The following is a 114249-nucleotide window of genomic DNA, read 5'->3' on the forward strand; positions in this document are numbered from 1 at the left end:
GTATGCACGCATGTCCGACCGCGCCCATGCTCGAATCCTCAGCATCGACACCGCGCCCTGCTACGCCTTCGACGGCGTGCGCATCGTCATCACCCATGAAGACGTGCCAGGCCTCAAGGATATCGGCCCGTTGATGCCTGGCGATCCCTTGCTGGCGATTGATACGGTGCAGTTCGTTGGGCAGGTCGTGCTGGCCGTCGCCGCCCGCGACCTGGAAACCGCGCGCAAGGCCGCCATGGCGGCGGTGATCGAATACGAAGACCTGGAACCGGTGCTGGATGTGGTCGAGGCCTTTCGCAACAAACATTTCGTGCTCGACAGCCACACCCATCAACGAGGTGATTCGGCCAGCGCACTGGCGACTGCGAAAAACCGTATCCAGGGCACCCTGCACATCGGTGGCCAGGAGCACTTCTACCTGGAAACCCAGATCTCTTCAGTGATGCCCACCGAAGACGGCGGCATGATCGTCTACTGCTCCACACAGAACCCCACCGAAGTGCAGAAACTGGTGGCCGAAGTACTGGACGTGTCGATGAACAAGATCGTGGTCGACATGCGCCGCATGGGCGGTGGTTTCGGTGGCAAGGAAACCCAGGCGGCCAGCCCCGCGTGCCTGTGCGCAGTCGTGGCGCGCCTGACCGGCCAGCCCACCAAGATGCGCCTGCCGCGGGTCGAAGACATGTTGATGACCGGTAAGCGCCACCCGTTCTATATCGAATACGACGTGGGCTTCGACGACAGCGGCCGCCTGCACGGGATCAACCTGGAACTGGCGGGTAACTGCGGCTGCTCGCCAGACCTGTCGAACTCGATTGTCGACCGTGCGATGTTCCACGCCGACAACTCGTATTACCTGGGCGATGCCACCGTCAACGGCCATCGCTGCAAGACCAACACCGCGTCTAATACCGCCTATCGCGGTTTCGGCGGGCCCCAAGGCATGGTCGCCATCGAGGAAGTGATGGACGCCATCGCCCGCCATCTGGCCCTCGACCCGCTGGCCGTTCGCAAGGCCAACTATTACGGCAAGACCGAGCGCAACGTCACCCACTACTTCCAGACAGTCGAGCACAACATGCTCGAAGAGATGACTGCCGAGCTGGAAGCCAGCAGCCAATACGCCGAGCGCCGCGAAGCGATCCGGCTGTACAACGCCCACAGCCCGATCCTGAAAAAAGGCCTGGCATTGACGCCGGTTAAATTCGGCATTTCGTTTACCGCCAGCTTCCTCAACCAGGCCGGTGCATTGATCCATATCTACACCGACGGCAGCATCCACCTGAACCACGGCGGCACCGAGATGGGCCAGGGCCTGAATACCAAGGTCGCGCAGGTGGTGGCCGAGGTATTCCAGGTTGAAATCGACCGTGTGCAAATCACCGCCACCAACACCGACAAGGTGCCCAACACCTCGCCAACGGCGGCTTCCAGCGGTGCCGACCTGAACGGCAAGGCCGCGCAGAACGCCGCCGAAACCATCAAGCAGCGCCTGGTGGAATTCGCCGCACGCAAATACGACGTGAGCGAAGCGGATGTGGAATTCCACAACGGTCACGTGCGCGTGCGTGACCAGATACTGACCTTCGAGGCGTTGATCCAGCAGGCGTATTTCGCCCAGGTCTCGCTGTCCAGCACCGGTTTCTACAAGACCCCGAAAATCTTCTACGACCGCAGCCAGGCGCGGGGCCGGCCGTTCTACTACTTTGCGTTCGGCGCGGCGTGCTGCGAGGTGATCGTCGACACGCTGACTGGCGAATACAAGATGCTGCGCACCGACATCCTCCACGACGTGGGCGCCTCGCTGAACCCGGCCATCGACATCGGCCAGGTGGAAGGCGGCTTTATCCAAGGCATGGGCTGGCTGACCATGGAGGAGCTGGTGTGGAACAACAAGGGCAAGCTGATGACCAACGGCCCGGCCAGCTACAAGATCCCGGCGGTGGCTGACATGCCGCTGGACCTGCGGGTGAAGCTGGTGGAAAACCGCAAGAACCCCGAAGACACGGTGTTCCATTCCAAAGCCGTGGGCGAGCCGCCGTTCATGCTCGGCATCGCTTCGTGGTGCGCGATCAAGGACGCGGTGGCGAGCCTGGGTGACTATCGTCATCAGCCGAAGATCGATGCGCCGGCGACACCGGAGCGTGTGTTGTGGGGCTGCGAACAGATGCGGCAGTTGCAGGCGGCGAAGGCTGTTGAGGCTGAAACCGAGATGGCTTCGCTCTAGACCGAGGCGCTGCCTTCGCGGGCAAGCCCGCTTCCACATCTGGAATGCATTTCCCTGTGGGAGCGGGCTTGCCCGCGATAGTGGCCTGACTGACAACAGAGATGTTGAGGTAGACATGAACAACTGGATCAGCGCCCTCGCCGACCTGCAGAACAAGGGTGAACCCTGCGTGCTGGTCACGATCATCGAAGAGCTCGGCTCCACGCCGCGCAATGCCGGTTCGAAGATGGTGATCAGCGCCGCGCAGACCTTCGACACCATCGGTGGCGGGCACCTGGAATACAAGGCGATGCAGATCGCCCGCGAAATGCTCGCCAGTGGCCACCAGAACACTCGCCTGGAGCGCTTCAGCCTGGGCGCGAGCCTGGGCCAGTGCTGCGGCGGCGTGACCGTGTTGCTGTTCGAGCCCATGGGCCAGGTGCAGGCACAGATCGCCGTGTTTGGCGCCGGCCACGTGGGGCGTGCGCTGGTGCCGCTGCTGGCGAGCCTGCCGTGCCGGGTGCGCTGGATCGATTCCCGTGACCAGGAGTTTCCGGACACGCTCCCTGAAGGCGTGCGTAAAATCGTCAGCGAAGAGCCGGTCGACGAAATTGCCGACTTGCCAGCGGGCAGTTACTGCATTGTCATGACCCACAATCACGCGCTGGACCTGGAACTGACTGCCGCCCTGCTCAAACGCAACGACTTCGCCTACTTCGGCCTGATCGGTTCGAAGACCAAACGGGTCAAGTTCGAGCATCGCCTGCGCGATCGCGGCTTCGACACCACACAGCTGCAACGCATGCGCTGCCCCATGGGCCTCTCCGAGGTGAAGGGCAAGTTGCCGGTGGAGATCGCCATCTCCATCGCCGGCGAAATCATCGCCACCTATAACGCCAATTTCGGCCAGCACACCGCCAGCGCCGAACCCATTGCCAAACTGCTTGTGGCTTCGCGCCGCAGCCAAGCTTTGACTTCTTTTGCCAAGAATTGAGAACACCATGCCTTTGACTCGCAAAGCCTACCGTGCCGCCATCCTGCACAGCCTCGCCGACCCCGCTGAAGTGGGTATCGACGCCTCCTATGAGTATTTCGAAGACGGCCTGCTGGTTATCGAAAACGGCCAGATCAGTGCCGTCGGTCATGCCGGCGACTTGCTGCCGACGCTGCCTGCCGATATCGACATCACCCACTTCCAGGACGCGCTGATCACCCCCGGCCTGATCGACACCCACATCCACTTGCCGCAAACCGGCATGGTCGGCGCGTATGGCGAGCAGTTGCTGGATTGGCTCAACACCTACACCTTCCCGTGCGAAAGCCAGTTCGCCGACAAGGCTCACGCCGAAGAAGTCGCGGACATTTTCATCAAGGAACTGCTGCGCAACGGCACCACCACCGCGCTGGTGTTTGGCAGCGTGCATCCGCAGTCGGTGAATGCATTCTTCGAAGCCGCCGAGAAGCTCGACCTGCGCATGATCGCCGGCAAGGTGATGATGGATCGCAACGCGCCCGACTACCTGACCGACACCGCCGAATCCGGCTACCAGGAGAGCAAGGCGCTGATCGAGCGCTGGCACGGCAAGGGCCGCTTGCACTACGCCGTCACGCCGCGTTTTGCGCCGACCAGCACGCCGGAACAACTGGCGCTGGCCGGGCAGTTGCTGGCCGAATACCCAGACCTGTACATGCAGACCCACATCAGTGAGAACAAGCAGGAAGTGGAGTGGGTGAAGGAGTTGTTTCCGGAGCGCAAGGGCTACCTGGATGTGTACGACCATTACAAACTGCTGGGCGAGCGCTCGGTGTTTGCCCATGGGGTGCACCTGTGTGATGACGAGTGCGCGCGGTTGGCGCAGACGGGTTCGGCGGTCGCGTTTTGCCCGACCTCGAACTTCTTCCTCGGCAGTGGCCTGTTCAATTTGCCGATGGCGGAGAAGCACAAGCTGAATGTGGGCCTGGGCACCGACGTGGGCGGCGGCACCAGTTTCTCGCTGCTGCAAACCCTGAACGAAGCCTACAAGGTCATGCAGTTGCAGGGCGCGCGGTTGAGCCCGTTCAAGTCGCTGTACCTGGCCACCCTGGGCGGTGCACGGGCGCTTCGGCTGGAAGACAAGATTGGCACGTTGCAACCGGGGACGGATGCGGACTTCCTGGTACTGGACTACAACGCAACGCCGCTACTCAGCTACCGCTTGAAGCAGGCGAAGAACATTGCCGAGACGTTGTTTGTATTGATGACGCTGGGGGATGACCGGACGGTGTTGCAGACCTATGCGGCCGGGCAGCGGGTGCACCAACGCTAACTTCAGATACACCACAAAACTACTGTGGGAGCGGGCTTGCTCGCGAATACGGAGTGTCAGTCGCCAGATGTATTGACTGATTCATCGTATTCGCGGGCAAGCCCGCTCCCACATTTTTTTGTCCCATGTGAAGCCGGGAGCTTACAGCTTGATGGACGAGCGCCCCGGCTTCTTGGTCTGCAACAGGTGTGAGAACACCGCATGCAAATCATCCGACGCGCTCTCTTCATCGAGGTTGAGCTTGCTGTCGATATGGTCCATGTGATGCATCATCAGGTTTACCGCCAGCGCCGCATCCCGTGCCTCGATCGCATCGATCAATTGGGTGTGCTCATCGTAGGAACAGTGCGAGCGATTGCCGCTTTCGTACTGGGCGATGATCAATGAGGTCTGGGACACCAGGCTGCGCTGGAAGCTGATCAGCGGTGCATTCTTGGCCGCTTCGGCCAGCTTGAGGTGGAATTCGCCGGAGAGGCGGATACCGGCTCCGCGATCGCCACGGGAAAAGCTGTCGCGTTCATCGTTGACCATCTGGCGCAGCTCGGCGAGTTGCTCGGCCGTGGCGTGTTGCACCGCCAATTCGGTGATCGCCCGCTCCACCAGACGCCGTGCGAGGAACACCTGGCGTGCTTCCTCGACACTCGGGCTGGCGACCACTGCACCGCGATTGGGCCGCAGCAGCACCACGCCTTCATGGGCCAGGCGCGACAAGGCGCGGCGAATAATGGTGCGGCTGACGCCAAAGATCTCGCCCAGTGCCTCTTCACTCAACTTGGTACCGGGTGCCAGGCGTTGTTCGAGGATCGCCTCGAAGATATGCGCGTAGACGATATCGTCCTGGGTTCCGATGCGACCAGCCTTGCCGGCACGCGGTTGTTTCTTGAGAGGTTGCAACTGTTCGTTCATGGGCACTCGGGTTTGGAGAACGGCGGCGAATTAACGGTAATACGGCAACAGCGTGTCGCTGGCAAGTATCACCTAAAAACAGGGCACATTGTACACAACCCAATGCGCCAACACACTGTACGGCTATTTGCGGCCGCGGCTGTATTGCAATGAGTCGTTACGTTTGAGTTTAGGCTTGAATCTGCGCCGTCACCGGCTACACCCCAGGTAAAAGGAACACCTCTGCATGAACGACGCCACCCAAGCGCCTTTGCGCCCGCTGGCCGACACGTCTGCGTCGGCCGTCGTCGCCGGCTTCATTGCCATGATGACCGGCTACACCAGCTCCCTGGTCCTGATGTTTCAGGCCGGACAGGCCGCCGGCTTGACCACGGCGCAGATTTCTTCATGGATCTGGGCGATTTCCATCGGCATGGCGGTGTGCAGCATCGGCTTGTCCCTGCGCTACCGCACGCCCATCACCATTGCCTGGTCGACGCCGGGCGCCGCGCTGCTGATCACTAGCCTGGGGGGGGTGAGTTATGGCGAGGCCATCGGCGCCTACATCACCTGCGCCGTGCTGGTGACGATTTGCGGGTTGACCGGCAGCTTTGAAAAACTGGTCAAGCGCATCCCGGCATCCCTGGCAGCCGCGTTGCTGGCGGGGATTCTGTTCAAGATCGGCAGCGAGATCTTCGTCGCCGCACAGCATCGCACCGGGCTGGTATTGGGGATGTTCTTCACCTACCTGGTGATCAAGCGCCTGTCGCCGCGTTATGCGGTACTCGCCGCACTCGTCATCGGCACCCTGCTGTCAGGGCTCATGGGGTTGCTGGACTTCAGCGGTTTCCACCTGGAAGTGGCGACGCCCGTGTGGACCACGCCGCACTTCTCGTTGGCGGCGACCATCAGCATCGGCATCCCACTGTTCGTGGTCGCGATGACCTCGCAGAACATGCCCGGCGTCGCGGTACTCAGGGCGGACGGCTACAACGTGCCCGCCTCGCCCCTGATCACCGCCACCGGCCTGGCTTCGCTGGTGCTGTCGCCATTCGGCTCCCACGGCATCAACCTGGCCGCCATCAGCGCGGCGATCTGCACCGGGCCCCATGCCCACGAGGACCGTAACAAGCGTTATACCGCCGCGGTATGGTGCGGGGTGTTCTACGGGATTGCCGGCGTGTTTGGCGCGACCTTGGCGGCCTTGTTTGCGGCCTTGCCCAAGGAGTTGGTGCTGTCGATTGCAGCGCTGGCGTTGTTTGGCTCGATCATCAATGGCCTGAGCATCGCCATGAATGAGCCGAAGGAACGCGAAGCGGCGCTGATCACCTTCATGGTCACCGCGTCTGGCTTGACGTTGTTTTCCATCGGGTCGGCGTTCTGGGGGATTGTGGCGGGGGTGTTGACGCTGCTGATTCTGAACTGGCGCAAGGCATAAAAAAACGGCGACCCTCAGGTCGCCGTTTTCTTCAGTATCACTTGGCCGCGTTGATCGGCTTATCCGGATACCACACGTCCAGCAACGGGCTGACTTCAGCGCTTTTCAGCTCGCTGCGGCCTTTGAGCCAGCCTTCAACGGCAGCACGCTGCTCTTCGCTGACCGAACCACGCTTCTGCAGGCAAACCAGACCGTAGTCATCGCCGCCAACATAGCCGAGACCGTTGGCCTCCATCGCTTCTTTCAGGAAGGCGTCGAGGAAAGCGTCAATAGCCTTGTCGTCCAAACCTTCTACGAAATCCAGGTTCAGTTCGAAACCCAGCTCTTGAAATTCATCAACGCACAGTTTTTTGCGCAGACGCTGGGAACGGTTAGTCGCCATTGGAACAATCCTCATAAGTAATAACGGGCGGCACTTTAGCAGTTTAAGGCGGCGATTGCCCGACTCTCTGGGACAGGCGGCACTTTGCAGGTAAAAAAAACGCTGATTACCAGCTATCGTTCAGCTACAACGGGATCCACCTTGGGGCATAATGCCGACACTTTCATGACTATTGAGGGATTTTCTTCTATACCCCTCGCCTTTTTCACCCTCCTCAGCAGTAGGGTTCTACTTCTTATGATCAAATCTTTGCGTTCCGTGTTGCTCGCCGGTTTTCTTCTTCCACTGGCCTTTTCCACCTCCGCTGCCCCCGTCAACAACACCCTGCCGCCCAATGTTCAGCAGGCACTCGCCAAAGCCAAGCTACAAAACACTGCGCTGTCCCTGGTGATGATCCCCCTGAACGGCCCCGGCACGCCTACCGTATTCAATGCCGACGTGTCGGTGAACCCGGCTTCTACCATGAAGCTGGTCACCACCTATGCGGCCCTTGAAATGCTCGGCCCTAACCACCAGTGGAAAACCGAGTTCTACACCGACGGCACCCTCAGCGGTGGCGTGTTGCACGGCAACCTGTACCTCAAGGGCGGCGGCGACCCCAAGCTGAACATGGAAAAACTCTGGCTGCTGATGCGCGACCTGCGGGCCAACGGTGTGCAGCAAGTCACCGGGGACCTGGTGCTGGACCGCAGCTTCTTCAACCAGCCGCTGTTGCCGGAATTCAATGACGATGGCAACGACGAGAACAAACCGTTCCTGGTCAAGCCGGACGCGCTGCTGGTCAACCTCAAGGCCCTGCGTTTTGTGACGCGCAATGATTCCGGCCGGGTGCTGGTGTCGGTCGAGCCGCCGATTGCGAGCATCCGCATCGACAACCAGGTCAAGGTTTCCAACGCCAAGCAGTGCACTGGCGATGTGCGCTACAACCCGGTCACCGCCGCCGATGGCAGCGTTACAGTCACTGTCAGCGGCCAGTTGGCCGATGGCTGCAGTTCGCAGACCTATCTGTCATTGCTGGACCACGCCACCTACACCGCCGGTGCCGTACGGGCGATCTGGAAGGAACTGGGCGGTACCATCCAGGGCCGCGACATCCAGGCGCCGGTGCCCAAGGACGCCAAGGTGCTGGCCCGGGCCTTCTCGCCGGACCTCGCAGAAATCATCCGCGACATCAACAAATACAGTAACAACACCATGGCCCAGCAGCTGTTCCTGAGCCTGGGCGCGCAGTTCCGCAACGATGCCGACGGCGACGATGCCAAGGCCGCGCAACGGGTGGTGCGCCAGTGGCTGGCGAAGAAAGGCATCACCGCGCCGCACCTGGTGATGGAGAACGGCTCCGGCCTGTCCCGTGCCGAACGGGTCAGCGCCCGCGAGATGGCCGCCATGCTGCAAGCCGCCTGGAAAAGCCCTTACGCCGCGGAGTACATCAGCTCGATGCCGATTGCCGGCACTGACGGCACCATGCGCAAACGCCTGAAGACCACCGCCATGCGCGGCGAAGCGCACGTCAAGACCGGCACCTTGAACACTGTGCGCGCCATCGCCGGTTTCAGCCGCGACAACAACGGCAATACCTGGGCCGTGGTGGCGATCCTCAACGATCCAAAACCATGGGGCGCTTCGTCGGTGCTGGACCAGGTGCTGCTGGATTTGTATCGCCAGCCGAAGGTGATGGCGGCCGCTCCCGTCCTTTAAGACATCACGCAGGCCCATGTGGGAGCGGGCCTGCGGCGGTCTCAAGCGCGCAAGCGCTCGGCCTCCACCCTGTCCCTGCCCGCTTGCTTGGCCACGTACACGGCTGAGTCGGCGCGCAGCAGCAGCCCGTCGATGCCCTCATCCACTCGCCAGCTGGCCACGCCAAAGCTGGCGGTGACGGTCCCTACCGGCTCCATGGGCGCACAGCGCAGCGACTCCCACAACTCTATCGCCAGGCTATAGGCCTGATCGCCATCGGTGTGGGGGCACAGCACCATGAATTCCTCGCCACCCAGGCGGCAGAACACATCGGTGCGACGCAGGCGCTGGCCGATGCGTTTGCACAGCTCCTGCAACACCCCATCGCCGACGGCATGCCCATGCTGGTCGTTGATACGCTTGAAGTGATCGATATCGAGCATGATCAACGACAACGCCCCCGAGGTGCGGTTGAGCCTGACCATCTCGGCCTTGAGGCGATCCTGGAAATAGCGACGGTTGTGGATGCCGGTCAGGGAGTCGGTAATCGACAGCGCACGCAGCTCTTCTTCCACCCGCTTGAGATCGGAAATATCCGACACGTAGCCATGCCATAGCGTACCGCCTGCGGGTAACTCTTCTGGCGTGGCCTCGCCACGAATCCAGCGCAGACCACGCTGTGGCAACAGCACCCGGTACTCCTCGCGCCAATGGCTCAACTGCAACGCCGACAAGCGGATCGAGGCGCGCACCCGTTCCGCATCCAGGGGATGGATGCGCTCGAAGACCTTCTTCGCATCCTGCTGCAACACGCCGGGCTCGATTTCATAGATGTCGCGCATGCCATCACTGGCGTAGATAAACTTCCAGTTGTCGTGGGGTTCGAGGGTGAACTGGAAGATTCCGCCGGGGACGTGGGCGCTGAGTTTCTTGAGCAGGCGGTCCCGAGCCGCCAAGGCTTCGTAGGCACGCTTTTGTTCGGTAATGTCCAGGTAAATCGCCAGGTGCCCGATCCACAAACCATGGTCATCCAGCAAGACCGTGGCCAGCATGTTCACGGTCAATGGGCTGCCGTCTTGGCGGACCAAGGTCCATTCACGGGCTTCGTGCAGGTTGTCCGGGCTTTCCACCAGCATCGCCTGGCTCGCGGGTATGCGCTTGCCCAGGGCCACCGTCAGGCTGGCGGAGCGCGCTTCCAGTTCAGTCGCCAGATGCAGGCTTTCCAGGGTGTGCGTGCCCACCACGTCTTCGGCCTTGAAGCCCAGCATCTGCTCGGCACCGGCGTTGAACGTGTTGATGACACCGCGCAGGTCGGTGGCAATGATCGCCACCTGGGTGGCGGCATTCAGCACGCTGCGCAATTGGCCATGGGCACCGCGCAATTCCTGCTCACGCAAACGCAATTGGGCAGTGCGCTGCTCCACCAGTTTCAACGCACGCTGGCGCTGGCTCACCAGTACATAGAGCAAGGCGCTGAGTAACAGGCTGAGCAAGCCACCCATGGTCAGCACCGTAGACAGCGAAGAGTGGTTGGCCTGGTCGAACACTTGGCTTGGGCGCAGTTTCAGGGCGTACACATGGTCGCCCAATGTGAGGCGGCGCGCGCCGACAAGGGGACTCTCGCCAACGGCATTGTTGGACTCGAAGAGCACGCGCTGCTGCAGGTCGGAGGTATCGACGATCTGCATCACCAGGTTGTCCCGATTCGGCTTGGGCAAGCCGTCGGCCACCAGCTGGCGCATGCTGATCACCGCCATCACATAGCCGTAGGGTTCGTTCTGGGATTGTTCGGAAGTGGACAGGTGGCTCACCGGCGCGACCAGTAAAACCCCGGTCGCATAAGCCGGTTCTACCCCCACCAATTGCATGGGTTGGGAGACCGCCAGCCTGCCGGTGTTTTGCGCACGTTCGAGGGCCGATCGTCGCAGCGGTTGGGCCAACAGGTCAAAGCCAAGCGGTGCGCCCAGCAGGCTTTGGGTCTGGCTGTACAACACCGGCACGTACTCGTCGCGCTCGGGCGCAGGCACCAACTCACCGGCCGAATTCAACTCTCGGATAACAAAGGGCATGCCGCGCTGGTGGGACACGGCTTGTTCAAACTGGCCGCGCTGCTCGCGATATACCCTGGGCGCCCAGGAATAAGCGCGGGCGCGCAACAACAAGGGCTGGGCAAAACCGTCGAACTCTTCACGGGATACGTCGTCGGAATTGACGAAGAAACGCCGCAGGCTGTTCAGACGTTGCTCCTGGTCGTCGAAGCGTTCCTGCAGGCGGGTATAGCGCTCATTGACCAGCAACTGAAAGCGCTGGCGCACCTGTTGCTGATAAAGGTCGGACGCCGCCCAGGCGACAATCGCCGTCAAGGCAAACCCTGCCAGTAACACCACCAATGCCACCAGCCAAGCCGACGCCTGCTCACTGATAAAGCCTAGGATTTTCGGGCGGACAGCTTGCAACGGCATAGGCAACACTCACAACGCCAGTGTGCGGGGGGTGTCACTTTGGCTAGGCCTTAGTTATAGCCATCGGTCCTGAATTTGACCAGCGTAAAAAAGCCGCAAGCCCGGAATAAATCAGGCTTGCGGCTCTTTTAGGGGCAGCGATCAGCGTGCGGTGATTTTCCACGCCCGGTGGATCTTCGCATTGCGTGCAAAGTCCGGGTCGATGGTCTTGTCGCTGATTTCCTCGACCGCATAGCGTTCGCTGAGGTTGTCCTCCAGCGCGAACTTGCGGAAGTTGTTCGAGAAGTACAACACGCCGCCCGGCGCCAGGCGCGCCATGGCCAGGTCGAGCAACTGCACATGGTCACGCTGCACGTCGAAGATGCCTTCCATGCGCTTGGAGTTGGAGAAGGTCGGCGGGTCGATGAAGATCAGGTCGAACTCATCACGGCTGGCCTCCAGCCATGCCATCACGTCACCCTGCTCCAGGCGGTTCTTGTCAGAGAAACCGTTGAGGGAGAAGTTGCGGCGCGCCCAGTCCAGGTAGGTCTTGGACAGGTCGACACTGGTGGTGCTGCGCGCGCCGCCCTTGGCCGCGTGCACACTGGCGGTAGCGGTGTAGCAATACAGGTTCAGGAAGCGCTTGCCGGCGGCTTCTTTCTGGATGCGCAGACGCATCGGGCGATGGTCGAGGAACAGGCCGGTGTCCAGGTAGTCGGTGAGATTGACCAGCAGCTTCACGCCGCCTTCGCTGACTTCGGTGAACTTGCCCTGCGCACTCTGGCGCTCGTATTGCTTGGTGCCGCTCTGGCGCTCGCGACGCTTGACCACCACGCGGCTCTTGTCGATGTTAAGCGCCTGGGGAATGGCCGCCAGCGCATCGAACATGCGTGCGGAGGCTTTTTCCGGGTCGATGGACTTGGGCGCCGCGTATTCCTGCACGTGGACCCAATCGTGATACAGGTCGATCGCCATGGAGTATTCCGGCATGTCGGCATCGTACACGCGGTAGCAATCCACGCCTTCGCGCTTGGCCCACTTGCCTAGCAGCTTCAGGTTTTTTTGCAGGCGGTTGGCAAACATCTGCCCGCCTTCGCTCAGGCGCGCCTGCTCGACCACGGGGGCCGGGGCGGGTTTGATCGGGTTGCCGTTCTTGTTGTACTGGCGCTCTTGCGGTTCAGCCGGGGCTTGATCGTACGCAGCTTGCTCACGCTCGGCCTGGCGCTGCTCCGGGGTGCGACGCTCGCCGGTGACGAACTGGTCAGGGTTGACCTTGATCAGCAGCAACTTGCACGGCAAGGCGCCGTTCCAGAACGAATACTGCTTGTGGCTGCGGATGCCCATGCGCTTGCCCAGGTCCGGTGCGCCGGTGAACACCGCCGCCTCCCAGCCCATGCACGCCTGGCGCAGGCGCTCGCCGAGGTTCTGGTAGAGGTACAACAGGCTGGCTTCGTCACCCAGGCGCTCGCCGTACGGCGGGTTGCAAATGACCAGGCCTTTCTGGTTCTGGTCCGGACGCGGCTCGAAGGTGCCAACTTCGCCCTGGTACACCTTGATCCAGTGACTCAGGCCGGCGCGCTCGATGTTGTTGCGCGCAGGCTGGATGAGGCGTGGATCAGCTTCGTAGCCACGGATCCACAGCGGCGGCTTGTTCATGCCAATAGCGGCACGTTCAGTGGCCTCGGCATGCAGTTTTTTCCACAGCGCCGGGACGTGACCAAGCCAGGTGGTGAACCCCCACAGTTCGCGGTTCAAGTTCGGCGCCATGTCGGCCGCGATCATCGCGCCTTCCACCAGGAAGGTCCCCACACCGCACATCGGGTCGCTCAGCGCGCCGCCTTCAGCGGCAATACGCGGCCAGCCGGAGCGGATCAGGATCGCGGCCGCCAGGTTTTCCTTCAACGGCGCTGCACCCTGCTGCAGGCGGTAACCGCGCTGGTGCAGGCTGTGGCCGGACAGGTCGAGGGACAGGATGGCTTCGCCGCGGTCCAGGCGCAGGTGAATGCGCAGGTCCGGGTTGATCTTGTCGATGGACGGGCGTTCGCCGGTCGGGGTGCGCAGCTTGTCGACGATCGCATCCTTGACCTTCAGCGCGCCAAAGTGGGTGTTGTCGATGCCCGAGCCGTGGCCACTGAATTCCACCGCCAGGGTGCCATCCGGGACCATGTGGTCGGCCCACTCGATATCCAGTACGCCGTGGTAGAGGTCTTCGGCGTCCTTCATAGGGAAGCGCTTGAGCACCAGCAGCACGCGGTTGGCCAGGCGCGACCAGAGGCACAGGCGGTAGGCGGTTTCCATGTCGGCCATGCCGCGCACGGCCGAGGTGTGCTCGCGGGCTTCCTCAAGGCCAAGCCCGACGGCTTCCTCGATCAGCAGGCCTTCGAGGCCCTTGGGGCAAGTGAGGAAGAGTTCAAAACGGTCCGACATGGGGCAATCCAAGCTTTTCAGCAATAAATGAACGGGCGACGCATCGCCGGCTCGGTTTTCAATCAAGCACTTTTCTTGAAGAGTGCTCGCGTGGCACGAATGTGCCGTCCCACCCCGCCTGCTGGGCCTTTGAGCCTTTTAATGACGGGGCAGATGAATAATTTGACGTAACAAAAAGAAATATTCCGACCCTTCGTCGAATAATAACCGACTGCAGCGGGCGGGCATTCTCACTAAAGGATTAAACCCATCCTCTTTGCAGGGTGCATCATAGCTGGCTTTGCCGAATAAATGGGGCGAAAAGCCATCCCAGCTTATGGCTATAGCATCGTTATCGTTACGTGCTTATGACAAAACGATCATTGAATCCATGTGACCTATTGGTTAGAACTCAACACAGGTTGGCGCCGTAACGACGCCGACACATAGGCTCGCCACGCCGGCAGCGAGCCCACCAACGGCAGAAAAACTCTGCCCGGCCTCTGACGAGGCCGAAGGATATCAAGACAGTCAACAAGTGAGGGAAACACCCTATGAGAAGACTTAAGCGTGATCCGTTGGAAAGAGCATTTTTACGCGGATATCAATATGGCGTTCATGGCAAATCCCGTGAGCTTTGCCCATTTACTCTACCGTCGGTACGCCAAGCCTGGATCAATGGCTGGCGAGAAGGACGCGGCGACAACTGGGACGGTATGACTGGCACTGCGGGCATCCACAGACTCAACGAACTTCACGCCGTCGGCTAATCAAGGGCAATTAATTCCGACACCACCTTTGAATTTGTAACGACTTACCATGCACGCCCCATCCGGGCGGCGGGCTTCGGCCCAGGGGGCTCCTTCAAGGAGCCCTTTTTTATGGTGGCGAGGGGACTTGCCGGCATCAGGGGGCGACGCAGCCCCGACACCAGGCGCCGCATTTTCACCTGAAAAATTGCCTGGGCCTTATTGGGCCTGCTTCGCAGCCCAACGCGGGGCAAGCCCGCTGGCCGCAATGGCATCCACCGACTGGCGAATCAACGCCGGCCCCTTGTAGATGAAGCCGGAGTACAACTGCACCAGGCTCGCGCCGGCAGCGATCTTCTCAGCCGCATGCTTGCCTTCGGTAATGCCACCGACCGCGATGATCGGCAAGCGCCCGCCCAGTTCGGCAGCCAGCACCTTGACGATATGCGTGCTCTTGTCACGCACCGGGGCACCCGACAGGCCGCCAGCCTCATCTCCATGGGACAAGCCTTCGACGCCGACGCGGCTGAGGGTGGTGTTGGTCGCGATCACCGCGTCCATTCCCGAATCCACCAGGGCCTGGGCAACCAGCACGGTTTCTTCGTCGCTCATGTCCGGGGCAATCTTGATCGCCAACGGCACACGCTTGCCATGGCGCAACGCCAGGTCTTCCTGGCGCTGGCGCAAGGCTTCGAGCAACTGCTTGAGGGAGTCGCCGAACTGCAGGCTGCGCAGGCCCGGGGTATTGGGCGAACTGACGTTGACCGTGACGTAGCTGGCGTGGGCGTAGACCTTGTCCAGGCAGATCAGGTAGTCATCCACCGCGCGCTCAACCGGCGTGTCGAAGTTCTTGCCGATATTGATGCCCAGGATGCCCTTGTACTTCGCCGCTTGAACACGCGACAACAGATGATCAACCCCCAGGTTGTTGAAGCCCATGCGGTTGATGATCGCCTCGGCTTCCGGCAGGCGGAAAATCCGTGGCTTGGGGTTACCCGGTTGTGGTCGCGGGGTCACGGTGCCGATTTCGACAAAACCGAAGCCCAGCTGTGCAAAACCATCGATGGCCGCACCGTTTTTATCCAGGCCAGCCGCCAGCCCGACCGGATTGGGGAAATCGAGCCCCATCACCGATACCGGCATTTTTGCCGGTGCCTTGCATACCAGGCCATTGAGCCCCAGGCGACCACCGGCACCGATCAGGTCCAGGGACAGATCGTGGGAGGTTTCCGGGGAGAGTTTGAACAACAGCTGGCGGGCCAGGGTATACATGGGCGGGCTAGACTCGGATGGCGGCGAAAGGTGGCGGCGATTATAGCCGGGGTGACAGGTGCCGCGCGAGGCGTGAACCTCAATCATCAGTAGCGATGCGCGACCAACTGCTCATAATACGCCCAGATTTTCTCCGCATACTGCATGCGCAACGCTTCACGCTCAGGCCCCGACCCCGTCCCCGCGTTGTAGGAACCTACTGCCTTCCAGTTGTAGCCAAAGCGCTGGATGAACTCGGCGAGAATCGAAGCCCCCACTTCTACCGACAGGCATGGCTCAGTGAGCAGGCGTTCCTCGGTAATCCCCTGCTTGAGCAGGCTCGGCAGGTGGATGCTGTTGATCTGCATCAGGCCGATGTCTCGGGTGCCATTGCGGTTGGCATGATTCATCGCTTGCGCACGAAAACCCGACTCCACGGCGGCGATCGCTTGCAGCAACTCCGGCTCGATATTGTGCTGGCTGGCAGCCTCCTCCCAGCAAAACGCCAGTGCCTGATTGCTGGCCATCATCACGCTCAGCGCCACGCCCTTGCTCAAGAACCTAGCCACGCTTGACCCACCCATGGCTGACTTGGCCGCAGGACGTGCACACATGCTCCACGCGGTCGGGTGCATGGCCCCCGGTCACCACCGGGCATGTAAAGCGGTAGCCCCGACCGTAGATCGTCTTGATAAAGCCCTTGTCGGCACCCAGGTACTTGCGCAGTGAGTAAATGCAGCGCGTCAGAGATTCCTCGGCAACCTCACCTTGAGGCCAGGCCAGCTCCAACAACCGGTCCTTGGTCATCAACACGCCACCAGATACCAGTAATAGCCGCAACACTTGCCACTCCTTGGGTGGTAACTGAACGTCCGCCCCCGCGCCTGCCAGGCGACCATCGCCATGCAGGACCCAGCACGCAAAGATCAGGGGAGTCGTCGCCCCTCCCTCACCCACGACAGCCATTGCTACCTCGATATCCGACTGCTGACATTGAAGTCCTCACATTCATTACTGGCTCATGTGCCCCTGCCACGACTATACGAACCTGACACACGACTCACGCTAGGAAAAAGCCGATATATCCAGCGGTTTTGGAGACCGCGCCGTAAGACGTTTCACCATTCACCGTTTCCAGGCCGCCGCCTGATACACCTCGCGCCATTCAACGCCCAGTCAGTCACGGTGAGACATCACGCCCCCGACGCACAAACGCACGCTGGACGCGCTCGTATTGCGTAGCCGTCAAGGGCGGTGGCCCTGCGGCGCCCCCTTTCGGCTCGTCCTCCAGGGCCCTGGCCTGGATCACGAACAGCCGTACTTGCGCTGGACGACCAGGCCCTCGCCGTTCTGGCTCCCGCTCGAATGCGCCGAGCCATAGACGCCTGCCCTGAGGTACACGCACCACACTGTTGATGCTCACTCGCCCCACTGCCGTGTTTTCTTCACGCCGCCCCGCCTCGCTCATCTGGCGCTCCTCTCCAACCTCCAGGCGCATCTCGATCTGGTTGGCCTCGGCAAAACGCGGCAGTACGCTGACCTGGGTGCCATAACGCACAGGCTTCCAATCAACCCGATCGTCTCCGGCAGAAGGCAGGTAGAACGTGCGGTTGTCCTGGAACACCGCAGGCACATTCTCTTGGGTGAGAATCACCGGCAATGTCGCCACCCTCGCTCGCCGACGACGCTCCAATGTGCCGATCTTGGCCATCAGGTCACGATCGTCCTGCGGCGCCAGGACTCGCGTCGGCGAAGCGTTCGCGCCCTCGTCCCAGTCCAGGCCGAGCTTCTTGAGTTCAGCGCGCTCCACATCCACCACCCACAGCGAGACCTCGATGGGCCGCTTGGGTATGTCGAGCTCCGCAACCAGGTTCTGGATGAAACTCACCTGCGCCGGCTTGCCCTTGATCAGCAGGCTGTTGCTGTCCGCGTAGGCGATCACGCCAAGACTCTTGTCGGCGAGCAACCCCTCGTGTTCGCTGGCCAGCAGGGTTTCGACCATCGACGCCATGCCCGGTACGGTGACCGGATTGTCGCGCGTGCCGTAGTGCCGGTCTGCGACATCGGTGTTGAGCACCTGGATGACGGCAAAGGCCTGCTTGCCCACCGTCAGGTCAGCTCTTTGCCGGTCCATCAGTTGGGCCAGGCGCAGCACCTGGTCGACATATTTCGGTGGGCCCGACACATAAAATGTTCGCCCTCCATTTTCACGCAAGGGATGACGTGACTCATCGAGGCCCGCGCGGCGCATGAGGCTACGCAGCCGGTCGACGGATATATGCCGCAAGGTTACGGCCGAGCGCGTGGCCTCGTCAGCGTCATAGACATACAGCGCTTGCGCATCGCCATACCAGATCAGCCCCTGTTGCAGCGCAAGCATCTCCAGGGCCTGCTGCGGCGCATCGAAATCCAGCGCTGCGCTGACGCGTTTGCGTGCCACTGCCTGGCTGACGACGATAGGCAACCCGAGCGACTCCGAGAGGGCAGTCAATACGGTATGCAGGCTGTCGTTGTGTGCCTGGTAGAGCGTGCCCCTGGCCAGCACGCTCTGCGACAGCAGCGCGCAAATGAGCGCAACAAACAATAACCATCGGCAAAACCGGAGGCGGGGCATCGTTGCAGGGAAGTCGGCATACACCGTGGCGTTTCCTGGGCGGTCTGGCTAGAGAGTGCCGCCATACTGAAAGGCCGCCTGGTTTGAATCTTGATGGAAAGTTGACGACCGACTCAACCTTCACCCCCGTGGCATGTGCCTTGCTATGAAGTCTGTATCAGAGCCCGCGCCAACGGCGGAGCGAGCTTACGGACAAAGGCGTCGTTACCCACACTGGCTTGCATCGCCATCTGCGGGAACGACGCTTTTTTTTGAATGAAAAGGTAGGTGTTGATGAACGATTCGGCAGGCGACAGCCCGATGAACGACCCGCTGGCCTGGGTCAATGGCAGTGATGCCCCGGAAAAAAGCAGCCTCGACCTGGGTTTCATGGCCTTGAGCGACTGCGCCTCGATGGTGGTGGCGGCCACCCAGGGCTTCGCCCAACCCTACGGCCTGACGCTCAATCTCAAGCGCCAATCATCCTGGGCCAACCTGCGCGACAAACTGGTCAGCGGCGAACTGGACGCCGCCCACAGCCTGTACGGGTTGATCTATGCGGTGCACCTGGGCATCGGCGGCGTCGCGCCCACCGACATGGCCGTACTGATGGGGCTTAACCAGAACGGCCAGAGCATCAACCTGTCCCACGGTTTGCAACAGCAAGGCGTGATCACTCCTGAGGCGCTGGATCGCCACGTGCACCAAAGCCGAACAAAACTGACCTTCGCCCAGACCTTTCCCACAGGCACCCACGCCATGTGGTTGTATTACTGGCTGGCGAGCCAAGGCATTCATCCCTTGCACGATGTGGACAGCGTGGTGGTCCCGCCGCCGCAAATGGTTGCGCACCTGCAAGCTGGGCGTATCGATGGCTTTTGCGTCGGCGAACCCTGGTGCGCCAGCGCGGTGAAGCAGAACCAAGGGTTTACCTTGGCGACGAGCCAGGCGATCTGGCCGGACCATCCGGAAAAGGTGCTCGGCTGCACCCAGGCGTTTGTCGAACAGTACCCCAACACCGCGCGCGTGCTGGTGATGGCTATCCTGGAGGCCAGCCGGTTTATCGAAGAGAGCAGCGAAAACCGCCGCTCCACCGCCCAACTGCTCAGTGGGCGCGAGTACCTTGACGCTCCACTCGACTGCATCGAACCACGACTGCTGGGCGCCTATGACGACGGCCTGGGCAACCAGTGGCAAGATCCCCACGCCCTGCGTTTTTTCGCCGGTGGCGAGGTGAACCTGCCCTACCTTTCCGACGGCATGTGGTTCATGACCCAGTTCCGGCGCTGGGGCCTGTTGCGTGAGGATCCCGACTACCTGGGCATTGCCCGCCAGGTGCAGCAACTGGCGCTCTACCGTGAAGCGGCCAAGGCGCTGGGCATTGCCGACAACGGCCATGACATGCGCAGCAGTCAGTTGATCGACGGCAAGGTCTGGGACGGCGCCGACCCCACCGGCTATGCGCGCAGCTTCCGCCTGCATGCCATGGCAGAACCTTCCAGCCGCCACGCCTTGCGCTGACAGGAGGCCCCCGATGCTGCGAATCCTGTTGATCAACGACACCCCGCGCAAGGTCGGCCGCCTCAGGGCGGCGCTGATCGAGGCCGGTTTTGAGGTGATCGATGAGTCCGGCCTGACCATTGACCTACCCGCGCGCGTCGAAACGGTGCGCCCGGACGTCATCCTGATCGATACCGAGTCACCGGGCCGCGATGTGATGGAGCAAGTGGTCTTGGTCAGCCGCGACCAACCCCGTCCCATTGTGATGTTTACCGACGAGCACGACCCGAACGTAATGCGCCAGGCGATCAAGTCCGGCGTCAGCGCCTACATCGTCGAAGGCATCCAGGCCCAGCGCCTGCAGCCGATCCTCGACGTGGCCATGGCCCGCTTTGAAAGCGACCAGGCCTTGCGCGCCCAACTCCACGCGCGCGACCAGCAACTGGCCGAGCGCAAGCGCATCGAGTTGGCCAAGGGCATGTTGATGAAAATGAAAGACTGCAACGAGGAAGAGGCCTATACCCTGATGCGCCGCCAGGCCATGAGCCGTCAGCAGAAGCTGATCCAGGTGGCGGAGCAGATTATCGCCATGAGTGAGTTGCTGGGCTGATCGGGCTCAGCGATTGCTCTTGGCGCAGCTCTTGCTAAGTAAACATCACAGGTAGCCAACGGCGGTTGCCCCTCCACGACAAAGACGTCGCACACCCGGTTTGCCCTCGCGAACCCGGTGGCGGCGTTTTTTCGTTTTGGCCCCGGAGACGGGGCCGGTGGGGCGGCCTTAGCCGGCTGTTCCATCACCAGGCCTTCTTACAAGACTCCCAACCGTTGAGGTGCGTGATGAAATCAAGCTTCTGGAAATCCGGGCACACCCCGACCCTGTTTGCCGCGTTCCTGTATTTCGACCTGAGCTTCATGGTCTGGTACCTGCTGGGCCCCTTGGCGGTGCAGATTGCCGCCGACCTGCACCTGACCACCCAACAACGCGGCCTGGTGGTGGCGACACCCATCCTCGCGGGTGCGGTGCTGCGCTTCCTGATGGGCATGCTGGCAGACAAACTGTCGCCCAAGACCGCCGGCCTGATCGGCCAGGTGATTGTGATCTGCGCCTTGTTCGGCGCCTGGAAACTGGGCATCCACAGTTACGAACAAGCCCTGCTGTTGGGCGTGTTCCTCGGCATGGCCGGCGCTTCCTTCGCGGTTGCACTGCCGCTGGCTTCCCAATGGTACCCGGCCGAGCACCAGGGCAAGGCCATGGGCATCGCTGGCGCGGGCAACTCGGGCACCGTGTTCGCCGCGTTGCTGGCGCCTGTGCTGGCGGCCGCATTCGGCTGGAGCAACGTCTTCGGCTTTGCATTGATCCCGCTGGTGCTGACCCTGATCGTGTTTGCCTGGCTGGCGCGCAATGCCCCTAAACGGCCCAAGGCCAAGTCCATGGCCGACTACTTCAAGGCGCTGGGCGACCGTGACAGCTGGTGGTTCATGTTTTTCTACAGCGTGACCTTCGGCGGCTTCATCGGCCTGGCAAGCGCGCTGCCCGGTTACTTCAACGACCAGTATGGCCTGAGCCCGGTAACTGCCGGCTACTACACCGCCGCCTGCGTGTTCGGCGGCAGCCTGATGCGCCCACTCGGTGGCGCCCTGGCAGACCGCTTCGGTGGGATTCGCACCCTGCTGGGCATGTACAGCGTGGCGGCAATCTGCATTGCGGCAGTGGGCTTCAACCTACCAAGTTCATACGCGGCGCTGGCCCTGTTCGTTTGCACGATGCTCGGCCTGGGTGCGGGTAATGGCGCAGTGTTCCAACTGGTGCCGCAGCGCTTCCGTCGAGAAATCGGCGTGATGACCGGCCTGATCGGCATGGCCGGCGGCATTGGCGGCTTTGCCCTGGCCGCGGGCATGGGCGCGATCAAACAAAGCACCGGCAGCTATCAGATGGCGTTGTGGCTGTTCGCCAGCCTGGGCGTGCTGGCCTGGTTCGGCCTGCATGGCGTGAAGCGTCGCTGGAGAACCACCTGGGGCTCGGCTGCCGTGACGGCTGCGCGGGTCTGATGAGCCTGCAACTGAGCATCGCCCACGCCAGTGCCATCGGGCCACGCGCGGAAAACCAGGACGCGCTGCGGGTGGTAACGCCCGTGGCCGAACTGGCGGCGAGCAAAGGCCACCTGTGCGCCATCGCCGATGGCGTGAGCCAGTGCGCCGACGGTGGCTTGGCCGCGCGCTCGACCTTGCAGGCGCTGGCCCTGGATTACTACGCCACGCCGCAAACCTGGGGCGTGGCCCAGGCCCTGGAGCGTCTGTTGCTGGCCCAGAATCGCTGGTTGCAAGCCAACGGCGGTGGCCAGCCCTTGCTGACAACCCTCAGCGCCCTGGTGTTTCGCGGCCAGCGCTTTACCCTGGCGCACGTCGGCGATTGCCGGGTTTACCGCTGGCTGGACGGCGAACTGCAACGCATCAGCGAGGACCACGTATGGGAACAGCCGGGCATGCAGCATGTGCTCAAGCGTGCGCTCGGCCTGGATCAACACTTGGTGCTGGACTTTCTCGACGGCCAGTTGCGCGAAGGCGAATGTTTCCTGCTGCTCAGTGATGGCGTTTGGGCAACCCTGGGCGATCACAGTATTCAGGCGATTCTGCGCGAACAAACGGACCTGGAGCTGGCCGTCAACACCCTGGTGAACGCCGCCCACCTGGCTGGCAGCCAGGACAATGCCAGCGCCCTGCTGGTACGCGTTGACACCCTTGGCGCGGCAACCCTGGGCGATGCCCTGGTGCAGTTGCAACAATGGCCACTGCCGCCCCTGCTGAAAGCCGGCCAACACTTTGAAGGCTGGCAGGTGGAAAGCGTATTGGCGCAAAGCCGGCAATCGTTACTGTACCGGGTGCGAGATGCCCAGCAGCAGCGCTGGCTGCTAAAAACCCTACCCTTGAGCCGCGACGATGACCGCGATGCTGGCCAGGCCTTGCTGTCGGAGGAGTGGTTCTTGCGGCGAGTCGCCGGGCGGGCATTTCCTGAAGTCCATTCCGGCAACGGGCGCCAGCATTTGTACTACGTGATGCGGGAATATTCCGGCCAAACCCTGGCCGAACTGTTTCAGCATCAAGGCCCCTTGCCCCTGGCGCAATGGCAGTTGATAGCCGAACGTTTGCTGCGTGCAGTGGGCATGCTGCATCGGCGGCAGATCCTGCACCGCGATATCAAGCCGGAAAACCTGCTGCTGGGTGACGACGGCGAACTGCGCGTTCTGGACTTCGGCCTGGCGTACTGCCCGGGCCTGTCGCAAGACCACGCCCACGCACTGCCGGGCACGCCAAGCTTTATCGCACCGGAGGCGTTCAACGGCGACCGCCCCACGCCCCAGCAGGATTTATACAGCGTTGGCGTCAGCCTGTATTACCTGCTGACCGGGCACTATCCCTACGGTGAGATCGAAGCCTTTCAACGGCCCCGGTTTACCCAGCCTGTCAGCGCCAGCCGCTACCGCCCCGACCTGCCGGATTGGCTGCCCCTCAGCCTGGAGCGGGCCGTGGCGGCTGAGCCAGCCGACCGTTACGAAACCGCCGAAGAATGGCTGCGCGTGCTCGAACACGCGGACCGCCAAGAACTGAGTATCCGCGCCAGGCCGTTGCTGGAGCGTGAACCCTTGAAGGTCTGGCGCACCCTGGGACTGCTATCGATGCTGATCAACCTGGTGCTGTTGTACTCACTCTTTCACCGCTGACGTCATCCCTGGACGAGGAACCCTTTATGAATGCAAAAGTCTGGCTGGTAGGCGCAGGTCCCGGCGACCCGGAGCTGTTGACCCTCAAGGCCGTGCGCGCCATGCGCGAAGCCGATGTGGTGCTGATCGATGACCTGGTCAACCCGGCAGTGCTGGAACACTGCGTTGGCGCGCGAGTGATTACCGTGGGTAAACGCGGCGGTTGCCGGTCGACGCCGCAGGACTTTATCCATCGCCTGATGTTGCGCTACTCACGCCAGGGCAAATGCGTGGTGCGGCTCAAGGGCGGCGACCCGTGCATTTTCGGGCGGGGTGGTGAAGAGGCAACGTGGCTGCGCGAACGCGGCGTCGAAGTGGAACTGGTCAATGGGATCACAGCGGGGCTGGCGGGGGCGACGAACTGTGCGATTCCGCTGACATTGCGCGGCGTCAGCCGTGGCGTGACGCTGGTGACGGCACACACCCAGGATGACAGCAGCCTGAACTGGCGTGCGCTGGCCGAAGGGGGGACGACACTGGTTATTTACATGGGTGTGGCAAAACTTGAGGAGATCCGCCAGCAATTGTTGGAAGGCGGGATGGCAGCGGATATGCCCGTGGCGATGATCGAAAATGCATCGCTGCCCCAGCAACGCGAGTGCCGCAGTCAACTGTCGCATATGCATGAAGCGGCGCAGGCATTTGCGCTGAAGAGCCCGGCCATTCTGGTAATCGGCAAGGTCGCCGCCGCTGAGCAAGCCGCTTATGTCACTGCGGCAGCCAGCGCCTGAGGTAAATCGCAGGCGAAAAAAAGCCCGGCCTAAGCCGGGCTTTTTTCTACCACTCAGTAATTACTGAGCTTGAGCTTCTACCGACGCTTCTACGCGACGGTTAACAGCACGACCAGCTTCAGTTGCGTTGTCAGCAACTGGGCGGGATTCGCCGTAACCTACTGCGGTGATGCGGCTAGGAGCAACGCCGTCTTTAACCAGGACTTGCTTAACAGCGTCAGCACGACGCTGGGACAGCTTCTGGTTGTAAGCGTCTGGACCTACGGAGTCAGTGTGACCAGCAACTTCTACGTTGGTAGCTGGGTACTGAGCCATGAAGTCGGCCAGGTTTTTCACGTCGCCGTAGCTGTTAGGCTTAACAACCGACTTGTCGAAGTCGAACTTAACGTCCAGCTCAACACGAACAACCTGAGCAACTGGAGCTTCTGGCTCTGGAGTTGGCTCTGGAGCTGGTGCTGGGGTAGGAGCTGGAGCAGCTGCGCCAGCGTTACCGCCGAAGTTCACGCCCAGGCCGACCAGTGCGGAGTAGTCCCACTTGCCGTTGTCCAGACCGTAGTCAGCTTCAACACCGGCACGAGCGTACAGGTTGTTGGTGAAGTAGTACTTCACGCCAGTACCAACGGTAGCGAAAGTGGTCTGGTCGCGACCGCTGTGGCCGTCAGCCTGAACGTTGGTACGGCTCTGGTGACCGAAACCGCCTTCTACGTATGGACGCAGGCTGTCTACGCCAGCTTGACCGAAGTGATACTGGGCAACCAGGCTGCCGGTATCGCCTTTGATCTTCTGGTTACCAGTACCGTCGTTCGAACGGGTGTGGTTGGTCTTGTCGTAGGACAGGTTCAAGGACAGATCGTCGGTCAGGAAGTAACCGATGCGAGCGCCAGGATTGAAGCCGTCTTCGATGTGCTTGACGCTATCGTTGTACTGCTTCTTGTAGAACAGCTCGCCTTCAACTGCGCCTTGGCCTTGTGCCAGAACGCCGAAAGAAGTAGCGGCAATAAGAGAACCAATGGCCAAGCCCAAGGTGTTTTTCAGTTTCATCCGTTAAATCCCCATCTGGTGATTGTAAAGCAGTCCCACAAACCGGGGGACAACTCGGCGACAAGTCTAACAGAACTTGCCTACACGTAAGAGATATTTGCCACGCACTAAGTTTCAGTCTCGCCCGCAAATTTCTCACGTAATTTATCAAGAGCACGTTTGTAACGCATTTTTGTAGCACTCAAACCCATGTGCATGATGTCAGCGATTTCCTGAAATTCCAGCTCTGCGACAAATCGTAGCACCAGAATTTCCCGGTCAATCGGGTTCACATACACCAACCAGCGATCAAGTCCGCCCTTCTCCTCGGGTGCCGGCGCCTTTTCTTCAGACGCCTCCTCAAGGGGGTCAAGACTCAACGCGTCCATCAAGCGACGCTTTCGCCGTTCCTTCCGATACTGCGTGATGCACTCGTTGTACGTGATGCTGTACAGCCATGTCTTGAACTTCGATTTGCCCTCGAAGTTCTTCAGGCCGTACAGGACCTTGAGCATCACTTCCTGACAGACATCATCCGCATCTCTATCGTTCCCTAAATACCTTGAACAAACGTTGAACAGAGTGCGTTGATACCTGCGCATCAATTCTTCGTACGCGCGAGTTACGTGAAACAGCTCCGTGTGCGAGCGCGCGACCAACTCCTCATCAGAGAGCTCACGGGGGTCATAGCGCGTGGACAGCGTTTGGGCTTTATTCAAAACAAGTCGTGCCGACAGTCAGGTCAATGTCCGCCACGGCCCGATCAGCTGGGCCAGCGGCGGCGTACATTAGCAGGGTTTGCCGGTTTAGCGGCTACTGACCTGCTGCTCCAGGAGAATCCGGTTGGACAGCGACACCAGGTCGCCGTCATCGGTCAGCACTGTCGTCTTGACTGTGCCGATCTCCTCGATTTGCCCTTCGACCTCGCCTACACGCACCTGTTGCCCTACTTGATAAAGCTCACGCACATAGATTCCCGCAAGAATCTGACCGGCAATTTCCCGGCTTCCCAACCCCATGGCCAGCGCAACGGCCAGACCAACGGTAATCAAAACGATCACAATAACGTGGTTGAGCAGGTCAGTCTTGACCTCCAACTGGCTGATCGCGACCGAAATACTGATGATGATGACCAGTCCCTGGGCAATTCGTCCCAGGCCGGCGGCATAGTCCAGCCCCACGCCTTCGGCGGCGCCGCGCACCAGCCCGTTGGCCAATTGCGCCAGCAACACACCGACCAGCAGTACCAGCGCGCCGCCAAAAACCTTCGGCAAATACAGCGCCAGCATGTCGAGCGTAGCTGAAACTCGCTCGAGTCCAAGGGATTGAGCCGCAGAAACCAGAAAAATCAGCAAAACAAACCAATAAACGATCTTGCCGATCAATGTCGAGATCGGTACCTGCAGCCCGGCACGCCCCAGCAGCTTGGTCAGGCCGGTGCCCGCCATCAGCCGGTCAAGGCCCAGTTTGGCGAGCAATTTGGACAGCAGAGTGTCGAGCAGTTTCGCCACGACAAAACCCAGCAACACCAGTACCAGGGCACCAAACAGGTTGGGAATGAAATTCGCCACCTTGGTCCACAATGCGGTCATCGCGGTGACCAGGCTCTGGGTCCAGAGATCAAGTTCCATATTCAATCAGCCTTATCAGCAGTGCGAGCAAGAGGTTTACGACGGGAAACCGGCGATACGTGGGCCGAACCGTTGTTCAGGGCCATCATCAACGCCGGCACCCAGCGACCGAGCAGCCCGAACAGGTCACCCGCCCCGACCTGGCGGTTGGCGGTTTTCAACACGCGGCCCAGGCAGGCATCGTCGTCGCGGTTGGACGGCGAGGCATTGAGCATGTCACGCAAAGACTGTTCGAACGGATCGTGCATAAAGACCTCTCGCAAGTGTTTTAAAAGACGAGGGTAAAATTCTTGGGGTCACATAGGACCCTTCCTACGTTCAGGTCATATTCAGCTCAAACCCAGCGCAATCGTCGAAAAAGCCACCACTGCCCAAGGGCAACAGAGGCCATCAACAAGCACGCCACCAGGAATCCGTAGGGGCTGGAAGAGAACGGAATCCCGCCCACATTTATGCCCAGCAGCCCGGTGAGAAAACTCATGGGCAGGAAGATCCCGGTGATGATCCCGAAGCGGTACATGGTGCGGTTCATGCGTACGCTCAGGCGTCGGTCTTCGGCCTCCAGCACAAGCCCCACGCGCTCTCGGGTCAATTCGAGCTCTTCCAGATAGCGGGTGAGGCTGTTGTTCAATTCGTTCCAGTAGTCAGCATCGTCGTCACAGAACCAGGGCAATTTGATCCGCGTGAGCTGGGCAAAAATATCCCGCTGCGGGGCTAGGAAACGCTTCAGCCCTGCCGCTCGTCGACGGATCTGCAAGACACTGCCATGTTCGGGAGTATACCGTTCGTCGGTATCCAGTTTTTCTTCCTCTATATCGACGATTTCAGACAGGTCGCTGACCAGATCCTGCACTTTATTGGTCAGGTACTGCGCCATATAAAGGATGAGTTCAGACGCGGTCTTTGGCCCCTTGCCATCCGCCAGTTGCACGAGCAACTCGTCGGTCGCGCGCAGCGGGCGCAAACGCAGGGAAATCACCCGGCTGGCCGCGGCGAAGATACGCACCGAAACCATGTCTTCGGGCTCAGCCCCAGGGTTGAGGTTGACGCCACGCAGGAACAGCAACAGTTCCGAGTCCGGCAGCGGCAACAGGCGCGGCCGGGTGTTCTCCTCCAGCAGCAGGTCACACGCGAATTCGCTCAAGCCGCTGGATTTGCGCAGCCAGGTCTGGGTTTGCGGGTGACTGCGATCCCAATGCAGCCACAGGCTTTCCTGGGGCTGCAGCTGCAAGTCGTCGAGCTCTGTCCGGGCAATCGAACGCGCACCGCCTTTACCGTCCAGCACCAGGGCATGCACCAGCCCCCATTGCGCGTTTTCTTCCTCGAACATCCTTACCCCATCGATTATTGCGGTTTATTCAGGCATTTTCAGCGGGCTGGGCGACACGATCACGCCATTGTTGTCGGCGTAGATGTACTCCCCCGGGCGGAACGTCACACCGGCAAAGGTGACCACCACGTTCAGGTCGCCGATGCCGCGCTTGTCGGTCTTCATCGGATGGCTGGCCAGCGCCTGCACGCCGAGGTCGGTCTGGGCAATGACGTCCACATCGCGGATGCAACCGTAGATCACCAGGCCTTCCCAGCCGTTTTTCGCGGCTTTCTCGGCGATCATGTCGCCCAGCAGCGCGCGGCGCAGGGAGCCGCCACCGTCGACCACCAGCACCTTGCCGGCGCCAGGCTGGTCGGCTTGCTCCTTGACCAGGGAGTTATCTTCGAAGCATTTGATGGTGACAATCTCGCCACCGAAGGAATCTCGGCCACCGAAGTTGCTGAACATCGGCTCAAGCACCTGCACCAGGTCCGGATAGGCGTCGCACAGGTCGGGGGTCACGTAATGGTTCATTGAAAAATTCCTTTCTGTCAAAGAAGTGTCTTTCGAAAGAAGCGCCAGCCCAAGCAGGTGCGAAACATCCCATCCGCTTCGCCGCAACGCAATAGCCACTGCGCGACTGAATATGACCAGAAGCGTTTAACGCGTCATATCTTAGCCGCAACCACACACGAGTGAAACGCCCTTGGCAGAGCGCTGCCTCAAACCGTGGCCAGCACCTCGGCCTGCGCGCCAACCACAGGGGTGAGCGGATCTTTCAACCATTGTTCCACCAGTGGCCACACTTCGGCCTGCGCGGATTTGCTGACAAGCATTTCCACGTGCCCGAAATCCTCGGTAAACCCTTGCTGGCGGCCCAGGCACACATACTGACGGTGCTCTGACCCGACTTGCTCGAACAGCTTGCGACACGCCCAGTCGGGGTCCTGGCGGTCGCCGGCAGCACTGACCGCCAACAACGGCACATCGACGCCTGCCAGGCCTTTCCACCAGTCGTTTTTACCTTCGCCAAAGCGCCCTAGCAGGCCATTCCAACGCATGGCCTCGATCAACACACCCGCGGGCTCGTCTTCCGGCCCCCGCTTGAGCCGCGGGCCGGACAATTCACCGAAACGCTTCAAGAGCAGGCGGCCGGTCCACTCCACCGGTGGCAGTTTCAACGGCCAGTGAGTGCGGCTGACCTGGCACCCAAACAAGGCCACCGAAGCCACTGCCGGTGCGCCCAGGTGCTGGCCACCCAGGGCTGCCGCCAGAGTCGTGCCGCCCAGGGAATGGCCGATCCAATGGGGGATCTGCCGGCTTTGCTCACGCACAAACGCGCCGATGGCCGGCAAGTCATAGCGCGCATAGTCAGCGACCCGATTGCGGGCGTAGTCATGATTGCGCTTGGACAAGCCATGCCCGCGCATTTCCGGGATCCACACATCAAACCCCTGGCGCGCCAGGTAGGCGCCCAGGCCAATCCCCTTGGGCGAATACCAGAAGCGCCGGTTGGAAAAACTGCCATGCAACAAAATAACCGGTATGCCCCGGTTTTCCGGGACATCGGCCAGGCCCAGACGGGTAACCGCCAGCTCGACGGTGCCGTCGGGGCTGTTACCGGGTTTGAGGCGGTAGACATCTTCACTCAGGTCGCCACGACGTTCAGCGCTGATCAGGGCGACGGGAAACAGGTTGCTGCTGCTTTGCATAATGCTCTTGCACAAAAAAGGGCGGCGTCCGGAAGGAGTCCCGCCCTGCACAGATAAGAATGCCGGTCACCCTCGACAGGTGACCGGCACTTTTGACGTCACGACCTTAGGCGGGCGCTTGGCCTTCCGCCAGGAAGAACCAGGTTTCCAGCACGGAGTCGGGGTTCAGCGAGACGCTTTCGATGCCCTGTTCCATCAGCCATTTGGCCAGGTCAGGGTGGTCGGAAGGGCCTTGGCCACAGATACCGATGTACTTGCCGGCCTTGTTACAGGCCTGGATGGCATTGGCCAGCAGCTTCTTGACCGCAGGATTTCGCTCATCGAACAGGTGGGCGATGATCCCGGAGTCGCGGTCCAGGCCCAGGGTCAGCTGGGTCAGGTCGTTGGAGCCGATGGAGAAGCCGTCGAAGAACTCCAGGAATTCCTCGGCCAGGATGGCGTTGGACGGCAACTCACACATCATGATCACGCGCAGGCCGTTTTCGCCACGGGACAGGCCGTTTTCAGCCAGCAGGTCGACCACTTGGCTTGCCTCGCCCAGGGTGCGCACGAACGGCACCATGATCTCGACGTTGGTCAGGCCCATCTCGTTGCGCACGCGCTTGAGGGCGCGGCATTCGAGTTCGAAGCAGTCACGAAATGCTTCGCTGATGTAACGCGAGGCACCACGGAAGCCCAGCATCGGGTTTTCTTCTTCAGGTTCGTAGAGCTTGCCGCCGATCAGGTTGGCGTATTCGTTGGACTTGAAGTCCGACAGGCGCACGATGACCTTTTTCGGGTAGAACGCCGCTGCCAGGGTGCTGATGCCTTCTACCAGCTTCTCGACGTAGAAGCCCACCGGGTCGTTGTAGCCGGCGATGCGCTTGTCGACGCTTTCCTTGATGTCCAGCGGCAGGCCGTCGTAGTTCAACAGGGCCTTGGGGTGCACGCCGATCATGCGGTTGATGATGAACTCCAGGCGGGCCAAGCCCACGCCGGCGTTCGGCAACTGGGCAAAGTCGAAGGCGCGGTCCGGGTTGCCGACGTTCATCATGATCTTGAACGGCAGGTCCGGCATGGCATCGATGGAGTTCTGCTTGATGTCGAAGCCCAGTTCACCTTCGAAGATAAAGCCGGTGTCGCCTTCGGCACAGGACACGGTAACGCCCTGGCCGTCCTTGAGCAGTTGGGTAGCGTTGCCGCAGCCCACCACCGCAGGAATCCCCAGTTCACGGGCGATGATCGCCGCGTGGCAGGTCCGCCCGCCACGGTTGGTGACGATGGCGCTGGCGCGCTTCATCACCGGTTCCCAATCCGGGTCGGTCATGTCGGAGACCAGTACGTCGCCGGGCTGGACTTTGTCCATTTCGGACACGTCCTTGATGATCCGCACCTTGCCCGCGCCGATGCGCTGGCCGATGGCACGGCCTTCAACCAGCACAGTGCCGGTTTCCTTGAGCAGGTAGCGCTCCATGACATTGGCCGAAGTCCGGCTCTTCACGGTTTCCGGACGGGCCTGCACGATGTACAGCTTGCCGTCGTCACCGTCCTTGGCCCATTCGATGTCCATCGGGCACTTGTAGTGCTTTTCGATGATCATCGCTTGCTTGGCCAGCTCGCTGACTTCGGCGTCGGTCAGGCAGAAACGCGCGCGCTCGGCCTTGTCGACGTCAACGGTTTTAACCGAGCGACCGGCCTTGGCCTCGTCGCCGTAGATCATCTTGATGGCCTTGCTGCCCAGGTTACGGCGCAGGATGGCCGGGCGACCCGCTTCGAGGGTGCCCTTGTGTACATAGAATTCGTCGGGGTTGACCGCGCCTTGTACGACGGTCTCGCCCAGGCCGTAGGCGCCGGTGATAAACACCACGTCACGAAAGCCCGATTCGGTATCGAGGGTGAACATCACGCCGGCGGTGCCGGTTTCCGAACGCACCATACGCTGCACACCGGCAGACAAGGCCACCAGCTTGTGGTCGAAGCCCTGGTGCACGCGGTAGGAAATCGCACGGTCGTTAAACAGCGAGGCGAAGACTTCCTTGGCCGCGCGGATCACGTTTTCCACGCCGCGGATGTTCAGGAAGGTTTCTTGCTGGCCGGCAAAGGAGGCATCCGGCAAGTCTTCGGCGGTGGCCGAGGAGCGCACGGCGACGGCCATGTCTGGATTGCCGGCCGACAGGGTGGCGAAGGCGGTACGGATTTCTTCGTTGAGCTTCTCGGGGAACTCGGCTTCCATGATCCATTGACGGATCTGGGCACCGGTCTTGGCCAAGGCGTTGACGTCATCGACGTCCAGGGCGTCCAGCGCGGCGTGGATCTGAGCGTTGAGGCCGCTCAGTTCGAGGAAATCGCGGTAAGCCTGGGCCGTGGTGGCGAAACCACCGGGCACCGACACACCAGCGCCTGCAAGATTACTGATCATCTCGCCGAGGGATGCGTTCTTGCCCCCCACGTGCTCTACATCATGGACGCCGAGCTTATCGAGGGAAACTACGTACTCTACCAAGGTGATCTCTCCACTTTCTGTGTTGGAAAAGCTCAGGACGCCGGCTGCTCAGTAGGAGCGTTCACCAGCGCTTGTGGCCTGGACCTGGAAAATAAGTGAGAATGCGGCCCACTGCGGGACGGCAAAATCGCGCCTATCATATCCAAGATTCGCCATCAGCTTAAGGCCCAGGGCTCAAATGAAACGATCTGCTTTCTTTATCTCCGACGGCACCGGCATCACAGCCGAAACACTGGGTCAAAGCCTGCTCGCGCAGTTCGAAAACATTACCTTCGCCAAATTCACGCGGCCTTATATCGACAGCGTGGATAAAGCGCGGGCCATGGTACAACAAATCAATCTGGCGGCTGAAAAAGACGGTTGTCGGCCGATCATTTTCGACACCATCGTCAATCAAGACATTCGTGAGATTCTCGCGACGTCGAATGGTTTCATGATCGACATTTTCTCGACGTTCCTGGCACCCCTGGAGCAGGAGTTGAGTGAACACTCCTCCTATTCGGTCGGAAAGTCCCATTCCATTGGCCATAACTCCAACTATATGGAGCGTATCGAGGCGGTGAACTTCGCCCTCGACAACGACGATGGCGCCCGCACCCACTACTATGACAAGGCCGACCTGATCCTGGTGGGCGTGTCACGCTGCGGCAAAACGCCCACCTGCCTGTACATGGCCATGCAATTCGGTATCCGCGCGGCCAACTACCCGCTGACCGAGGACGACATGGAGCACTTGACGCTCCCGGCCGCCCTGCGCGCGCACTCGCACAAGCTGTTCGGCCTGACCATCGACCCGGACCGGCTGACGGCGATCCGCAATGAGCGCAAGCCCAATAGCCGCTATTCGAGCTATGCCCAGTGCGAGTTCGAAGTGCGTGAAGTGGAAAATCTGTTCCGTCGCGAAAATATTGCGCACATCAATTCCACGCATTTTTCGGTGGAAGAGATTTCGGCGAAGATCCTGGTGGAGAAAGGCGTGGAGCGCAGGTTCAAGTAGTGCCTGTTGCTTGAACTGGCCCCTTCGCGGGCCTGCGCGCTCCCACAGGGGCTTGCCTATCAAGTGTGGGCGCGGGCTGGCTCGCGAAGAACGCCAACGCGGTAAACCTGCCTACAAGTGGAACCTGCCCCCGCCCTGCCCCAACGCCGTCGCCAACGCATCGAAGCCCGCCCGCAACAACTGATCATCCCCCGACGTATTGCAGATACTCGCCCGAATGAACTGCGGCACCGCCGTCTGCCCCACGGCAAAGGCTTCGGCGGTGGCAATCAGGTAGTTGTTTTGCTTGAGCTCCGCCTCGATTTCCGATGCGCGCCAGGGCTCCGGCACTTCAATCCAGAAATGCGGGCTGTTGAGATGGGTGCGGTATTCCAGGCCCGCCAGCAGGTCGCGCACCAGGGCCTTGCGCCGGCTGATCTCGTTGATCTGCTGGCGCAGCAGGTATTCCGCCGTACCGTTTTCGATCCACTGGGTGGCCAGTTCAAGGGTGACAGGCGTGGCCATCCAGCAGGTCGAACGCAGCGCTGCCGAAATGCGACTGACGAGCGCGGGCGGCGCATGCACATAGCCCACGCGCAACCCGGCAGACACCGCCTTGCTCAGGCTGCTGATCAAAATCGTACGTTCAGGTGCGAAATGGCTGAGGGGCGGCGGCCGGTCTTCCACCAGTACACCGTGGGCTTCGTCTTCAAGAATCAGCAGATTGTGTTCGCGACAGACTTTGACCAACGCTTCGCGACGCGCCACTGAAAGCACGGCGGTGGTCGGGTTCTGAATTGTCGGCGTGCAATACAAGGCTGAAATCCGGTGGTTACGACAGACTTCGTCCAGTGCGCTCGGCAGCACGCCTTCCTCGTCCATCTCCAGGCCGATCAAGCGAATCCCCAGCATGCGCGCGGCCGTAATGAGGCCAGGGTAAGTCAGTTGTTCGGTGACCACCGTATCGCCCGCCCGCAACAGCGCCATCATCGAGCACAGCAAGCCGTGCTGGCCGCCGTTGACGCAGATGACCTGCTCGGGAATCGGATGAAAGTCACGCTGCACCAGCCATTGTGCGCCCGCTTCACGGTAGCGTGGCAAGCCGGCGTCCGGGGTGTAGGCACTGATGTCCTGGAGGAACTTGGCATTGGTCGACAGGGTTTGGAAGCTCTGGGCCAGGAACACGGTCTCCTGCCCCGGGATGTGCATGTTTCGGCTCATGTCGAAGTACTGGCGCGGTTCCTCGCTGAAGTTGCGAAAACCCTCATCGCGCTGGCGCTCCATCCCACGCTTGCGCACGAAAGTGCCGTCACCGACCCGTGCCACAACCAACCCCAGGCGTTCCAGTTCGCCGTAGGCACGGCTGATGGTGCCGATCGTCACACCCAGGTTGTCGGAAAGCACCCGATGGGGCGGCAGTTTTCTTCCCGGTTCAATCAAGCCTTCGAGGATGCCCCGTTCCATGACATCGGACAGGCGCTTGTACTTCACGCCCTGCCCGTTGGACAACCCCTCACGCATAATTGACACCATGTCAATATTTGTTTTGACAGCCATCTTTCGCCCTAATAGTGTGCTTTTACGGGTTCAATCGCCGAATTTTACAACTCATTACAAGCTCAATATAGAGTTCAATTCCGGCTCAGGGAAGCAATAAACGATGCCAATGTCCGCCGTTCTCGAAAACACCGCCAAGACAAAAACCCAAAAACAGTGGCTGGCCGGGCTGATCACCAGCGTGATGTTCCTGATCGTATGCCTGAGTTGGGGCACCACGTGGCTTGGGATCAAGATTGCCGTGGAGAGCGTGCCGCCACTGACGTCCGCCGGCCTGCGCTTCCTCATCGCCTTCCCGCTGTTCCTGTGCTTTGCCATGGTGCGCCGCGAGCCCATCCTGTTTCCCCGCGAGAGCCGATGGTTCTTCGTGTTCGTGACCCTGTCCTACTTCAGCGTGCCCTACTACCTGCTCAACTATGGCGAGATGCACGTATCGTCCGGCCTGACCGCGCTGCTGTTCAGCTGCATGCCGGTGTTCATCCTGATTTTTTCCGCGCTGTTCCTGCGCGAGCGCATCTATTTTTCCCAGGTGGTCGGCATCGGCATCGGTTTCGGCAGCCTCTACATGATCATCAAGAGCCAGGGCCTGCACCTGGACCACGCCGAGTTCCTTGGCGTACTGGCGATCCTGACCGCCGCGATCATGCATGCCTTGTGCTACGTCATTACCAAGCAGAAAGGCAGCGCCATCAGTGTGATCACCTACAACACCCTGCCCATCGGCATCGCCGGGCTGATGCTGTTCGTCGCCGGGCTATGGTTTGAAACACCGACCTTCGACGCCATCACCCTGCGTTCGTGGGGTGCCTTGTTCTACCTCGGGCTGGTGGCCTCGGTGGGCGGGTTCATCGTGTACTTCATGCTGCTCAAGCGCCTGAGCCCGATCATCCTGTCATTCGTGTTCATCATCTTCCCAGTGTTCGCGGTCATCATTGGCGCCTGGTACGAAGGCGTGTCGATTTCCCGCGACCTGATGCTGTACTCGGCCGTCCTGCTGGCCGGCTTTGCGATCACCAAGTTGCCGGTTGAAAAACTCCTGGCCAAGAAAAATTGACCCTTTCACAGCAACGCGAGAGAAACATGGACGTCCTCCGCCCAAAAGCCCTGGAACAGATCTACGCCCACGCCAACCGCAGCTACCCCGAGGAGTGTTGTGGCTTTGTCTTCGCCGACGGCAGCGTGTACCTGGGCAGCAATATCCAGAACGAACTGCACCGCAAGAACCCCGAGATGTACCCGCGCAGCGCGGCCAACGGCTACACGTTCTCGGTGGCCGACACCCTGCTGCTGAACAAGGCGTTTCGCAGCGACAACCCGGTGGTGATGATCTACCACTCCCACCCGGATGTCGGTGCCTACTTCAGCGACGAAGACCAGGACAAGGCGCTGTTCATGGGCGAGCCGATCTACCCCGTCAGCTACCTGGTGGTAGACGTTCGCCAGGGCCAGGCCCTGGGTTCCAAGCTGTTTGCCTGGGATGGCAAGCATTTCGCCCTTCAACCTTTCAACGACCTGCACACGGAGTTGTCCATGAACGCTGTCTCTTTCCCCGACATTCTGGTTCGCGTGGCCAAGCTGCCGGAATCGACCCTCGAGGGTTCCGGATCGACATTGCGCGAAGTCATTGAAAACCTCTGCAGCAGCCACCCGCAGTTACGCCCGCACCTGTTCCACGAGAAGAACAACCAGCTCAAGGAACACTTTCTGTTTACCGCCGAGGAAGCGTTGATCGACGCCGACGAGCCACTGCCCGAAAAAGCCCGCATCGAGGTGCTGCTGGCTACCTCCGGCGGCATCGACGTCGACACACTGAGCAATGAAGAAGTGCAACGCTATGTGCGCCACATCACCCTGCCCGGCGTCGGTCGCGAAGGCCAGTTGAACCTCAAGAAAGCCAAGGTGCTGATCATCGGCACCGGCGGCCTGGGCTCGCCGATCAGCCTGTACCTGGCCGCCGCCGGTATCGGCACCCTGGGGCTGGTGGACTTCGACGTGGTGGAAAGCAGCAACCTGCAACGCCAGATCGTCCACGGCAACAGCACACTGGGCATGCCCAAGGTAGAGTCCGCCAAGCAGCGCCTGCAAGACCTCAATCGCCATATCCAGATCAACGCCCACGACACTGCGCTGAATGCCGACAACGCGCTGGAACTGGTAGGCGCCTACGACCTGGTGATCGACGGCACCGACAATTTCGACACCCGCTACCTGGTCAACGACGCCTGCGTGCAACTGGGCAAGCCGTTGGTATACGGCGCCATCTACCGCTTCGACGGGCAGATCAGCGTGCTCAACTATAAAGGCGGGCCGTGCTACCGCTGCCTGTTCCCCAGCGCGCCGCCCGCCGAACTGGCCCCCAACTGCAGCGCCGGTGGCGTGATTGGCGTGTTGCCCGGTGTGGTCGGGATGATCCAGGCCACCGAGGCCATCAAGTTGCTGATTGGCATTGGTGAACCCTTGTCCGGCCGCTTGATGCGTTTCGATGCACTGGCAATGAAGTTCAGCGAGATCCGCTTCAAGCGCCGTGCCGATTGCCCCTGCTGCTCCGAGGCTCGCCACAGCGACTCCCTGGCGCCCACCGCCTGCGCGGATGCCGTGCCCAGCCAACCGTCCCTGGCCGAAGAGCGCTACATCAAGCCCCGCGTGCTCAAGCAGGTACTCGAACACCACAGCAGCGCCGACGTGCTGCTGGACGTGCGCGATGCCAGCGAACTGGAGGTATGCAAGCTGCCGGGCGTGGTGCACATCCCCCTGGCCGAACTGGACGGCCACCTCGACAGCCTCAGCCGCGACAACACCCACTACCTGATCTGCTACGCCGGTAGCCGCGCCGAACAAGCCGCCAGTACCCTGCTGGCCGCCGGTTTCGCCAACACCAAAGTCCTGCAGGGCGGCATGAAGCATTGGGTGCGCGACGTCGAACCCGATATGCCTTTGTATTGAGCCGAGGACTGAATGATGTTGCACAACTCCATTCTCGACGTGATCGGCCAAACGCCTATCGTGCGCCTGGCGCAGTTCTCCGAAGACCTCGGCATCGAGGTCTATGCCAAGCTCGAATCCCTCAACCCCGGCGGCAGCCACAAGGCGCGCATCGCCCTGGGCATGATCCTCGATGCCGAGCGCCGGGGCGTGCTGATCCGTGACTCCGGGCAAACAATCATCGAGCCCAGCGGCGGCAATACCGGCATCGGCCTGGTCATGGCCGGCAACGTACTGGGCTACAAAGTGGTGCTGGTGATCCCCGACAACTACAGCCCCGAAAAACAGAAACTGCTGCGCCTGTACGGTGCCAAGGTAGTGCTGTCGGACAGCCGCCTGGGCAACAACTCCCATGGTGAAAAGTGCATGGAACTGCAGCTGGAAAACCCCAGCTACGTGATGCTCAACCAACAGCGCAATGGCGCCAACCCGCAAACCCATCGCGACACCACCGCACCGGAAATCCTGCGCGCCTTCGGCGAGCAACGGGTGGACTACTTTGTCAGCGGCATCGGCACCGGCGGGCATATCACCGGCATTGGCGAAACCCTGAAAGCCGCCTGGCCAGCCTTGCGCGTCATGGGTGTGGAACCGGAAGAATGCGACCTGCTGAAAAACCAGCACGCGCCCCATCATATCCAGGGCCTGTCGATTGGCCTGATCCCGAGCATCCTCAACCTGGACGTGATCGACGGCATGCTCAAGGTCTCGCGCCAGGCCTGCATCGACATGATGAAACGCATCATGCGCACCGACGCCATCAGCCTCGGCTTGTCGTCCGCTGCCAACATGGTGGCCATCGCACAGCTTGCCCCGGAACTGCCGCCCGAAACGGTGGTATTGACCATGGTCTACGACAATGCCGACAGCTACCTGCCCAGTTTCGAATAAGCGGTTTTCCAACCAACCACATTACGGGGGTGCCTTCATGGGGGGCTTTATCGACATGCAACAGTTGCACGATGAGTTGCTTACTCACCTCATCAAGACCCTCACACCCGTGCAGATGAAGCAGTTGGAACCGCACCTGGCTCCGCTGGTCCAGAACGCCGCCCAGGCGGTCGCCGAAGACCTGATCGCCTACGCCTACCGGGACCCGGCATCACGCGGGCGCGGCGAGTTGATCCTGGAGTCCTACGCGTCGTTCAAAGCGGTGCTGTACTACCGGCTGGCGCACTTGGTATGGAATTTCCCCGACCAGACCAACGGCATGTTTTCCCGCATCGCCCTCAAGCTGAGCAACCAGGGCAAGGTGCTTTCCGGCGCGGAGATCCACCCGGCGGCGCGTATCGGCCGGCGCTTCGTGCTGGACCACGGCTACGGCACGGTGATCGGCGAAACGTGCGAGATCGGTAACGACTGCTACATCCTTTGCGGCGTGACCTTGGGCGCCCGCGGTATCGCCAACAACCCCGACGGCAAGCGCCACCCGCGCCTGGGCAACAACGTCGAGGTCGGCTCCGGTGCCCGCGTGCTGGGCTATGTGCTGATCGGCGACAACGTGTTTATCAGCCCCTCCTGCGTGATCACCCAGGATGTACCCGCCGGCACCAAGGTGAAGGTGGTGAACCAGATCCAGCTGCAAAAAAATGACGAGTCGGACCACAGCAATTACCTCGGCGCCTTCGCCCTGGATGAGCGTCTGCACGTGGTCGGCGAGGTCAATACCAGCCACAAGGTCACGGTGCTGGATGCCGACTTCCACCCCTTGCCCGGGTTGATGCTGGAGCCAACGGTAAAAGAACGTCACCACCTGCAGTTTCGCCTGCACCGTGTCGAGTCGGGTAACCCGCTGCCGCGCCTGCCACTGAACCTGAAAGTCTGCGGCCCCGAATTTGAAATCACCCTGCTTTCCCCCCCTGGCTTGAGTGCGATGGTGCGTTCCTTGTTGCAAGCCAGCCCACTGATCGTCGGAGGTTGAACATGTCCGTGCATACCATGGAAACCCTGGCGCTGTTCGACAGCGCGCCTTATCAGAACGCCTTCAGCGCCCGGGTGATTGCCGTCAGCGAACACGGCGTCGCCCTGGAACACACGCTGTTCTACCCCACGGGTGGCGGACAGCCGGGAGACACCGGCCACCTCACCCTGGCCGACGGCACGCGACTCGACGTCACCGGCACGGTACGCGACCCGGTGGTGCGCTCCATCATCTGGCACCAGGTGGAACACTGCCCCGCCCAGTTGACCGCTGGCGTGCAGGTGGACGCCGGCCTCGACTGGGATCGGCGCTACCAGCACATGAAGATGCACACCTGCCTGCATTTGCTGTGCTCGATCATCGACGCCCCCGTGACGGGTTGCAGCATCAGTGCAGATAAAGGCCGCCTGGATTTCGACCTGCCGGAAATGACCCTCGACAAAGACAGCATCACCCGCGACCTCAATGCACTGATCGAACAGGCCCACCCGGTAAAAACCCTGTCGATGCCGGCCACCGAGTATTCCACCTTGCTGCAGATCACCCGTACGCAGGCAGTGGCGCCGCCGGTGGTCCAGGGCTCGGTACGTGTCATTGAAATCGCCGGCATTGATATCCAGCCGTGCGGGGGCACCCATGTGATCAACACTGAAGAAATCGGCCGGGTGTTCTGCGAGAAAATCGAGAAGAAGAGCAAGCACAATCGCCGGGTGATCCTGCGATTTGAATAACCCTCGAGTCCAACACGGCCTCTGTGGGAGCTGGCTTGCCTGCGATAGCATCACCGCGGTTTGCCTGGAACACTGAGGCGCCCGCATCGCAGGCAAGCCAGCTCCCACATTGAGCGCGTGGTTGCTCAGATCACGAACAGGTCCATGAACCGATTGACCGGCGTGGCTTCAAGCTTCGCCTGGTCCTTGCACAACGCAAGAATCTCGGCACTGCGCTGCGCAGTAAACCGTGTGGCCAGGTTGGCCTTGAACTTGTCTTCCAGCAACGGAATACCGTCCACCCGGCGCCGGCGATGACCAATCGGGTACTCCACCGCTACCTGTTCGGTACTGCTGCCGTCCTTGAAAAACACCTGCACCGCGTTGGCGATGGAGCGCTTGTCGGCCTCCAGGTATTCACGGCTGTAGCGTGGGTCTTCGACGATGACCATCTTGTCCCGCAGTTCGTCGATGATGGGATGGGCGGCGTGGAATTCATCTTCGTACTGCTCCGCCACCAGATTGCCGAACGCCAACGGCACGGCCGTCATGTATTGCAGGCAATGGTCGCGGTCGGCAGCGTTGGCCAACTGGCCAACCTTGGAGATGATGCGAATCGCCGACTCGTGGGTGGTGATCACGATGCGTTCGATTTCATGCAGGCGATTTTTCACCCGTGGGTGCAACGTCACCGCCGCTTCACAGGCGGTTTGCGCATGGAACTCGGCGGGAAAGCTGATCTTGAACAGCACGTTTTCCATCACATAAGTGCCGTAGGATTGGGACAGGCTGAATGCGCGCTTGTCCTCGGGCTTGAGCGCCAGGTCCTTGTTGGTGTGGCTGAACAGCACGTCATAGAACCCCCACTGTGGCGCGCTCAATACGCCAGGGATGCCCATCTCGCCACGCAGGGCGATATCCGCCAGGCGTACGCCACGGCTCGACGCATCCCCCGCTGCCCAGGACTTGCGTGAGCCGGCATTCGGCGCATGCCGGTAAGTGCGCAACGCCTGCCCATCGACAAATGCATGGGACAACGCCGCCAGCAGTTGCTCACGGTTGGCGCCCATCAGCTTGGCGGTCACCGCCGTGGAGGCCACTTTCACCAACAGCACATGGTCGAGGCCGACGCGATTGAAGGAATTTTCCAGGGCAATCACCCCCTGGATCTCGTGGGCCATGATCATCGCTTCCAGCACCGCGCGAACGGTCAGCGGCGTGTCGCCATTGGCTACGCGCTGTTGCGACAGGTGATCGGCCACGGCAAGGATGCCGCCGAGGTTATCCGAGGGGTGACCCCATTCGGCGGCGAGCCAGGTGTCGTTGTAGTCGAGCCAACGCACGATACAGCCGATATCCCACGCGGCCTTGACCGGGTCCAACCGGAACGACGTGCCCGGCACCCGTGCGCCAAACGGCACCACCGTGCCCTCGACGATCGGTCCCAGGTGCTTGGTGCACTCGGGGAACCGCAGGGCCAGGAGGCCGCAACCGAGCGTGTCCATCAGGCAGTGGCGGGCGGTGTCCAGTGCAGCCTGGGAATCGATCCGATAAGTGAGGACATAGTCGGCAATGTCCTGCAGGACCCGGTCGTAGTCGGGGCGGTTGTTCTGGTCGACGTTGGCGCTCATGGCAGTTCTCCAAAAGTTAGGGGTTGTTCCATCCTCAGGGTCAGGGTTGATGTGTCGTGGCAGGTCTGATTGCCGGCCTTGGTAGTACGGGTACCACCTCCCCCTGTGGGAGCTGGCTTGCCTGCGACAGCGGTTTGTCAGTTGAAACAAGGGTTGCCTGACACGCCGTCATCGCGGGCAAGCCCGCTCCCACAGGGAACGGTGTTGATCGTTAAAAAGCGTCGCCGGGCACGCGGACGAAACCTTCCATCAGTACGCGCGCGCTGCGGCTCATGATGGCTTTTTTCACCACCCATTCGCCGTTGACCTGAGTGGCTTCGGCGCCCACGCGCAAGGTGCCGGACGGATGCCCGAACCGCACCGCGTTGCGCTCGACACCACCGGCCGCCAGGTTGACCAACGTCCCGGAAATCGCCGCCGCCGTACCAATCGCCACCGCCGCCGTGCCCATCATCGCGTGGTGCAACTTGCCCATCGACAGTGCACGCACCAGCAGGTCCACATCGCCGGCCTTGATCGCCTTGCCACTGGAGGCCACGTAATCCGCAGGCTTGGCCACAAACGCCACTTTCGGCGTGTGCTGCCGCTGGGCGGCTTCGTCCAGGTGTTTGATCAGGCCCATGCGCAGTGCACCGTAGGCCCGCACGGTTTCGAACATCGCCAGGGCCTTGGGGTCGCTGTTGATCGCGCCTTGCAGCTCGGTGCCGGTGTAGCCGAGGTCTTGCGCGTTGATAAAGATGGTCGGGATACCGGCGTTGATCAGCGTGGCCTTGAAGGTGCCGACGCCGGGCACTTCCAGGTCGTCAACCAGGTTGCCGGTCGGGAACATCGAACCGCCACCGCCCTCTTCCTCCGCCGCCGGGTCCATGAACTCCAACTGCACTTCGGCGGCCGGGAAAGTCACGCCGTCCAGTTCGAAGTCACCGGTTTCCTGCACCGCCCCGTCGGTGATCGGCACGTGGGCGATGATGGTCTTGCCGATATTGGCTTGCCACACCCGCACCACGGCCACGCCGTTGTGCGGCACGCGAGCCGGGTCGACCAGGCCAGCGCTGATGGCGAAGGAGCCGACCGCCGCCGACAGGTTGCCGCAGTTGCCGCTCCAATCCACAAACGGCTTGTCGATGGAGACCTGGCCAAACAGGTAGTCCACGTCGTGATCGGCGCGGGTGCTTTTGGCCAGGATCACGGTTTTGCTGGTGCTCGATGTGGCGCCACCCATGCCGTCGATCTGTTTGTCATAGGGGTCGGGACTGCCGATCACCCGCAACAGCAAGGCGTCGCGCGCGGCGCCCGGCACCTGCGCCGACGCGGGCAGGTCCTTGAGGCTGAAAAATACGCCCTTGCTGGTGCCGCCACGCATGTAGGTGGCCGGGATCTTGATTTGCGCTGCGTGTGCCATGGTTACCTCTCAGGCGGTCGCCGCCGATTCCAGGAAGTCCTGGGCAAAGCGTTGCAACACGCCGCCCGCCTCGTAGATCGACACTTCTTCGGCGGTGTCCAGGCGGCAAGTCACCGGCACTTCGACACGTTCGCCGTTCTTGCGGTTGATCACCAGCGTCAACTGCGCACGCGGGGTGCGCGCACCGACCACGTCGTAGGTCTCGCTGCCATCGATCTGCAGCGTGTGACGGTCGGTACCCGGCAGGAACTCCAGCGGCAGCACGCCCATGCCCACCAGGTTGGTGCGGTGGATGCGCTCGAAGCCTTCGGCGGCAATCGCTTCCACACCGGCCAGGCGCACGCCCTTGGCCGCCCAGTCGCGGGACGAGCCCTGGCCGTAGTCGGCGCCGGCAATGATGATCAGCGGCTGCTTGCGCTCCATGTAGGTCTCGATGGCTTCCCACATCCGCGTGACCTGGCCTTCCGGCTCGATCCGCGCCAGGGAACCCTGCTTGACCTTGCCGTTTTCAACCACCATTTCGTTGAACAGTTTCGGGTTGGCGAACGTCGCGCGTTGCGCAGTCAAATGGTCGCCGCGATGCGTCGCGTAGGAGTTGAAGTCGACTTCCGGCAGGCCCATTTTCGCCAGGTATTCACCGGCGGCGCTGTCGAGCATGATGGCGTTGGACGGCGACAAGTGATCGGTGGTGATGTTGTCCGGCAGCACCGCCAGCGGGCGCATGCCCTTGAGCGGACGTGCACCGGCCAGCGCGCCTTCCCAGTACGGCGGGCGGCGGATGTAGGTGCTTTGCGGGCGCCAGTCGTACAGCGGCGCGACTTTCGGGCCGGTGTCTTCGTGGATGGCGAACATCGGGATATACACCGCGCGAAACTGCTCCGGCTTCACGCAAGCCTTGACCACGGCGTCGATCTCTTCATCACTCGGCCAGATGTCCTGCAGGCGGATCTCCTTGCCGTCGGTATCGAGGCCGAGCACGTCTTTCTCGATGTCGAAACGGATAGTGCCAGCAATCGCATACGCCACCACCAACGGCGGCGACGCCAGGAAGGCTTGCTTGGCATACGGGTGAATACGTCCGTCGAAGTTGCGGTTGCCCGAGAGCACGGCGGTGGCGTACAAGTCGCGGTCGATGATCTCCTGCTGGATCACCGGGTCCAGCGCACCGGACATGCCGTTGCAGGTGGTGCAGGCGAAGGCCACCACGCCGAAACCGAGCTTCTCCAGTTCATGGCCCAGGCCGGCCTCTTCGAGGTACATGGCCACGGTTTTCGAGCCGGGCGCCAGGGACGACTTGACCCATGGTTTGCGGGTCAGTCCCAGCTTGTTGGCATTGCGCGCCAGCAGGCCTGCGGCGATCACGTTGCGCGGGTTGCTGGTGTTGGTGCAACTGGTGATGGCCGCGATGATCACCGCGCCGTCGGGCATTTGCCCGGGCACTTCATCCCACTGGCCGCAGATGCCTTTGGAGGCCAGGTCGCTGGTCGCGACGCGGGCATGCGGGTTGCTGGGGCCGGCCATGTTGCGCACGACGCTGGACAGGTCGAAGGTGAGGCCGCGCTCGTATCGCGCGCCCTTGAGGTCATCGGCCCACAAGCCGGTGTGGCGAGCATATTGCTCCACCAGGGTGACCTGTTCGTCTTCGCGGCCGGTGAGTTTCAGGTAAGCGATGGTCTGCGAGTCGATATAGAACATCGCCGCCGTGGCACCGTATTCCGGGGCCATGTTGGAGATGGTCGCGCGGTCGCCCAGGGTCAACGCCGAAGCGCCCTCGCCAAAGAACTCCAACCATGCGCCCACCACTTTCTGTTGACGCAGGAACTCGGTCAGCGCCAGCACCATGTCAGTGGCGGTGATGCCGGGTTGCAGCTTGCCGGTCAGTTCCACGCCGACGCTTTCCGGCAGGCGCATCCACGAGGCGCGACCGAGCATCACGCTCTCGGCTTCCAGGCCACCGACACCGATGGCGATGACACCCAAGGCATCCACGTGAGGGGTATGGCTGTCGGTACCGACGCAGGTATCCGGGAAGGCCACGCCGTCACGCACCTGGATCACCGGGGACATTTTCTCCAGGTTGATCTGGTGCATGATGCCGTTGCCAGGCGGGATCACGTCGACATTCTTGAAGGCCTTTTTGGTCCACTCGATGAAGTGAAAGCGGTCTTCGTTGCGACGGTCTTCGATAGCGCGGTTTTTCTCGAACGCGTCCGGGTCAAACCCACCGGCTTCGACGGCCAGGGAATGGTCGACGATCAGTTGGGTCGGCACTACCGGGTTGACCTGGGCCGGGTCACCGCCTTGCAGGGCGATGGCGTCGCGCAGGCCGGCGAGGTCGACCAGCGCGGTCTGGCCGAGGATGTCGTGGCAGACCACGCGCGCAGGGAACCAGGGGAAGTCGAGGTCGCGCTTGCGGTCGATCAGTTGGCCCAGGGACGCATTGAGGGTGGCCGGGTCACAGCGACGCACCAGGTTTTCTGCGAGGACGCGAGAGGTATACGGCAAAGTGGCGTAGGCGCCGGGTGTGATTGCCTCGATAGCCGCGCGGGCGTCGAAGTAATCCAGGCGGCTGCCGGGGAGCGGTTTGCGAAATTCAGTGTTCATCGTCAGGACTCGGTCACGGTAGTTAGGCGGAACGAACCTGCGGCATGGGTCTGGATGAGCAGGGTCCCTGTGGGAGCCGGGCTTGCCGCGATAGCGATGTAACTGTCGACACCCGTGTTGAATGTCAGTCAGTCATCGCGGGCAAGCCCGGCTCCCACATTGACCCGGTTTCAACCATGAAAACCGGTGCCTCAGGTTGATCCCATTCAGCGACGTTCGATTGGCACGAACTTGCGCTGCTCGACGCCGGTGTATTCGGCGCTCGGACGGATGATGCGGTTGTTGGCACGCTGCTCGAACACGTGGGCGGCCCAGCCGGTGAGGCGCGAGCACACGAAGATCGGGGTGAACAGCTTGGTCGGGATGCCCATGAAGTGGTACGCCGAGGCATGGTAGAAGTCGGCGTTGGGGAACAGTTTCTTCTGTTCCCACATGGTCTTGTCGATGGCTTCGGAAACCGGGAACAACACCTTGTCGCCCACTTCGTCGGCGAGTTTTTTCGACCAGCCCTTGATCACTTCATTACGCGGGTCGTTGTCTTTGTAGATCGCGTGGCCGAAGCCCATGATCTTGTCCTTGCGTGCCAACATGCCGAGGGTGCCTTCGACGGCTTCTTCGGCCGAAACGAAACGCTCGATCATTTCCATCGCCGCTTCGTTGGCGCCACCGTGCAGCGGGCCACGCAGGGAGCCGATGGCGGCGGTGACGCAGGAATACAGGTCGGACAGGGTCGACGCACAGACCCGCGCAGTGAAGGTCGACGCGTTGAATTCGTGTTCCGCGTAGAGGATCAACGAAACGTTCATCACCTTGACGTGCAACTCGCTCGGTTGCTTGCCATGCAGCAAGTGCAGGAAGTGGCCGCCGATGGTCGGCTCGTCGGTCACGCAGTCGATGCGCTTGCCGTCGTGGCTGAAGCGGTACCAGTAGCACATGATCGCCGGGAAGGCGGCGAGCAGCCGGTCAGTGACATCGCGCTGCACGCTGAAGTCTTTCTCCGGTTCGATATTGCCCAGGAACGAGCAACCGGTGCGCATCACGTCCATCGGATGGGCGTCGGCAGGGATGCGTTCCAGCACTTCTTTCAATGCTTGCGGCAGGTCGCGCAGCTTGCTCAGCTTGGCACTGTAGGCAGCCAGTTCGGCCTGGGTCGGCAGTTCGCCGTACAGCAACAGGTAGGCGACTTCTTCAAATTGCGCATCGGCAGCCAGTTCGCGCACGTCGTAGCCGCGATAGGTCAGCCCGGCACCGGCCTGGCCCACGGTGGACAGTGCGGTCTGCCCGGCCACTTGGCCACGCAGGCCGGCGCCACTCAATACTTTTGCTTCAGCCATGTTCGTTCTCCGATCTTGAATTTATTAGGGAGGCGTACCGCGTTACTTTTTCGCGGCAAACAGCGCGTCGAGCTTCTGCTCGAAGGTGTGGTAGTCGATGCGATCGTAAAGCTCCATGCGGGTTTGCATGGTGTCGATCACGTTCTGCTGGGTGCCGTCGCGACGGATCGCGGTGTAGACGTTCTCGGCCGCCTTGTTCATGGCGCGGAAGGCCGAGAGCGGGTACAGCACGATGGAAACATCGGCAGATTTCAACTGTTCGGTGGTGTACAGCGGCGTGGCGCCGAATTCGGTGATGTTGGCCAGGATCGGGGCCTTCACCTTTGACGCGAAGAGCTTGTACATCTCCAGTTCGGTGATGGCTTCCGGGAACACCATGTCGGCGCCGGCTTCGATGCAGGCAGCGGCACGGTCCAGGGCCGACTCCAAGCCTTCGACGGCCAGGGCATCGGTACGGGCCATGATCACGAAGCTGTCATCGGTGCGCGCATCCACGGCGGCCTTGATGCGGTCGACCATTTCCTGCTGGGACACGATTTCCTTGTTCGGGCGATGACCGCAACGCTTGGCGCCCACCTGGTCTTCGATGTGAATCGCGGCCGCGCCGAACTTGATCATCGACTTGACGGTGCGCGCGACGTTGAACGCCGAGGAGCCAAAACCGGTGTCCACGTCCACCAGCAGCGGCAAGTCGCAGACGTCGGTGATGCGGCGCACGTCGGTCAGCACGTCATCCAGGCCGGTGATGCCCAGGTCTGGCACGCCGAGGGAGCCCGCCGCCACACCGCCACCCGACAGGTAGATGGCCTTGAAACCCGCGCGCTTGGCCAGCAACGCGTGGTTGGCGTTGATCGCACCGACCACCTGCAGTGGGTGCTCGCTGGCGACGGCGTCACGGAATCGCTGGCCGGGTGTGCTTTTATTGTTAGAACTCATGACTCACCTCGCTGAGTGGTTGTCTGGGGAGCGCCGTCCGGGAAATGGCGGGCAATGTTGCGTTTGGATGCGCCGATATGCCGGCGCATCAACAGTTCGGCCAGTTCGCCGTCGCGATCGGCAATCGCATCAAGTATGCGGTGGTGCTCGGCGAAGGCCTGGCGTGGGCGATTGGGGGTGGCGGAGAACTGGATGCGGTACATGCGCACCAATTGGTACAGCTCGCCGCAGAGCATTTGGGTCAGGGTGCGGTTACCGGCGCCTTGAATTATCCGGTAATGAAAATCGAAGTCGCCTTCCTGCTGGTAATAGCCGAGGCCGGCCTGAAAGGCTTCGTCCCGCTCGTGGGTGTGCAGCACCTGGCGCAGCTCTTCGATCTCCGCGTCGGTCATGCGCTCGGCCGCCAGGCGGCAGGCCATGCCTTCGAGCGATTCGCGGATTTCATAGAGTTCGATCAGCTCGGCGTGGCTCAGCGACACCACCCGGGCGCCGACGTGAGGCACACGCACCAGCAGGCGCTGGCCTTCAAGGCGGTGGATCGCCTCGCGCAGCGGGCCGCGGCTGATACCGTAGGTACGCGCCAGTTCCGGCTCGGAGATCTTGCTGCCGGGGGCTATCTCACCTTTGACGATGGCGGCCTGGATACGCCGGAAGACGTTCTCGGACATGGTCTGGGAGTCGTCCTGCGCCACGGCTGTGGATTCCAGCTGATCCAGCATATTGTCGACACCTTTAAAAGCAATGCCGCAAAAACTAGCCAATCAGCCCCAGATAGTCAAAGAATAAATCCACATTGTCGACAATCGTCTAATAACCCTTGTTGCCCCCTATCGGGGCATGGCCGCCTGCCAGCGCTGGCGCCAAAAAAGCATCATGTTAGAATGCGCACCACTTTTGCCTGACATCACTGGATGAAACGGCATACGAGGGAGTTTGCGCAGCAATGCCAGTCGCCTTGAATTGAACATCGCACTGCCGCCTCGGGATCTATGAGACTCAAACCCTTCCTTCTATTGATTTGCCTGTTGGCCGCACCAGGCCTTGGCGTAGCCGCCGAGAAGACCGTGTATGGCCTCAACGAATACGCGCAATTGGCCGGTATCGACCTGGAGGTCGCTGCCAAACTGGACACCGGTGCCAAGACCGCGTCCCTCAGCGCCCGTGATATCAAGCGCTTCAAGCGCGACGGCGAGTCCTGGGTGCGTTTCTACCTGGCCATCGACACCGCCCACTCCCACCCCATCGAACGTCCCCTGGCCCGCGTCAGCAAGATCAAGCGCCGCGCCGGTGACTACGACCCCGATGAGGACAAGAACTACACCGCCCGTCCGGTGATAGCCCTGGATATTTGCATGGGCACCGCTTTACGCAGCATCGAAGTGAACTTGACTGACCGCAGCGCATTCCAATATCCGCTGCTGATTGGCTCCGAAGCGCTGAAACGCTTTGATGCGCTGGTCGACCCCAGTCTTAAATACGCAGCAGGCAAACCTGCCTGCGCCGCCGACGCTCATACCGCCGAGTAAACCGAATGCGCTCTCTGACCCTGCACCTGAAAATCCTGATCGCCATCCTGGTGGTGCTGGGTATTTCGGTCACCGCCTATCAGATCTTCGTGCTGGGGATCCCCGTCACCGAGGACGCCACCGACGACTTGTGGAACATCGATGCCAAGGTCGAGTTCGTCGCCAACCCGAAAGACCCGGTGAAGATCCAGATGTTCGTGCCGCCCTTGAGCCGCGACTTCGTCAGCCTCAACGAGAGTTTCATTTCGAACAACTACGGGGTGAGCGTCAACCGCACCGACGGCAACCGCAAGGTCACCTGGTCGGCACGCCGCGCCAAGGGTAACCAGACCCTGTATTACCGCCTGGTGCTCACCAAGCGTTACAGCGGCGAAAAGGTCAAGGTCAAGGGCCCGACCTTCCGCGACAGCATTGCCGTGGAAGGCCCGGAAAAAATCGCCGCCGAAGCGCTGCTGGCGCCTATCCGCCAGCATTCGGCCGACGTCGAGACCTTTATCAGCGAAGCCATCAAGCGCACCAACAACCTCAACGACGACAACGTGAAACTGTTGCTGGCGGGCGACCCGTCGACGCCGCACAAAGCCAAGATCGTCGAACTGCTGCTGTCCATCGCCCATGTGCCGGTGGAAAAGGTCCACACCATTCGCTTGGTGGCCGACCAGCCGCAAACCCCGGAACTCTGGCTGCGCAGCTTCAACGGCAATGACTGGTTGTACTTCAACCCGGAAACCGGCGAACAAGGCCTGCCGGCCGACCGCCTGCTGTGGTGGACCGGCGATGAAAACCTGATCACCGTCGACGGTGGCAAGAAAGCCATGGTGACCTTCAGCCTGAACAACAGCGAGATGAACGCGATTCGCCTGGCCAAGCTGACCGACGAGAACACCGACGCCAACTTCCTCGAATATTCGCTGTACGGCCTGCCGCTGCAAACCCAGCAGACCTTCATGATCATGGTCATGATCCCGATTGGTGTGCTGGTGATCCTGATCCTGCGCAACCTCATTGGCCTGCAGACCCTGGGCACCTTCACGCCGGTGCTGATCGCCCTGGCGTTCCGCGAGACGCAGCTGGGCTTCGGGATTGTGCTGTTCACGATCATCACGGCGCTGGGGCTGTCGCTCAGGTCGTACCTGGAACACTTGAAGCTGCAGATGCTGCCGAGGCTGTCGGTGGTGCTCACCTTTGTGGTGGTGCTGATCGCGGCCATCAGCCTGTTCAGTCATAAACTGGGGCTGGAGCGCGGGTTGTCGGTGGCGCTGTTCCCGATGGTGATCCTGACCATGACCATCGAACGCCTGTCGATCACCTGGGAAGAACGCGGCGCCAACCATGCGCTGAAAGTGGCGATTGGTACGCTGTTTGCCGCATCCCTGGCGCACCTGATCATGAGCGTGCCGGAACTGATCTACTTCGTGTTCACCTTCCCGGCGATCCTGCTGATCCTGGTGGGTTTCATGCTGGCCATGGGTCGTTATCGCGGCTACCGCCTGACCGAGCTGGTGCGTTTCAAGGCCTTCCTCAAGGCTGACTCGTAATGTTCGGCTTCTGGAAGACCTGGAAAGCCCTCGAAGCGCGGGGGATCATGGGCATCAATCGGCGTAACGCCGACTACGTGCTCAAGTACAACAAGCGCAGCCTGTACCCGATCGTGGATGACAAGATCATCACCAAGGAACGCGCGCTTGCCGCCGGCATCCATGTGCCGGAAATGTACGGAGTGATCTCCACCGAGAAGGAAATCGACAAGCTCGACGACATCATCGGCGGGCGCAGCGACTTCGTGATCAAGCCCGCCCAGGGGGCCGGCGGTGACGGCATCCTGGTGGTGGCGGACCGTTTTGAAGGGCGCTATCGCACGGTGTCCGGCAAGATCATCAGCCACGAAGAGATCGAGCATCAGATCTCCAGCATCCTCACTGGCCTCTACTCGCTGGGCGGCCACCGTGATCGCGCGCTGATCGAGTACCGGGTGGTGCCGGACCAGATTTTCAAAAGCATCAGCTATGAAGGCGTGCCGGACATCCGCATCATCGTGCTGATGGGCTACCCGGTGATGGCCATGCTGCGCTTGCCGACCCGCCAGTCGGGCGGCAAAGCCAACCTGCACCAGGGAGCCATCGGTGTCGGTGTAGACCTCGCTACCGGCCTGACCCTGCGAGGCACCTGGCTGAACAACATCATCACCAAGCACCCCGACACCACCAATGCCGTGGATGGCGTGCAGCTCCCCAACTGGGACGGTTTCATGAAACTCGCGGCCGGCTGCTACGAGCTGTGCGGGCTGGGCTATATCGGCGTGGACATGGTGCTCGACCAGGAGAAAGGCCCGCTGATCCTGGAGCTCAACGCGCGCCCAGGGCTGAATATCCAGATCGCCAACGACTGCGGCTTGACCCTGCGTACACATGCGGTGGAAGCTCGGCTGGAAGCGCTGAAAGCCGCTGGCGTGACGGAAACGCCGGAAGAGCGCGTGAAGTTCGTGCAGGAAATGTTCGGGCATATTCCGCCTGTGGAAGGCTGAAGACCGCATTACCTGTAAGCCGGATCCTACAGTGGAATGCGGTACAATCCCCGCCCCTCTATGCCCATAGCTGATTCGCCGCGCATGCCGACCTGCTCCGTACACCCGCTGCCCTACCGGGCCAACCCCGCTGAGTACTTTGCGGTGATTCGCCACGCGCCTGGTGCCGTGCTGCTGGACAGTGGGCGACCGGCAGCCGAGCGCGGGCGTTATGACCTGCTGAGCGCCTGGCCGCAAACAACCCTGACGGTGTCGCCCGACGAAAGTGGTAGTGATTTCCTGCAACGCTTGCGGGAAAACCTTGCCCAGTTGGGTGATGCGGATTTACCCGACGGTTATGCATTGCCGTTTGCCGGTGGCCTGATCGGCTACCTGAGCTATGACTTCGGTCGTCATCTTGAGCAGATGCCGCACTTGGCCGCAGATGACCTGCACCTGCCGGATGCGCGCTTCGGGCTGTACGCCTGGGCGTTGATCAGTGATCACCAGGCGCAGGCCAGCCAGCTTGTTTTTCACCCCGCACTGGCGGACAGCGAGCGGCAACGCTTGATTGCCTTGTTCCGTCACCCGGACGCTGGCTCCACCGCCCTTTTCAAGCTCCAGGGCCCCATGGCACCGGACCTTACTGCCGAGCGTTATCGACAAGCGATCGTGCGCATCCAGGACTACATCCAGGCCGGCGATTGCTACCAGGTCAACTTCGCCCAGCGTTTTCGAGCGCCCTGCCTTGGCGATCCATGGGTGGCGTATTGCGCCCTGCGCGAAGCCTGCCCGACGCCGTTCTCGGGGTTCCAGAGCCTGCCGGACGACGGCGCGGTGCTGAGCCTGTCGCCAGAGCGCTTCGTGCGCATCAGCGAGCGCCACGTCGAAACCCGACCCATCAAAGGCACTCGCCCACGTGGCCTGACGCCCGAAGAAGACGCCGCTCACGCCGCCGAACTGCTGGCCAGCCCCAAGGATCGCGCCGAAAACCTGATGATTGTCGACCTGCTCCGCAATGACCTCGGCCGCACCTGCCGCACTGGCTCGGTGAGCGTGCCGGAGCTGTTCAGCCTCGAAAGCTACCCCAATGTGCACCACCTGGTCAGCAGCGTGACCGGCACACTGGCCGATGACAAAGACGCCCTCGACCTGATCGCCGGCAGCTTCCCCGGCGGCTCCATTACCGGCGCGCCGAAGATCCGCGCGATGCAGATCATCGACGAACTGGAGCCCACCCGACGCGGGCTTTACTGCGGTTCGCTGGTGTACCTGGACGTACGCGGCGAAATGGACAGCTCCATCGCCATCCGCAGCCTGCTGGTGAAGGATGGGCAGGTGTGTTGCTGGGGGGGCGGTGGGATCGTGGCAGATTCGCAGTGGGAAGCGGAGTATCAGGAGTCGCTGACCAAGGTGAAGGTGTTGTTACACACGTTGGAAAGCCTGTAGTCGCCACGCCCCTTCTGGTTCTCGGAGGCAAGGCAACGGCCTGAATCAGAACGCCTGTGGACGGCATTCGGGCTGGCACCTGAGATTGACGGCGTTTGCAAGGACCTCATCGCGGGCAAGCCCGGCTCCCACATTTTGATAGGTGAACCCATTCAAGTGTGGGAGCTGGCTTGCCTGCGAAGGGGCCATCAGCCTTGGCGAAAACCTACAGGCTCAAAGACCGATTCGACGCCTTGATGAACGCTTGCTTCAGATCCTCAAACGTATGCACCGCGGGGAATTGCGGGAATTCGCGGATCACGTTCTCCGGCGCATGGAACAGAATCCCACGGTCGGCTTCACCCAGCATAGTGGTGTCGTTGTAAGAGTCGCCGGCGGCGATCACGCGGTAGTACAGACTCTTGAAGGCCAGCACCGATTGGCGCTTGGGGTCTTTCTGGCGCAGCTGGTAACTGACCACGCGGTCGGTTTCGTCGGTGATCAGGCGGTGGCACAGCAGGGTCGGGAAACCCAGTTGGCGCATCAGCGGCTGGGAGAACTCGTAGAAGGTGTCCGACAGGATCACCACCTGGAAGCGCTCGCGCAGCCAGTTGACGAACTCGATGGCGCCGTCCAGCGGCTTGAGCGTGGCGATCACTTCCTGGATGTCGGCGAGCTTGAGCCCATGCTCGTCGAGAATGCGCAGGCGTTGCTTCATCAGTACGTCGTAGTCGGGAATGTCCCGGGTGGTGGCCCGCAGGGATTCAATACCGGTTTTTTCGGCGAAGGCGATCCAGATCTCCGGAACCAGCACCCCTTCCAGGTCGAGACAGGCAATTTCCACAAGACACTCCCATTTTGAAGTTATTGATTGAGCGAGCAAAAGGACTGCCGAACTCTAGCGATTCAAGCTCGCCGCCGCAACGCAGAGCGGATTTTGATACCATCGCTCCCCTATAGAGCGCTCAGCGCCACTGACCTGTAGGAACCGTCCTGATGAACCAAGCCTTCGACGTCGCTGAACTCGCCGCGACTTACGCCAATAAATCCGCCCAGGATATTCTCAAGCTGGCGTTCAGCCAGTTCGGTGACGACCTGTGGATTTCCTTCAGCGGTGCCGAGGACGTGGTGCTGGTGGACATGGCCTGGAAGCTGAACAAGAACGTCAAGGTATTCAGCCTCGACACCGGCCGCCTGCACCCGGAGACCTACCGGTTTATCGAGCAAGTGCGCGATTTCTACAAGATCGACATCGAGTTGATCTCGCCGGACCAGAGCAAACTGGAACCGTTCGTCAAAGAGAAGGGCCTGTTCAGCTTCTACAAGGACGGTCATGGCGAATGCTGCGGTGTGCGCAAGATCGAACCACTGCGCCGCAAACTCGCCGGCGTGACGGCCTGGGCCACTGGCCAGCGCCGCGACCAGAGCCCCGGCACCCGCAGCCAGGTAGCGGCGTTGGAGGTCGACACGGCCTTCTCCACCCCGGAACGCACCCTGCATAAATTCAACCCGCTGGCGCAGATGACCAGTGAAGAAATCTGGGGTTACATCCGCATGTTGGAGCTGCCGTACAACAGCCTGCATGAGCGCGGCTTCATCAGCATCGGTTGCGAGCCCTGCACCCGGCCGGTATTGCCGAACCAGCACGAGCGCGAAGGTCGCTGGTGGTGGGAGGAAGCCACGCAGAAGGAATGCGGGCTGCATGCCGGGAATATCATCAGCAAGGCCTAAAGGCTTGGCGATCAAATAATCAAGGTGGGAGCGGGCTTGCCCGCGAATGCGGTGTATCAGTCGATGTAGTCGGTGACTGACACCCCGTCTTCGCGGCCAAGCCCGCTCCCACATTTGTTTTGCATTGGCCGCCGAAGGTGTACACACAGATGTAACCATCGGTGCCATTTATGTGTGCAATTTTTTGTTATCCGCACCATAACGTAACACCTCTATCCGCCCGCCGTTTCCCCCACTGCATCGCACTCTTCCCATCGCAAAATAAATAGCTGTTCAAACGGTCAATTTATATCGCTTGTAATTCAGATAGTTATTTAAAGAACCTGCAAAAAGGAAATTACCTGCGGTTTTCATAGATCGAAAACTGGCACGCATGTGGCTTAAGGTGAAAAACGCTTTGTATACAATAAATACAAAACCTACATACACTTTGCCATCTGCGGCCTGGCTGCCGATGTGCTGGAGCCTGCCGGAATGCGTCCAAGCCTCTCGAACAACCTCGCACTGGATCTGCCCTCCTCGTCCCTGAACCCCGAAGCGACAAGTCCCGGCCCGCTGGTGCTCAGCCCGCGCCTGCATAACAAGGACCTGGCGCCCACCAAGGTCGAAGGCCGGCGATGGGGGCGCTACAGCATCTTTGCCCTGTGGACCAATGACGTGCACAACATTGCCAACTACTCGTTCGCCATTGGCCTGTATGCATTGGGCCTGGGCGGCTGGCAGATTCTGTTGTCCCTGGGCATCGGGGCGGCGCTGGTGTACTTCTTCATGAACCTGTCAGGCTACATGGGGCAGAAAACCGGCGTGCCCTTTCCGGTGATCAGCCGCATCAGCTTCGGCATCCATGGCGCGCAGATTCCGGCGTTGATCCGTGCGGTGATTGCGATCGCCTGGTTTGGTATCCAGACCTACCTGGCGTCGGTGGTGTTCCGCGTGCTTTTGACGGCGATTCACCCAGGCTTTGCCGAATACGACCACAATTCGATCCTTGGCCTGTCTTCCCTTGGCTGGGTGTGTTTTGTGGCGATCTGGCTGGTGCAACTGGTGATCCTGGCCTACGGCATGGAGATGGTGCGCCGCTATGAGGGTTTCGCCGGGCCGGTGATCCTACTGACGGTGGCCTCGTTGGCCGGCTGGATGTATTTCCAGGCGGGCGGCAACATTGCCTGGTCGATCCGCGAACCGCTGAGTGGCGGCGAGATGTGGCGCAATATCTTTGCCGGTGGCGCGCTGTGGCTGGCGATCTACGGCACGCTGATCCTCAATTTCTGCGACTTCGCCCGCTCCTCGCCCTGCCGCAAGACCATCCAGGTCGGCAACTTCTGGGGCCTGCCGGTGAACATCCTGGTGTTTGCCGCAATCACCGTGCTGCTGTGCGGTGGGCAATTCCAGCTCAATGGCCGCGTGATCGAGAGTCCCACCGAGATCATCGCCGCGATCCCGAACACCTTCTTCCTGGTACTGGGCTGCCTGGCCTTCCTGATTGTCACTGTGGCGGTGAATATCATGGCCAACTTTGTCGCGCCGGCCTTTGTGCTGAGCAACCTGGCGCCCAGGTACTTGAACTTCCGCCGCGCCGGGCTGATCAGTGCCACCGTGGCGGTGCTGATCCTGCCGTGGAACCTCTACAACAGCCCGCTGGTGATCGTGTATTTCCTCTCCGGCCTGGGTGCGCTGCTCGGGCCGCTGTATGGGGTGATCATGGTCGATTACTGGCTGATCCGTAAAAGCCAGGTCGACGTACCGCACCTGTACAGCGAAGACCCGAATGGCATTTATTACTACAGCCGCGGCGTCAATTTGCGTGCGGTGGCGGCGTTTATTCCTGCGGCGGTCATCGCCATTCTCCTGGCACTGCTGCCTGGGTTCGCCAGCGTCTCACCGTTTTCCTGGCTGTTTGGCGCTGGTATTGCAGGGCTGCTGTACTTGCTGATCGCCAAGCGCCAGCCGTTCTACGCCGATGTCAGCGGCGAAAGCATTGCAGTCGATAACGTCAGTCATTAATCAAGGACCTCCCATGCGTATCCTCGTGGTCAACGTCAACACCACCGAATCCATCACTGAAACCATCGCCCAGCAGGCACGGGCCGTGGCCGCGCCGGGCACCGAGATCGTCGGGCTGACGCCTTACTTCGGCGCGGAGTCGGTGGAGGGCAATTTTGAAAGCTACCTGGCCGCCATCGCGGTGATGGACCGGGTGATGGCTTACGACCAGCCGTTCGATGCGGTGATCCAGGCCGGCTACGGCGAGCACGGCCGCGAAGGCTTGCAGGAACTGCTCGACGTGCCTGTGGTGGACATCACGGAAGCCGCCGCCAGTACGGCAATGTTCCTGGGCCACGCCTATTCGGTGGTGACCACACTCGACCGCACGGTGCCGCTGATCGAAGACCGCCTGAAACTGGCCGGCCTGTACCAGCGCTGCGCCTCGGTGCGTGCCAGTGGGATGGCGGTGCTGGAGTTGGAAGAAAACCCGCTGGCGGCGATGGAAGCCATCGTGCGCCAGGCAGAACTGGCCATCAGCGAAGACAAGGCCGAGGTGATCTGCCTGGGCTGTGGCGGCATGGCCGGGCTGGACGAGCAGATTCGCCAGCGCACCGGCGTACCGGTGGTGGATGGTGTAACCGCAGCAGTGACCATTGCCGAGTCGTTGGTGCGGCTGGGGTTGTCGACGTCGAAGGTCAGGACTTATGCCACGCCAAGGCCCAAGAAGGTGATGGGCTGGCCGGGCAAGTTCGGTCGGTGACACCCAGGCGCCTACAGGGTGGCGTTGAACCTGGCAGCCAGGTGTTGTTCGGCAAACTGCTCGATGATGAAATCCACAAACGCCCGGGTCTTGCCGGGCAGCAGCTTGTGTTCGGCGTAGTAGAGGGAGATGTTGCCGTCGTCGACGTACCAGTCGGGCAGTACCCGCACCACCGCGCCACTGTCGAGGAACGGCACAGCCATGGGCATGCTCACCAATGCAATGCCCAGGCCTTGGGCGCTGGCACAGCAGGCGGCTTCGGAGTCACTCATGGTCATGCTCGGCTTGAGCACCAGCGGGCGCTGTTCACGCTCGAGGCTGGTCAATTGCCAGGAACGGATGCGACCGGTCTGCGGTGAACGGATAAGGATGCCGCGACAGCGCGACAAATCGTCGGGCCCCCGCACCGGTGGGCGCTGCGCCAGGTAGTCCGCAGACGCGACCAACACCCGATGCGCCGGCGTCAACTTGCGCGCCACCACGCCCTGGGGCAGTTCGAAGCCTCCACCGATGGCCGCATCGAAGCCCTGGCCGATCAGGTCGACCTGGCGGTTATCGAAATGCCAGTCCGGGCTGATATCCGGAAAACGGCGCATGAACGCCCCCAGCAATGGCACCACATACCGATTGCCAAAGACTGTGCCCATGCTGACCTTGAGCGTGCCCACTGGCCGCCCCTCGGCGCTGGCCAGGTTAGCCACGGCATTCTGGATGGTGGTCAGGCTGCCGCTCACCTCTTCGAGAAACAGTTTGCCGGCTTCGGTCAGGGTCAGCCGTCGGGTGCTGCGCTGGAACAGGCGCACACCCAGGCGTGCTTCAAGCTTGGCGACGCTTTTGCCCACGGCTGCCGGTGTCAGGCTCATGTGCCGCGCGGCCTCGGCAAAGCTGCCACCTTCGGCGCTGCGCACGAAGCATTCGATACTGCCAAAGCTTTCCATATCGACCCACTCTAAACTTTTGGTTTACACAGACTATAGCAATCGCGGTCTACCGGTAGCGGTTGGCGAGGTCGATACTCGGCCCCAACACCAAGGCATTCCGCCTTGAACAGCTAGGAGATCGACATGACCACCCACACCCTCAGCGGCAAAGTCGCCTTGATTCAAGGCGGTTCTCGCGGCATCGGCGCCGCCATCGTCAAGCGCCTCGCGGCACAGGGCGCAGCCGTCGCCTTTACCTACGTCAGCTCGGCCGCCAAGGCTGAAGCCTTGCAGAACAGCGTGATCAGCGAAGGCGGCAAAGCCCTGGCGATTCATGCCGACAGCGCCAATGCGGACGCGATCCGCAACGCGGTCAACGCCACCCTCGAAGCCTTTGGGCGCCTGGATATCCTGGTCAACAACGCTGGCGTGCTGGCCATTGCGCCGCTGGAAGACTTCAAGCTGGAAGACTTTGACCAGACCCTGGCAATCAATGTACGCAGCGTGTTCATCGCGACCCAGGAAGCCGCCAAGCACATGGGTGATGGCGGACGCGTGATCAATATCGGCAGCACCAATGCCGAGCGCATGCCGTTTGGTGGGGGTGGCCCGTATGCAATGAGCAAGGCGGCGCTGGTGGGGTTGACCAAGGGACTGGCACGAGACCTGGGGCCACGCGGCATCACCATCAACAACGTGCAGCCTGGGCCGGTGGATACCGATATGAACCCGGCGAACAGCGACTTTGCCGACACCCTGATCGGGTTGATGGCGGTGGGGCGTTACGGGCATGTGGAAGAGATTGCCAGCTTTGTGGCTTACCTGGCCGGGCCTGAAGCGGGGTACATCACCGGTGCAAGCCTGACCATCGATGGTGGCTTCAGCGCCTAGTACTTTTTAGACACTGCAAAACCCTGTGGGAACGGGCAAGCCCGCTCCCACAGGGTTGACCGTGTTTGGTTCAGGGACGGGGCGGCAAGCCATAGGCCGCCAGGTCAAAGTCCGCAAGCTTGCGGATGATCTGGTCGGCGTGGTGGTACTTGCTGTCTGCCATGGCTTCATCCGGCACCGCGATGGCGGTCATGTGGGCGGCTTTCGCGGCGGTGACGCCAAACGGTGAGTCTTCGAACACCAGGCAGTCCTCGGGTGCAACGCCCAGGCGGCGAGCGGCGGTGAGGAAGATATCCGGCGCGGGTTTGGCGGCGCCGACTTCCGGGTCGTCAGCGGTGACGATGGTATCGAACAGGCCAAACCATTCGCGGTGCAGCGTGGTCTTGTGGCCGAACGAATTACGCGACGAACTGGTGCCCACCGCAATCGGGATATTGTGCGCCTTCAAGTGCCGCACCAGTGCTTCAGCGCCGGGCATGCCCAATGCCTTGGGGAAGCGCTCGCTCATCAGCGGCTCGCGAATTTCCAGGAACTGCGCCGGCGTGATCGGCAAATCCAGCGCCTTTACGACGTAGTCAGCCAGGTCCTGGGCACCGCGGCCGATAATGTGCTGCTTGATGCCCCAATCGTAGGTGCGACCGTAGCGTTCGGCGATGATCTGCGTAACTTCGGTGTAGATGCCTTCGGTATCCAGCAACAACCCGTCCATATCAAAAATCACGGCCTTGATTGGACCGACTGCGGTACGCGGTGCATTCATCGCAACAGAACCTTGGGAGAGGACTAAAAGGATTCAGCACAATAACGGCCACGCTTGCCGGCAAGCAACCCTTTAGACTGTCTTCCCGTCCTTTCGAAGTACCCGCAATGCTCCTGCGTATCGCTGCCGACAGCCTGGTGCTGTTTCACCTCACCTTTATCCTGTTCGTGCTGTTTGGCGGCTTGCTTGCGCTCAAGTGGCGCCGGGTAATGTGGCTGCATTTGCCGGCGGCCGCCTGGGGCGTGGCGGTGGAAGTGCTGCACCTGCCCTGCCCGTTGACCCAGTGGGAAAACCTGCTTCGCCACCTCGCCGGGCAAGACGGTTACGGCGGCGGTTTTGTCGAGCATTACATCCTCACGCTGATCTACCCGGCGGGGCTGACCCCCGGGATTCAATTGGCGCTCGGGGCGCTGGTGCTGCTGGTCAATATCGCGGTGTATGTGTGCTTGATCAGGCGTGCGCAGGCAGGCAGCCAAGGTCGGCCAATGTAGCTTCCACCGCTGCTTCCAGCGGCGTGTGCGGCTCATGGCCCAAGGCCGCCAGCAGGCGCTGGTTGTCCATGCGCAAGGGGGTTTGCCACAGGTAGCGCATCTCTTGCATCTCACGCAGGGTGACGACAAAGGGTGCCGCCACTTTCAGCAGCCACCACGGGAAACGTTTGACGCGCGGTTGATGCCCTGTCCTACGCAGCATTACACGCTGGATCGCTTGGACCATCTGTGTGCCATCCGTGTCCACGTGCCCGGCCATGTGAAAGCAGGCGAAGGCGTCCAGGGTTGCTCGACGCTCGATCAACTCGACCATCGTGCGCGCGACGTCTGGCAGATACGCCCATTGATGCATCACCCCCGGGGCACCCGGGTAGCTGACGACCTTGACCGGCTTTCCGGGCTTGACCAGTCCCTGGGCAAACCAGTTGTTAGCCACCCGGGCGCCGAAAAAGTCCCCGGCGCGCACGATCAGGGCCCGAGCCCCCTGACGGGAAGCGTCCAGCAAGCGCTGCTCCAATTGCACGCGGATTGCGCCTTTGCGGGTCTGTGGGTGCTGGGGTGAGTCCTCGTGCAACACCGGGAATGCATCCGGCCCGTAGTTATAGACCGTGCCGGGCAAGACGACAGTGGCGCCTTCGACGATGGCTGCGGCGATGGTGTTGTCGATCATCGGGAGCACTTGCTCAGCCCAATTGCGATAACCCGGTGGGTTGACCCCATGCACGATGACCGCGCAGCCACGGGCAGCCGCCAGTACCTCGTCGCGATTGAGCGCATCACCTTTAATCCACGTAAACACTGCGTTCTGGCTGCGGGCTTTGTCCACATCACGGGTCAACGCACACACTTCCCAGCCTGCAGCACTCAACTGTCGCGCTACTTCACCGCCTATCCCGCCGGTGGCACCCAATACCAGAACCTTTTTCATGACCGTATCCCACAGTAGTTGATGAGGCCATTTTGTGTGCAGTCTCGCTATAGATAAATTGCCTAGCACCATGCAGCCGCTATACATTTATGCATGGCATCGACGATTGGCTGGGAGCTTTACCGGTCGTTCCTGGGCGTGCTCCGGGAAGGATCGCTGTCGGGGGCCGCACGGCAGCTCGGCATTACCCAACCCACGGTCGGTCGGCACATTGCCGCGCTGGAAACGGCGTTGGGCGTGGTGCTGTTTACCCGCTCGCCGAGCGGCTTGTTGCCCACGGCCGTGGCCCGCACCCTGCGTGCCCATGCCGAAACCATGGAGCGCACGGCGGCGGCGCTTGAACGTGCGGCGTCTTCCCAAGGTGATGAAGTGCGCGGCGTGGTGCGCGTATCCGCCAGTGAAGTGGTCGGCGTAGAAGTGCTGCCGCCGATCCTCACGCAATTGCGCCAGGCACACCCGCACCTCAAGGTTGAACTGGTCCTGACCAACCGCCTGAGCGACCTGCTGCAACTGGAAGCCGATATCGCCGTGCGCATGGTCCGTCCCAGCCAGGAACAACTGCTGGCGCGACGCATTGGCCTGATCGAAGTGGGCCTGCATGCCCGCGATGATTACCTGCAGCAACACGGCACGCCCCTGCACATGCAAGACCTGGCCAGCCACTCCTTGATCGGCTTCGATCAGGAAAATGCGTTTATCCGCAGCCTGGCCATCCAGGGCTTCGAACGCAGCGCCTTCGCCTGCAGCAGTGACAGCGACCTGGCGCAACTGGCACTGATCCGCGCCGGCGCCGGCATCGGCGGCTGCCAGGTCCAACTGGCCAAGCGCGACCCACGCCTGCGCCGAGTCCTGCCGGAAGGCTTTGCACTCATGCTGGACACCTGGGTGACGATGCACGAAGACCTGCGCAACAGCCCGCGCTGCCGCGTGATGTTCGACGCCCTGGTGGAAGGTTTGCAGCGTTACGTACAGGATTGAGACAGCTTCACTGGTGAAGAATCAGACTCCCTCAGTCCCTTCACAGACGCCACCATGTCCGAAGCCTTCGAAGTCCCCAGCCCCCACGAAAAACACCTCGAGCACACCACCGAACATGCCCACGGGCGAGGTGACAACTTCGCCAGCCGCATCGCCGTGATGACCGCCCTCATGGCAACGCTCGGCGCCATGCTCAGCTACCAGGCCGGCTCCACCGAAAGTGAAGCGGCAATGGACAAAAACAACGCCGCCATCATCAAGACCGAAGCCGCGAACCAGTGGAACTACTACCAGGCCAAATCCAGCCGGCAGAACCTTGCGGAACTGGCCACTCACATTCCTGGTGTGGACGCGGCGCATTACAAGGACGAGATCGAACGCTACAAACGCCAGAAGGAAGACGTACGCAAACAAGCTGAAACGCTCGAAGCCACCTCAAAGCAATGGGATGAAAAGTCGGAACAGGCGCTGCACCAGCATCACCGCTGGGCCCAGGCAATGACCGCGATTCAGATCGCGATTTCGTTGGCGGCAATTACCCTGTTGACGCGCAAGGAATGGCTCAAGCGCCTGTCGTATACCGCCAGCGGCGCAGCCGTGGTGCTGGGCAGCCTGGCGTGGCTGCATATCTGACACGATGCAGTCAAAAGGTGGGCGCTGGCTTGGCTGCGGTGGCGTTAGCTTCGGCGTTGAGGGCTTGGGTGTGCGTACAAGCCTGACGCGCGGGGTGGTAGTCTCGCCGTCTCGAAAACGACGATTACAGGGACGTAAGGATGCGAAGTCTGTTTTTATCGCTGTGCTGTCTGTTGATTACTGCCTGTTCAAGCAACCCGACAATGAATTGAGATAAGCAGCGACGCGGTGGTACTCAGCGACGTTGCCATGCTGTGCTCAATCCCGCTGCGCGACGGGTGTGACCTGCTGGATGTCATACGGCGGCGAATGGATATGCCGAGCGCTTGAATTTATAAGGGTAAGTTTTTCAAACACCAGAAATCACAAAACCCCTGGTTTCTCTCGAAACCAAGGGTTTTGTTTACTGAATGTGGCGGTGAAGGAGAGATTCGAAAGTACCCGCACCAGTAATCTCGCAGCCGAGGCCCCGGAATACAAGGGCTCCAGCGGTGACAGTCGTGCAAAAGTGTTCCCACGCCATTCCCACGAGCATCAGCATGCACCTCAGTACGCGTGCGCATTACACGTATAGGGGGCTGGAATTCGAAATCTAGAGGGGGGCAAAAAAAGAGTAACATAAGTAATCTTGACCATTTTTTACGCTCAACCCATTGAAATTAAAGGGTTTTGTATTTCGGCCAAAAGGTAATTTTTAAGTAATATTGAAGTAATCTGATTACTCTTTATAAATGTAATTCTCACGCTTGCAAAAATCCTTTAAAAACAACAGGTTGGCGAATAATTACCTTTTCAATTACTTCTCTGTTACTCCTTTTTGTAATACCGAACCCCACGGAATACGCGGCCTTCAGCCCATTACCCAGACGTGGTTACTGAAATTACTCTTTTTGAAATCCCCCCCCTACCTGCACAGCAACGCCTCCAGACCTTTCGGACAAGCCCCCTCTGACCCATTCCTGATAAACTGCCAACCCTTCGCATTATCCGTCCCAGATCCAAATGCCCTCCGACATAGCTCGACCGCGATCTCTCGCGCCGCTTCTCCGTCGCCCCCATTATGGATTGGAACTGCTAATCCTGTAGGCCACGTACTACTTGCCCTACAGAGCCGACCTGATAGCTGCGTACCAATTTTGTACCGACATGAGTCCATACAGCGACGCCCTGCCCCTCACGACAGGCGGCCATCGGCCGTTAGCTGGCCTATATATCGTCGTGATTTTTACGATTGTTTATCGCCCAGCTTGGTTGCAAAATCGGCGGCTCACGCGGTTGAGCCTTATAGACAGGGAGTTCAGATGGAAACTTTCGAATTGGATGACTTGACCCATGAGCAGATCAAGGCGTTTTGCCAATTGGGTGATGAACATCTGGAAGGCGGTGATTTCACGGCTGCCATCGGTCAGTACAACCTAGCGTGGGAGTTGATTCCAGAACCCAAAAATAACTGGGAAGCTGCGACATGGGTGCTTGCCGCTATCGGCGATGCCTGTTTTCAGGGAGGATTCTTTACCTCCGCAAAAGAGGCCCTTGAGTATGCGATGACTTGTCCCGACGCAGTCGGCAATCCATTTTTGCATTTGCGTTTGGGCCAAGCACTTTACGAGAAAGAGGAAACTGATCGAGCCGCCGATGAACTTATGCGAGCATACATGACGGCTGGAGATGAGATTTTTGACAACGACGACCCCAAGTATTTCGCGTTCCTAAAAACGCGGGCCGTGATTTAAAAATCGGAACAGCCGATCGATAACAAAAGCTCGACGGCGGCAATAATTGGCCGATAACTGCCGTTTTCGAGAGGCCGCGATTGGCCGATTTCTGCCGCTAGTGACGGGCAGCAATCGGCCATTAGCGGACGGTCGCTCTACATCCGCTTCCGCCCTACCAAAATGATCATCAGCGTTTTCCTACGAATATCAGGAAACAGTCTCTTTGTTGCTAAGCCATGAATCGTCTGCTTGCATACACGCCCTGCGGTCAGCATTTAGGTCAAGGAGACAATAATGAAAACCATGGTAGTCGGGGCAAGCAAGGGGTTGGGCAGAGCCCTGATTGACGGATTGGGCGAGCATGGGGACACCTTGATTGGTGTCTCTCGCACCCGTCCCAAAAACCTTACACATAACGCCGGTATCGTTGTGCGTTGGGTGGAAGCAGACCTTGGTGAACCCGCACAGGCTGCTCAGATAATCGAGCAGGCCGTAGTGGATGGCGGGCTTGATACGCTGATCTACAATTTAGGAATATGGGAAGAGTCTGCCTTTGATCCCGCATACAACTTCCTGGCTGACAACGACGACCAAGTGGAGGCTATCGTCAGCTGTAATATCACTTCGACGATAGTACTGATAAAGCGGCTGCTTCCAGTTCTGCTCAGAAGTGCTAACCCAAGGATCATATTGACCGGCTCGACTTCTGGCTTGCCGCAAAGTGGACGACCAGAAGTCACCTTTGGAGCCTCCAAGTTCGCGTTGCGTGGTATCGCCGATGCACTACGCGAAGGGTACAGGCAGCAACGCCTGGGAGTGACCTGTTTAAACTTGGGCTATCTGAATACCGAAGATCCAATGAGCACCTCGAGGGTGATTGCCGAGCAACGCGGTGAAGGCAACTCAATTCCCGTGCATGACGTCGTACAGGTAGTCCGCATGGCCTTGAGCCTGTCTTCAGCAAGCTTCGTCAAGGAGCTCACTTTGCCCGCGATATTCGATGAGCGCTTCTGATGACGGGCCAATCCCTAAGCCAGAAGATGACAAAAAACTACGCTCGGCTTACGTCTATATTGATGCTTACACTGTCACACCAATGTTGCAAAAACCTCTTGGCAGAACGGTGTTTGGCTAAGTTCGGGCCTCATCAACGACCTCGACAGGTCGAAAACAGTAGCTAGTGAGCAGCAGCCTTCGGCCAAAAGCAGTCCCTAACACCTGAGAATTAAGCCAAGCCGCGAAGCGGTGTCGGCTTGAATGAATTGTCAGGCCACGGCCGTTCCAGCTGGGATCCAAAGATCATCGCCCTCAACATCATAGGTGCGCTGCTCGCAGCCACCGTCTTTGCAGCGGACATAGGAAAGCATACGGGTCGCGCCATCGCTGTGCGCCACCAACCAGTAGTAAGCATAACCATCATTCGAAAAGTCGCTATCTGGCCAAACTTCGATACTGGGATGAAATGCGCTAAGGCGAGAGAACACTTCCGTCGATTTAATCATGGGTATGTCGGACATACTCTTTCCTGCGGTTAATTGCTTTGGGTTTCAAATTGGCCGAGTATTAAAAATATCACTAAAAGCCTGCCTCAGGTTGAACCCCTTCCGCGTGCTTCTTCTAGGTGCGCAAAATACTGGTCAGACATTAATTTTATGGCGCCGACGGCACTTAGTTCGATTATGCACCGATAAGCGTCCGCTTTTGGCCTACTGCTGCCGGTCACGAGCGAAAAACATCAGCCTTTTCGGTGATGGATTGGACCGCCTGAATCTACAGGCCTGAAAACACGAGCATTACAGCCCCATCGCCAATCATCCGTACCACTTTCGTACCAGTGCCATTCCCACTCACTGAAGCCATGAATCGTTCCAGGCTTGGATCACCTCAATTGTAGGATTTGAAAATCCGACTCAGGCTCCGGGGCCCCTCGAGCCCTCAATTCAGCGAATACTTCCGCAGAGCACTCACCGTAACCCCAATAGCCGAATTTGATAGCAGACATACCATCTTCCTCGCGAACATAAGTCGCATCCGCTCCCGCCCGCAGAAGCAACATCGCGATCTCACTACCCTTTTTCTTTCCTGCACTGCACGCGAGGAGCAAAGGAGTCATCCCGTTGCGATTGACCTGGTCAAGCGGTGCGCCCGCCTCGATCAGGAATTTCACAAAGGCGATACGAAGCCCGTCAACAGCCGCCTCCATAGCTCCGTCTAGACTCGCCCCTGCATCCAATAGCAACTTGACTGCAGGAATTGTCCCGTTGCGCACCGCCGAGCTCATTGCAGTAACGCCATACTTTCCTTTCAGGTCGACCTCTGCTCCGCGCTTGAGCAGCAATTTCGCAAGCTTTAAGTCGCCACGTCCGCAGACCGACGCCAGCGGAGAGAATTCACCATCACCATTGGGATTTCCTCCATGGTCTAGTGCATACAGGAGTATTTCTTCCCTTCTGTAATGGGCGGCTTTGTTGAGCACCCTGTGCGGATCCGCTTCAAAGTCATAGTCATGCCCAATGAAATCCAGAAGCTGCTGGAGGTCACAGTCACGCATGAGATTGCTGAGATCGTTTCTAAAACTAAATTCGCCCATTCAGAAAAGTCCATTTTTTAGAGGTGTGATTTCGGGTATGCAAAAGATGGCAAAACAGTAGCAGGCTTCCTGAGATAGCCCAAGATCGCACTCCCGCCGACTAAAAAATTTCGGTGCTTTGCATCAATAGCTTGACCGTTGACCCGCCCCCTCAATCTTCTAGGAAAATCGGGGTCATCCAACGCGACTCTGTCGCTCCAATCCCAGCACTCCTGACAGGCACATACCGGTGAACATTCGTGTGCGCGAGAATCCGCGCATGATCCTTATGAATGTGTGGAGAGGCGTGCACATGCGCGGCATGTATAACGATAGAATTTTTTAGGGTTCGGCGTCGGAAAAGAGTAAGAAAGGTTAGCTAGACCGCTGAATCGGCTGCAGCCCTTTTTTTCTGCGGGATTGAGCATGAAGCAAAAGGTAATATCCAAGTAATAATAAGGTTATCTAATTACCTCTTTAATAGGTAATACTCAAAGAGATTAAAATCTATACAAATCAATAACTTAAAAAATAATTACCTGATTAATTACTAAAAATAACTTATCTAAGCAATGCCTCTACACCAGTAGGAATGGGGCGTTGAGATGTGTGAAAGCTCACGAATTACTGAATTACCTTTTTCCGACGGTCATCTTGAAATTCAGTAAAATGCCCTACCTTATCCACGCCTTCGCAATGAGGAAAAATCCTGTGGGAAAAGTCCAGTGGCGGTCCTACATGCAGTACACCGCTCAATCGACTGCGGTTCGGGCGCTTTTTCTTACAATTGGCCGATTGAAAGACGGTCAGCTGTCAGAGGGCGAATATCCAACAGTGGTTGTCTTCATGGCATTTTCGATAGAGGCATACCTAAATACATTGGGCAGTCGTCATATTTCATTTTGGGACGAAATCGAAAGGCTACCTTGGCGCAAAAAAGTACATATTTTGCATCAAGTAGCTGGTGCGCAAGCCAAGTGGGATAAGGGATCACTTCAGTTCGCTGCAAAGGTTTTTCAGATTCGGGACCAATTGGCACACGGCAAGCCAGAAAGGGTTAGCAGTGAGTGGCAGCCAGGCACGCCAGATGGGTCGCACAGATCACATTATCCGGAACTCAAACCGAGCCTCCATTCCGTACTCACATCCGATTGGCTTTTAGACTCGGCTGATAAATTTCGTGTCTTGATGACCTATCTTGGCGACCTTTTTGGCCATCACGAATCCGATCATTTAAGCAACGCTGAGGGTGGATTTGAGTGGGATGACGGCATCGACTAATTTAACGGGGAGGCAGGGTTTCGCAGGGTTTCCACCTCTGCACAATGCCAAGCAATCTCCCAGCCTGTGCCGCCAGGAGTGGTCCGCAGGGGCGCAGAAAAAACGACCCATTTAGCCCGCAGGCGAGGTGGGGGGACGACGGCGCGCGCCAAGTCAACTCTCTGAGCCCCTCTTCTATGGGCGCACCAAATCAGCGCATCACCTAAGCACTGGAGCTGGATTGCGAAATACAAGCGATTGCACTTTGCGAATAGATAAAAATTGATCAGAGAAAGTAGCGACGGAAGTGGTATAAAACTTACAGCGGGAAAATCTGAAGCAAAATCTGAAGAATATGTCTTACTGAATCGTTTCAACTAAAATCGTCAAAAGCTCCCAACATCACACAATCACAAAAGAAAGGGATGTCCAATGATTACGTCAATAGCAAAACTTGAAAACTTTGGAATATTCGGAAGCTACGCGAAACCTGCCTCTCTGGAAGACTTCACCCAATACAACCTAATCTATGGATGGAACGGCAGTGGGAAGTCAACACTCTCAAAGATATTTGAATCCATAGCGAAAGGACAAATCATTGAGGACTTTCCTGGAGGAACTCTGACTGTAAATACAACCTCAGGCACTATAAACAACCGCAACTTATCATCCAGACCTATTGACCTGTGCGTATTCAATTCAAACTTCATAAAAGAAAATATCAATTGGGACAGCATCGTCAAAAGCATTCTTTTGATTTCACAAGATAAAATCGAAGAAAAGAAACAACTTAAAGAGAAACAGGACAAACTAAAAGAAAAAGAGAAAGAACTTAAAGATATATCAGACGCACAGAACGACCTATTAGAAACCAATCAAAATATACTAAGCGCAATAGCAAAAAGCATTAAAAGCAGATTCCAAATACTCGACAGCTCCGACAATTACTTCGTAAGCTATAACCGCGTCAAGGTGCAGTCAAAAATCAGCACTCACATTAAAGATTTAAATATTGGAACTTATCTTTTATCTCCCGACGCATTTGAAAAAAACCAAAAAGCCACATCACCAAAATTCAAACCCGCCGTAACTCACTCCCTCAACAGAATAAAACACGAAAACTATTTGCAACTAGCCCACCAGTTAAACTCTTTATTCAAAGAAACTGTCAAATCAACCAAGATAAGTCACCTACTTGAAAACCCACCCATTCAGAAATGGGTAGAACAGGGACTTCAAATACATGAAGGGTTAAATAAGTGTGAATTCTGTGAAAACGATCTGCCTTCGGAACGCTTGGAAACTCTCAACAAGCACTTTAGCGAAGCATTCAAAACCTTTAAGAGCAAGCTAGAAGGCGCGCATACGCTAATCGACACACTAGTCATTTTTAAACCTCCTCACCTACCCCAAGTAGATCTTTACGAGGAGTATTACGCAAATCTTCCAAAGCTGGAGAAAGAGCTTGATTACATAACCGACAGTATCAATGAACGACTCAAAAACTGGAAGGTCACGCTAGATGAAAAAATCGATAACCCCTTTATAGACACGGGTTGCGCGATTGAACTTCCGCCCTCTCTTTTTCATGAACACGAAAACGTATGCGAGCAGATTGAACAGGTAGTTTCGCTACATAACGACAAAGCAATCAACTTTCAAAATCAAATAAGTAGCGCCAAGTCATCTTTAGAACTTCATTTCCTAACCGAAGAACTGAACGATTGCGACTTTATAAAAAATCAACAGTCACATGAGTCAAATAAACAGCCCGTGATCGACCTGCAAAAGACAGTCAATGAGATATCCGCCGAGATCGATGAACTTGAGAAGAATCTTAACAATGAAAGCATCGGAGCTGAAGAGTTCAACAAGCTACTTCATAAGTTCTTAGGCAGAAACCAAATATCATTAAAATTCGATAAGATACGCAAGGGTTATCAGATACTCAGAGCACCAGAAAACACACCTGCTAAAAATTTGAGCGAAGGCGAAAAAAACGCTATCGGGCTTATATACTTCCTGACAAAGCTGTCGGAAAATGAAAGAGACCTATCCAAATCTGTCGTGGTTTTTGACGATCCGGTCTCTAGTTTCGACTCTAACAATTTATTCAACGCTCATTCCTTCCTAAGAAATCACTGCCAAGCTGCACAACAGCTGTTCATCCTCACTCACAGCTTTAACTATTTCAAACTAGTCCGAGACTGGCTGGCGGGAAAAAATGACAAAAAAGATGAAAACAAGAATCCAATTATACGTGCTCGTTTCTATAATATTGAGGCGTCGCCTACTGCCTTGAGAACATCCACAATCAATAACGCACCCAAAAGCTTGACCGGCTTCAATTCCGAATACCATTTTCTTTACTCAACACTCAAACAATATGTTGATCAAGAAACTCTTGCACTTGAAACAGCTTTCGCTGTTGCAAACATGTCAAGAAAACTGTTAGAGGCCTTCCTTACATTCAAGTATCCTCACGGGCGTGGAAACTTCAGGGGTTTAATGGATCAAGCCATTACGGACGAAGTCACATGCGAAAGAATTTATCGTTTCATCAACAAATACTCTCACAATCAAATAATCGAATTTGACGACAGCACCGCAGACAATATAGCTTCAGAATCGGAATATATTGTTAGAGATATTTTCAAAGAGATTGAACGACTAGATAAAAGTCACTATGAAGGGATGACAAAAGCCTTAGCTTAAGTCCAGTTACGGTTGCGGCCATACAGCCGCAGCCGTTTTACACCGTGAGCCTAATTAAATTTCTGCCCCTAGTTCATATCTTTCAAACTTGATTACTTCCTCTCCTATCCAATCATTCACCTGCTTCATACGCGCCTGAATTGGCTCCAGTTCATTGGCTGCATAGATCTGTGCTGCCTCCCTGATCGAACCGAACCCACCCGCGTTCTGCGGCACAATGCCCATCAACTGTGGCGGAATACGCAAACTGGCCAGCACGTCGTCGCGGGTCTGGTTTTTGATCGAGTTGAATTCGTCCTTGGCCGTCACTTCGCTGACGGGGATGATCTGCAACCCGTCTTTTTTGCCGTTGGGCGAATACACGAACAGGTTGCGGAAGTTGCCAGGCCCTTTGGAATCCTTAAGCGCTTTGCGCAGTGAATCGACGTCCGCTTCGTTCTGCGCAGCGTCAGTCATGTAGAGGATGAAGCCGGCGTGACTACCGTTCTCGTAGTACTTGCGGCGAAATAGCGTGGCCGATTCATTCAGCAACGCTGACTGTAAGGCGCTGATCCACTCAGGCAGGCCGTACACCTCCTGGTGCAGATCCGCTTCCCGAAGGTGAAAGACCGTGCCCGGTTCAAATTCATGCTCTTCCTTCCAGCCCTGGACCATGAACTGCCGACCGTCTTTGCCCGAGCGCATGTACTTCGCCAGCGGCGGCACCAGCTCGCGCACCGGACCAAGCATCGAGCGCCGCCCTTCCAAGTAGCCGTTACCCAGGCACAGGAAGTCCAGGGCGAACTGTTCGAAGGCTGCCCGCGACAACAGACGGTGTGGAATGAAGGTTTTGCTCAGCAAATTGCGCTTGAACATCAGCCCCGAGTGAAGGTGCACGCTAGAACCCACAGACCGTGCCAGTCCGTCCAGCGACAGCGGCGGCTCGTACCACCGCCCGTTAAACCAGCACTCCAGATAATCAAACACCTCCCGGCCACTCAAGACTGGTGAAGGATCGCCGAAGCTGAACGCCTCCATCTTGCTATTAATGCGCGGAATAAATTCCTGCGTTGTAACCGTGGAAGCCTGGGCCACTTGCTGGGTATTTCTGCGGCGGTTCGACATCAAAAAATCTCCATCCGCCCGGTATTGGCAGTGGTCTGCCCCTCCAGCGGTTCATTGTGCAATGCGTGAAAGAGCGCCCACGCCAGGTCGGCGTGGCCGGTGTTGTCGTTGCGGCCGGCGGTGTAGGTGAATTGGCGACCGCCTGCGGTGATGGTCTTGCGGATCGCCATCAACGACTGGGCCATGTCGGTCCAGCCGGCGTCGAACTCCAGCCGGCCCCGATGAATCACGTCGTATGCCTTCAGCACCAGGCGGGTCTTGACCTCGGGCGAGTAGCTGAAGGTGGTGACGTTGGGGAAGAATTGGCGCACCAGCTGCGCCACGCCGCTGCCCAGGCCGGTGACATCGATCCCGATGTACGTCACCCAGTAGCGGTCGAAGACTGCTTTGATCACGCTGGCCTGCGCCGCGAAATCCATGCCACGGAACTGGTGACGCTCCAGCACCCGGAACTTGCCCCCTGGCACCAGAGGCGGCGCAACCACCACCAGGCCCGAGCAATCGCCGGTTTCCGCCGGGTCATACCCCACCCACACCTGGCGGTCGCCGAACGGCCGCATGGCAACCCGCCTCGGATGCCCTGCGCAAGCTGGACGCAATCAACCAGCTCAAGACCGTGGACACAGTCGATGTCGTCGAGCGGGACAACAAGACAGTCCGCAAGCACAAGCTGCATTTTGTGTTCCTGAACACCAAGAGTGGCCTGCCGCATGTCAGCGACTTTGTCGTGAGGGACAGGTTCTTCAAAGCGCACTTGAAAGCGGCCGGCGTTCGTTATCGCGGACCTGGCCAATGCCGACACACCTACGCCAGCCAGTTGCTCACCACCGGCGTGGCTTCGGTTGACTGGATCGCAGAGCAAATGGGCCACACCAGCGCGAACATGATCCGACAGCACTACGGCACGTGGATCAACGAGGACGGCCCGGACGTCATCGGCATGTTGCAACACGCCCTGGGCATCCAGCCACCAGATGGTGACAAAGCCCCGTAAACCGGGGTTCGAACGCGGGCAATCCAGCAGCCTATGTTCCCATGGATGTTCCCATATGGGCCTTTTTTGACCCCCTGAAAACACAAAACCCCTGAAAACTTTAACGTTTTCAGGGGTTTAGTCGTTTCAAATTTGGCGGTGAAGGAGAGATTCGAACTCTCGATACAATTTCTTGTATACACACTTTCCAGGCGTGCTCCTTAAGCCACTCGGACACTTCACCGTATCTCGTCAAACCAGTTCAGTCTGTCGAGGCGCGCTAATGTAGTCGAAAGCCTTTCTGATGGCAAAGGTTTTTTTCAGAATATTCATGCGGTTAGCAGGTTATCCCGTTCCTCACCCGGCAAGGGGCGGTGATTGTGCCATTCTCAGGCATCGGCGATGTGCGTCTGGGACGGTGATTGCGCCCTGCCCCGGGCATTCCAGCACGCCTTGAAAGGGCGAAAGCCTGACTGGCCAGTCAGTCACAGTGCTTTACCGAGACGGGCGTGGTGGGTAACGTCTGCTGCATACTTCTATAACAAGTCCTACAAGGAACCGCGTCATGAGTGAGTTGATTGCCTACCACCTCGAAGACGGTATCGCGACCCTGACCTTGAGCAACGGCAAGGTGAATGCCATTTCTCCTGCAGTGGTCAGTGCATTTAATGAAGCGCTGGACCAGGCGGAGAAGGACCGGGCGGTGGTGGTGATCACTGGCACGCCAGGGATTCTGTCGGGTGGTTATGATTTGAAGGTGATGACCGCCGGCCCTAAAGAGGCGATCGGCCTGGTGACGTCTGGTTCGACGTTGGCGCGTCGCCTGTTGTCGCACCCGTTCCCGGTGATTGTGGCGTGCCCTGGGCATGCGGTGGCCAAAGGGGCGTTCCTGCTGTTGTCGGCCGATTACCGGATTGGCGTGGAAGGCCCGTTCAGCATTGGCCTTAACGAAGTAGCGATTGGCATGACCATGCACCATGCCGGTATCGAGTTGGCGCGGGATCGTCTGCGCAAGTCGGCATTCCACCGGTCGGTGATCAATGCCGAGATGTTCGACCCACAGGGCGCCTTGCAAGCGGGTTTCCTCGACAAGGTGGTGGCACCGGAGGAATTGCATGCCGCCGCAATGGAAGCCGCGCGTCAGTTGAAGAAGATCAATATGAACGCCCACAAGCACACCAAGTTGAAAGTGCGCAAGGAACTGCTGGAAGCCCTGGACGACGCCATCATTCAGGACCAGGGGCACATTCTGAGTTAAGCCCCGCCTCTGATACGCCAGAGCCCGACCTTGAGTCGGGCTTTTTCTTACGCATAATCCGAATCTTCTTCAGCCGCTCTAGCGTGCCTGTGTCGGCAGTTGTTGAAACATGCACTTAAACATCGCCTATCTCCGACCTCTACCGGGGTAATTGCCGAACACAGTGCACAACCGTACACTGCGCCACCTTTTGTCCCGATGGGCCGTGTCGATGCTTTTTCTGTTGCGTATGTTGTTGATGGGCCTGCACTTTATGCTCGCCGGTGTGCTGGGTGTGGTGCTGGGTCTCTGCCGGCCGTTCAACCCGGACAACAGCCGCCTGTGTGCTCGCCTCTACGCGCTGCCGGCCATGCGGATATTGCGGTTGAACGTGAAGGCCGACGTGGACTCGCTGCGCAACAAGCCCGGCACCTGCGTGATCATTGCCAACCACCAGTCCAACTATGACCTGTTCGTGTTCGGCAACGTGGTGCCGCATCGCACGGTGTGCATCGCCAAGAAAAGCCTGAAATGGGTGCCGCTGTTCGGCCAGCTGTTCTGGCTGGCGGGCAATGTGCTGATCGACCGGGGCAATGCGCACAAGGCACGTCGCGCGATGCTCACCACCACCCGCACGTTGCAGCACGAAGACACCTCGATCTGGGTGTTCCCGGAAGGCACGCGCAACCTGGGGAAGGGTTTGCTGCCGTTCAAGAAAGGCGCGTTCCATATGGCGATTGCGGCCGGTGTGCCTATCGTGCAGGTGTGTGTCAGCAACTACGTCACGCACATGCAGCTCAATCGCTGGAACAGTGGTGATGTGCTCATACGTTCGTTGCCGCCAATTCCTACGACAGGCCTGACCTCAGATGACATCCCGGCGTTGATGCAGACTTGCCACGCGCAGATGCAGGCGTGCATAGAGGCAATGGATCGCGAATTGCAAACCGTCTCGGCGCCGCGCCCTCTCTAACCGGAGGGGCGCGCCTCGCCCCCCGCGCGAGCACGCTCGCTCACCACGAAAAAGCTTGCCGCAACGGCAGCTACGACGGAACGTCATTCAGGCTAAGCTGCCCAACACCAGTCATCCCAATAAGAAGCGATCAGCACCATGGGTAGAGTTGTTGCGGCCGCCGTCTACAGCGACGGTAAGAAAGTCACGGATATCACCCTCGATGAAGGCGCGGCCTGGGCCGCCAAACCCAACCACTTCGTGTGGATCGGCCTGGAAGAACCCGACGCCCAGGAACTGGCCAACCTGCAACGCCAGTTCAACCTGCATGAATTGGCCATCGAAGACGCCCTGGAAAAACACAGCCGCCCCAAGCTGGAAACCTTCGGCGATGCGCTGTTTATCGTCACGTACTCACCCGTGCGCGAGAACGGCAAGCTGGAGTTCATCGAAACCCATATTTTTGCCGGCAACGGCTACATCATCACTGCACGCAACGGTCACTCCGCGTCCTACGGTTTTGTACGCCAGCGCTGTGAGGCACGACCGTTGTTGCTGGAGCACGGGGAAGATTTCGTCCTCTACGCGCTACTGGATTTCGTTACCGAGAACTACCAGCCGGTAAGCGAAGCGATCCATGCCGAGATCGACGAGCTTGAGCGCAACGTGCTGTGCAGTTCGCTGAGCGAGCGCGACATCCAGAAGATCCACGGCCTGCGTCGCGACGTGCTGCGACTCAAGCGCTATGTAGCGCCGATGGTGGAGATCAGCCAGGAACTGCAGAAGCTCAGCTTCCCTTTTATCGACAAGAACATGCGCCCGTATTTCCGTGACGTGCAGATCCACGTGACACGGCAGATGGAAGACCTCACCACCCTGCGCGATATTGCCAGCCAGACCATCGAGATCGGGGTGTTATTGGAGGCTTCGCGCCAGAGCGTGGTGCAGCGCAAATTCGCCGCGTGGGCGGCGATTCTCGCGTTCCCCACCGCAGTGGCAGGGATCTACGGGATGAACTTCCAGAACATGCCCGAGCTGCAATGGCACTACGGCTATTTTGCGGTGCTCGGGTTTATTGCGGCGGGTTGTACCGGCTTGTGGGCCAGTTTCAAGCGTTCGGGTTGGCTTTAAACCTGGGCTTCGGATTTGTGTGCGACGAAGCGCATCATCCATTCCGCCACGGTTGCGCCGTGGTGGTCGCGCTCCAGGCTGGCCACACCGTTGGTGTAGACCTTCTCGCCCAGGGTTGTCTGAAGAATCTCCAGCAACTCGCGGGAATAATCGTGGATAAATTCCGGGTGTCCCTGGAAGCACAGCACTTGATCACCGATGTGGTACGCCGCGAACGGGCAAAACGCGCTGGAGGCGATGACCGTGGCGTTCTCCGGCAACGTGGTCACCTGGTCCTGGTGGCTGATCAATAGCGTCAGTTCTTGCACTTCAGGGCTCATCCACGGTGCCTTGGCATCGAGCTTGTAGTCATGAATGCCCATGCCCCAGCCCTGGCCGGCGCGTTCGGTCTTGCCGCCCAGCAGCAGTGCCAGCAACTGGTGACCGAAGCAGATACCGAGCAATTTGTCGCCGCGCTCGTAACGTTCAAGCAAGTATGTCTTGAGGGTCTGGATCCACGGATCGGTGCCGAAGGAGTCTGCCTTGCTGCCGGTCACCAGGTAAGCATCGAACACTTCGTCGTCCGATGGGTACTCACCGTTCACCACGTTATAGACGACGAACTCGGCGGGAATCGGCTGCTTGGAGAACAGGCGCTTGAACATCTGCCCGTACCCTTGGTATTGATCGATCAAGCCTGGACGCAGGATATCGGTTTCCAGGATACAGACGCGTAGCGACATAAAAAATACCTGACACGGTGATGGGAATATTGCACACCCCAGAGCCTGCCTTGAAATACCCCTTCAAGGCAAGCCCCCTTGATCACCGGGACACGGTCACTTGAACACCGCACCCTGCGCGGCTTTCTCCAGCAACAACGCCGGCGGCGTGAAGCGTTCGCCATATTGCTCGGCCAGGTAGCGAGCGCGGGCGACAAAGTCGTTCAAGCCGTACTGGTTGATGAACTGCAACGCGCCACCGCTCCACGCCGCGAAGCCAATGCCGAAAATAGACCCCACGTTCGCGTCGGCCGTGGACATCAATACCCCCTCCTCCACACAGCGCACGGTCTCGATGGCCTGGATGAACAGCAGGCGATCGCGCACATCCTGCGGCGAGATGCGTTGATCGGGCCGTTCAAAGCGGCTTTTCAGCTCGGGCCACAGGTGTTTCTGTGCGCCGCTGGGGTATTCATAGAAACCGCCTCCCGCCGCCTTGCCCACGCGCTTGTACTCGTTAACCAGCAAGTCGATCACCACCGTCGCGGGGTGTGTCGGCACGGGCTTGCCTTCCGCCTGCAGGTCCTTGGCCGTCTGCTGTCGGATATGGCTCATCAGGCTGAGCGAGACTTCATCCGATACCGCCAGCGGCCCCACCGGCATGCCGGCCTTGCGGGCTTCGGTCTCGATCATTGGCGCGGCCACGCCCTCACCGAGCATGGCGATGCCTTCATTCGTGAAGGTGCCGAACACCCGCGAGGTGAAGAAGCCACGACTGTCGTTGACCACGATCGGGGTTTTCTTGATTTGCAGTACGAAATCGAACCCTCGCGCCAGGGTTTCATCGCTGGTGTGGGCGCCCTTGATGATTTCCACCAGGGGCATCTTGTCCACTGGGCTGAAGAAGTGCAGGCCGATGAACTTGGCTTGATCCGGCACGGCCGTGGCCAGGCCGCTGATGGGCAAGGTGGACGTATTGGACGCAATCACGGCGTCGGCGCCCACCACGCTTTGCGCCGCGGCCGAGACCTTGGCCTTGAGTTCGCGGTCTTCGAACACCGCCTCGATGATCAAGTCACAGCCGGCCAGGTCGCCGTCGGAGGCCGTAGGATGGATGCGCGCCAGGGTGGCTTCCCGCTGTTGGGCGGTCAATTGCCCACGGCTGACCTTCTTGTCCAGCAGCGTCGCCGAATGCGCCTTGCCCTTCTCGGCAGCGGCCAGGTTGATGTCCTTGAGCACCACCTCGATGCCTGCGCTGGCGCTGACATAGGCGATGCCCGCCCCCATCATCCCCGCGCCCAGCACGCCGACTTTGCGCGTGACATAAGGCGCATAGCCTTGCGGCCGTGAACTGCCGGCGTTGATCTCGTTGAGCTGGAACCAGAAGGTGCCGATCATGTTTTTTGCCACCTGCCCTGTCACCAGTTCGGTGAAGTAGCGGGTTTCGATCAGGTGCGCGGTATCGAAGTCCACCTGGGCGCCTTCAACGGCAGCACAGAGTATTTTCTCCGGGGCGGGGAAACAGCCATTGGTTTTACTGCGCAGGATCGACGGCGCGATCGCCAGCATCTGCGCAACTTTCGGGCTCGACGGTGTACCGCCGGGGATCTGGTAGGCCTTGTTGTCCCACGGTTGCCTGGCGTCCGGGTTGGCCAGAATCCAGGCGCGGGACTTGGCCAACAACTCATCGCGGTCCGCCGCTAACTCATTGAGCAGGCCGGCTTGCAGCGCCTGCTGTGGTCGCACTTTCTTGCCTTCGAGCAGATACGGCAAGGCCTTCTCCAGCCCCAGCATACGCACCATGCGCACGACCCCGCCGCCACCCGGCAGCAGGCCCAGGGTGACTTCCGGCAAGCCAAGCTGCACCGACTTGTCGTCCAGTGCGACGCGGTAATGGCACGCCAGGCAAATCTCCCAGCCGCCTCCCAGCGCGGCGCCATTGATGGCGGCCACCACCGGTTTGCCGAGGGTTTCCAGGCGCCGCAGCTGTGCTTTCAACACCCGCACGCTGTCGTAGAATTCGTTGGCGTGGGCCTTGTCGACCTTGATCAGTTCATTGAGGTCGCCACCGGCAAAAAACGTCTTCTTGGCCGAGGTGATCACCACCCCGGCAAGGCTGTCTTTTTCCGCCTCCAGGCGCTCCACCGTGGCCGCCATGGCCTCGCGGTACACGCCGTTCATGGTGTTGGCGCTCTGGCCGGGCATGTCGAGGGTCAGCACGACGATACCGTCCTGGCCTTTTTCGTAACGAATGGCTTGGGTCATGACAAATTCCTTGGGCTCAGAGGCGTTCGATAATGGTGGCGATGCCCATGCCACTGCCGACACACAAGGTGGCCAGGCCGTAGCGCTGCTGGCGCACTTCCAGTTCGTCGAGCAGCGTGCCGAGGATCGCGCAGCCGGTGGCACCCAGCGGGTGGCCCATGGCGATAGCGCCGCCATTCACGTTGACGCGCCCCGCGTCGATGCCCATGTCCTTGATGAACTTGAGCACCACCGAGGCAAATGCTTCGTTGACCTCGAACAGGTCGATGTCTTCGACGCGCAAGCCGGCCTTGACCAGGGCCTTGCGCGTGGCAGGCGCGGGCCCGGTGAGCATGATGGTCGGGTCAGTGCTGGTGACCGCCGTGGCGACAATGCGTGCGCGCGGTTGCAACCCCAGCTCGCGGCCCTTGGCCTCGGAGCCGATCAACATCAGCGCAGCGCCATCGACAATGCCGGAGCTGTTGCCAGGCGTGTGCACGTGATTGATGCGCTCCACATGGCTGTAGACCCGCAGCGCGGTGGCATCGAAGCCCATCTGCCCCATCATCTCGAAGCTGGGCTTGAGCTTGCCAAGGCCTTCCAGGGTGGAGTCGCCGCGAATGAACTCGTCATGGTCCAGCAGCACGATGCCGTTCTGGTCCTGCACCGCAATCAGCGACTTGTTGAAGGAACCGTCCGCGCGGGCCCTGGCCGCTTTCTGCTGTGAATGCAGGGCAAAGGCGTCGACGTCCTCGCGGGTGAAACCTTCCAGGGTGGCGATCAGGTCTGCACCAATGCCCTGTGGTGTGAAGTGGCTGTGCATATTGGTCTGTGGGTCGAGCACCCAAGCGCCACCGTCGGTGCCCATGGGCACGCGGGACATGGACTCGACGCCACCGACCACCACCAGGTCTTCGAAACCGGAGCGCACTTTCATCGCGCCCAGGTTGACCGCTTCCAGTCCAGAGGCGCAAAAGCGATTGATCTGTACACCAGCGACGCTGATGTCCCAGTCCGCCACCAGTGCGGCGGTCTTGGCGATGTCGGCACCCTGGTCGCCCACCGGGGTTACGCAGCCGAGCACGATGTCGTCCACCTGGAGGGTGTCGAGGTCGCTACGCCGGGCCAGGGCGGTGAGCAGGCCGGCTACCAGGTTCACCGGTTTGACACTGTGCAAGGCGCCGTCTGCCTTACCTTTGCCACGGGGCGTACGTATCGCATCAAAGATCAAAGCTTGGGTCATGACGTCCTCGAACCGCTGTGCATGTGTGCCTCTACCTTAGGCCCGATTGACACGGTTTCAATGACGGATGCGCTCATTGCTTTTGACCCCCTCGCTCGGACGAACGGTAGCCTCTTGAGGTAAATGCTTGATTAATCGTTTTAGCTGTCTAGCCAAGGCATTGGCGCCAATATGGCTATCTGCCTCATGCCTTTTTAAGCTCAAATGCTGATTAGCTGATATGAAATGATTCTAAGCCGCGAAGAACGAGGGCTCTAAGGTTGAATCAGTAAGACGTTGCTGCCGGGTTTTGCTGGAGCAGCTGTAAGAAAAGCGACACGTAATCTGGCCATACTGAAATAAAAACCGGCTCGTATTGACGCTCAGGAATAACAACAAAAGGCAGTCAGCCATGTTCAAGCATTCGAAAGTACGTCAGGCGGGACTCATTCTGTTCGCCACCACACTGATTCTGATCTTGCCCAACTTGACCAAGGTTATTGGGTGACCACGCCACGCCCCTATTCCGTGCAATCACAGCACCGGGCTTGCAGCCTTTGGCAGCACCTGCCGGGACATTGCGCATAGCGGTCCTGCAGGGGCTGTCTTTTTACGCGCCGATTTCCGGTATCGTGAGCCTAATCGCCACTTTGATCCGGGCCTTCGTCTTGAAATCCATCCTCGCCCTCCTCGCCTTGCTGATCGGCCTTCCCGCTTCGGCGGCGCAATTGACCGTCGAGCTCGACCACACCACCAGAACCTGGCAGACCGCCGATTTGCTCAAGCACCCGCAGGCGCAAACGGTGCAGATCATTGATGACGTGTCCTACAAGCGCACCATGACTTATCGCGCAGTGCCGCTGGCGGTGCTGCTATCGGGCGTGAACCCTGAGAGCCACCTGCAGGCCGTTGCCCTCGATGGGTTCGCCGCCGAACTCACGGCTGCGCCGCTGTTGGAAAACCACGGCGCACGCGCCTGGCTGGCGGTGGAAGATCCGGCCCAGCCATGGCCCGCACTGGCAGATGGCAAGCCGAGTGCAGGCCCGTTCTACCTGGTGTGGACCAACCCGCAAGCCGGGCATATCAGCCCGGAGCAGTGGCCGTTCCAGATCTCCGGCATCAAGCAATTGAAGACGGTAGCGGAGCGCTTTCCGGCGCTGTTGCCGGACCCGAAACTAGCGTCCAATGACCCGGTCAACCAGGGCTTTGCGCTGTTCCAGAAAAACTGCCTGGCGTGTCACCGTCTCAATGGCGCCGGTGATGCGCAAGTGGGGCCCGACCTGAATATCCCCTACAACCCCACCGAGTATTTCGGCGGTGATTTCCTCAAGCGCTATATCCGTGATCCGCAGAGCTTGCGGCATTGGCCACAGGCGAAGATGCCCGCGTTCGCCGCCAGTGTGTTGCCGGACAATGAGATGGATTTGTTGGTGGGGTATTTGAAGCATATGGCGGGGCGCAAGCAACATCCCTGAACCTGGCGATGCCTCCTGTAGGAGCCGGTTTGTCGGCCCCTACAGCCGATCGGTGGTGGTCCGAACTATTGCTGTTGGACGGAGATCACCGGTGTCGGCGCCACGAATACCTTGGCATGCATTTGCTCATGCCCGCCGCCCCGGCGCATGCCACGTACCGGGCACGCATCGAGGTAATCCAGCCCCACCGCCAGTTTCAAGTGCCGCTCCGGACGGGCCAACTGGTTGGTCACGTCAAAGCTGTACCAGGCGTCATCCAGCCAGGCTTCGGCCCAGGCGTGGCTGGCCAGGTGCGTGCTGTCCTCCGAGTACAAATAGCCCGACACATACCGCGCAGGGATGCCGAGGCTGCGTGCGCAGGCCAGGAACGCGTGGGTGTGGTCCTGGCACACGCCTGCACGGCCAGCGAAGGCCTGGGCAGCGCAGGTGTCAACTTCGGTTGCGCCGGGTGTGTAGACCATCGTCTGGTTAAGCGCATGCATCAGGTCGATCAACGCCGTGCGGTCGCGACGTTGATGACAATGCTGCGCGGCAAAGCCGCGCAGGGCGTCATCGGGCTCGGTCAGGCGGGTGCAGCGCAGGAACGGGAACGCCGATTGACTCTCGTGTTCAGCCTCGCGCAATTCGTCGATGTCCACTTGGCCACGTGCGCCGATGATGATGGCGTCATGGGGTTCGTCCAGGGTCAGCACATGCAGGATATTGCCGAACGGGTCCACCTGGGCGCGCACCGGACGCGGCAGGTCGAGCTGCCAACTCAGCACGTGCTGGCGCTCACTGTCGTGGGGCGTCAGGCGCAGGTACTGGATGCTGGCGCGTACTTGGTCTTCGTAGTGGTAGGTGGTTTCGTGGCTGATGGAGAGTCTCATGCCGCCTCCAGGTAGGAACTGTAAATGGCGTCGCCCAACTGGCGGACCAAGGGGATAAAGTCGGTCAGCCAGGCGTGCAGGCCTTCCTCGAGGATTTCATCGATGGCGGTAAAGCGCAGGCGCGCATCCATCTCGGCGGCCAGGCGCTGGGCGGGGCGGCCGTTGATGCCAGGCAGGCTGGCGAGGATCTGGTCGATCTCTTCGCTGCAGGCACGCAACGAGCGCGGCACATCGGCGCGCAACAGCAACAACTCGGCGACTTGTCGCGCGCCGGGGGCATCGCGATAAATCTCGGTGTAGGCCTCGAACGATGACAACGCGCGCAGCAAGGCGCTCCACTGATAGTAGGCGTGGGCCGTGCCATCGGTGACCGCCTCGGCGCGATCGCCGGCCATTTCATAGCGGGCGTCCAGCAGGCGCAGCGTGTTGTCGGCACGTTCGATAAAGGTACCCAGGCGAATAAACCGGAAGGCGTCGTTACGCATGATGGTGCCGTAGGTGGCACCGCGAAACAGATGGGAACGCTCCTTTACCCACTCGCAGAACCGGCTCATGCCATAGCGGCTCAGGCCCTGCTGGGCGATGTCACGAATATCCAGCCAGGTCGCGTTGATGTTTTCCCACATGTCGGCGGTAATCCGCCCACGCACCGCATGGGCACTGGCCCGCGCCGCGCCGAGACAGCTGTAGATACTGGCCGGGTTGGCCGCATCCAGGGCAAAGAAGTGCAGCAGGCGTTCGGCGTGCAATTGGCCGTGACGTTCGTGGTAATCGTCCAGGGTACCGGTGATCAACAGCGGCATGGCCAGTTCATGCAAGCCATCGCCGCGCCCGTCCTGGGGCATCAGCGACAGCGAATAGCTGACATCGAGCATGCGCGCGAGGTTTTCCGCACGTTCCAGGTAGCGCGACATCCAGTAAAGATCCGAGGCAGTTCTACTCAGCATGGCATCAGTCCTCCACCACCCAAGTGTCTTTGGTGCCACCGCCCTGGGACGAGTTGACCACCAGCGAGCCTTCGCGCAACGCCACGCGGGTCAAGCCGCCAGGGACTACACGGGTTTCCTTGCCGGACAACACGAACGGGCGCAGGTCGATATGGCGTGGCGCAATGCCGTTTTCGACAAAGGTCGGGCAAGTGGATAAACACAACGTGGGCTGGGCGATATAGGCGTGGGGCTTGGCTTTGATACGCGCCCGGAAGGCCTCGATCTCTGCCGCTGTCGACGCGGGGCCGACCAGCATGCCGTAGCCGCCGGAGCCTTGGGTTTCCTTGACGACCAGGTCGGGCAGGTTAGCCAATACGTGGGAAAGTTCGTCAGGCTTGCGGCATTGGAAGGTCGGAACGTTCTTGAGGATCGGTTCTTCATCCAGGTAAAAACGGATCATCTCGGTGACGAAGGGGTACACCGACTTGTCATCCGCCACTCCGGTGCCGATGGCATTGGCCAGCACCACATTGCCGGAGCGATAGGCCGCAAGCAGGCCGGGTACACCAAGCATGGAATCGGGATTGAAGGCCAATGGGTCGAGGAATGCGTCATCAAGGCGACGGTAGATAACGTCCACGGCCTTGGGGCCGTCGGTGGTGCGCATGAAGACACGGTCATCGCGCACGAACAGGTCCGCGCCCTCCACCAGCTCCACGCCCATTTCGCGGGCCAGGAAGGCATGTTCGAAGAACGCGCTGTTGAAGCGTCCTGGCGTCAGCACGACCACGCTCGGGTTGTCCAGGGGGCTGGAGCTTTTCAGGGTGTCCAGCAGCAGGTTGGGGTAGTGATCAATGGGCGCGATGCGCTGGGCGGCGAACAGCTCGGGGAACAGCCGCATCATCATCTTGCGGTCTTCCAGCATATAGCTGACGCCGCTGGGCGTACGCAGGTTGTCTTCGAGCACGTAATACGTGCCGTCGCCATCGCGCACGAGGTCGACGCCGGAGATGTGCGAATACAGGTCGCGGTGCAAGTCCAGGCCCTGCATGGCCAGTTGGTATTGTTCGTTGGCCAGTACCTGCTCAGCGGGAATGATCCCTGCCTTGATGATGCGTTGTTCGTGATACAGGTCGGCGAGAAACATATTCAGCGCCTTGACCCGTTGGATACAGCCACGCTCGACAATCCGCCATTCGCTGGCAGGGATGCTGCGCGGGATGGTGTCGAAGGGAATCAGGCGCTCGGTGCCCTGCTCGTCGCCGTAAAGCGTGAAGGTGATCCCGGCGCGGTGAAACAGCAAATCGGCTTCGCGCCGGCGTTGAGCCAGTAGCTCAGCAGGCGTTTCGGCCAGCCAGCGCGCGAACTCGCGGTAGTGAGGCCGGACCTGCCCTGCCCCGTCGTACATTTCATCGTAATAAGTGCGGATCATGCCGAACTCCTTGTCACCCGGGCGAAGGAACCGTCGCAAGGCCCGTGCCAGCGGCATAAACACTTAGAAATCAGTGAGTTGAATTACCACCAGAATCCATTTGCACCGTCCTGGTGCGCAGAATGCCCGGCGCATGGCCGCACGCTTCATCGCAATGCAGGCTTTGACTATCAACAGCATAGTCAGAGTTGATTTCACTGCCCGGCCAAGCATGCGGATAATCGGTTCCATCTGCTGAACAGGACGCGTCCTACAGCTTCAGCGAACCGCTCTTCCCTTTAAGCCACCCTCTTGGGTGGCCTTTTTTTTGGTGCGAAAAAAGAGCGCACAAGTTCCGGATAGTTTTCCCACCCCACAAACAAAATCGGCCGACCCAAAAGGTCAGCCGATACGCTGTGTTGCTCATAAAATGCCGCTACATGGGTAACCCACGCACCTCCTGCTTGACGCCCCATCCTTCGATGATTCCGCCCAGCGGCTCGACCACCGCCTCAAAGTCTTGCTCGAAGTCTCCTATGCCGTCGTAGGTGGCGAACATGATTTTGCTCAATTCCAGGTACCAAGCGCCATCGTCGCGCGCACTGACCTGAGCATTCAGGGATTCCCCACGAAACTCACCCGCAGCCCTGCGCGCCCGTTCCTCATCCGGGAAAATGGCGTAGAACTCGATGGGGTGAAAACGCGAGAAGTCGAAACCGCCTTCTTTCATGCGGCGCAGAACGTTGGTGCTGATGTCTTCTTGATAGGCTGTGCTCATGAAAAGTGCTCCTCGAATTGATGGATAGACTTTCCGTGCTTCCCGAAGCCCACGCCTTACTGGCGTGGGGACTACGGCAAAAACATCACCGCTGGAAAACAAGCATGTAGCTGACAAGACCAGACCTTAGCGATTCATTCGCTGATCTCAGTTGCAGAGTAGCGCGAAGCTATCACCTCCACCAGAGGCGCCTTAGGTGCGTACAGGGAATGTTCAGGCAGCGGGGGAGATGTCGAGGATCTGGATACTGTTCTGGTCCTTGAGGATCTTGACCGTAGGCTCGGGCTTGCGGCCCTCCAGGTCATTGAGGTCCAACTCAGCGGCGACGGGCACCAGTTTGTTGCGAATCATGTGTGCCGCATCTTCGAGGCTGGGCTTCTGGTCGCAAGTGAACTGCTCGACCGACTGAACGCCGTGATCATCAACGAAGGTAATCTGCCACTTTTGCATCGGTGCCTCCTCGATAAAACCCGTGTGTGGGCTTACCACTATCTGGACCTTGAGGGTTCGCCAAACGTTCCACTCGCGTCAGGAGGCACCGGATCAATTGCGCTTATTTTTCAGCGTGTTCTTTCAAGGCTTTCAAGGTGTTGAACGGCGCGTCCACCACAAACTTATTGGCCAGCCACGACGGTACGCTGCCACCTGGCTCGGTGTGCACCTGGTAAGTGACTTCGGTCTGGTTGTCGCCTTTTGGCACGAGTTTCCAGAAGCCATCGACCTGGGCAACCCGTACGTAGCCTTTTTCTTCAGGCTTGTAGGTCGGGACGCCTTCGAGCTTACGAGTCAGCGTGCCGTCAGCCGCCTTGGTGGTGGTGATATGCAAGTAGGAATCGCGGTCCGTCACGGGGAACGGCGCTTTGAACTGGGTGTAGGTCCAGCTCTCGTCACCTTTCTTGTCGACCAGCTTCTGGGACTTGCACTCGTGGATCCAGGCACACGCGCCGGCCACGTCTTCCTGGAGTGCGACGATTTTGGCCACCGGTGCCTTGATCGTGGTCACACCGCGATATGCCTTGTACTTGGAACCGGCAATTTCGCTCAGGGACACCTTGATACCGTCTTCGTCCTTGGCGACTTGCCAATCCTCAGCCTGGGCAGTGGCAGCAAACAACACCGTAAAACCGCACAACACAGCCATTCGTTTCAGCGAACCCATTGTTGTATTCCTTATTGTGGAAGTTCCGATAGTAAAGCCCATCAAGCCGCCGTCATGTGCTCCCACCAGCCGATCAAGCGGATCGCATCGGCCTGGTCGGTGCCGCAGACCTCGATATCTGCCTTGAAATCACTGCACACCGACGGACGCTCAGGTTGCCCAAACAGCAGACACAGGTGTTCGACCGACAGGTGCAGGCAGCGTTCGCCAGCCGGCTTGCCGTCTGGCATGCCCGGTAATGGCGAGCTGATGGAGGGGGCGATGCAGCAAGCGCCACAGCCTTCACGGCAATTCATGACCAGCAGGTCCTCGACGACTCAATGTGGATGGCCGGGCTAGAGTACGCCCTAAAACAGCCGTTTTAAAATGGTCTAACAGGGGTTTTTCGCAGAAAACAAAAGTGACTGACCAGTCTGCGACAGGTGGTCGAGGAGCCGCGTCACGTTTGTGGGAAAAGTTTACTGCTTGAACTCGAAATCCAGCGCGGCACCTTCTACATCGCGCCGCTCTTCGTTGCGCAATTGCAGCCTCATCTCATTGCTGAGCAGGCGGCCGTTGATCTGGAATGCACTGTTGTCAGTGGGCTTCTCGCCGAACATCGGTGGCAGCAGGGGCACGCTCTTGGGCTTGGGCATGGTGCCAATGGGCTGCAAGTGCCTGACCATGTCCGAAGGCAGCGAAAGGTCCAACTGTGCTGGTGGCAATTGCGTCTGAGCCACTTCGCGGGAGGACTTGGACTTGCTCGCCGCACGCTGCTTGGCCGTCGCCGTTTTTTTCTTGACGGCGGGCGCGGGCTTCTTCACGGGGGTCTTCTGCTCGGCGCTCGCGGCGGGCTTGGGTTCGCTCACAGGGGCCGCCGCCAGCGCTGTGCCGACGTTGCACAGGCCTGCGAGGCCAATCACCAAAACAGCGCGAAAAATCGGAGTCATATTGCCTACAGCATTAACGGCAGAGGGACATATGCTCGCTTGTTGTGCACGGCATGACAAGCGCGGTGATTAGCCAGCTATCGGAGTTGTCCCTTTTTTGTGCCTCAAAAGCCGGCCGCCGTCTCTTGGCATAACTGGCTGGCGAGCATCCCAAGCGTCATCAGCGCGCGCTCTGCCTCGCGGTTCCACGGCGTGCCGCAGTTGAGCCGAATACAGTGGTTGAACTGTTCGGTATTACTGAAGATCAAGCCTGGCGCAATGCTGATGCCCTGTTGCAACGCACGCACATGCAGTTCCTGGGTATTGACCCGCCCCGGCAAACTGACCCACAGGATAAAACCGCCGGTCGGGCGAGTCATTTGCGTGCCCTCCGGAAAATACTGCTGCACCGCCAATTGGAAGGCACTGAGGTTCTTGCGGTATTCCTGACGGATGTAGCGCAAATGCCGGTCGTAGCCGCCATTCTCCAAGTAAGCCGCGACGCCCATCTGGGTAACACTGCACGCAGAGTGGGTGCTGAACATCTGCAGGCGCTGGATTTCCTGCTGGTACTTGCCGGCGATCATCCAGCCGATACGCACACCGGGGGACAGCGTCTTGGAAAAACTCGAGCAATAGATCACGCGGTCAAGGCGGTCATAAGCTTTCAGGGCCTTGGTGCGACCCAGTTCGAACATCAGTTCGCCGTAGATATCGTCCTCGACAATCTGGATATCGAAATCCGAGGCCAGGCGCAGCAACTGTTTTTGCCGCTCCTCGGGCATGGTGCCACCCAGCGGGTTGCTCAGGCGCGTGGTCAGTACCAAGGCCTTGATCGACCATTGGTTAGCCGCCAGTTGCAAGGCTTCCAGGCTCATGCCGGTGGACGGGTCGCTCGGTATCTCGATGACCTTGAGCCCCAGCAGATCGGCCAACTGCAGCAAGCCGTAATACGTCGGTGATTCTGCGGCAATCAGGTCGCCAGGCCGTGTCAGCACCCGCAGCGACATCTGCAAGGCATCGACGCAACCGTGGGTGATCACCACTTCGGAAGGGTCCACCACCACGCCCGCATCGCGCATGCGGATCGCTACCTGGCGGCGCAGCGGCTCGAAACCGGGGCTGAACATGTAACTGAAGGCCCGTGGGCTCTGGAACCGCGTGACCTTGGCCAACTGCTGGTGCAGAGCGCGTACCGGCAAGTAATCCACGCTCGGCACGGCGGCGCCCAACGGGAACACACCTTCACGGCGTGACTCGCCCAATACCTGCTGGATAATGCTGCTGCGGGTGACCAACCCCGGGCGCTCGACCCGTGCGATGTCCGGCGTTGGTGCCGTGAGTGCGGGTGTCTGGTGCACGTAATAGCCGGACTGCGGCCGTGCCCGGATCAGCCCCTGGTCTTCCAGGTTGGCGTAGGCCTGCAACACCGTGGCGTGGCTCACGTTCAACTGCGAGCTCATCTTGCGCACCGAAGGCACGCGCTCGCCCGGTTGATAGACACCGCGCCGGATATCCTCAGCCAGTTGCTGGGCAATACGCTGGTAAAGCAACAGATTGGTCATGACGCAGCACTCGATTTCACGGGTATTTTATTTTTGTGTGAAACATACCGGCACAGTTTAGAAGTGTACGGGGACAGTTGCCACAATAGTCGAGCGCGGGCGGGAGTGACAGTAAAAACTGTAAGGGCGTACACCTGAAAATGTCAGAGGGGGCTTGCCCCCGATGGCGGAGGTGCAGTCAACCTGTCGGTGGCTGGCACGCCGCTATCGGGGGCAAGCCCCCTCCCACATCCGATCTTAGCGAGGCGTTAGCGCGCGGCGCCCAGTTGGCCTTTCTCGTCCGAGAACACGATTTCTACCCGACGGTTCTGCGCCCTGCCCCGCTCGGAGGCATTGGCTTCGACCGGGTACTGGTCGCCGTAGCCTTCAACCTGGATGCGTTTTTCGTCGATCCCCAGGTCCACGAGCACGTCGGCCACCGACTGCGCACGGTCGCGGGACAGTTTGAGGTTTTCCTGCTCGCCGCCAGTGTTGTCGGCATAGCCCTCGATACGAACCACGCGTTTGGGGTTCAGTTGCAGGAACTGGACGATTTTCAGCACGGTGCGGTTAGCCGAGTTTTTCAGCTCGGCATCACCGGTATCGAACAGCACGTCGCCCAGGGTCATCACCAGGCCGCGATCGGTTTGGGTGGTGGCCAGGCTGGCAATCTGCTCTTCGAGCCATTTGCCCTGTTGCTGCACGCTGATCAACTTGCTTTCACGCAGGGCCAGTTGCAGGCGCTGACGCTCCAGTTCGAGCTTGGCGCCGCGCTCTTCGTTGAGCACCTGCTCGGTGTGTTCGCGGGCAATCGCGCTGTAGCGCTGGCTGAGGTAGGCGTAATGCACCACGTCGGCGCCGCTGCCCCAGTAGCTGGACAAACGGTCGGCGCGGGCCAGGGACTCCCCGGCGCGGATCACGTCCTTGGGCGCAATGCGCAACACATTGGCGTCTTCCTTGACCTTCTGAAAGTCGCTGCCCGCTTGCTGCAAGGCCTGTTCGCCGCTCGGATGGCTGGCGCAACCACCCAAGACCGCAGTGCCCAGCAGCACGGCACCACCCAAACCACGGATCATCGGGCTCATTGGGCTTCCCCCAACTGCAATTGCTTGCGCAGGCGGGTGATGCGGGTGTTGAGCACGTTCAGTTGTTCCTGGCTCTTGCGGGTCAGCACTTGGGCTTCGGCCAGGCGCGCGTCCAGCTCGGCCTGCTCGGCCTGCATGCGTGCGTCCTTGTAGGATTGGTCGGCCATGTCGGCCTTGGCTTGGGCGAATTTGTCTTCGGCCAGTTTCAGTTCGGGTGATTCATCGGCGCTGGCCCCCACCGCATTGGCTTGCTCCAGGGCTTGCTGGGTGAGGCGTATTTGTTCATTCGGCGCAGGATCGGCTGCACATCCCGCCAGAGCGACAACGGCGAGGGCCGCGAAAAGAGGTCGAAGAGTCACTGAAAATCCCTACTTTGTTGGGGTGCCGACGGGTTGCTGCAATTGCGCCTTCCAGCGCTCCAGATTGCGCTGCAGCGCGGTTTCCGCCACACCGGACGTCGGCAATTCTGTCATCTTTTTGGCGAGCTGTCCGCGCAACCACGGATCATTGCAGGCCGAGTTGTGGGAAATCGCCAGGTACAGGCCCGGCTGATCAATGGGCACGTCACGGGCGACCAGGTCATTGCTCATGCCCAGCGTCTGCGCCATGGCCATGCCGGAATAACGCCCGGCCAGCACGTAGTCCACTTCCCCCAGCAGCAACTTCTGGAATGCCGGCGTCAGGGACGGCAGGCGTTGCAGGCTCAGTTGCTGGCCGGCGAAGGTTTCGAAGGCAGCGCTCAAGCGCGCGCGCTCCGACACTGCACCTTTGTGCCCGTGCAGATCGGCCGCCGTGGTGTAGGCCAGCGCTGAATCCTTGCGCGTCCACACCAGGTAGTCGAGCTGCACCAGCGCCGGGTGGATGTAGTCGAGGGTTTCCAGCTCACCCAGGTTCAGCGGCGCATCGGCCAGGATATCCATGCGCCCGCTGCGCACTTCGTCCAGGGCCAGGGCGCGTTTGCCACCGTAGAGCAGGTCGATTTTCAACCCAAGGTCCTTGGCCACCTGCTGCAACACATCGGCGGTGGCGCCGATCAGGTGCGTGGGGTCTTGCGGGTCACGCCAGAGCAAAGGCGGAGCGTCCGGGCTGCCGGTGATCACCAGGCGGTCGCATTTGCCAGCGGCCAGCGACAGGCTCGGCAGCAGTGTGAGGCCCAGCAGTACGGTCCAGGGACGCAGTTCCATGGCAAGTGTCTCCAGCAAGTCAAAAAAAAGCCCGGTCACAAGGACCGGGCTCTTTATAAGTGAAGCGACTGGATTAGACCAGCTTCTCCAACTCAGGTACGGCTTCGAACAAGTCCGCCACCAGGCCGTAATCAGCCACCTGGAAGATCGGCGCTTCTTCGTCCTTGTTGATCGCAACGATCACTTTGGAGTCTTTCATACCGGCCAAGTGCTGGATCGCGCCGGAAATACCGACGGCGATGTACAGCTGTGGCGCAACGATCTTGCCGGTCTGGCCGACCTGCATGTCGTTGGGTACGAAGCCTGCGTCGACGGCCGCGCGGGAAGCGCCGACCGCAGCGCCCAGCTTGTCGGCCAGGGCGTACAGGTGCTTGAAGTTGTCACCGTTCTGCATGCCGCGGCCGCCGGAAACGACGATCTTGGCAGCGGTCAGCTCAGGACGATCCGACTTGGCCAGCTCTTCGCCAACAAAGCTGGAAGTGCCAGCATCATGGGCAGCCGCAACGGCTTCAACGGCAGCCGAACCCCCTTCAGCAGCAACCGGGTCGAAACCGGTGGCGCGTACGGTGATGACTTTGACCGAAGCGTTGGACTGTACGGTAGCAATGGCGTTACCGGCATAGATCGGACGCTTGAAGGTGTCGGCGCTTTCTACCGAGATGATCTCGGAGATCTGGTCAACGTCCAGCTGCGCGGCAACGCGTGGCAGGATGTTTTTGCCGTTGGAGGTGGCGGCAGCCAGGATGTGGCTGTAGCCAGCGCCCAGCTCTGCAACCAGCGGGGCAACGTTTTCCGGCAGCTGGTGAGCATAGGCGGCGTTGTCAGCGTTCAGGACTTTGCTCACGCCCGCGATTTTCGCAGCGGCTTCAGCCACGGCGCCAGCGCCTTGACCTGCTACCAATACGTGGATGTCACCACCGATTTTAGCGGCAGCGGCCACGGTGTTAAGGGTGGCCGGGGCCAGCACCTTGTTGTCGTGTTCGGCGATTACGAGGATAGCCATGATCAGATCACCTTCGCTTCGTTTTTCAGTTTCTCGACCAGTTCGGCCACCGACTTGACCTTGATGCCCGCGCTGCGAGCAGCCGGTGCTTCAACCTTGACGGTCTTGTTGGTGGAGGCGGTGGAAACGCCCAAAGCATCCGGAGTCAGCACTTCGAGAGGCTTCTTCTTGGCTTTCATGATGTTTGGCAGGGACGCGTAGCGCGGCTCGTTCAAACGCAGGTCAGTGGTCACGATGGCCGGCAGTTTCAGGGAAACCGTCTGCGCGCCGCCGTCGATTTCACGGGTAACAGCTACGCTGTCGCCGCTCACTTCGACCTTGGAAGCGAAGGTGCCCTGGCCGTAACCGGTCAGCGCAGCCAACATTTGGCCAGTCTGGTTGTTGTCGCTGTCGATGGCTTGTTTGCCGAGGATCACCAGCTGAGGCTGTTCCTTGTCGACAACAGCTTTGAGCAGCTTGGCCACGGCCAGGGAGGTCAGCTCTTCAGCGGACTCGACCAGGATAGCGCGGTCGGCGCCGAGCGCCAGCGCGGTACGCAGCTGCTCTTGAGCCGTGGTAGGGCCGATGGAAACCACGACGATTTCAGTCGCCACGCCTTTCTCTTTCAGGCGTACGGCTTCTTCCACGGCGATTTCGCAGAAAGGGTTCATCGACATCTTGACGTTAGCGAGGTCGACGCCGGAATTGTCCGCCTTGACGCGAACTTTCACGTTGTAATCGACAACGCGTTTGACAGCTACAAGAACCTTCATGGATTCCTCGTTACTCTCCGGTGAAAAGAAAGTCGCCTAGGCGAACCTGGCGGTTGATGCTCATCGGCACACAAGGGCACCTCCAAAAACGTCGGCGGATGACCTTGCTCACGGGAAATGACGACCGTTCGTCAGTGGTGACTGAGAGGTCATTCTTTATCGCAGCGTGTAAACTGCGCGCCATTGTTTGGGCACGCGTCACCTGTCTTGCTTTTGGACGTGCTCTTGAAACCTGCTGTCTGCCTACGGTAAGCGCAAAACCGACCGTATATTGACCGGAACACCTATTCTGGTCAATACGGCAAAATAGCCAGTCATAAGCCGCGCCTCTTTGATTTACCTAGCCTGCGGGCAATTCAAACAAACGTTTGTATTGGACGCTGACAGTGGTGTAGATATAATGCGCCACCTAGAGAGAAAGGTGGGTCATCCCCTGCCATTTGGCACAGTGATGATGGACACGACACCGAACCTCCACCCATTAGAAAAAAAAGCCTGTTGAGCCTTGAGTAGGAGATAGCCTGTGGAACGCGAATACATGGAATTCGACGTGGTCATCGTCGGCGCTGGCCCGGCGGGACTGTCTGCCGCCTGCCGACTGAAGCAGAAGGCCGCCGAAGCCGGTAAGGAAATCAGCGTCTGCGTGGTCGAGAAAGGCTCCGAAGTCGGCGCGCATATCCTGTCCGGTGCCGTGTTCGAACCACGCGCCCTGAACGAACTGTTCCCGGACTGGAAAGAACTCGGCGCCCCGCTCAACACCCCCGTGGTGCGCGATGACATCTATGTACTGCGCAGCCCGGAAGCCTCCACCAAGGTGCCCGACTTCTTTGTGCCCAAGACCATGCACAACGAAGGCAACTACATTATTTCCCTCGGTAACCTGTGCCGCTGGCTCGCCCAGCAGGCCGAGAACCTCGGCGTGGAAGTCTACCCAGGCTTCGCCGCCCAGGAAGCGCTGTTCGACGAAAACGGCGTGGTGCGCGGGATCATCACCGGTGACCTTGGCGTTGACCGCGAAGGCCATCCAAAAGAAGGCGTCTACACCCCGGGCATGGAACTGCGTGGCAAATACACGCTGTTCGCCGAAGGGTGCCGCGGGCATATCGGCAAACAACTGATCCAGCGTTTCAACCTGGACAGCGACGCCGACGCCCAGCACTACGGCATCGGCCTGAAGGAAATCTGGGAAATCGACCCGGCCAAGCACCAGCCAGGCCTGGTGGTACACACCGCCGGTTGGCCGCTGGACATCATGAGCGCCGAGAACACCGGTGGTTCGTTCCTCTATCACCTGGAAAACAACCAGGTGGTGGTCGGCCTGATCGTGGACCTGTCCTACAGCAACACCTTCCTGTCGCCGTTCGATGAGTTCCAGCGCCTCAAGCACCACCCGGTGCTGGCCCAGTACCTCGAAGGCGGCAAGCGCATCAGCTACGGCGCCCGTGCCATCTGCAAAGGCGGCCTGAACTCGTTGCCCAAGATGGTCTTCAAAGGCGGCGCGCTGATCGGTTGCGACCTTGGCACCCTGAACTTCGCCAAGATCAAGGGCAGCCACACCGCGATGAAGTCCGGCATGCTCGCCGCCGACGCCGTGGCCGACCGTCTGTTTGCCGAGTCCGAAGGCGGTGATGAACTGACCGCTTACGTCGACAGCTTCAAGTCCAGCTGGCTCTACGAAGAACTGTTTGCCAGCCGTAACTTCGGCCCGGCGATGCACAAGTTCGGCCCGATCATCGGCGCTGGCTTCAACTGGTTCGACCAGAACATCATGGGCGGCAAGATGCCGTTCACCCTGCATGACACCAAGCCGGACTACGCCTGCCTCAAGCTGGCGAAAGACAGCAAGAAGATCGATTACCCCAAACCCGACGGCAAGCTGAGCTTCGACAAGTTGAGCTCGGTGTTCATCTCCGGTACCAACCACGAAGAAGAGCAACCGTGCCACTTGAAGTTGAAAGACGCGAGCATCCCGATCGGCACCAACCTGCCGCTCTACGATGAACCGGCGCAGCGCTACTGCCCGGCCGGCGTGTATGAAGTGATCACTCAGGAAGACGGCGCGAAGCGCTTCCAGATCAACGCCCAGAACTGCGTGCACTGCAAGACCTGTGACATCAAGGACCCTTCGCAGAACATCACCTGGGTCACGCCAGAAGGCGCGGGCGGGCCGACTTACCCGAATATGTAAGGCGGCATCGATTATTGGTTGTGGCCCTCATCGTCCTGCCGAATCACCGGCTGCCGTTCAAGGCAGCCCGGCGATTCGACGGGGCAAGCGGCGGCGATCATGACCGCCGTTCAGGGTCCAGATACACGCCCACCGCTCACTGGATCGCGTTGGTCTTCAGCGACTCCAGCACCTCGATCATTTCCTCAAAAGACTGCCCATCAGGGCGGATCTGCTCCCTCAGGCGCCAAATACCCGAACGGTCACTGGACCGCACCGCAGTGCTTGCAGCAAACTTCGCCGCCCCAAAATCCACGGGAAAACATTTCTGGGTGGCTGCGTCATAAAGAATATTCCTGGCGGCCAGGTCATTGTGAACAATACCGGCATTTTCCAGCTCGGCTAACATATTCAATAAGCTGCCTGAGACGGCGTCGGGCAACGCATTACCTCCTGCCATCAAATCTTCAAGCGTTTCGCCTGGCATCCTGGGCATCCGTATGTAGGAAACCGTGTCAGCCGCGTTACTCCCCAGAAACGTCGCACGCTGCTCGCCATAATATTGATTAAATAATGCCACCTCGTTGTTGAGTTCAGTCACTCGCTGAGCCGCCGGAAGAGGAAAGGTCACTTTGATCACATAGTTCGCATCGTCCGGGTCGATGTACACCATCGCACGGGAACCAAACCCGATGGGCTCTATCAACCGCTCGGCCAAGTCATCCACGTTCCCACCAACGACTCCTCGGGGTCTCCACACCCCTTGGGCATCGGGGTGGGCGATCTTTCCACTGCTGAGCAATTCAGAGGGATTATCGGGGTCACGCAGGCGCAGCAAATAATGCAATCCATCCCCGGCATCGGGCGTTTCGGCGGCGAAATACTGCTTGCCCCTGTACGTCACTTCTCGCATGCCGGGAAAGGCTGAGGGGATGTGCGCAACGGGATTGGCGGGAGGCGCCAGCACCGTATCCCGCGGTGCTTCATGATTGGTTTTCGGCACCGCGGGCGCGCGCACCAACGCAAGATCCTGGGTCTGCTCGTTGTATGTCCACGTGTAGTGCGGGCGGCCCAGGTTGGGGCCAATAGCGTTATCGATCCCACCCAACCCGGCCTCTGCCGCTACCGGGGCAATTTCGTGTGCCAGTTGCAGGCCGGATATGACGGCGGCGGCACTGCCGCCGACGCGGTCGTCCACCGTCATGCCATAGAGAGAGTCATGGACACCAAAGACGAGCGTGCCCGTGTTGCCGATGATGGGTACGTAACCGAAGGTATCGCCCCATAACGCTTTCGCAGCCTTCCAGTGTTGCTGCGAGGAACCAAAGACCTCAGTCTGGTCGGCCCATACCGCGCTCTTGGCGTTCACTGCCTGGTAGTGGGCGGCAATACCGCCACCCAGGTTGCCGTATTTCAACTGATAATCGCCACCACGTGACCCGGTGTAATTAAACGTCTCGCGGACCGGGACAGCCTTATCCTTGACCAGATTTTGATAGCCCGGGTAGGTGGCACGATTGCCTGCAATCAAGTTGTCGAGCACATCCCCCGCTTTTGGCCAGTGGGCATCCTTACCACCTTGCCTGTCGCTGGCGTTGAAACTACGCAGCAAATGATCACGGTTGTTTGCAGCCCAACGGGCAAAGTCCTGATCGTCCCGTACTTCGTGGACAGCACCGTTCTTCAAGTCGATCATCACGCCCTTATTGGGCCGGTGACGATAGTTTCCGTCATGGGGGGCATAAGGAATGAATGCGTACCCTGCCAAGGGGTAGCCATAGAGATTGGGAATAATGACCTGGCCATCTCGCTGTAACGTACGCTTGAGTGCACCTTGGGCTTCAAGACTCAGCGCCTCGAAACTGTCCTTGTTACTCACCACGCTCTGCAACGTTCCTCGCACCACATAGGCATCTGACTTGCCGGAGCGCTGCGCCAATACTCCGGACGCGTCGCGCATGGGCACGGCGATTTCATGTTCCCAGTGATCTTGCAGGTGTCTGCCAAGGGATTCCAGATCGCCCACCTTGCTTGAATCTTGCTGCTCGATCTCCATGAACCTGAAATTGACCGGGCCGCCTCGCTGCACTTTATCGTGCTCCAGGCTACCCGCTGCAATTTCCCAGGCAAGGTAGCTGCGCTTGTCAGTGCCCGTCAGGTGGTCCGGTCTCCCAACCCCGGTGTAAGTGCTGAATGTCACGGTGATTTTTTCGTGCGGGTCTAACCCTGCCGCCAATAAGCCAGCGCTGAAGTAACCCGCAGGCTCCAGGAACGGGCGAACCTTCTGGAATCGGATGTTGCTTTCGCCTTCGCGAGTGCTTTCTATGTGTTGGATCTGCGCCACTACGCGGCCAGCATAAGCGTCGATGCGCTGCATCCGCTCTTGAGGGGTATAACTGGCCGTGGGCGATGAAGGCGTGACGGCCCCGTAAATAACGGTCCTGGCCACATCAAGCTCATGATCAGGGGTGGAGGGCGATGTCGGCCCCTGGCGCTCACCACCGGCCACATCGTTCGGGGAAATAGCCCGACCTGTTGCCGAGGTTGGACGTCCAGGCACCGCCATGCGCGCGCCAGAATCTTGATCGGGTATGGCGCGCTGGATACCTGGGGGACTTGATTGGAGCAATGACAGAGCGTTCACTTGAGACCTTCCTGAGATGGCAGGCACTGACATGCCTGAGACGATCTGTGTGCAGAAGGGGCCGGGAGCAGTTCCCCTGCGACCCAGACAATCCGGTCATCAAGTATTGCAAAAGCGGTTCGGCCCTCAGGACTCAGGGCGCGCAACAGCTGGTTACGCGGCGCGTTCCTCGCCGGGGTTGCGCTCGAAGTAGCGCTTGTACTCGCGACTGAACTGCGACGTACTCTGATACCCCACATTGTGCGCGGCCTGCGCCACGCCCATGCCTTCCACCAGCAGCAATTGCTGGGCCTTGAGCAAGCGCAAACGCTTCAGGTACTGCACCGGCGACAACAGTGTGCAGCGCTTGAAGTGCTCATGGAACGTCGACGCACTCATGTGCGCATACCCCGCCAACGTCTCGATATTCAACGGCTCGGCGTAGTGGGCATGCAGGTGATTCAACGACGTGGCGATCCGTGAAAACTGTCCCTGCTGTTCCACCAATGCACGCAGCACATCGGCTTGTGGCCCACGCAACGCGGTGAAGAGCAATTCCCGCACCCGCGCCGGGCCCATGATCCGGCTTTCCAGCGGATCGTGCAGGCACTGCAACAGCCGTTCGACGCAACCACGCATGGCATCATCGAGCACCACCGAGCTCATCGACTCAAGCGTCTGCGCCGTCGGCGGCGGCCCGGCCTGAATACCCATGGCCATCACCAATTCGCCCAGCACGACACGATCGATACCCACCGTCACGCCCAGCAGCGGCGCGTTCGGGGCCATGGCAAACGTTTCGCACTCGAACGGCACCGGCATCGCCTGGATCAGGTAGTGGCCGGCGCCATACTCCAGCGTACGCGGGCCCAGGTAGGCAACCTTGCTGCCCTGGGCCACGAACATCAGGCTCGGCTCATAGATCTGCGGCCCGCGCGCTACGTCACAGCTGGCGCGCAGTACCTGCACGCCCGGGAGGTGGGTGGGCGAAAAACCGTCGCGGGGCGTAAGCCCCTCAATCAAGGCAACCAGCGTGGCGTTGGCATCGAGATGGCGGGTCAACAACATAAAAGCGGCTCTCGGAAAAATCACGTCTTGGTGCAGGCTAGCTGGCTTCACGCCACACGCTGCAAGAAAGCCCGCAGTTTATAGCTTGCCGCTTGTAGCTTGCCGCTTTTAGCTGCGCCTCCGGAGCTTTAGGCATGAGACTCGGAGCATTTGCCATGGTCGCTCCCTGGGTCGGCGCGCAGAATGCGCCACCTCTCCAGTCCAAGCTTTTGCGAGGTTTCCCCATGTACACCGCCATCGGCTATGCCGCCCAGTCGGCCACCACTCCCCTCGCCCCCATGTCGTTCCAGCGCCGCAGCCCGCGCGTCGATGACGTGGCCATCGAGATCCTTTACTGCGGCGTGTGCCACTCCGATATCCACCAGGCCCGCAACGAATGGGGTATCGCCGTGTACCCGCTGATGCCAGGCCACGAGATCGTCGGCAAGGTCACCGCCGTCGGCGCCAACGTCACTGCGCACAAAGTCGGCGACCTGGTCGGCGTGGGCTGCATGGTTGATTCGTGCCGTCACTGCGACGCGTGCAAATCGGACCTGGAACAATACTGCCTCGAAGGCCCGACCATGACCTACGCCACCCCGGACCGCGTAGACGGCAGCAACACCATGGGCGGCTACTCGGACAGCATCGTAGTCAGCGAGCACTTTGTGGTGAAGATCCCGGCCAGGCTCGACTTGGCCAGCGCCGCGCCGATCCTGTGCGCCGGTGTCACCATGTACTCGCCGATCAAACACTACGGCATCAAGGCCGGCGACAAGGTGGGCGTATTGGGCATGGGCGGCCTGGGCCATATGGGCATCAAGCTGGCCAAGGCGATCGGCGCGCAAGTCACCTTGTTCACCCGCTCCGCGAGCAAGGCCGAAGAAGGCCGTCGCCAGGGCGCCGATCACGTGATCGTGTCCACCGACGCCGAGCAGATGAAAGCCGCCGCCGGGCACTTCGACTTCCTGCTGGACACCATCCCGGTGCAGCACGACCTGAACCCCTACCTCGACGTGCTGCGCTTTGACGGTGTGCATATCCTGGTCGGCCTGATCGAGCCGGTCGACCCACCGGTCAACGCCGCCAAGCTGATCATGGGCCGCAAAGTCCTGGCCGGCTCCTTGATCGGCGGCATTGCCGAAACCCAGGAAGTCCTGGATTTCTGCGCCGAGCACGGCATCAGCTGCGACATCGAAATGCTCGACATCCGCAACATCAACGAAGCCTACAGCCGCATGATCGCCGGTGATGTGAAGTACCGCTTTGTCATCGACATGGCGACCCTGAAGGCCTGATCAAGCCTTCGCGCCCAACTCCGCTGAAAGCCTTGCTGCGACCTGTTTGACCACAGGGATCAGCTCGGCCATCTTCTCCAGCGGCATGTAGGGCACGGTACTGGCGATGCTGATGCCGGCGACAATGCGCCGGCTGGCATCGCGCACCGGTGCCGCCACGCAGCGGATCGACGGTTCGTTGTCTTCCAGATCGAACGCATAGCCGCCTTCGACATACTCGCGCATGCGCTGCTCGAACTGCGCCCAGGATTGCTCCGGGTGCTGCGGCCATTGCAGGTTTTTCCCACCCACCGGCAAGCTGACTTCGTACAGGCGCTGCCACTCCTGCGCGGTGTCATCCAGCAACAGTGCCTTGCCGATACCGGTGCGCGCCAGCGGCATGCGATGGCCGACCCGCGAGCGCATTTCCGGGCCATTACGGCCAGGGTTCTTGTGCAGGTAAAGCACGTCGTCGTATTCGCGAATGGCCAGGTGGATGGTGTCACCGGTAAGCGCCGACAACTCATCCAGATACGGAATGGCCAAGGTCACCAGCGGCAGCTCTTCCCGCGCCTGGAAACCCAGTTCGATCAACTTCGGCCCCAGCAGGTAACCGACCTGCGGCACCACGCGCAGGTAACGCTCTTCCACCAGGCAACTGGCCAGGCGGTGGGTGGTGCTGCGGGTGGTGCCGATGCGCTTGGCGATCTCTTTCAGATCGCGCGCACCGGCCGCCACCGCCTGCACCACGCCCAGGCCACGCAGCAGGGTCTGGGTGCCGGTGGGGGCGGTTTCTTTGACGGGGGTGTGGGCGTTTTCCTGCATATCGGGCCTATTCGTGTGAAAGCGGGGGCATTATGGCAAATGCCGGACGTCAGCACAGCGAAGATCCTAATGTGGGAGCGGGCTTGCTCGCGAATGCGGTGTGTCAGAAACAGGTGTATTGACTGACACACCGCATTCGCGAGCAAGCCCGCTCCCACACTGGATTTTCTGTGTTGTCTAGACCGAGTTTCTAACGCTGTTTCATGCGGTCGATGATCACGGCCAGCAACAGGATCGAACCCCTGATCACGTACTGGTAAAAGGTATCGATGTTCTTCAGGTTCATCGCATTCTCGATGATCGCCAGGATCAACACCCCGGCAATCACATGGCGGATCATGCCGATGCCGCCACTGAGCGACACCCCGCCCAACACGCATGCCGAGATCACTGTGAGCTCAAAGCCCTGGCCAATCATCGGCTGGCCCGAGGTCATGCGCGAAGCGAGGATCACCCCGGCCAAGGCGCCGATCAGGCCATGCACGGCAAAGATGATGATCTTGGTGCGATCGACGTTAACCCCGGCCAGCAGCGCGGCTTCCTGGTTACCACCGATGGCCATGGTGTTGCGCCCATAGGTGGTGTAGTTGAGCAGCCAGCCAAAAAACACAAAGCACAACACGGTGATGATGATCGGCACCGGCACGCCCATCAGTTGGCCGTTGCCGAACACAAAGAAACCTTCATCCATCACGCCGACGGCCTTGCCGTTGGAGAAGATGTAGGCCAAGCCGCGCACGATCTGCATGGTCGCCAACGTTGCGATCAATGCGTTAATGCGCAGCTTGGCGATGACAATGCCGTTGATCAGCCCCACCACCAGGCCCATGGCCAACGCCGCCGACACACCGAGTACCACGCTGTCGGTGTCGCGGATCACGATCCCCGCCACCACGCCGGCACAGGCGATCACCGAACCGACCGACAAGTCGAAGTGCCCGGAGGCCAGGCAGAACAACATGGTGCACGCCGCGATGCCCACGGTGGAAATCGCCAGGCCCAACCCACGCATATTCAGCGGTGAGAGGAAGTTATCGATAAACAAGGCGCTCAGCACAAAGATGCTCAATGCCGCGAGCAGCATCACCCAATCATCGAGGAACTTGCGCTGGTTGAAACCCGGCCAGAAGCCCTTTGCAGTTTTTACCTCAGACATCTTTCACCTCGGATTCTTCAAGCCCGCGAGCGCGGGAGAGCCAGTTGCAACAGCCGTGCTTCGTCCGCTTGGTCGCGGGTGAGTTCGCCGGTCAGGGCGCCTTCGCTCATCACCAGGATGCGGTCGGCGATGCCCATCACTTCCATCAGGTCGCTGGACACCACAATCACCGCAATACCACTGGCCGCCAGGTTATGGATGATCTGGTAGATCTCCGACTTGGCGCCGATATCGATGCCACGGGTGGGTTCGTCCAACAGCAACACCTTCATCGGCATCGACAGCCAGCGGCCGAGAATGGCCTTCTGCTGATTGCCACCGGACAGGTACATGATTTTCTGTTCGGCGTTCGGCGTCTTGACCTTCATGGCTTTGATCTGCTGGTCGGCGTTGTGCTTTTCCCAGCCGTCGCGCAGCAGCCAACCGAACCTGGAATGGGCACCGCGCGCACTGATATTGATATTCTCAGCCACGCTGGACAGCGGAATGATGCCTTCCTTCTTGCGGTCTTCCGGGCACAGCAGTACGCCGGCAGCGATGGCATCGCGCGGTGAATGCAGCTGCAGTGTTTGCCCGCAGAGTGCAAGGCTTCCCGCAGTGCTGCGGGTCAAGCCGCTCAGCAGCCGGAACAGCTCCGTGCGTCCCGCGCCGACCAGTCCGAACAGGCCAAGGACCTCGCCCTTGTGCACGCTCAGGCTGACCGGCTCACGCAGGCCCGGCCCCAGCAGCCCCTCGACCTTCAGCGCCACTTCGCCCTGTTCACGCGGGCGGTAGTCGTAGATGTCCTGGATATCGCGGCCGACCATGCACGTCACCAACTGGTCATGGGTCAACGCACTCATGTCGTCGAAGGTGCGCACGTAGCGGCCGTCCTTGAACACCGTCACGGCGTTGCAGATGCGGAACACCTCCTCCATGCGGTGGGACACGTAGAGCACCACTTTGCCCTCGTCGCGCAGGCGCGTGATGATCGCCATCAAGCGGTCGATCTCCCGCGCAGAGAGGCTGCTGGTGGGCTCGTCAAACGCAATCACATGCGCGCCACGGGACAACGCCTTGGCGATTTCCACCAGTTGGCGCTGCCCCAGGGACAGGCGCCCGAGCTTTTCCTCCGGGTCGATTTCATCCGCCAGCCCCTTGAGGCAGGCCAGTGCCTGTTTGCGCAACTGGCGGCGGTTGACCACACCGAAGCGTGTCGGCAAATGCCCTAGGAACAGGTTCTCGGCCACGGTCATTTCGGGCACCAGATGCAGCTCCTGGTGGATCACCGCCACGCCGCTGGCAATGCTGTCGGCGGCAGACTTGAAGTCCATGGTCTGCTCGCCGATCTGCAGCGAACCGCTGCTGGGCAGGTAGGCGCCGCCAAGGATTTTAAGCAGCGTCGACTTGCCCGCGCCGTTCTCGCCCATCAACGCGTGCACCTCGCGCGGCCGCGCTTCAAAGCTGATCTGCGCCAGGGCTTTCACACCGGGAAATTCCTTGCCGATGCCGTTGAAGCGCAGGGCCGCGCCGCTCATTTCCACAGCCCTATTTTGCTCAACTCTTCCTTGAAGTTGGTGCGGGTGATCAGGGTCACGTTGTCCAGGGCGGTGAACTTGGCGGGCTCGGTGCCTTTGGTGACCCACTCGAACATCGCGCTGGCGGTCTTGTAGCCCGACGCGTCAGGGCTCAACAGCATCGAGCCGTAGAAGCCGGTGTCGGATTTCTTCAATTCTTCGATCGCGTCCGTGCCATTGATGCCTACACCAATCACATGGTCGGCCTTGAAGCCGGCGCTTTCGGTGGCGCGCACGCCGCCCAGTACGGTGCTGTCGTTCATGCCGCCGATGATCAGGTTTTTCGCGCCGCTGGGCAGCTTCACCAGGGCCGAGTTGGTGGAATCCATGCTGCCCGGTACATCGAGGGTTTTCTGCGCGCTGAACAGAATATGGTCAGCAGGCAAGCCGGCGGCCTTGAGGCCTTCGACAGAACCATCGGTGCGTTTCTTGCCGGTTTCCAGCTCGTCGAAGGTGTTGATGACCGCGTAGGTTTCTTTCCAGTCCCAATTGCGACGCTTGGCTTCGGTAGCCATGGCTTCGCCTTGTTTCTGGCCGATCTTATAGGCGTCGAGGCCGACGTAGGGCACGTCTTCCATGGGTTTGCCCTTGGCGTCGACAAAGCGATCGTCCACCGCCAGCACTTTCAGGTTATTGAGCTTGGCCTTGGCCATGATCGCAGGGCCGAGGGACACGTCCGGCGGGCAGATCACGAAACCCTTAGCGCCGTTGGCCGCGAGGGTGTCGATAGCGGACAAGGTTTTTTCGCCGTCAGGCACGGCGATCTTGATCACGGTGAAGCCCTGGTCCTTGCCGGCTTTCTCGGCGAAGGCCCATTCAGTCTGGAACCAGGGTTCTTCGGCCTGTTTGACCAGGAAACCGATCTTTACTTCTTCGGCAGATACAAACCCGCTGAACGCCACGGCGAGGGCCAGGGTGCCGAGTGTCTTCTTGAACATGAACCACCTCTTCTTGTTATTGGAAAAGTTTTAGTCGTGGTACATCACCGACCGCCCGCCATCGATCATCAGGCAGGTGGCATTGATAAAAGGCGCCTCGTCGGTCGCCAGGAACAGTGCCGTCATCGCCACTTCGACCGGCTGGCCGATGCGCTTGGGCGGGTGCAGGTCGAACGCGCGTTGGCGCTCGGCGTGGGGGTCGGGGAAGCCATTCCAGTAGTCGACGTTGAGCTGGGTCTCGATATAGCCCGGCGCGATGGCATTCACGCGGATGCCCTTGGGCGCGTACTCGATGCCAAGGGCACGGGTAAGGCCGAGCAGGCCGTGCTTGGCCACTGGATAAGGGAAGCAGCCGGGGATGATGTGGCTGGAATGGGTGGAGGCAATATTGATGATGTTGCCGATACCTTGCTCGATCATGTACGGCAGCACCGTGCGGCAGCCGAACCAGGCACCGTCGAGGTCGATGGCGAAGCAGCGGCGCCAGTCTTCGTCGGTCATCTGCAGTGGGTCGCGGAACACATTCACCCCTGCGCAGTTGATCAGCACATCCACGCGGCCAAAGCGCTCGATGGCCACATTGACCAACGCCTGCCATTGCTCCTGGGAGGTGATATCGACGGGTTGCGCGTAGATCTCGGCACCGCGTTCGCGCCAGTGGGCGGCAACTTGCTCGACCTTTTCGCCTTGGATGTCGGCGATGACCAGCCGCGCCTGCTGGGCCTGGAAGCACGCAACGATGGCTTCGCCAATGCCCTGGGCGGCGCCGGTGATGATCACCACTTTGTTCTTCAACCGCTCGCCATAGGTTGGCTCGGGCACGGCGGGGAGTGACAACGGTTGTGCCTGCATCGCTTCACCTGTTTTATTTTTGGTAGTGAGTGCTGATGCAACCGACTATAAACCCATCATTTGAAATATCTCAATATATAAATTTGCATCCCATATATTGAGCATTAATCAAAAAAAATGTGGGAGCGGGCTGTCCGCGATAGCGGCGGTTCAGTCAACGCAGCTGTGACTGAACTACCGCTATCGCGGGCAAGCCCGCTCCCACACTTGATCCTCAGTTTGACGCAATGGGGGCCTAGCCGAGCGCGAAGTCGCGCAGCGCATCGCCTTCCATGCGATAGCGCACCCACTCTTCCTGCGGCTGGGCGCCGATGGACTTGTAGAAAGCGATCGCCGGTTCGTTCCAGTCCAGCACGCTCCACTCAAAGCGCCCGCAGCCGTTATCGAAAGCAATCTTCGCCAGGTGGCGCAACAACTTCTTGCCCGCCCCGCCGCCGCGTTGTTCCGGGTTGATGTAGAGGTCTTCCAGGTACAGGCAGTTGCTGCCCAGCCACGTGGAATAGCTGAAAAAGAACACCGCAAAACCAATCGGCATACCGTCGCGCGAGCAGATCAGGCCATGGGCGGTGGCCCCCTCACTGAACAGGCTGCGCTCGATGTCCACCACACTGGCGATCACTTCATGCCGAGCTTTCTCGTACTCGGCCAGCTCGGTAATGAAGGTCAGGATCTGCGCAGCATCGCTGGGCACGGCGGGGCGAATCTCGATGGTCATGGGCGAGCCTTGGCAATTTCAAAGCACACATACTAAGGCGCTTTCATGACTGATTGCAGTGCAATTTCGCTGCACGTGGTCCTGGCCCCCTTACTCCGTCGGCGGGTAACGTTGGCACCACCAACCACGCAACAATCGGCAAAGGCGCGCATGGTAAAACGTGGGGCATAACGCCAATGACGCCAGGCCCTCCCATGCATTCCAAGTCGCCGGTGAGCACCCAGCTGTTCGCCCTGTTCTGTGTTGCCAGTTTTCTGTTGTCGCTGTCGTACGGCTCGACCTTCCTGCTGTCGTTGCTGATTCATGCGCGCGGTGGCAATGAACATGATGCGGGCAGCGTGATTTCCATGGCCATGCTAAGCACCTTCGTCGCGGTGGTGGTCTCCGGGCATTTATCGGATGCCGTGGGCGCAGCGCGGGCGATTGCAGGCATGGGCGTGCTGCTGGTGGTGGCATGCCTGGGCTTTGCACTGATGCCTGGGTTCGGCCAGGGCTTGATGCTGTTTGGCCTGGCCCTGGGGCTAGGCTGGGGGGTGTTCTACACGTTGGGGCCGATCATCGTGGCGATGCTGGTGGCGCCGCCGCAACGGGCGAAATACTTTGCGCTGTTGTCGGGCAGCATGATGACGGGGATCGGTTCCGGCCCCTTGCTGGGACGGGCGGCGAGCGCGCTGGGATGGCCCCTGACCACCGCGTTCCACATCGCCGCGATCGCCAGCCTGGTCGCAGTGGTGATGTTCTGGCGCCTGGGCGCCCACCTCACGCAACGGGGCAATGCGCCGGTAGCCAAAATTTCCTGGGTCGCCACCCGCCAGGTGCTGTCGTCCAAAGCGGCCTTCGCGATCCTGATGGTGGGCCTGGGTGGGTGTGTCTTTGGTGGGTTGTCATCCTTCCAGACCAGCTACGCAGCGGCACATTCGCTGGACTACTCGTTGTTCTTCGTGGGTTTCCTGAGCGCCGCGATCACCAGTCGTTTGCTGATAGCGGGGTTTGTCGTCAAGCGCGATGCCTATCGCAGCGCGTGCGTGCTGTCGGGGCTGATGCTGGTGTCGGTGTTGATGTTCGGCTTCACGGTGTCGGGCAGCACCAGCTACCTGCTCGCCGCCATCACCCTGGGCGTGGGTTATGGCCTGACCTATTCGGTGATCAACGGGCTGGTGGCCAATGAAGCACCGGCCGGCACGACCTCCCAGGCGCTGCTGCTGTTCAGCCTGGCGTACTTCATCGGTGTATTCGGGTTTCCACTGCTCGCGGGAAAGATCATCGTCGCGTACGGCCTGCCATCACTGCTGCTGAGCTTGGCAGCGGTCGCCCTGTTCAACTGGCTGATCACCATCGCACGACTGATCGGGCGACGGGCGCTGGCACACAAAATCTTACAGGTGACACAAGACCGTTCGTCGCCATCAAGGCACGAACGCCAAACGCAGGCGGACCAATAGAGGGTAAGGACATTAATCATATGGAGACACCCTCATGAAAAATTCCAAGTTTGCTGCCCTCGCCCTCACCGGCCTGTTGTCCGCTGCGTCGCTGAGCGCCTTTGCCGCCAGCTCGACCACCGGCCCCACCGATCCAACGCCTGACGCCACCACCGAGTCGCAGAAATCCATGGGCACCGGCCTCGACACCAACGGTGGCGCAGTCATCGACAACAGTGCCGACCCACGCACCAAAGGCAATGACACACAGCGCCAGGCGCCTGCTGCCGTCGGCAACGGCAAAATGGGCCCTGGGGTCAATGAGCCAAAGATCAACAAAGGCGATGACTCGAACGTGCCTGGCGCCCCTAAACAACCTGCGCCGTAATCCATCGAACGCACGATGAACACCCGATCATTTCCCAGTGAAGAGGTACGCATGAACGTCGATAGAAACCTTGAAAAAGAAGTCCTCACCCGCCTGCTGCACGCTCACCCGCAAGGACTGGGCAAGGAGGTGCTGGACAACTACCGCGGCGAAAAAGAGGTCGCCAGTGTCTTGGCGTTCCTGCAGGACCGTGGATTGATCAAGGATGGGCATGTGACCACCGACGACGCCGGTGAATATTCGTTGAACTTGCCCATCAAGCTCACCGCGTCTGGTGTGGATGAGGCGCGCAAGCTGGACGGCCAGGCCAGCCAGTAGCCTTCACGAAAAACCCATGTGGGAGCGGGCTTGCTCGCGAAGGCGGAGGGTCAGTCACTGAATCTTTGACTGAACCACCGCTATCGCGGGCAAGCCCGCTCCCACAGCCTTGAACGGGTTTATTCAGCCACCAGGGCATCGACTTCGGCCGTGCCGGGTGACGTAGCCGGCCCCCACCGCGTCACCGCCAAAGCTGCCGCCCCATTCGCACGGCGCGCCGCTTCAGCAGGCTTCAAGCCTCTGGCCAAGCCCGCTATGAATACCCCCGCATGCGCGTCCCCCGCGCCGTTGCTGTCAACCGCCCGCACCTTGAAGCCGGCCACGTGCTCAACGGCATTCGCTCGCCCTACCCAGCAGCCATTCGGCCCGTCGCGAACCACCAGCAGCGTCTGCGCAGGCAGGTGTTCGCTCAGCGCTGGCAACGCGGCAGCGATATCCGCTGCGCCGGTAAATGCCAGGGCTTCGGGGCCGTTGCTGGTCCAGATATCGATGCGCGGTAACAACGCGCACATCAAGGCCGAGTCCGGCGCCTTCACCAGCGGACCTGGATCGAACACCACCACGATCTCCCGTGGCAGCGCCAGCAACCAGTCGATCAGCGGTTGTGCCTTGCCCTCCAGCAACAGGCTGTAGCCGCTGACATACACATAGTCGTCAGCCTGCGGTTCAACCTTGGCCAAGTCCTCGGCACTCAGTTCCCCCTCGGCGCCGATGTGGGAAATGAAGGTGCGTTCGGTGGTGGCTTCGGTCAGTGACACGCACAAACCGGTGTCCTTGCCTTCACTGGTCGCCAGGGCCATTTCAATACCCTCGGCCTGCATCGCCGCTCGGGCCAGGTCGCCAAAACGCCCGTTGCCGTGACGCCCCAGGTAGACCACTGGCAGCCCATTACGCCGAGCGGCGGCCATGACATTGAAGCCACCGCCGGCTTCAAAGCTGGCTGATTTCGCCAGCACGTCACCGCCGGTTGCGGGCAAGGTATCGAGGGCCATGACCAGGTCGACGATGACCTGGCCGGTGTGCAGCAATCTAGACATTAGGGCTCTCTACTAAAGCCGGGCGGCGGTCAGCTGCGCCGCCCAGTACCGCATAAATCCCGCCGGCCACCAGGAAGGTGACGATCCAGCCCAGGCCGTTGTGGCCCAGCCACGAGTCGGACAAAGGCCCGGCGAACCAAATGTTTTCGGCGGTGGTGCCGATGGTGGTGAAGCTGAAGCCCAGCACGATCGCCACGGCCCAGGCGCCGAACGCACGCCACTCCACACCGCCGCGATACCAGTAGGCGCTGCTTGGGCTCACGTCCAGCAGGTCCTTGGGGCTGTAGTAGTGACGATGGATCAGGTCGACCACGAAGATGCCGACCCATGCGGTAATCGGTACCGCCAGCAGCGAGATGAACGTGATGAATGGGCCGTAGAAACTGTCGGCGATCAGCATGAAGTAAATCGAGCCGGCGAAGATCGCAACGATGTCGACGATCACCGCATGCACGCGCTTGACCTTCAGGCCGAGGGTCAGGGTGGTGAGGCCCGCCGAATACACCGAGAGGTTGTTGGACAACAGCAGCCCGCCGAACGCGGTGATCAGGTACGGCACCGCCATCCAGGTCGGCAGCATGTCGCGTATCGCGACGATCGGGTCAGTGGCCGAGGCCAGGTCGTTGTTACCCACCGACAGCAGGCCGCCAAGGGTGATCAGCAACACCAGGGGAATGCCCGCACCAAACGCGGCGGATGCCACCAGGCGCACAGCCTTGACGCTGCGGTGCTGGTAGCGCGACATGTCGGCACCGGCGTTGGCCCAGCCGATACCGGTACCGGCCGCCATGGTACCGATGCCGATGATCATCGCGCTGAGCGGTGCCGGCGTGGCGTTGAATACGGCACTCCAATCAATGGTGGCGCAGAGGAAGCCGCCGACCAGGATATTCAAGGCGCCGAACACATAGGTGGCCCACTTCTGGATCACCAGCAAGGTGGCGTGGCCCAGGCCGGATACCGACAAGGTCAGCAGCACAAAGATGGCGATGAAGATCAGGGTGAGCACCGGGGCGCTTTTCGCCTCGACAGGAGACCCGAACAGGATCGAGCACAACGACAGCAGCACGAACGCAGCGGTGGTGGTGTTGACGGTTTCCCAGCCTAGGCGTGACATCAGCGACACCAACGTCGGCCCGATATTGCCGCGCACGCCAAAGATGGCGCGGGACAGGGTCAGGCTGGGCGCACGCCCACGGCGACCCGCGATGGAAATAATGCCCACCACGGCGAAGGAGCCGGCGGCGCCGAGGATCGCGACGATGATCGCCTGCCAGATCGCCAGGCCGCGAAACGCGACCAGTGTCGCCCCGAGCGGCAAGCCGAGGATGCTGATATTGGCCGCGAACCACACCCAGAACAGTTGCAGCGGGTGACCGTTGCACTCGCCTTCAGGAACCGGTTCGATGCCGCGTGTTTCCAATTGCCCGGCGCTCTGGCCGGAAGAAGTCGTGCTCATGAGGGGTGCTCCAAGTGCCTGTATTGTTGTGGTTGTGGCAGAGAATCAAATCGTTAACCGGTCATCCTGACTCGACGCTATCGCATGCGGGAGCGGGCTTGGTTGCGTAGACCCGCCCACCGATGCATAACCGTACACACCGCCTTCGAACAAGCCCGCTCCCACATGGGTGCAGGCGGCGCTTATCGAATCGTGAGCAGCCCTTGGACCAGCGGCTGCAAGTCCAGGCCATTGACCTGCTTGACCTGTTCGATCAGCGCTTCGGGCCAGCACTGCATGCCCAGGCACGCACCGAGCATGGCGCCCAGCATCGCCGCGATGGTGTCGGTGTCACCGCCAAGGCTGGCCGCCAGGCACAGCGCCTCGAAGGCATCCATCTCGCCCACCGCCACTTGCTGGGCCAGGGCAAACGACACCACCACCGACTCCTGAGAAGCGACGGAGGTGCCGATCAATTCGTATAACAGGTCGGCGAACAGCGTCTTGTCGCCGCTGCCGACGCTCAAGGTCCGCGCCCAACTGATGCGGGTGGAAATGCGCCCGCCAGCAATCCAGTGGCCGTGCCCTTCCGCTTGCTGGGCAACCTGAGTGCCGATGTTCAACGCTTCGCCCAGGTCCACGCCGTTGATACCCGCCGACACGACCGCCGCCACCGCCGCGGCACTGGAAATGCCCAGGGTGGTGTTATGGGTCACCTGGCAGGCCTGGATCACCGCCTGGATAAACTGCACCGGGTCGCTGACATCGGCGGCAATCCCCACCGGGGTGATGCGCATCGCTGCGCCGTTGGTGGTGCCATAGCGGCCGGACTCTTCCGGCGTGTGGCCGGCGAGGATCATGTCGATCGCACGCTTGGTGGAAGGCCCAAGCAAATCCTGCGAGCCCTTGGCGCGCATCACTGCTTCCCAGTCGATCAGGCGCTGGGCCAGGACCGTGGGTTCGATTTTGCCTTGGCCTTCCACCAGCAACTCACCGACCAGGATGGCCTGCTCGGTGTCATCGGTGATGGAGCCGGCAGGCATGTTCGGCGCGATTGGCTGGTCGGCGCCGGCATCTTCCAGGCCAGTGATGGCACCGAAACGCGCGCGGACTTGCTCACGGCTCAGTGACTGGGTGGGCATGCCCAGGGCATCGCCCAATGCCAGGCCGTAGAACGCACCGAGGGCGCGATTGTGCGGGGTCATTTCGAGTTTCCAAACTGGAGGTGCAGACGAAAGTGCAGAGGGTCGAGCAGGCTTTCGACATGCTCCATGAAACGCTCGCGACGGTCATAGGTGGTACGCGATGCCTTCAGAAACACTGTGCCTGCGGGCCGGCCGAGCAGCTCGGCGTCTTCATCGCTGAGAGGTTCCGCGCCGATCCATTGATCACCTTCGGCACCGACATAACCGTAGGCGGCCAAGGTGATCGTCAGGGAGTTATCGATCAGGCCCACGCTCGGCAGGCTTTCCAGGCCTCCGGAGGCTGGCATCAGCGAGCGCT

General features: G+C 60.0%; 100 protein-coding genes, 1 tRNA gene and 3 pseudogenes (2 of these 104 cut by a window edge). 43 read left to right on the plus strand and 61 right to left on the minus strand.

Annotated elements, in window-relative coordinates; genetic code table 11:
* The 3 genes from xdhB to guaD form a co-directional block, all read left to right on the plus strand.
* Positions 1-2227: the 3' portion of a xanthine dehydrogenase molybdopterin binding subunit gene (gene xdhB / locus ATH90_RS21155; RefSeq protein ID WP_034108197.1), read on the plus strand. It extends 173 nt beyond the left edge of the window; 2227 of the gene's 2400 nt are visible here — the last part of the coding sequence; its start codon lies beyond the left edge, outside the window; its stop codon occupies positions 2225-2227.
* A gap of 115 nt (positions 2228-2342) precedes the next feature.
* Positions 2343-3200, plus strand: a complete 858-nt coding sequence (gene xdhC, locus ATH90_RS21160; protein WP_034108199.1) for a xanthine dehydrogenase accessory protein XdhC — start codon at positions 2343-2345, stop codon at positions 3198-3200.
* A gap of 7 nt (positions 3201-3207) precedes the next feature.
* Positions 3208-4512: a guanine deaminase gene (gene guaD / locus ATH90_RS21165; protein ID WP_098467200.1), complete on the plus strand. Its 1305-nt coding sequence runs from the start codon at positions 3208-3210 to the stop codon at positions 4510-4512.
* Positions 4513-4653: 141 nt separating this feature from the next.
* Here the strand turns inward: guaD and ATH90_RS21170 are convergent, their stop codons facing one another.
* Entirely contained in the window at positions 4654-5418 is a 765-nt protein-coding gene (locus ATH90_RS21170; protein ID WP_098467201.1) for a GntR family transcriptional regulator, read from the minus strand.
* 226 nt (positions 5419-5644) lie between these two features.
* Here ATH90_RS21170 and ATH90_RS21175 point away from each other — a divergent pair, with 226 nt between their 5' ends.
* Positions 5645-6835, plus strand: coding sequence for a benzoate/H(+) symporter BenE family transporter (locus tag ATH90_RS21175; RefSeq protein ID WP_034108203.1), 1191 nt, complete (start codon positions 5645-5647; stop codon positions 6833-6835).
* A 37-nt stretch (positions 6836-6872) separates the two neighbouring features.
* On the opposite strand, the gene ATH90_RS21180 is transcribed toward ATH90_RS21175, so the two are convergent.
* Complete coding sequence (locus tag ATH90_RS21180) at positions 6873-7217, minus strand: YggL family protein (RefSeq protein ID WP_034108205.1); 345 nt, start codon at positions 7215-7217, stop codon at positions 6873-6875.
* Between the two features lie 237 nt (positions 7218-7454).
* Between ATH90_RS21180 and dacB the strand changes: the two genes are divergently transcribed.
* Entirely contained in the window at positions 7455-8915 is a 1461-nt protein-coding gene (gene dacB, locus ATH90_RS21185) for a D-alanyl-D-alanine carboxypeptidase/D-alanyl-D-alanine endopeptidase (RefSeq protein WP_069078001.1), read from the plus strand.
* A gap of 41 nt (positions 8916-8956) precedes the next feature.
* Here the strand turns inward: dacB and ATH90_RS21190 are convergent, their stop codons facing one another.
* Positions 8957-11356, minus strand: coding sequence for a sensor domain-containing diguanylate cyclase (locus ATH90_RS21190; RefSeq protein ID WP_098467202.1), 2400 nt, complete (start codon positions 11354-11356; stop codon positions 8957-8959).
* Between the two features lie 141 nt (positions 11357-11497).
* Entirely contained in the window at positions 11498-13762 is a 2265-nt protein-coding gene (gene rlmKL / locus ATH90_RS21195; protein ID WP_069078003.1) for a bifunctional 23S rRNA (guanine(2069)-N(7))-methyltransferase RlmK/23S rRNA (guanine(2445)-N(2))-methyltransferase RlmL, read from the minus strand.
* A gap of 533 nt (positions 13763-14295) precedes the next feature.
* Between rlmKL and rmf the strand changes: the two genes are divergently transcribed.
* Positions 14296-14511, plus strand: coding sequence for a ribosome modulation factor (gene rmf, locus ATH90_RS21200; protein ID WP_002553055.1), 216 nt, complete (start codon positions 14296-14298; stop codon positions 14509-14511).
* Between the two features lie 198 nt (positions 14512-14709).
* Here the strand turns inward: rmf and ATH90_RS21205 are convergent, their stop codons facing one another.
* The 4 genes from ATH90_RS21205 to sctC all read right to left on the minus strand — a co-directional run bounded on the left by ATH90_RS21205 (position 14710) and on the right by sctC (position 18355).
* A complete protein-coding gene (locus ATH90_RS21205) occupies positions 14710-15762 on the minus strand; it encodes a quinone-dependent dihydroorotate dehydrogenase (RefSeq protein WP_034108214.1) in 1053 nt (350 codons plus the stop codon).
* A gap of 86 nt (positions 15763-15848) precedes the next feature.
* Positions 15849-16271, minus strand: coding sequence for a transglycosylase SLT domain-containing protein (locus tag ATH90_RS21210; RefSeq protein WP_244906020.1), 423 nt, complete (start codon positions 16269-16271; stop codon positions 15849-15851).
* A gap of 31 nt (positions 16272-16302) precedes the next feature.
* Positions 16303-16707 (minus strand): winged helix-turn-helix domain-containing protein, encoded by a 405-nt coding sequence (locus tag ATH90_RS21215; protein ID WP_098467203.1) that lies wholly within the window; start codon positions 16705-16707, stop codon positions 16303-16305.
* 214 nt (positions 16708-16921) lie between these two features.
* Positions 16922-18355, minus strand: coding sequence for a type III secretion system outer membrane ring subunit SctC (gene sctC / locus ATH90_RS21220; RefSeq protein WP_098467204.1), 1434 nt, complete (start codon positions 18353-18355; stop codon positions 16922-16924).
* A 273-nt stretch (positions 18356-18628) separates the two neighbouring features.
* Here sctC and ATH90_RS21225 point away from each other — a divergent pair, with 273 nt between their 5' ends.
* The 5 genes from ATH90_RS21225 (at position 18629) to cobA (ending at position 24323) form a co-directional block, all read left to right on the plus strand.
* Positions 18629-19855 carry a CmpA/NrtA family ABC transporter substrate-binding protein gene (locus tag ATH90_RS21225; RefSeq protein ID WP_034108220.1) on the plus strand — a complete coding sequence of 409 codons (1227 nt, stop codon included), beginning with the start codon at positions 18629-18631 and terminating at the stop codon, positions 19853-19855.
* A 13-nt stretch (positions 19856-19868) separates the two neighbouring features.
* Positions 19869-20444 carry an ANTAR domain-containing response regulator gene (locus ATH90_RS21230; protein WP_034108222.1) on the plus strand — a complete coding sequence of 192 codons (576 nt, stop codon included), beginning with the start codon at positions 19869-19871 and terminating at the stop codon, positions 20442-20444.
* Positions 20445-20671: 227 nt separating this feature from the next.
* Positions 20672-21883 (plus strand): nitrate/nitrite transporter, encoded by a 1212-nt coding sequence (locus ATH90_RS21235; protein ID WP_098467205.1) that lies wholly within the window; start codon positions 20672-20674, stop codon positions 21881-21883.
* Entirely contained in the window at positions 21883-23553 is a 1671-nt protein-coding gene (locus ATH90_RS21240; protein ID WP_098467206.1) for a bifunctional protein-serine/threonine kinase/phosphatase, read from the plus strand. Before ATH90_RS21235 ends, ATH90_RS21240 begins: the two co-directional genes overlap by 1 nt.
* Before the next feature lie 26 nt (positions 23554-23579).
* A complete protein-coding gene (gene cobA, locus ATH90_RS21245) occupies positions 23580-24323 on the plus strand; it encodes a uroporphyrinogen-III C-methyltransferase (RefSeq protein WP_098467207.1) in 744 nt (247 codons plus the stop codon).
* Positions 24324-24383: 60 nt separating this feature from the next.
* On the opposite strand, the gene ATH90_RS21250 is transcribed toward cobA, so the two are convergent.
* The 8 genes from ATH90_RS21250 to ppsA form a co-directional block, all read right to left on the minus strand.
* Positions 24384-25364, minus strand: a complete 981-nt coding sequence (locus ATH90_RS21250; protein WP_015885346.1) for an OmpA family protein — start codon at positions 25362-25364, stop codon at positions 24384-24386.
* 107 nt (positions 25365-25471) lie between these two features.
* Positions 25472-26062 carry an RNA polymerase sigma factor SigX gene (gene sigX, locus ATH90_RS21255; RefSeq protein ID WP_010208495.1) on the minus strand — a complete coding sequence of 197 codons (591 nt, stop codon included), beginning with the start codon at positions 26060-26062 and terminating at the stop codon, positions 25472-25474.
* Positions 26063-26149: 87 nt separating this feature from the next.
* Entirely contained in the window at positions 26150-26974 is an 825-nt protein-coding gene (locus ATH90_RS21260; protein WP_003175519.1) for a mechanosensitive ion channel family protein, read from the minus strand.
* 2 nt (positions 26975-26976) lie between these two features.
* Positions 26977-27222, minus strand: coding sequence for a hypothetical protein (locus ATH90_RS21265; protein WP_025854229.1), 246 nt, complete (start codon positions 27220-27222; stop codon positions 26977-26979).
* An 86-nt stretch (positions 27223-27308) separates the two neighbouring features.
* On the minus strand, positions 27309-28304 hold the full coding sequence (locus ATH90_RS21270; RefSeq protein ID WP_034108226.1) for a zinc transporter ZntB: 996 nt from the start codon (positions 28302-28304) through the stop codon (positions 27309-27311).
* 24 nt (positions 28305-28328) lie between these two features.
* Positions 28329-28820 carry a ribonuclease E activity regulator RraA gene (gene rraA, locus ATH90_RS21275; protein ID WP_010208490.1) on the minus strand — a complete coding sequence of 164 codons (492 nt, stop codon included), beginning with the start codon at positions 28818-28820 and terminating at the stop codon, positions 28329-28331.
* Positions 28821-29008: 188 nt separating this feature from the next.
* Entirely contained in the window at positions 29009-29998 is a 990-nt protein-coding gene (locus ATH90_RS21280; protein ID WP_034108227.1) for an alpha/beta fold hydrolase, read from the minus strand.
* Positions 29999-30104: 106 nt separating this feature from the next.
* On the minus strand, positions 30105-32480 hold the full coding sequence (gene ppsA, locus ATH90_RS21285) for a phosphoenolpyruvate synthase (RefSeq protein WP_034108228.1): 2376 nt from the start codon (positions 32478-32480) through the stop codon (positions 30105-30107).
* A 178-nt stretch (positions 32481-32658) separates the two neighbouring features.
* Here ppsA and ppsR point away from each other — a divergent pair, with 178 nt between their 5' ends.
* Positions 32659-33477 carry a posphoenolpyruvate synthetase regulatory kinase/phosphorylase PpsR gene (gene ppsR, locus ATH90_RS21290; RefSeq protein WP_003230310.1) on the plus strand — a complete coding sequence of 273 codons (819 nt, stop codon included), beginning with the start codon at positions 32659-32661 and terminating at the stop codon, positions 33475-33477.
* Positions 33478-33588: 111 nt separating this feature from the next.
* Here ppsR and ATH90_RS21295 read toward each other — a convergent pair whose 3' ends face one another.
* Positions 33589-35013, minus strand: coding sequence for an aminotransferase-like domain-containing protein (locus ATH90_RS21295; protein ID WP_034108230.1), 1425 nt, complete (start codon positions 35011-35013; stop codon positions 33589-33591).
* 160 nt (positions 35014-35173) lie between these two features.
* Here ATH90_RS21295 and ATH90_RS21300 point away from each other — a divergent pair, with 160 nt between their 5' ends.
* Genes ATH90_RS21300 through ATH90_RS21320 form a run of 5 tightly spaced genes read left to right on the plus strand, consistent with a single transcriptional unit; the run spans position 35174 to position 40647 of the window.
* Positions 35174-36067, plus strand: coding sequence for a DMT family transporter (locus tag ATH90_RS21300; RefSeq protein ID WP_164403606.1), 894 nt, complete (start codon positions 35174-35176; stop codon positions 36065-36067).
* 26 nt (positions 36068-36093) lie between these two features.
* Entirely contained in the window at positions 36094-37956 is a 1863-nt protein-coding gene (gene moeB / locus ATH90_RS21305) for a molybdopterin-synthase adenylyltransferase MoeB (RefSeq protein ID WP_098467208.1), read from the plus strand.
* 15 nt (positions 37957-37971) lie between these two features.
* Positions 37972-38886 carry a PLP-dependent cysteine synthase family protein gene (locus tag ATH90_RS21310; RefSeq protein ID WP_069078758.1) on the plus strand — a complete coding sequence of 305 codons (915 nt, stop codon included), beginning with the start codon at positions 37972-37974 and terminating at the stop codon, positions 38884-38886.
* A 37-nt stretch (positions 38887-38923) separates the two neighbouring features.
* Entirely contained in the window at positions 38924-39916 is a 993-nt protein-coding gene (locus tag ATH90_RS21315) for a serine O-acetyltransferase (RefSeq protein WP_034108235.1), read from the plus strand.
* 2 nt (positions 39917-39918) lie between these two features.
* Entirely contained in the window at positions 39919-40647 is a 729-nt protein-coding gene (locus tag ATH90_RS21320; RefSeq protein ID WP_034108237.1) for an alanyl-tRNA editing protein, read from the plus strand.
* A gap of 125 nt (positions 40648-40772) precedes the next feature.
* Here ATH90_RS21320 and prpD read toward each other — a convergent pair whose 3' ends face one another.
* From prpD to ATH90_RS21350, 6 genes are all read right to left on the minus strand, one after another.
* Positions 40773-42257, minus strand: a complete 1485-nt coding sequence (gene prpD, locus ATH90_RS21325) for a 2-methylcitrate dehydratase (protein WP_098467209.1) — start codon at positions 42255-42257, stop codon at positions 40773-40775.
* A gap of 211 nt (positions 42258-42468) precedes the next feature.
* A complete protein-coding gene (gene prpF / locus ATH90_RS21330; RefSeq protein ID WP_034108240.1) occupies positions 42469-43659 on the minus strand; it encodes a 2-methylaconitate cis-trans isomerase PrpF in 1191 nt (396 codons plus the stop codon).
* A gap of 9 nt (positions 43660-43668) precedes the next feature.
* Complete coding sequence (gene acnD, locus ATH90_RS21335) at positions 43669-46263, minus strand: Fe/S-dependent 2-methylisocitrate dehydratase AcnD (protein WP_034108242.1); 2595 nt, start codon at positions 46261-46263, stop codon at positions 43669-43671.
* A 206-nt stretch (positions 46264-46469) separates the two neighbouring features.
* Complete coding sequence (gene prpC, locus ATH90_RS21340) at positions 46470-47597, minus strand: bifunctional 2-methylcitrate synthase/citrate synthase (protein ID WP_098467210.1); 1128 nt, start codon at positions 47595-47597, stop codon at positions 46470-46472.
* A 42-nt stretch (positions 47598-47639) separates the two neighbouring features.
* A complete protein-coding gene (gene prpB, locus ATH90_RS21345) occupies positions 47640-48533 on the minus strand; it encodes a methylisocitrate lyase (protein WP_034108245.1) in 894 nt (297 codons plus the stop codon).
* Positions 48530-49252, minus strand: coding sequence for a GntR family transcriptional regulator (locus tag ATH90_RS21350; protein ID WP_034108247.1), 723 nt, complete (start codon positions 49250-49252; stop codon positions 48530-48532). Before ATH90_RS21350 ends, prpB begins: the two co-directional genes overlap by 4 nt.
* Positions 49253-49522: 270 nt before the next feature.
* Between ATH90_RS21350 and rloA the strand changes: the two genes are divergently transcribed.
* From rloA to pabB, 4 genes are all read left to right on the plus strand, one after another.
* A complete protein-coding gene (gene rloA, locus ATH90_RS21355; RefSeq protein WP_034108249.1) occupies positions 49523-50059 on the plus strand; it encodes a retropepsin-like aspartic peptidase RloA in 537 nt (178 codons plus the stop codon).
* Between the two features lie 5 nt (positions 50060-50064).
* The gene (rloB, locus tag ATH90_RS21360) at positions 50065-51597 is read left to right on the plus strand and encodes an osmotic stress tolerance membrane protein RloB (protein ID WP_034108251.1); all 1533 of its coding nucleotides are present in this window, start codon (positions 50065-50067) and stop codon (positions 51595-51597) included.
* Complete coding sequence (locus ATH90_RS21365; protein ID WP_033901220.1) at positions 51597-52583, plus strand: alpha-L-glutamate ligase-like protein; 987 nt, start codon at positions 51597-51599, stop codon at positions 52581-52583. Before rloB ends, ATH90_RS21365 begins: the two co-directional genes overlap by 1 nt.
* A gap of 84 nt (positions 52584-52667) precedes the next feature.
* On the plus strand, positions 52668-54011 hold the full coding sequence (pabB, locus tag ATH90_RS21370; protein ID WP_098467211.1) for an aminodeoxychorismate synthase component I: 1344 nt from the start codon (positions 52668-52670) through the stop codon (positions 54009-54011).
* A 205-nt stretch (positions 54012-54216) separates the two neighbouring features.
* Here pabB and thrH read toward each other — a convergent pair whose 3' ends face one another.
* Positions 54217-54834 carry a bifunctional phosphoserine phosphatase/homoserine phosphotransferase ThrH gene (thrH, locus tag ATH90_RS21375; RefSeq protein WP_034108255.1) on the minus strand — a complete coding sequence of 206 codons (618 nt, stop codon included), beginning with the start codon at positions 54832-54834 and terminating at the stop codon, positions 54217-54219.
* Positions 54835-54986: 152 nt separating this feature from the next.
* Between thrH and ATH90_RS21380 the strand changes: the two genes are divergently transcribed.
* From ATH90_RS21380 to ATH90_RS21390, 3 genes are all read left to right on the plus strand, one after another.
* Positions 54987-55721 carry a phosphoadenylyl-sulfate reductase gene (locus ATH90_RS21380; RefSeq protein ID WP_098467212.1) on the plus strand — a complete coding sequence of 245 codons (735 nt, stop codon included), beginning with the start codon at positions 54987-54989 and terminating at the stop codon, positions 55719-55721.
* A 474-nt stretch (positions 55722-56195) separates the two neighbouring features.
* The gene (locus tag ATH90_RS21385) at positions 56196-57725 is read left to right on the plus strand and encodes an NCS1 family nucleobase:cation symporter-1 (protein ID WP_034108260.1); all 1530 of its coding nucleotides are present in this window, start codon (positions 56196-56198) and stop codon (positions 57723-57725) included.
* A 13-nt stretch (positions 57726-57738) separates the two neighbouring features.
* Positions 57739-58467 carry an aspartate/glutamate racemase family protein gene (locus ATH90_RS21390; RefSeq protein WP_034108262.1) on the plus strand — a complete coding sequence of 243 codons (729 nt, stop codon included), beginning with the start codon at positions 57739-57741 and terminating at the stop codon, positions 58465-58467.
* An 11-nt stretch (positions 58468-58478) separates the two neighbouring features.
* Here ATH90_RS21390 and ATH90_RS21395 read toward each other — a convergent pair whose 3' ends face one another.
* Complete coding sequence (locus ATH90_RS21395) at positions 58479-59405, minus strand: LysR family transcriptional regulator (RefSeq protein ID WP_034108264.1); 927 nt, start codon at positions 59403-59405, stop codon at positions 58479-58481.
* Between the two features lie 126 nt (positions 59406-59531).
* Here ATH90_RS21395 and ATH90_RS21400 point away from each other — a divergent pair, with 126 nt between their 5' ends.
* On the plus strand, positions 59532-60278 hold the full coding sequence (locus ATH90_RS21400; protein WP_098467213.1) for a 3-oxoacyl-ACP reductase family protein: 747 nt from the start codon (positions 59532-59534) through the stop codon (positions 60276-60278).
* Between the two features lie 70 nt (positions 60279-60348).
* Here the strand turns inward: ATH90_RS21400 and ATH90_RS21405 are convergent, their stop codons facing one another.
* On the minus strand, positions 60349-61038 hold the full coding sequence (locus tag ATH90_RS21405; protein WP_010208454.1) for an HAD-IA family hydrolase: 690 nt from the start codon (positions 61036-61038) through the stop codon (positions 60349-60351).
* A 107-nt stretch (positions 61039-61145) separates the two neighbouring features.
* Here ATH90_RS21405 and ATH90_RS21410 point away from each other — a divergent pair, with 107 nt between their 5' ends.
* Positions 61146-61529, plus strand: a complete 384-nt coding sequence (locus tag ATH90_RS21410; RefSeq protein WP_098467214.1) for a DUF2784 domain-containing protein — start codon at positions 61146-61148, stop codon at positions 61527-61529.
* On the opposite strand, the gene ATH90_RS21415 is transcribed toward ATH90_RS21410, so the two are convergent.
* The gene (locus ATH90_RS21415) at positions 61489-62457 is read right to left on the minus strand and encodes an NAD-dependent epimerase/dehydratase family protein (protein WP_098467215.1); all 969 of its coding nucleotides are present in this window, start codon (positions 62455-62457) and stop codon (positions 61489-61491) included. The two genes, ATH90_RS21410 and ATH90_RS21415, sit on opposite strands and share 41 nt — an antisense overlap.
* 93 nt (positions 62458-62550) lie before the next feature.
* On the opposite strand from ATH90_RS21415, the gene ATH90_RS21420 reads away from it, so the two are divergent.
* The 5 genes and pseudogenes from ATH90_RS21420 to ATH90_RS21440 all read left to right on the plus strand — a co-directional run bounded on the left by ATH90_RS21420 (position 62551) and on the right by ATH90_RS21440 (position 66797).
* Complete coding sequence (locus tag ATH90_RS21420; RefSeq protein WP_034108272.1) at positions 62551-63435, plus strand: LysR family transcriptional regulator; 885 nt, start codon at positions 62551-62553, stop codon at positions 63433-63435.
* Between the two features lie 54 nt (positions 63436-63489).
* Positions 63490-64068, plus strand: a complete 579-nt coding sequence (locus ATH90_RS21425; RefSeq protein ID WP_098467216.1) for a DUF4337 domain-containing protein — start codon at positions 63490-63492, stop codon at positions 64066-64068.
* Between the two features lie 210 nt (positions 64069-64278).
* Positions 64279-64398: pseudogene (locus ATH90_RS29660) on the plus strand (short-chain dehydrogenase); the annotation flags it as partial.
* A gap of 971 nt (positions 64399-65369) precedes the next feature.
* Positions 65370-65801 carry a tetratricopeptide repeat protein gene (locus tag ATH90_RS21435; protein WP_098467217.1) on the plus strand — a complete coding sequence of 144 codons (432 nt, stop codon included), beginning with the start codon at positions 65370-65372 and terminating at the stop codon, positions 65799-65801.
* Positions 65802-66077: 276 nt separating this feature from the next.
* The gene (locus tag ATH90_RS21440) at positions 66078-66797 is read left to right on the plus strand and encodes an SDR family NAD(P)-dependent oxidoreductase (RefSeq protein WP_098467218.1); all 720 of its coding nucleotides are present in this window, start codon (positions 66078-66080) and stop codon (positions 66795-66797) included.
* A gap of 251 nt (positions 66798-67048) precedes the next feature.
* Here ATH90_RS21440 and ATH90_RS21445 read toward each other — a convergent pair whose 3' ends face one another.
* On the minus strand, positions 67049-67300 hold the full coding sequence (locus ATH90_RS21445; RefSeq protein WP_098467219.1) for a hypothetical protein: 252 nt from the start codon (positions 67298-67300) through the stop codon (positions 67049-67051).
* Positions 67301-67662: 362 nt separating this feature from the next.
* Complete coding sequence (locus tag ATH90_RS21450; RefSeq protein WP_098467220.1) at positions 67663-68373, minus strand: ankyrin repeat domain-containing protein; 711 nt, start codon at positions 68371-68373, stop codon at positions 67663-67665.
* A gap of 588 nt (positions 68374-68961) precedes the next feature.
* Here ATH90_RS21450 and ATH90_RS21455 point away from each other — a divergent pair.
* Positions 68962-69633, plus strand: a complete 672-nt coding sequence (locus ATH90_RS21455; protein ID WP_141537512.1) for a hypothetical protein — start codon at positions 68962-68964, stop codon at positions 69631-69633.
* 411 nt (positions 69634-70044) lie between these two features.
* Complete coding sequence (locus ATH90_RS21460; RefSeq protein ID WP_098467222.1) at positions 70045-72327, plus strand: AAA family ATPase; 2283 nt, start codon at positions 70045-70047, stop codon at positions 72325-72327.
* Between the two features lie 54 nt (positions 72328-72381).
* Here ATH90_RS21460 and ATH90_RS21465 read toward each other — a convergent pair whose 3' ends face one another.
* On the minus strand, positions 72382-73431 hold the full coding sequence (locus tag ATH90_RS21465) for a phage portal protein (protein WP_098467223.1): 1050 nt from the start codon (positions 73429-73431) through the stop codon (positions 72382-72384).
* A pseudogene (locus ATH90_RS21470) lies at positions 73431-73994 on the minus strand (phage terminase large subunit family protein); the annotation flags it as partial. The pseudogene ATH90_RS21470 and the gene ATH90_RS21465, both read right to left, overlap by 1 nt.
* Positions 73995-73996: 2 nt before the next feature.
* Between ATH90_RS21470 and ATH90_RS21475 the strand changes: the two are divergent.
* A pseudogene (locus tag ATH90_RS21475) lies at positions 73997-74425 on the plus strand (site-specific integrase); the annotation flags it as partial.
* A 133-nt stretch (positions 74426-74558) separates the two neighbouring features.
* On the opposite strand, the gene ATH90_RS21480 reads toward ATH90_RS21475, so the two are convergent.
* Positions 74559-74648, minus strand: a tRNA-Ser gene (locus ATH90_RS21480).
* Positions 74649-74969: 321 nt separating this feature from the next.
* On the opposite strand from ATH90_RS21480, the gene ATH90_RS21485 reads away from it, so the two are divergent.
* The 3 genes from ATH90_RS21485 to ATH90_RS21495 all read left to right on the plus strand — a co-directional run bounded on the left by ATH90_RS21485 (position 74970) and on the right by ATH90_RS21495 (position 77724).
* Complete coding sequence (locus tag ATH90_RS21485) at positions 74970-75662, plus strand: crotonase/enoyl-CoA hydratase family protein (protein ID WP_034108276.1); 693 nt, start codon at positions 74970-74972, stop codon at positions 75660-75662.
* A gap of 211 nt (positions 75663-75873) precedes the next feature.
* Complete coding sequence (locus ATH90_RS21490) at positions 75874-76614, plus strand: lysophospholipid acyltransferase family protein (RefSeq protein ID WP_034108277.1); 741 nt, start codon at positions 75874-75876, stop codon at positions 76612-76614.
* 138 nt (positions 76615-76752) lie between these two features.
* Positions 76753-77724, plus strand: a complete 972-nt coding sequence (locus ATH90_RS21495) for a magnesium and cobalt transport protein CorA (protein WP_034108278.1) — start codon at positions 76753-76755, stop codon at positions 77722-77724.
* On the opposite strand, the gene ATH90_RS21500 is transcribed toward ATH90_RS21495, so the two are convergent.
* The 3 genes from ATH90_RS21500 to ATH90_RS21510 form a co-directional block, all read right to left on the minus strand.
* A complete protein-coding gene (locus ATH90_RS21500) occupies positions 77721-78446 on the minus strand; it encodes an amidotransferase (protein ID WP_069078056.1) in 726 nt (241 codons plus the stop codon). The genes ATH90_RS21495 and ATH90_RS21500 overlap by 4 nt on opposite strands.
* A 96-nt stretch (positions 78447-78542) precedes the next feature.
* On the minus strand, positions 78543-80690 hold the full coding sequence (locus tag ATH90_RS21505) for a 3-hydroxyacyl-CoA dehydrogenase NAD-binding domain-containing protein (RefSeq protein ID WP_098467224.1): 2148 nt from the start codon (positions 80688-80690) through the stop codon (positions 78543-78545).
* Between the two features lie 16 nt (positions 80691-80706).
* Entirely contained in the window at positions 80707-81912 is a 1206-nt protein-coding gene (locus ATH90_RS21510) for an acetyl-CoA C-acetyltransferase (protein ID WP_098467225.1), read from the minus strand.
* A gap of 647 nt (positions 81913-82559) precedes the next feature.
* Between ATH90_RS21510 and ATH90_RS21515 the strand changes: the two genes are divergently transcribed.
* Entirely contained in the window at positions 82560-83366 is an 807-nt protein-coding gene (locus tag ATH90_RS21515) for a c-type cytochrome (protein WP_098467713.1), read from the plus strand.
* 65 nt (positions 83367-83431) lie between these two features.
* On the opposite strand, the gene ATH90_RS21520 is transcribed toward ATH90_RS21515, so the two are convergent.
* The 14 genes from ATH90_RS21520 to ATH90_RS21585 all read right to left on the minus strand — a co-directional run bounded on the left by ATH90_RS21520 (position 83432) and on the right by ATH90_RS21585 (position 94988).
* On the minus strand, positions 83432-84235 hold the full coding sequence (locus tag ATH90_RS21520; RefSeq protein WP_098467226.1) for a transglutaminase family protein: 804 nt from the start codon (positions 84233-84235) through the stop codon (positions 83432-83434).
* Positions 84232-85182: an alpha-E domain-containing protein gene (locus ATH90_RS21525; protein ID WP_034108286.1), complete on the minus strand. Its 951-nt coding sequence runs from the start codon at positions 85180-85182 to the stop codon at positions 84232-84234. The genes ATH90_RS21520 and ATH90_RS21525 overlap by 4 nt, the downstream gene beginning before the upstream one ends.
* Positions 85183-85186: 4 nt before the next feature.
* Positions 85187-86596 (minus strand): circularly permuted type 2 ATP-grasp protein, encoded by a 1410-nt coding sequence (locus tag ATH90_RS21530; protein ID WP_034108288.1) that lies wholly within the window; start codon positions 86594-86596, stop codon positions 85187-85189.
* A 415-nt stretch (positions 86597-87011) separates the two neighbouring features.
* The gene (locus ATH90_RS21535; RefSeq protein ID WP_015885395.1) at positions 87012-87353 is read right to left on the minus strand and encodes a ribonuclease E inhibitor RraB; all 342 of its coding nucleotides are present in this window, start codon (positions 87351-87353) and stop codon (positions 87012-87014) included.
* Between the two features lie 213 nt (positions 87354-87566).
* A complete protein-coding gene (locus ATH90_RS21540; protein WP_015885396.1) occupies positions 87567-87803 on the minus strand; it encodes a hypothetical protein in 237 nt (78 codons plus the stop codon).
* Between the two features lie 103 nt (positions 87804-87906).
* Positions 87907-88512, minus strand: coding sequence for an START domain-containing protein (locus ATH90_RS21545; RefSeq protein ID WP_098467227.1), 606 nt, complete (start codon positions 88510-88512; stop codon positions 87907-87909).
* Between the two features lie 41 nt (positions 88513-88553).
* Positions 88554-88808 (minus strand): YkgJ family cysteine cluster protein, encoded by a 255-nt coding sequence (locus tag ATH90_RS21550; protein ID WP_034108292.1) that lies wholly within the window; start codon positions 88806-88808, stop codon positions 88554-88556.
* Positions 88809-88970: 162 nt separating this feature from the next.
* A complete protein-coding gene (locus ATH90_RS21555; protein WP_034108294.1) occupies positions 88971-89441 on the minus strand; it encodes a hypothetical protein in 471 nt (156 codons plus the stop codon).
* A 104-nt stretch (positions 89442-89545) separates the two neighbouring features.
* Positions 89546-90985 (minus strand): aminotransferase-like domain-containing protein, encoded by a 1440-nt coding sequence (locus ATH90_RS21560; RefSeq protein WP_017527404.1) that lies wholly within the window; start codon positions 90983-90985, stop codon positions 89546-89548.
* Positions 90986-91233: 248 nt separating this feature from the next.
* On the minus strand, positions 91234-92049 hold the full coding sequence (locus ATH90_RS21565; protein WP_098467228.1) for an OmpA family protein: 816 nt from the start codon (positions 92047-92049) through the stop codon (positions 91234-91236).
* Entirely contained in the window at positions 92046-92408 is a 363-nt protein-coding gene (locus ATH90_RS21570; protein WP_034108298.1) for a DUF4398 domain-containing protein, read from the minus strand. Before ATH90_RS21570 ends, ATH90_RS21565 begins: the two co-directional genes overlap by 4 nt.
* A gap of 9 nt (positions 92409-92417) precedes the next feature.
* Complete coding sequence (locus ATH90_RS21575) at positions 92418-93233, minus strand: substrate-binding periplasmic protein (RefSeq protein WP_034108300.1); 816 nt, start codon at positions 93231-93233, stop codon at positions 92418-92420.
* Positions 93234-93306: 73 nt separating this feature from the next.
* Positions 93307-94236, minus strand: a complete 930-nt coding sequence (locus ATH90_RS21580) for an electron transfer flavoprotein subunit alpha/FixB family protein (protein ID WP_034108301.1) — start codon at positions 94234-94236, stop codon at positions 93307-93309.
* Positions 94237-94238: 2 nt separating this feature from the next.
* Positions 94239-94988, minus strand: a complete 750-nt coding sequence (locus tag ATH90_RS21585; RefSeq protein ID WP_024076934.1) for an electron transfer flavoprotein subunit beta/FixA family protein — start codon at positions 94986-94988, stop codon at positions 94239-94241.
* A 523-nt stretch (positions 94989-95511) separates the two neighbouring features.
* Between ATH90_RS21585 and ATH90_RS21590 the strand changes: the two genes are divergently transcribed.
* Positions 95512-97176, plus strand: coding sequence for an electron transfer flavoprotein-ubiquinone oxidoreductase (locus ATH90_RS21590; RefSeq protein ID WP_034108303.1), 1665 nt, complete (start codon positions 95512-95514; stop codon positions 97174-97176).
* Between the two features lie 136 nt (positions 97177-97312).
* Here the strand turns inward: ATH90_RS21590 and ATH90_RS29485 are convergent, their stop codons facing one another.
* The gene (locus ATH90_RS29485) at positions 97313-99721 is read right to left on the minus strand and encodes an OspG family effector kinase (protein WP_478212371.1); all 2409 of its coding nucleotides are present in this window, start codon (positions 99719-99721) and stop codon (positions 97313-97315) included.
* Positions 99722-99952: 231 nt separating this feature from the next.
* Complete coding sequence (locus tag ATH90_RS21600; RefSeq protein WP_098467229.1) at positions 99953-100846, minus strand: AraC family transcriptional regulator; 894 nt, start codon at positions 100844-100846, stop codon at positions 99953-99955.
* A 224-nt stretch (positions 100847-101070) separates the two neighbouring features.
* On the opposite strand from ATH90_RS21600, the gene ATH90_RS21605 reads away from it, so the two are divergent.
* Entirely contained in the window at positions 101071-102123 is a 1053-nt protein-coding gene (locus ATH90_RS21605) for an NAD(P)-dependent alcohol dehydrogenase (RefSeq protein WP_034108307.1), read from the plus strand.
* Here ATH90_RS21605 and ATH90_RS21610 read toward each other — a convergent pair whose 3' ends face one another.
* From ATH90_RS21610 to ATH90_RS21635, 6 genes are all read right to left on the minus strand, one after another.
* Entirely contained in the window at positions 102124-102927 is an 804-nt protein-coding gene (locus tag ATH90_RS21610) for an IclR family transcriptional regulator (protein WP_034108310.1), read from the minus strand. It abuts the gene before it with no gap.
* A 190-nt stretch (positions 102928-103117) separates the two neighbouring features.
* Complete coding sequence (araH, locus tag ATH90_RS21615; protein ID WP_028617559.1) at positions 103118-104083, minus strand: L-arabinose ABC transporter permease AraH; 966 nt, start codon at positions 104081-104083, stop codon at positions 103118-103120.
* Between the two features lie 17 nt (positions 104084-104100).
* The gene (araG, locus tag ATH90_RS21620; protein WP_098467230.1) at positions 104101-105600 is read right to left on the minus strand and encodes an L-arabinose ABC transporter ATP-binding protein AraG; all 1500 of its coding nucleotides are present in this window, start codon (positions 105598-105600) and stop codon (positions 104101-104103) included.
* On the minus strand, positions 105597-106577 hold the full coding sequence (locus tag ATH90_RS21625) for a substrate-binding domain-containing protein (RefSeq protein ID WP_069078064.1): 981 nt from the start codon (positions 106575-106577) through the stop codon (positions 105597-105599). The genes araG and ATH90_RS21625 overlap by 4 nt, the downstream gene beginning before the upstream one ends.
* A 30-nt stretch (positions 106578-106607) precedes the next feature.
* On the minus strand, positions 106608-107429 hold the full coding sequence (locus tag ATH90_RS21630; protein ID WP_034108320.1) for an SDR family oxidoreductase: 822 nt from the start codon (positions 107427-107429) through the stop codon (positions 106608-106610).
* Between the two features lie 235 nt (positions 107430-107664).
* Entirely contained in the window at positions 107665-108144 is a 480-nt protein-coding gene (locus ATH90_RS21635; RefSeq protein WP_069078065.1) for a GNAT family N-acetyltransferase, read from the minus strand.
* A 194-nt stretch (positions 108145-108338) separates the two neighbouring features.
* Between ATH90_RS21635 and ATH90_RS21640 the strand changes: the two genes are divergently transcribed.
* Genes ATH90_RS21640 through ATH90_RS21650 form a run of 3 tightly spaced genes read left to right on the plus strand, consistent with a single transcriptional unit; the run spans position 108339 to position 110271 of the window.
* The gene (locus tag ATH90_RS21640) at positions 108339-109586 is read left to right on the plus strand and encodes an MFS transporter (RefSeq protein WP_098467231.1); all 1248 of its coding nucleotides are present in this window, start codon (positions 108339-108341) and stop codon (positions 109584-109586) included.
* Positions 109587-109620: 34 nt separating this feature from the next.
* Positions 109621-109953: a hypothetical protein gene (locus ATH90_RS21645; RefSeq protein ID WP_034108326.1), complete on the plus strand. Its 333-nt coding sequence runs from the start codon at positions 109621-109623 to the stop codon at positions 109951-109953.
* A gap of 51 nt (positions 109954-110004) precedes the next feature.
* Positions 110005-110271: a hypothetical protein gene (locus tag ATH90_RS21650; protein WP_034108328.1), complete on the plus strand. Its 267-nt coding sequence runs from the start codon at positions 110005-110007 to the stop codon at positions 110269-110271.
* Positions 110272-110390: 119 nt separating this feature from the next.
* Here ATH90_RS21650 and ATH90_RS21655 read toward each other — a convergent pair whose 3' ends face one another.
* The 4 genes from ATH90_RS21655 to ATH90_RS21670 form a co-directional block, all read right to left on the minus strand.
* A complete protein-coding gene (locus tag ATH90_RS21655; protein ID WP_069078068.1) occupies positions 110391-111308 on the minus strand; it encodes a PfkB family carbohydrate kinase in 918 nt (305 codons plus the stop codon).
* Positions 111301-112767, minus strand: coding sequence for a purine-cytosine permease family protein (locus ATH90_RS21660; RefSeq protein ID WP_025854160.1), 1467 nt, complete (start codon positions 112765-112767; stop codon positions 111301-111303). The genes ATH90_RS21655 and ATH90_RS21660 overlap by 8 nt, the downstream gene beginning before the upstream one ends.
* Before the next feature lie 182 nt (positions 112768-112949).
* Positions 112950-113951 (minus strand): ADP-ribosylglycohydrolase family protein, encoded by a 1002-nt coding sequence (locus ATH90_RS21665; RefSeq protein ID WP_098467232.1) that lies wholly within the window; start codon positions 113949-113951, stop codon positions 112950-112952.
* Positions 113948-114249, minus strand: the final stretch of a protein-coding gene (locus tag ATH90_RS21670) for a GntR family transcriptional regulator (protein ID WP_034108335.1). 412 nt of this gene lie beyond the right edge of the window; 302 of the gene's 714 nt are visible here — the last part of the coding sequence; its start codon lies beyond the right edge, outside the window; the stop codon is at positions 113948-113950. Before ATH90_RS21670 ends, ATH90_RS21665 begins: the two co-directional genes overlap by 4 nt.

Origin of the sequence: Pseudomonas lurida, assembly GCF_002563895.1 — a bacterium.
GTDB classification, from domain to species: domain Bacteria; phylum Pseudomonadota; class Gammaproteobacteria; order Pseudomonadales; family Pseudomonadaceae; genus Aquipseudomonas; species Aquipseudomonas lurida.

Bases quoted from the DNA above. Each gene is read 5' to 3' on its own strand.
- ATH90_RS21605 (WP_034108307.1), top strand. From the start codon at position 101,071: ATGTACACCGCCATCGGCTATGCCGCCCAGTCGGCCACCACTCCCCTC.
- ATH90_RS21490 (WP_034108277.1), top strand. From the start codon at position 75,874: ATGCTTTTTCTGTTGCGTATGTTGTTGATGGGCCTGCACTTTATGCTC.
- ATH90_RS21180 (WP_034108205.1), bottom strand. From the start codon at position 7,217: ATGGCGACTAACCGTTCCCAGCGTCTGCGCAAAAAACTGTGCGTTGAT.
- rloA (WP_034108249.1), top strand. From the start codon at position 49,523: ATGAGACTCAAACCCTTCCTTCTATTGATTTGCCTGTTGGCCGCACCA.
- ATH90_RS21520 (WP_098467226.1), bottom strand. From the start codon at position 84,235: ATGAGACTCTCCATCAGCCACGAAACCACCTACCACTACGAAGACCAA.
- ATH90_RS21310 (WP_069078758.1), top strand. From the start codon at position 37,972: ATGTTGCACAACTCCATTCTCGACGTGATCGGCCAAACGCCTATCGTG.
- ATH90_RS21390 (WP_034108262.1), top strand. From the start codon at position 57,739: ATGCGTATCCTCGTGGTCAACGTCAACACCACCGAATCCATCACTGAA.
- dacB (WP_069078001.1), top strand. From the start codon at position 7,455: ATGATCAAATCTTTGCGTTCCGTGTTGCTCGCCGGTTTTCTTCTTCCA.
- ATH90_RS21535 (WP_015885395.1), bottom strand. From the start codon at position 87,353: ATGAGCACAGCCTATCAAGAAGACATCAGCACCAACGTTCTGCGCCGC.
- ATH90_RS21545 (WP_098467227.1), bottom strand. From the start codon at position 88,512: ATGGGTTCGCTGAAACGAATGGCTGTGTTGTGCGGTTTTACGGTGTTG.
- ATH90_RS21575 (WP_034108300.1), bottom strand. From the start codon at position 93,233: ATGGAACTGCGTCCCTGGACCGTACTGCTGGGCCTCACACTGCTGCCG.
- ATH90_RS21215 (WP_098467203.1), bottom strand. From the start codon at position 16,707: ATGGCTGTCGTGGGTGAGGGAGGGGCGACGACTCCCCTGATCTTTGCG.
- ATH90_RS21260 (WP_003175519.1), bottom strand. From the start codon at position 26,974: ATGGAACTTGATCTCTGGACCCAGAGCCTGGTCACCGCGATGACCGCA.
- moeB (WP_098467208.1), top strand. From the start codon at position 36,094: ATGGACGTCCTCCGCCCAAAAGCCCTGGAACAGATCTACGCCCACGCC.
- ATH90_RS21400 (WP_098467213.1), top strand. From the start codon at position 59,532: ATGACCACCCACACCCTCAGCGGCAAAGTCGCCTTGATTCAAGGCGGT.
- acnD (WP_034108242.1), bottom strand. From the start codon at position 46,263: ATGAACACTGAATTTCGCAAACCGCTCCCCGGCAGCCGCCTGGATTAC.
- ATH90_RS21435 (WP_098467217.1), top strand. From the start codon at position 65,370: ATGGAAACTTTCGAATTGGATGACTTGACCCATGAGCAGATCAAGGCG.
- ATH90_RS21415 (WP_098467215.1), bottom strand. From the start codon at position 62,457: ATGAAAAAGGTTCTGGTATTGGGTGCCACCGGCGGGATAGGCGGTGAA.
- ATH90_RS21450 (WP_098467220.1), bottom strand. From the start codon at position 68,373: ATGGGCGAATTTAGTTTTAGAAACGATCTCAGCAATCTCATGCGTGAC.
- araH (WP_028617559.1), bottom strand. From the start codon at position 104,083: ATGTCTGAGGTAAAAACTGCAAAGGGCTTCTGGCCGGGTTTCAACCAG.
- ATH90_RS21425 (WP_098467216.1), top strand. From the start codon at position 63,490: ATGTCCGAAGCCTTCGAAGTCCCCAGCCCCCACGAAAAACACCTCGAG.
- ATH90_RS21495 (WP_034108278.1), top strand. From the start codon at position 76,753: ATGGGTAGAGTTGTTGCGGCCGCCGTCTACAGCGACGGTAAGAAAGTC.
- ATH90_RS21635 (WP_069078065.1), bottom strand. From the start codon at position 108,144: ATGACCATCGAGATTCGCCCCGCCGTGCCCAGCGATGCTGCGCAGATC.
- ATH90_RS21665 (WP_098467232.1), bottom strand. From the start codon at position 113,951: ATGACCCCGCACAATCGCGCCCTCGGTGCGTTCTACGGCCTGGCATTG.
- ATH90_RS21420 (WP_034108272.1), top strand. From the start codon at position 62,551: ATGGCATCGACGATTGGCTGGGAGCTTTACCGGTCGTTCCTGGGCGTG.
- ATH90_RS21210 (WP_244906020.1), bottom strand. From the start codon at position 16,271: ATGATGGCCAGCAATCAGGCACTGGCGTTTTGCTGGGAGGAGGCTGCC.
- ATH90_RS21445 (WP_098467219.1), bottom strand. From the start codon at position 67,300: ATGTCCGACATACCCATGATTAAATCGACGGAAGTGTTCTCTCGCCTT.
- rraA (WP_010208490.1), bottom strand. From the start codon at position 28,820: ATGAACCATTACGTGACCCCCGACCTGTGCGACGCCTATCCGGACCTG.
- rlmKL (WP_069078003.1), bottom strand. From the start codon at position 13,762: ATGTCGGACCGTTTTGAACTCTTCCTCACTTGCCCCAAGGGCCTCGAA.
- prpB (WP_034108245.1), bottom strand. From the start codon at position 48,533: ATGAGTTCTAACAATAAAAGCACACCCGGCCAGCGATTCCGTGACGCC.
- ATH90_RS21530 (WP_034108288.1), bottom strand. From the start codon at position 86,596: ATGATCCGCACTTATTACGATGAAATGTACGACGGGGCAGGGCAGGTC.
- ATH90_RS21630 (WP_034108320.1), bottom strand. From the start codon at position 107,429: ATGCAGGCACAACCGTTGTCACTCCCCGCCGTGCCCGAGCCAACCTAT.
- ATH90_RS21500 (WP_069078056.1), bottom strand. From the start codon at position 78,446: ATGTCGCTACGCGTCTGTATCCTGGAAACCGATATCCTGCGTCCAGGC.
- ATH90_RS21510 (WP_098467225.1), bottom strand. From the start codon at position 81,912: ATGACCCAAGCTTTGATCTTTGATGCGATACGTACGCCCCGTGGCAAA.
- ATH90_RS21650 (WP_034108328.1), top strand. From the start codon at position 110,005: ATGAACGTCGATAGAAACCTTGAAAAAGAAGTCCTCACCCGCCTGCTG.
- ATH90_RS21525 (WP_034108286.1), bottom strand. From the start codon at position 85,182: ATGCTGAGTAGAACTGCCTCGGATCTTTACTGGATGTCGCGCTACCTG.
- ATH90_RS21170 (WP_098467201.1), bottom strand. From the start codon at position 5,418: ATGAACGAACAGTTGCAACCTCTCAAGAAACAACCGCGTGCCGGCAAG.
- ATH90_RS21655 (WP_069078068.1), bottom strand. From the start codon at position 111,308: ATGTCTAGATTGCTGCACACCGGCCAGGTCATCGTCGACCTGGTCATG.
- ATH90_RS21270 (WP_034108226.1), bottom strand. From the start codon at position 28,304: ATGTTCGAGGAAGAAAACGCGCAATGGGGGCTGGTGCATGCCCTGGTG.
- ATH90_RS21625 (WP_069078064.1), bottom strand. From the start codon at position 106,577: ATGTTCAAGAAGACACTCGGCACCCTGGCCCTCGCCGTGGCGTTCAGC.
- cobA (WP_098467207.1), top strand. From the start codon at position 23,580: ATGAATGCAAAAGTCTGGCTGGTAGGCGCAGGTCCCGGCGACCCGGAG.
- ATH90_RS21410 (WP_098467214.1), top strand. From the start codon at position 61,146: ATGCTCCTGCGTATCGCTGCCGACAGCCTGGTGCTGTTTCACCTCACC.
- ATH90_RS21190 (WP_098467202.1), bottom strand. From the start codon at position 11,356: ATGCCGTTGCAAGCTGTCCGCCCGAAAATCCTAGGCTTTATCAGTGAG.
- ATH90_RS21555 (WP_034108294.1), bottom strand. From the start codon at position 89,441: ATGACTCCGATTTTTCGCGCTGTTTTGGTGATTGGCCTCGCAGGCCTG.
- ATH90_RS21585 (WP_024076934.1), bottom strand. From the start codon at position 94,988: ATGAAGGTTCTTGTAGCTGTCAAACGCGTTGTCGATTACAACGTGAAA.
- rloB (WP_034108251.1), top strand. From the start codon at position 50,065: ATGCGCTCTCTGACCCTGCACCTGAAAATCCTGATCGCCATCCTGGTG.
- ATH90_RS21365 (WP_033901220.1), top strand. From the start codon at position 51,597: ATGTTCGGCTTCTGGAAGACCTGGAAAGCCCTCGAAGCGCGGGGGATC.
- ATH90_RS21600 (WP_098467229.1), bottom strand. From the start codon at position 100,846: ATGTTGTTGACCCGCCATCTCGATGCCAACGCCACGCTGGTTGCCTTG.
- ATH90_RS21460 (WP_098467222.1), top strand. From the start codon at position 70,045: ATGATTACGTCAATAGCAAAACTTGAAAACTTTGGAATATTCGGAAGC.
- ATH90_RS21505 (WP_098467224.1), bottom strand. From the start codon at position 80,690: ATGACCCAAGCCATTCGTTACGAAAAAGGCCAGGACGGTATCGTCGTG.
- ATH90_RS21315 (WP_034108235.1), top strand. From the start codon at position 38,924: ATGGGGGGCTTTATCGACATGCAACAGTTGCACGATGAGTTGCTTACT.
- ATH90_RS21250 (WP_015885346.1), bottom strand. From the start codon at position 25,364: ATGAAACTGAAAAACACCTTGGGCTTGGCCATTGGTTCTCTTATTGCC.
- ATH90_RS21320 (WP_034108237.1), top strand. From the start codon at position 39,919: ATGTCCGTGCATACCATGGAAACCCTGGCGCTGTTCGACAGCGCGCCT.
- ATH90_RS21350 (WP_034108247.1), bottom strand. From the start codon at position 49,252: ATGCTGGATCAGCTGGAATCCACAGCCGTGGCGCAGGACGACTCCCAG.
- guaD (WP_098467200.1), top strand. From the start codon at position 3,208: ATGCCTTTGACTCGCAAAGCCTACCGTGCCGCCATCCTGCACAGCCTC.
- ATH90_RS21205 (WP_034108214.1), bottom strand. From the start codon at position 15,762: ATGTATACCCTGGCCCGCCAGCTGTTGTTCAAACTCTCCCCGGAAACC.
- ATH90_RS21610 (WP_034108310.1), bottom strand. From the start codon at position 102,927: ATGCAGGAAAACGCCCACACCCCCGTCAAAGAAACCGCCCCCACCGGC.
- ATH90_RS21380 (WP_098467212.1), top strand. From the start codon at position 54,987: ATGAACCAAGCCTTCGACGTCGCTGAACTCGCCGCGACTTACGCCAAT.
- prpC (WP_098467210.1), bottom strand. From the start codon at position 47,597: ATGGCTGAAGCAAAAGTATTGAGTGGCGCCGGCCTGCGTGGCCAAGTG.
- ATH90_RS21580 (WP_034108301.1), bottom strand. From the start codon at position 94,236: ATGGCTATCCTCGTAATCGCCGAACACGACAACAAGGTGCTGGCCCCG.
- ATH90_RS21550 (WP_034108292.1), bottom strand. From the start codon at position 88,808: ATGAATTGCCGTGAAGGCTGTGGCGCTTGCTGCATCGCCCCCTCCATC.
- araG (WP_098467230.1), bottom strand. From the start codon at position 105,600: ATGAGCGGCGCGGCCCTGCGCTTCAACGGCATCGGCAAGGAATTTCCC.
- rmf (WP_002553055.1), top strand. From the start codon at position 14,296: ATGAGAAGACTTAAGCGTGATCCGTTGGAAAGAGCATTTTTACGCGGA.
- ATH90_RS21465 (WP_098467223.1), bottom strand. From the start codon at position 73,431: ATGTCGAACCGCCGCAGAAATACCCAGCAAGTGGCCCAGGCTTCCACG.
- ATH90_RS21640 (WP_098467231.1), top strand. From the start codon at position 108,339: ATGCATTCCAAGTCGCCGGTGAGCACCCAGCTGTTCGCCCTGTTCTGT.
- prpD (WP_098467209.1), bottom strand. From the start codon at position 42,257: ATGAGCGCCAACGTCGACCAGAACAACCGCCCCGACTACGACCGGGTC.
- ATH90_RS21485 (WP_034108276.1), top strand. From the start codon at position 74,970: ATGAGTGAGTTGATTGCCTACCACCTCGAAGACGGTATCGCGACCCTG.
- ATH90_RS21385 (WP_034108260.1), top strand. From the start codon at position 56,196: ATGCGTCCAAGCCTCTCGAACAACCTCGCACTGGATCTGCCCTCCTCG.
- ATH90_RS21240 (WP_098467206.1), top strand. From the start codon at position 21,883: ATGAGCCTGCAACTGAGCATCGCCCACGCCAGTGCCATCGGGCCACGC.
- ATH90_RS21395 (WP_034108264.1), bottom strand. From the start codon at position 59,405: ATGGAAAGCTTTGGCAGTATCGAATGCTTCGTGCGCAGCGCCGAAGGT.
- sctC (WP_098467204.1), bottom strand. From the start codon at position 18,355: ATGCCCCGCCTCCGGTTTTGCCGATGGTTATTGTTTGTTGCGCTCATT.
- ATH90_RS21265 (WP_025854229.1), bottom strand. From the start codon at position 27,222: ATGCACGATCCGTTCGAACAGTCTTTGCGTGACATGCTCAATGCCTCG.
- ATH90_RS21295 (WP_034108230.1), bottom strand. From the start codon at position 35,013: ATGGCTGTCAAAACAAATATTGACATGGTGTCAATTATGCGTGAGGGG.
- ATH90_RS21235 (WP_098467205.1), top strand. From the start codon at position 20,672: ATGAAATCAAGCTTCTGGAAATCCGGGCACACCCCGACCCTGTTTGCC.
- ATH90_RS21280 (WP_034108227.1), bottom strand. From the start codon at position 29,998: ATGCAAAGCAGCAGCAACCTGTTTCCCGTCGCCCTGATCAGCGCTGAA.
- ppsR (WP_003230310.1), top strand. From the start codon at position 32,659: ATGAAACGATCTGCTTTCTTTATCTCCGACGGCACCGGCATCACAGCC.
- ATH90_RS21645 (WP_034108326.1), top strand. From the start codon at position 109,621: ATGAAAAATTCCAAGTTTGCTGCCCTCGCCCTCACCGGCCTGTTGTCC.
- ATH90_RS21540 (WP_015885396.1), bottom strand. From the start codon at position 87,803: ATGCAAAAGTGGCAGATTACCTTCGTTGATGATCACGGCGTTCAGTCG.
- prpF (WP_034108240.1), bottom strand. From the start codon at position 43,659: ATGGCACACGCAGCGCAAATCAAGATCCCGGCCACCTACATGCGTGGC.
- pabB (WP_098467211.1), top strand. From the start codon at position 52,668: ATGCCGACCTGCTCCGTACACCCGCTGCCCTACCGGGCCAACCCCGCT.
- ATH90_RS21225 (WP_034108220.1), top strand. From the start codon at position 18,629: ATGAACGATTCGGCAGGCGACAGCCCGATGAACGACCCGCTGGCCTGG.
- ATH90_RS21175 (WP_034108203.1), top strand. From the start codon at position 5,645: ATGAACGACGCCACCCAAGCGCCTTTGCGCCCGCTGGCCGACACGTCT.
- ATH90_RS21560 (WP_017527404.1), bottom strand. From the start codon at position 90,985: ATGACCAATCTGTTGCTTTACCAGCGTATTGCCCAGCAACTGGCTGAG.
- ATH90_RS21405 (WP_010208454.1), bottom strand. From the start codon at position 61,038: ATGAATGCACCGCGTACCGCAGTCGGTCCAATCAAGGCCGTGATTTTT.
- ATH90_RS29485 (WP_478212371.1), bottom strand. From the start codon at position 99,721: ATGGCGGTGCCTGGACGTCCAACCTCGGCAACAGGTCGGGCTATTTCC.
- ATH90_RS21440 (WP_098467218.1), top strand. From the start codon at position 66,078: ATGAAAACCATGGTAGTCGGGGCAAGCAAGGGGTTGGGCAGAGCCCTG.
- ATH90_RS21565 (WP_098467228.1), bottom strand. From the start codon at position 92,049: ATGAGCCCGATGATCCGTGGTTTGGGTGGTGCCGTGCTGCTGGGCACT.
- xdhC (WP_034108199.1), top strand. From the start codon at position 2,343: ATGAACAACTGGATCAGCGCCCTCGCCGACCTGCAGAACAAGGGTGAA.
- ATH90_RS21660 (WP_025854160.1), bottom strand. From the start codon at position 112,767: ATGAGCACGACTTCTTCCGGCCAGAGCGCCGGGCAATTGGAAACACGC.
- ATH90_RS21230 (WP_034108222.1), top strand. From the start codon at position 19,869: ATGCTGCGAATCCTGTTGATCAACGACACCCCGCGCAAGGTCGGCCGC.